Raw genomic sequence first — 115,343 nt, forward strand, 5'->3', positions numbered from 1 at the left:
ATGAGTAACTCGAACTTCTCCATCGAGGAACACTTCCCAGATATGTGGGATGCCATCATGCACGATTGGCTTGCCGATAGCTCGTCGGCTAATCCCGATCCGGACCTACCGGTCATCTCCCCTAAGCAGCGCTCCCTACTGCGAAAGGTCACGCCAGTCGGACTTATGGGGCGCATTGTGGTGCTGGAAACCCCGAACAAGTGGACTAAGGAGTCGATCGAAAAGGACCTGATCGATCCCATCAAACACGTCCTTAAGACACGTCTGGATCTCTCCGTAAGTCTTGCCATCACCAGCACCAATGGGGAATCCGAGGATAACGCGAATAAGGCCGACGACACTCCCACCGATGCTGAACCTGTTGGCGATACCCACGAAGGGGCGTCACAAAAAGGGTCGGTAGCAACCGCAGACGACCTTTCGATGTCGCAGGTAGAGGAACTGGTCAACAAGGCCGAGCAGAGGGACGGCGCGTCGCAGGCTGGGGTTAGCAGTGCGGCCGAAACTGCTGAGGAAGCGGCACGGCGCCGGGAGCATGACGCCGACGAGCTCGCCGGGCAATATTCAGCGACGGAGAACCATATCGACCCGAACCCGTCTCCGACGCCCACGCGCTGGACGAACAAGGAGACCGCGCACCGTCCGGCCCCGCGGCACACATCGCCCCACACCCCTTCGCCGCAACCGTCTTCGAGCTTCAACGATGGGCTCGACGGCGAATCGCTACTGAACAAGAACTACACATTCGAAAACTTTGTGGTCGGATCATCCAATAACTTCGCCGCCGCAGCCTGTCGTGCGGTGGCCGAGGCGCCGGCCAAGGCATACAACCCTTTGTTTATCTGGGGCGAATCGGGCCTGGGCAAGACCCACCTGCTGCACGCCATTGGCCATTACGCCAAAGAACTACAGCCGAATATGCGCGTGAAGTATGTGAGTTCGGAAGAGCTGACGAACGACTTCATTAACTCGATCGCAAACGACACCCGCGAATCCTTCAAGCGGCGCTACCGCAACCTGGACATGCTGATCGTGGATGATATTCAGTTCCTGCAGAACAAGGAGTCCACGCAGGAGGAGTTCTTCCACACGTTCAACGCCCTGCACCAGGCTAATAAGCAGATCGTTTTGAGCTCCGACCGGCCTCCCCGGCAGCTGACCACCCTGGAGGATCGTCTACGCACTCGCTTCGAAGGCGGCCTGATTACGGACGTGCAGACTCCGGATCTGGAAACGCGCATTGCGATTCTGACGAAGAAGGCAGAATCCGACAATGTGCAGTTGCCGGAGGATGTGAAGGTGCTCATTGCCAGCCGCTACGAAAAGTCCATCCGCGAGCTCGACGGTGCCTTGATTCGCGTGACGGCCTACTGCGCGTTAAGCCACGAACCTTTGACTGTAGAAACGGCCGAGATCGCGCTGCGCGATATTTCGCCGGCGGACCAGGACGTGGAGATCGTGCCCCAGCACGTCATTGAAGTGGTGGCGAATTACTTCAACCTGACCACGGACGAACTGGTGGGGAAGGGTAGAGCCAAGAAATTTGTGCAGGCTCGACAGATTGCAATGTATCTCTGCCGCGAGTTAACGGATCTGTCCCTGCCGAAGCTGGGAAGCGCATTTGGCGGCCGCGACCACACCACGGTGATGTACGCCGAGCGACGGGTGCGGGAATCCCTGTCGGAGAACAAGAAGGTGTTCGATCAGGTGCAGGAACTAACACAAAAGATCAAGTCCCATGCCCGGGATTAGCTGTTCCCGCGGACAACAGCACCCCCGAAGGCAAAAGGGAGCGTGGGTTTCCCACAGTTTTCCCCAGATTCGGTGAGTTATCCACAGCGAGCCTGGGGATAACTCACGCGGCCCTGACCTTTGCTAGACCGGGATCCAACGCAGTTATCCACAATTCCACAGGGTTTTCCACAAGTGTAATTTCAAACTTGTAATTCAAGGGGTAGTGGTTTTCGCGTCCATCGGGTGCGCCATACAGGATGAAAAGTTATCTGCGTCACAAAACAGCGCACCGTCCCCTGGGGAAAACTGCCACTAAACTGGGCAAACAGCAGTGGACAAGATGTGTACAACTTGCGACCCGCCAAAGTTATCCACAGCCAAGGTTTGTTATTCACAATTTGTCCACCAGATCATCAACACCCAAACGCGCCCTGCGACGTGCATGGATTAGGGTTTGTACACAGGATCCACAACACCTACTACGACTGCTATCTCTCTAAATAAAAGGGAATAAACAGAAATAGAGCTTGTGGGTTAACCTTGATCAGACGAACCTCGAGGACCGCTAGACCTCGAGAACCCCGAAAACCTCAAAAACTACGAGAGCGACGAGAGCACGGAAGTTAGGTTGAGCATGGATAGCCAAGCAGTGAGTTTCATTGTTCCCAAGGATGACTTCGCATCCGCCCTCGGTTGGGTAGCTCGCTCCCTGCCTAGCAAGCCGACCCAACCCATTTTGCGCGGTGTGATGATTGTCGCCGATGACGAAGGGTTGGAACTTTCAGGATTTGACCGCGAAGTCTCCACTCGCGTGCGCATCAATGCCGAGGTTAACGAGCCCGGCAAGATTCTCGTAGCTGGCAAGCTAGCTTCCGACATCGTCGGCTCCTTGCCGAATAAGCCGATCAACATCGAGTTCGACGGCACCACTGTGATTCTCAAGACTGGTAAGTCCAAGTTCGAGCTACCGGCAATGACCATCGAGGACTACCCGGTTCTGCCGGAACTGCCGGAAGTCACCGGCACTATTGACCCGAACCTCTTCGCGGAATCCATTTCGCAGGTCGCCGTAGCGGCTGGACGCGACGACACCCTACCGATGCTCACTGGCGTGCACGTTGAAATCGATGGCGAGAATGTCATCATGGTTGCCACCGACCGCTTCCGTCTGGCCGTCCGCAGTTTCCAGTGGAACCCGGCACAGGCCGATGCGCAGGCGAAGCTGCTGATTCCAGCCCGCACCCTGGCGGATACCGCGCGCTCCATGGATCCGAATAACACCGATCCCATCGAAATCGCAGTGGGTAGTGGCGAGGACATCGGCGCCGATGGCCTGCTGGGTATTTCCACCGAGTCGCGCCACACGACCACGCGCTTGCTCGACGCGGAATTCCCAAAGTTCCGCCCGCTTCTGCCGAAGACGCACACCGCCCTAGCCAGCGTGGAGATTGCTCCGCTGCAGGAGGCAATCAAGCGCGTCTCTATCGTCGCCGAGCGGAACTCCCAGATCCGGATGGACTTCAAGGACAACACCGTCACCCTTTCCGCGGGTGGCAGCGACGTCGGATCCGCTACGGAAACTCTGGACTGCGCTTTCGCCGGCGAGCCGCTGGTCATCGCGTTTAACCCGAGCTACCTAAAGGAAGGCCTGGCGGCCATCCACACGCCGCGTGTTGTTTTCGGCTTCACCATGGCCTCCCGTCCCGCTATCTTGCTGCCGGATCCGGGCGAACTGCCGGAGGCCGATGCAGAGGGCAACTTCGCAACTCCGGAAACGGACTTCACCTACCTGCTGATGCCCGTGCGCCTGCCGGGCTAAGCCAAGGTTGATTTGGTTTTCTAGGTTGATTTCAAGCTAACCGTGTATGTCTCCAATCTTCGTCTGAGTAATTACAGGTCGTGGGAGGAACTCGACCTGCAGCTCAGCCCTGGCATCACGATCTTTTCCGGCCCTAACGGCCACGGGAAAACCAATATCGTTGAGGCACTCGGTTACCTTGCCCACTTAAGCTCGCACCGTGTTAACTCTGATGCCGCCCTGGTGCGACGTGGAGAAGAGATTGCCAACATCTCTGCGACCGCCGTGAACAATGGCCGCGAACTCACTGCTCATCTGGCTATCCGTGCTCGGGGCTCGAACCGCGCGCACATCAACCGGGCTGCTATGAATTCCCAACGGGATCTGCTCGGAGTCGTGCGAACGACGTTGTTTTCTCCCGAAGATTTGGCGCTGATCCGCGGCGAGCCTGAGCAGCGCCGTCATTTTCTAGATGCGATCATGGTCGCCCGATACCCACGCCTAGCTGCGGTAAAGGCGGATTACGACAAAGCCTTGCGCCAGCGAAATGCGCTGCTACGGCAGTCGGCCTTTGCTCTGCGGCTCGTCGTCGGCGCTCCGAAGGGAGCAAGCCACAACCTTTCGGAAGACATCAAGGCCGATGCTGAATCCGCCCTGGCTACTCTCGATGTGTGGGATAGTCAGCTGGCCGCGCTGGGCGCACAGATCATGTCGGCGCGCGTTCAAATCGTTCACGACCTCGCCCCGCATCTTCAGCAGACGTATCAATCTCTCGCTCCGCAATCGCGCCCCGCGCACATGTCCTACACGTCCACCATCGATGTAGAGCTTGCTGATCTGGGTATTCGCCTTGGTGTGAGCGAGCCGAACCAGCCCACGGCTTTACTCAGCCCTGAGATCGCAGAGGCTACGCTGCTGCAGGCTTTCGCCAACAAGCGCCCCCAGGAGGTCGAGCGCGGGACCACGCTGCTTGGCCCTCACCGCGATGATGTGAATTTGATCCTCGGCCACCAGCCCGCCAAGGGCTACGCCTCGCACGGTGAATCCTGGTCCTTCGCTCTCTCGCTGCGGCTTGCTGCGTTTTTCATGCAGCGCGGGGACGGGGTTGAGCCCGTCGTGATCCTCGACGATGTTTTTGCAGAGCTCGATTCTTCTCGACGCCAGCACCTCGTCGACCTCATCTCCAGCGCCGAACAGGTCCTCATCACGGCCGCGGTGGATGAGGACATTCCAGAGGCTCTGCGGGATGTGGCGAAGATCTACACTATTGATGAACTCAAGAATTCCGCGTTAAGCACGGCGGAACGCGCAGTAAAGGATGGCGAGGCTGATGGCGACTGACCCAGTAGCCCAAGCCCTCGCTGCCATGAAGAAGGCCGGTGGTTCCCCGCAGGCTGAGTTGCCGCTGGTGGCGTCACCAAAAAAGAACAAGAAGACAACGTTCCGCAAGGCGACCAGGTACAAGACCCGCATGGATGGGCGGCTCGATCGTAGTTACCGCGACCCGAAGCGTTTCGGTGCGCTGATTGGGCGGGAGATCAAGCGGCAGGGCTGGCAGCAGCGGGTGAGCGTTGCGCGGATCATGAACGCCTGGCCGGAGCTGGTGGGTGACAAGATTGCCGAACACACTCGCCCGGTGCGGTATGAGGAGGAAGCGCAGATCCTGGTGATCGAGTGCGATTCCACCCCGTGGACCACTCAGCTGCGCTACATGCAGACCGTGATCCTGCAGGCCATAGCCAAGCGTGCCGGTGAGGACGTGGTGGCTCAATTGCGGATCGAAGGACCAAACATCCGCCGGCCGAAATACGGCAAGCTGCGCGTGCAAGGGCGCGGACCGCGAGACGACTTCGGATGATCTAAACACAGTTCAAATAGCTCAAACGGCCTGTCCAATGGCACCTTTAGGCCCGCGACGCGCTAGAATGGGGTGGTTATTTACGCGCGAGAAAAGGAGTTTGACCCACCGTGGCTGAACCACAGAAGCAGAGCGACTACGGCGCGAGTTCAATTACGATCCTCGAGGGCCTGGAGGCCGTTCGCAAGCGCCCCGGTATGTACATCGGTTCCACCGGCGAGCGCGGCCTGCACCACTTGGTGTGGGAGGTTGTGGACAACTCGGTTGACGAGGCCATGGCGGGTTACGCCAAGGAAGTCAGCGTAACGCTGCTGGCCGACGGTGGCGTGGAGGTAATCGACGACGGCCGTGGTATTCCGGTGGAAGATCACCCGACCGGCCCGCCGACTGTGCAGGTTGTTATGACGCAACTGCACGCGGGCGGCAAGTTCGACTCGGACTCCTATGCCGTTTCCGGTGGTCTGCACGGCGTGGGCATCTCGGTGGTTAACGCCCTGTCCACCCGCATGGAAACTGAGATTAAGCGCGATGGGTACCTGTGGCGTCAGAACTTCAACGAGGCAGTGCCCGAAGAGCTGCAGCAGGTGAAGAAGGCCCGCGGCACCGGCACGAAGCAACGCTTTTGGCCGGACCCGGAGATTTTCGAGACCGTAGAGTTCAACTTCGACACTGTGGCCAAGCGCCTGCAGGAGATGGCCTTCCTAAACAAGGGTCTGACCATCAAGCTTGTCGACGAGCGCGAGAACCTCGAGGACGATGAGGAGCTGGAGGCTGCGGCAGAGGATGCAGCGGCGCCGAAGTCCACTGAAGAAAAGGCTGCCGAGGCCGAGAAGAAGAAGGGCCCACGTACCCGCGTCTTCCACTATCCGGAGGGCCTGAAGGACTATGTTGCCTACATCAACCGTAAGCGCACTGCGATTCACCCGACCATCATCTCCTTCGACGTGGCCGAGGAGGATCACGAGGTAGAGGTCGCGCTGCAGTGGAACAGTGGCTTTAGCCAGTCCGTCCACACCTTCGCCAACACCATCAACACCTTCGAGGGCGGTACGCATGAGGAAGGCTTCCGCGCAGCGCTGACCTCCCTGATGAACCGCTATGCCCGCGACCACAAGCTGTTGAAGGCCAAGGATCCGAAGCTTAGCGGTGACGATGTGCGTGAAGGTCTCGCCGCAGTTATCTCCGTGCGCGTCGGTGATCCGCAGTTCGAGGGTCAGACGAAGACCAAGCTTGGCAACACCGAGATCAAGGGCTTTGTTCAGAGGGCCGTCAATGAGCATCTGGCGGATTGGCTGGATGCCAACCCGGCGGAGGCGAAGGCCATCGTGGACAAGGCAGTGGCTTCCGCCCACGCCCGCGACGCCGCCCGCAAGGCCCGCGATATGGTGCGCCGCAAGTCGGCCTCCGATATTGGCGGTCTGCCGGGCAAGCTTGCCGATTGCCGCTCCCGTGACCCGAAGCTCAGCGAGCTGTACATCGTGGAGGGTGACTCCGCAGGTGGCTCCGCGAAATCCGGCCGCGATTCCATGTACCAGGCCATCCTGCCGCTGCGCGGCAAGATCCTGAACGTGGAAAAGGCGCGCATGGATAAGGTGCTGAAAAACAATGAAGTCCAGGCCATCATCACGGCTCTGGGTACCGGCATCCACGATGAGTTCGACATCAAGAAGCTGCGCTATCACAAGATTGTGCTGATGGCCGACGCCGACGTGGATGGCCAGCACATCGCCACACTGCTGCTGACGCTGCTGTTCCGCTTTATGCGTCCGCTGGTGGAGGAAGGCTACGTGTACCTTGCTCAGCCGCCGCTGTACAAGCTCAAGTGGGCCAAGGGAGAGCCGGGCTTTGCCTTCAGCGACCGCGAGCGCGATGAGCAGCTGGAGGAGGGCCTGGCGCAGGGCCGGAAGATCAACAAGGACGACGGCATCCAGCGCTACAAGGGTCTGGGTGAGATGAACGCCAAGGAGCTGTGGGAGACCACCATGGATCCGACGGTGCGCACCCTGCGCCGCGTGGACCTGGAGGATGCCGCCGCCGCCGACGAGATCTTCAGCGTGTTGATGGGCGACGACGTTGTCGCCCGCCGCAGCTTCATCACCAAGAACGCACGCGACGTGCGCTTCCTTGATGTTTAATCGAGTGCTGTGAGCGATTCGAAACACCAAGCGAAAACCACTCGTACGCAGCCACGCCGGGAGCCGACCCTGCTGCCGGTAGAGATGGCCGATGGCACCACGTCGCAGGTTCGCCTGTTCCTGCCTGGCACGGCGAAAGTAGGGGAAGAAGGTAGTGACGCCACCGCCTCCGGCAGTGCTGCGAACCCAGCGAACAACCCAGCGGATGCTTCGTGGGATCGTGCCCGTCCCTTGATTGTGGTGTGGCCAGGCTTTGGAATGGGCGCCCGCTACTACGATCCGATCGCCTGGGAGCTGGCCGATCGCGGATACCCAGTAGTTACCGGCGAGCTGCGTGGGCAGGGTAGTTCCACGGCCGTAGCCACCCGCAAGCACCAGTGGGGTTACCACCACTTGGCCTCTGAGGATTATCCGCGAACGATCCGGGCGGCGAAGGAAGCGTTGGGCGTCAATAAGAATCACCCCACGTTAATGCTCTGCCATTCGATGGGCGGACAGATCGGTGCGCTCTTCCTGGCGCGTCCCGAGGCTGCAGAGCTGGGCATTCGCGGGATGATGGGCGTGGGTTCCGGCACCCCGTATTACAAGGGGTTTGAGGGTAAGCAGCGTACGCGCCTGCGCTTCGGGACGTACCAGATCATGCTGAATATCCTGCTGTTTGGATACCAGCCCGCGGGTGTGCTGGACCTGGCGGGTTATGGGCGCCAATCGGGCACGCAACTGCGCGAATGGTTCCGTTATGGGCAAACGAACCGCCTGCACAAGCTGGCGGATCAGGACATGGACTACGAAGAGGCGAAAAAGTCCGTGCGCACCCCGGTGCTGCTGACGCGTTGCGCGAATGACGAGGATTGTCCGACCGCTTCCGCGGAGAACCTGGGCTCGGAGTTGCCCGCTGACGTGGTGCAGATCGAAGAGCTCGACTCACAGCTGGGGCACAACCGCTGGGCGCGAGAGCCGGAGCTGGTTTCCAATCGGCTGGAGAAATTCTGGCGGGAAATAGCTGATTAGGGGCGCTCGAACTCGCGCCTGGGCGGCCAGGAGAGGGCCCGAAAGCATGTGAAAACCCGCGGCCCTTCCGGAGTAAGAAGGGGCCGCGGGTTTTACCGTGTCTCGCTATGAAAGCGTGAGTTATGCCTGGCGGCGAGCGAACATCATCCAAGCGCCAGCGATCATGGAGACCAGAGCCAGGCCAGCCAGGATGGAGATCTCCGGCTTAACACCGGTGTTAGCCAGCTGAGGGTTGCTTTCAGCCGGTGCCTCTGCGACCGGTGCCGCAGCCTCGCCCTCTGCCTCGCCCTCGGCCGGAGCGTCAGCTGCCGGTGCCTCGATGGCCTCCTTGGCCGGTGCCTCAGCGTTTGCAGCTGGTGCCTCTGCAGCCGGAGCCTTGGGCTTACCCTCGCCCTCAGCCGGAGTTTCTTCCTTCTCGCCGTCCTTCGGAGCCTCTGCCTCGTCGTCAGCTTCGCCCTTGTCACCGGCGTTACCCAGGGCTGCGCCCAGAACGCCCAGGCCGACGATGCCGCCACCGATGCCGGCAGCGATCTTGTCTTCCTTGCTCATGTTGGAGGAGCCAGCCGGCTCCTCCTCGTTGCCAGCGCCCGGCTGTTCTTCGCCAGCGCCGTTGTCTCCCTCGGCCGGAGCCTCCGGAGCTGGGGAGCCCCCCTCTTCCTGAGCGCTAGCAACCGGGGTCAGCAGGGCCGCGGAAGCCAGAACGGTAGCAGCGGCGGTAGCGGTGATCTTCTTGGACAGCTTCATGTCATTCTCCTGAGTTTTGTGGGTAGCCAAACCATTTGGCTTCTGGGTGAAACGTCGGACATTCTTAAGGTAGCTTCCGCCGTCGGGTTCCTCAGCGCTAGGAATTGCAAAAACTCCTGCTCAGGCGGTTTACCGAAGCGCTTTCTTTAAAGAGACTGGTCAGCGCGAAATTGCACATATACGCAACTTTTCACACCAGTCACTTTGATTTACCCACGTATGGGGGAACGAAAAGTCCCTTACCCAGGAAGTCATCTTTCCCGGACACTCCGGGGAACACATAGAAATATCCACCGCCGTAGGGTCGGATGTAATCCGCCAGCGGCTCGCCCTCTAGCCGCTTCTGCACGGTAATAAACTGCCGCTGCAGATCCTGCTGGAAGCACACAAACACTAAACCCACGTCCAGTGTGCCGTTGTCCAACACACCGTTGTCGTAGTTATAGGCGCGCCGCAGCATCAACTGGTCCGCCGTTTCCTCGGTTCGCGGGTTCGCCAAGCGGATGTGCGCATCTACCGGAATCACATCCCCTGTGGGGTCATCCAGATAGTCCGGCTCCTCCCACTCGTCGCCGCCGGAAAGCGGCCCGCCGCTGAAGCGCTCGCGGCCGAAGATCTGCTCCTGTTCAGCGATGGAGATACGATCCCAGAATTCGGTCAGCATCACGATCAGCCGCACGGCCATGTAGCTGCCGCCGGCTGCCCATTTCGGCTCGTCGTCGCCCGCCCACACCAACTCGTCGTGCTGCTCGGGCGTGGGATTAACGATTCCATCCTTAAATCCCAAGTGGTTGCGTTGCGTTCCGCTCGGACGGGGTGGGTTTTGGTATCCGGATTGACGCCACCGCACCGCCATCGCCCCGCGCGTGTGCCGCAGAATGTCGCGCAGCGCGTGCATCGCCGTATCCCGGTTGTGCGCGCAGATCTGCAGCACCAGGTCGCCGTGGCACTGCGCAGGATCCAGCGAATCATCCGCGAAGGCCTTCATGGTTTTGAGGTGCCTCGGCTTCTTGGCCTTTAGCCCGAAGCGATCGTCGAACAGCGTTGCGCCCGCCCCCAGGGTGATTGTCAGCCCGTCCACCGGCACGTCCTCGCCCAGCTCCCCGGAATCCGTTGCCGGATACGCGATCCCATCGGGTGCCGCCGGACCCCCGGTGGTCAGCACGCGCGCCCGTTCGGTGATCGTCTGCAGCAACTCCTTTAGCTCTTCGCGCTTTTCAACCAGCACGTCCAGACCACAGATGATCAGCTCCTTTTGCGGTGGCGTAATCACCCCCTGCTGGTGTTCGCCCTCAAAGGGATAGTTGGGTAGCTCGTCGCTACCGTCGTTCTCCTCGGCGGCGGCTCCGGTTTTTGCAAGGGTAGTGACGCCACCCACTCCAGCCAGCCCCAACATTCCGCCGAGCATGGTGCGCCTCGAAACCCGGGCGCCTCCGGGGCGGTTTTCCTGTTCGCCGTGGTCGTCTGTGGTGGCACGGGAATGAAAAGGACAGTTCACTACATCCTCCTGATCACAGTCATCGTCGCCAGCGGGGCAAGCAGTTCGTTCAGCTTCCCAATGGCCGCTCCCAGCTCTCGCTGATCGGCCTGTTCCCACGCGGTGAAGGGCTTCTTTCCGTCGTATTTGGCCGCCATTCTCTTGGCTACCTTGTCCGTTCGATCCAGCTGCTTGTCGAGTTCACGCAGGTCCGCCCCGCGGTCTTCCACCAGGTCGCGCAGCGGATCGAGGGTAGAGCGGGTGGAGTAAAGCGCGGCCCGCACCGCGCTGCCCGTGATGTGGGCGCCGAAGTCATTGTGGCTCTTGAGGTCGAAGCGCTCGACCTCCTCGGTGACCTCGTGTGTCCGCAGGCCATAGTTGGGTGCAAAGATCGCAAAATGCTCGGTGCCGTCCGCCACTTCGTGGACGTTCTGGTTCAGTTTCTCGGCGGGTGCTACCAGCGCACCCATAGGCTCTCCGTGCCACAGTCCCCACTCCAGCCGGTGGTAGCCCGAAAGGTCCTTGGCCTGCGCACCATTGGCCTTCGAACTGGTGCCGAAGTCCGCGATTTCATCCACCGGCCCTGACCACTCGTGGTTGGAATCGTCCAGCCTGCGGTAGGCCAGATAGGCTGTCTTCCAGGCTTCCTGCGCGGCCGCGCGGTCGCCGGAACGCACGGCGCGCAACAGCGCGTCGTCCTTGGAAACCCATTCGCGCACCTGAGGTTTTTGTGCACGCGCGTGGGCGATGGATACGTCGGTGACCTCTTTGTCCGTGATGGGTTTCATCCTGGGGGCGTCACGAAGAGAAGAATCAGTGACCCTAAACTCGTCGCTAGAGATCGCCTTTTTGCCCTGGAAAACGCAGGTCAGGTGGTATGAACCATCGGCCAGCTTCACGGACCAGGAGCGGGTGGCGGAGCTGCCGATGCGCTCGAGGGTCTGGTAGGCGAAACCCTCTTGGTCGGCGACGTAGACGGTGGTGAAGGCGTCCGCGGTGTTGGTCACACGGATGTGGTTGAGGTCACCGTGCAAATCGCCGGGGGAGGGGCAGGCGCGGCGGCTCTTGATGTGAATGTCGGCATCGGCGGAAATTCCGGTTTCGCCGGAACCATCGGCGCCGCCTGCGCCGTCGCCACCAGTGCCACCGCCGCTTTCCTCGCTAGAGCAGCCGGATAGCAGCAATGCGCTCGCCGAGACGGAGGCCACGGCGAGGGATGCGACAATCCGGGCGGGCTGCCGCAGCGGGCGGGGTTGATCCGATGGTTCAGGGGAGGTCATGGCTGGTATCGATGGGGGCTATTAGTACTAGCTCTCGGATTCGCCCTTGCGGTTCGAGATCCAGGTGAGGAAGCCCAACACGATTACGGCCACCGCGCCCATGCCCAGCCAGGCGCCCAGGTGGTTGGAGTCGTCGGACTCGCCGGCTGCGTTGTTCTTGCCGTTAGAAGCTGCGGCGTTCTGCACGTCCTTCTCCGTGACCTTCGGGTCGTTCATGCCCTCGGCGACGTCCTTCAGCTTCTCGCCCGCGCGGTCGCTGTCATCCACCCGCTCGATGGAGTCGTAGTCCTTGGCGACAGTGCCGTCGGTCTCGTTGAGGAACAGCTTCTCTGCGCTGGCGTTATCGAAGTCGAACATGTTGTCCAGCTTGCCCGCGCGGTTATCGAAGCTGTGCTCGCTGAGGCGGCCCAGCCCCCAGTTGTCCTGGATGAACTTCGTCACCGAGGTCTGCTCGGTGTAGGTGTTATCCACGTGGTTGACCTTGGAGTACGGCGAAATAACCAGCATGGGCTGGCGTGTGCCCGGGCCGCACTGGCCGTCCGCGTCGTCGGCCACGCCGACCTTCTTGGCGGCGTCGGTGCAGATCTTGGAATCGATCGGCTTACCGGTTTCTTCCAGCTTGGTCTTGTCCTTGGAGCCATTCAGAACCTCCGGGGCACGGTGGTCGTACCAGCCGTCGGAATCGTCGTAGGCGATGACGATGGCGGTGGAATCCCACTGATCAGAGTTCTGGATCTCGTTGATGTAGTGGGTCATGAAGGCCTGCTCGTCCAGCGGGTTGGAGTAGCCCGCGTGGCCGTCCTGGTAGTTGGAGGCCTTCAGGTAGCTCACGGCCGGCAGGTTGTTGTTCTCCAGGGCGGTATCGAAATCCTGCAGGTCGTACTGGTGGTTAGCCTGGTCGGACTTGCCGATCATGTCCGGGCTGCTGGGCTCCAGGTGGTGCGGGTTGGCGGTGGATGCGAAGTACTGGAAAGGCTGGTGGTGCGGGTTGTAGTCCGTCTTCTCCTGGCCAGTCAGGGTCTTGTGGGTGGCACCGCAACGAGCGCGGGCATCATCCGTAGCCTTCTCCGTCGGGCGGAAGCCACCCTGGAACCAGCCCCAGGTGATGTCCTTCTCGTTCAGCTGGTCACCGATGTTTTTGTTGTGCAGCGCAGCAACCTCGTCGGTCTTGGAGGAGGAGCTGTTGGAGCAGTCGTCGTACAGCGGATCCGGGTCGCCCACGACGGTGACGGTCTTGCCGTCCTTAGATACTCCGGCGAACTCGTCGGACTCACCTGGAGTGATCTTCACCTGCTCGCCGTTCGACGGATCGTGGATGGTTGCGCCGGCGACGGTGGCGCCCACCAGGTTCAGCGCGCCGGGGGTCGACGGGCCGAAGATGGTGGAGTAGCTGTTGTCGTTCATGGCGTAGTGCTGCGCGTAGTTCCACAGACCCGTGACGGTGTTGCCGTCGTAGTAGCCCATGGTCATACCCGGGCGGGCGTACAGCCCCTCGTTTTCCTTATCCACGTCGGTGGAGACAGTCTCCGGGAACTTGTCCATCTTGCCGCCGTTAAAAGCCTCCTGCAGCGCGGAGTACTCGTGGTTCTGATCCACGGTGACGGCCTGGTCCGGGCCTAGGCGGAAAGGCTTGACGGAGTTGGGGTTGTTCGAACCCAGCAGGTCCTCGCTAGCCAGGTTGTTGACCTTCGGGGTGCCCTTCTTTGCCTTGAACTTCGGCGCATCCTGGTCGTTGGACTGCAGCTTCTCGCCGTCCTTGTTCGCGGCCTTGGGGTAGGTGGCGAAGTAGTGGTCGAAGGAGATGTTCTCGCTGTAGATGACGACGACGTGCTCGATGGGAGTCTTCGGCTTGGCTTGAGCATCGTCGGCGGCGGCAATACCCATGCCGCCGGTGGCTGCGGCGACCAGCAGGGCGCTGGAGGCGGCCATCGACGCTACTTTGCGCAGGGCGGTGAAGGGCTTGAGAGAGTTCATGATTGGGCTTCCTCTTGCGATAGCGGTCATAGCTACCAGTCGGCTATGGCTGCAATAGGGTCAGTGTTTGAACACTCCTGATCTAACTCCTGGTTTAGCGGCCTTGCACGGCAAAGAGCATGCATTCGCATGAGTTCAACGGCTATTTACCTGTGTAACATCTCGAATTCACCTAACGGGGCGGGAAAGGTGGCGTCACAAAGCCTCCAAAGCGCAGGAAACCCACAACAAGGGGGTAGAATGGATAGGTCTGAAGGCTAAACAGAAAGGCTTCTCAAAACAGTGAGCGACGACAACAACGGTAGCGACAACCTCTTCGATCGAGTCACACCGATCGATCTGCAGGAGGAAATGAAGTCCAGCTACATCGATTACGCCATGAGCGTGATCGTCGGACGCGCCCTGCCCGAAGTCCGTGACGGTCTGAAGCCCGTGCACCGACGCATCCTCTACGCGATGTTCGACAACGGTTACCGCCCCGAGCGCAGCTATGTGAAGTCCGCAAAGCCTGTCGCCGACACGATGGGTAACTACCACCCGCACGGCGATAGCGCGATCTACGACACCCTCGTGCGCCTGGCTCAGCCGTGGTCCATGCGTTATCCGCTGGTCGACGGCCAGGGCAACTTCGGTTCCCGCGGTAATGACGGCGCGGCCGCCATGCGTTACACCGAGTGCCGCATGACGCCCCTGGCGATGGAGATGGTGCGCGATATCCGCGAGAACACCGTCGAGTTCCAGCCCAACTACGACGGCAAGACTACCGAGCCGACCGTGCTGCCGTCCCGCGTGCCGAACCTGCTGATGAACGGCTCCGGCGGCATTGCCGTGGGCATGGCCACCAACATCCCGCCGCACAACCTGAACGAGCTGGCGGAAGCCATCTACTGGCTGCTTGACAACCCGGATGCAGAGGAAGCCGACGCGCTGGAAGCCTGCATGGAGCGGGTGAAGGGACCGGACTTCCCGACTGCTGGCCTGATCGTCGGCGACAAGGGCATCCAGGACACCTACCGCACAGGCCGTGGCTCCATCCGCATGCGTGGCGTGACCAGCATTGAGGAAGAGGGCAACCGCCAGGTCATCATCATCACCGAGCTGCCCTACCAGGTGAACCCGGACAACCTGGTGGCCTCGATCGCGGAGCAGATCCGCGACGGCAAGATCGCCGGCATCTCCAAGATCGACGATGAGTCCTCCGACCGCGTGGGCATGCGCATCGTCATCACTCTGAAGCGCGACGCTGTGCCGCGCGTGGTGCTGAACAACCTGTACAAGCACTCCCAGCTGCAGACCAGCTTCGGCTCCAACATGCTGTCTATCGTGGACGGCGTGCCGCGCACTTTGCGCCTGGACCAGATGTTGCGCCACTACGTGGACCACCAGATCGACGTGATTGTGCGCCGCACCCAGTTCCGCCTGGACGAGGCCGAGAAGCGCGCTCACATTTTGCGCGGCCTGGTGAAGGCTCTGGACATGCTGGACGAGGTCATCGCCCTAATCCGCCGCTCCCCGACGGTGGATGAGGCCCGCACCGGCCTGATCGACCTGCTGGACGTCGACGAGGTACAGGCCGACCACATCCTTGCTATGCAGCTGCGCCGCCTGGCCGCGATGGAGCGCCAGAAGATCATCGACGAGTTGGCGGAGTTGGAGGAGACCATCGCCGACCTGAAGGCGATCCTGGAATCCCCGCAGCGCCAGCGCGACATCGTCCGTACCGAGCTGGCCGAGATCGTAGATAAGTACGGCGACGAGCGCCGCACGCAGATCATCGCCGCTTCCGGCGACGTGTCGGAGGAAGACCTGATCGCCCGCGAGAACGTGGTCGTGACCATCACTTCCACCGGCTACGCGAAGCGCACGAAGGTGGATAGCTACCGTAGCCAGCGCCGCGGCGGCAAGGGCGTGCGCGGTGCCGAGTTGAAGCAGGACGACGTGGTACGCCACTTCTTCGTCTGCTCGACGCACGACACGATCCTGTTCTTCACCAACTTCGGCCGCGTGTACCGCCTGCGCGCCTTCGAGCTGCCGGAGGCCACCCGCACGGCCCGTGGCCAGCACGTAGCTAACCTGCTGGAGTTCCAGCCGGGCGAACAGATCGCCCAGGTTATCCAGATCCAGTCCTACGAGGATGCCCCGTACCTGGTGCTGGCTACCGCACATGGTCGGGTGAAGAAGTCCCGCCTGACGGATTACGACACTGCCCGTTCCGGCGGCCTGATCGCCATCAACTTGAACGAGGGCGATCGCCTGGTCGGCGCGCAACTGTGCACCGCCGAGGACGACCTGCTGCTGGTCTCCGAAGAGGGCCAGGCTATGCGCTTCACCGCTGATGATGAGACGCTGCGCCCGATGGGTCGCGCCACCGCCGGTGTTAAGGGCATGCGCTTCCGCGAGGAGGACCAGCTGTTGGCCCTGACGGTCGTGGCGGAGGATTCTTCCCTGTTCGTCGCTACCTCCGGTGGATATGGCAAGCGCACGCCGATGGAGGAATACCCGACGAAGGGCCGTGGCGGCCTGGGCGTGGTTGCGTTTAAGTACGACAAGAAGCGTGGCAAGCTGATCGGCGCGCTGACGGTCAACGACGATGACGAGATTCTGGCCATGACCTCCAACGGTGGCGTGATCCGCACCGAGGTCAGCCAGATCCGCCACAGCGGTCGCGCGACGATGGGCGTGCGCCTGGTGGATCTGGCAAAGGGTAACGAGCTGGTTGCTGTGGACCGCAACGTGGAGGAAGAGGCAGAGGAATCTGCCGAGGCCACCGCGAAGGCGGAGACGGAATCCGAGTAGTCCGATTAGCCCGGGCAGGCCGAGTAGGCCTGCAGGGTAAGCCGTGAACCGAAGTAGCCTGGCGGTCGATACCGCTAGGCTACTGTCGTATAAGGCACAAAATGCACGACCGAGTACGAACGAGTACTGAAGAGCACGACCGAGTACGGAGATGCGATGACGCACAAAACGCCCCCGCCAAACGCGAAGAACGCGAAGGCCAAGAACGCGAAGGCCAAGAGCGCCAAGAACGCAGCGAACGCGCAGAATGCGAAGGCAAAGAACGCGAAAGCGACCGCGGAGAAGGCTAAAAACGCTCCGGCGGAGCAGGCCAAGGCGCCGGTGCAGGATCAGGCTGCGGTGAAGAACCAGGCCGCTGCGAACTCTGAGCCGAACGCCGAACAGAAGGCGCCGGAGACTAACGCGGCTACCCAGCCGGCCAGCTCTAGCCAGCCCGCCCAGCCCAACAGCAAGCCCAACAAGCCCGGCAACCCGGCTAAGCGCGGCGTGCAGCGCACCATCACGTACATCGAGCCGATCAGTGCCCTGAAGATGGCGCTCATCTTCAACCTGGCGCTGTTTGCGGTGTGGTTTGTGGCTATGGCGTTGATCTACATCGTTCTCGGCGCTGCGGGCACGTGGGACCGTCTGGATTCGCTGATCGGTGATCTGACGGATTCCTCTGGCATGTCCACTGGCATGTACTTCGGTGGTGTTGTCGCCATTGGTCTTTTCGAGGTCGTGCTCTTCACTCTTCTGGCGCCCGTCGCCGCGCTGATCTACAACGCCTCGTCGAGCATTCTGGGCGGTCTGCGCATCCAGCTGGATCGCTAGCTCTTTTGTTCTTTTTGACGCCCACTATTCAGCTATAAAAACCGCTACTGACCAGGCGATTTGGTGATTGTCCGGGTTGGTGGGTAATGTTTCTACTCGTTCGAGGGCCTATAGCTCAGGCGGTTAGAGCGCTTCGCTGATAACGAAGAGGTCGGAGGTTCAAGTCCTCCTAGGCCCACCATCGAACACTCTTCGCTAGAGATTAAAGCGTCTGATATAGTTTCGGAAGCTTGGTTCGATAGTCAAGGGGCATTAGCTCAATTGGTAGAGCATCTGCTTTGCAAGCAGAAGGTCAGGAGTTCGATTCTCCTATGCTCCACAACTAAAAACGCAGGTCAGGGCTTTGCCGGGAACACTCCTAGCAAAGCCCTGACTGTTTTGCTTCACACTGATTTCCACGAAGATTCTTCTACGCTGCGCTCTTGCGTATGAGGAAGTCGATTTCAGTCCCCACCCGGTCTAGATCTGAGTCAAAAAGATCCGCGTAGGTGTCCAGCGTCATCTCGGCCCATCAAATGCCCGTATAAGCCAATACACTGATGACGGTGGGGTACCGACAGGCATGGTACGTGGCTTGCGGGACTGGACCAAGTGAGCATGAGGCGCTCATGGCTTTTGTCTCGCCGGGTCAACCATGGCATAACGGGTTTGTCGAGTCATTGCATAACCGGATGCGCGACGAGCTACGTGAGGATAATCTTTTTGAGGACCTCACCCACGCCAGGGTCATGGTTGACTGGTGATCGCGCCGGTTCAATTCTGAACATCCGCACTCGGTGTTGGGCTATCTCAGCCCGGGCAGGTATGCGGAGAATTGGAAGAAAAAGCAGCAGGCAGTCGCTTAAGCCTACTGAACCTAATTCTCAGGCCACCCCAGCATGGGTATCAAACCTCGGGTGATAGCGATCAAGAATTTGGTGCATAGCCGGTGTCGAGGTGTTCAAGCTGAATATATGCAGGCAGGAAACCAGTAACGGGATGGTACCCAGCCGCCGTGACCCATGTTGAAACGTCGGTTATTTGGTTAGCATCGATAACCTCGCACGTGACATGTGAACCGATAGAGTTTTCGGCAAAAACCGCATTCACTGCGAGGGTCAATTCCTGATTGACGGCCACTCTGTCTGCGTATTCAGACTCGAACGCGACCGCCACCTTAATCAGATGCCTCTCACTGGCAGAGGTTTTTCTAGCATGAGCTACCCCGATCCATGACAGGCCTTTGGTGCAACAGTGGCGCAGAGCACGGCGAACGGCGGCGAGCGCGAGTGCCTGATTTGTGGCAGCTATTGATCGTGCCCCTAACGCACGGGGCCATAAGATGGGGAGTTCCAGCGACGTGGCCTGTGGAGGTGCAGCGTTGGGAGAGGAGGTGCTGAAGTCGGCCTCTTTCGGTGGATCGAGCCACAGTAACTCAATCGGGAAGTCCGTCAAGGAATCGATGCCCAGGTCACCGAGAACATCACACACGTCATGTGCCACGGTGCCGAGTGGCGCCTGCTCATCGACCTCAACTGTCAGCAGTGGTTGATGAATGGAACTTTCCACAGCGGAGGTGCTATTGGCACGCACGCTAAGTACGGAACACACTGAACCTGCGGTGCTGTCGGATGCGAGACCCCAAGTGCTGAGAGATTCCCAGATCAGCGTCGGTGTTACAGCTGCGGCGAGACAATCAGGATCAGCCATCGCCTTTTCCTGTTGTAATTTAGAAACAAGCTCCGAGGATGCGAGATAGCCGCCGCGGTGAATTGCACGATCGACGATGCTTGTTCCTGGGATGAAGCTGCGTACCCGTATGATGCCGCTATCTGGAAGTCGACGAATACTTAGCAAACTCCGTTGGGGAGGCTCTCTTAGTGCGTTATCGGCTGTGCGGGCGGCGCTGTCACCCAACACCTGCGTTAAGGATTGGACAGGGAGAAGCTCAGCGCTGAGCGGGATTCGGTACAGAATGATTGGTGTTTCTTCAGTATCCGGTTCATGGACGGTGCTAGGGAACGCCTGGTGGAAAATGATGTTGTGGAATACCGACTCGCAATGAACGCTACTTCCACATGCGCTAGCGAAAGCCTGTGCCCGGTCAACGATGTGCCTCAACACAGATTCTGTGAAAAGAGGATCATCTTCCTGAACGTGCAGGGTGATCACCGGAGCGGTGGTTGCAGAGTCATCATCAACTTGAAACGCCACGCTATAGGCGAGGCGGCCACAACCGAGAACTTCCTGGGTGTTTAGAGAATCCGAACGAAGATCATTTACATACTTCCGAGTAAGTTTCCGTACTACCGCGCCCGTGAAGTATTCACGAATAGCAAGAGCTAGCAGCCCTAATGACTCGGCCATATTCCAGGCAGGAATATGTTCTGAAAGAGCCGATCCTATCGCGGAGTTGCTGAGGCGCTGAGCTGCAGCTAATGCTTCCTTGGGACTGTAGTCGGGGCGGCGATCAGCGGCAGACGACTGCCTGAAGGAGTAGTTTTTGCTCCCGCACGCGCTATCGCTGACATCCAGGATGGCGAAGTCATGGTCGATGAGGTCATAATGCGTTAAACAGAGCTGCTGGTGGTTCACATAATCCAGCACAGATTCATCACTAGGAGCTCCAGCTAGCAACCACTGGATATGTGTGTACTCACGCTCAATGTCCTCGAATGTTGTGGCGCGTCCCCCGGCGCTCTGGATTAAGATTCTTCTGGGAGAATCCCCCGGAAGAACAGCCAACGCCAGGCAGTTTCGTGGGATGGCTAAACCACTGGTCCACGCTGCAATTCCAATCCAGCGCACATAGTCAATTGACATGGTCATCGTGCTGTCAAGGGGTGAATGCGCCACTTCGACCGGGAGGTAGTTGTGACGCGTTGGACTCCGAAGGATGTTAAGGATGCTGCTGTTGAGCGCGTGGTGGCAGGCGAGGCAGTTAGCCTGGTCGCGCGTGATGTGGGTGTAGGCCCCGAATCGGTTTACGGTTGGTTGAGGGTAAGAGGTGTCGAACCTCCAGGCAGGCGTGCGAGTCGTTTGCGTGATCCGTTTGTCCGTGAGGCTGTTGGGTTGGTGCGTGCAGGTATGTCGATCAGTCAAGCAGCACAGACTGTTGGAATATCGACTGGCTTGCTTCACAGCAGGTTAAAGAAAGCTGGTGTAATCGAAGTGCGGCCTAGACGCGCCCACTTGTCACCTGATGAACGTGCCCAGGCCGTGGAGCGAGTGCTTGCTGGTGAGAGCTGTCAGACAGTGGCTGATGCTATCGGTGTGCATCCTTCTACCGTGTATGGGTGGATAAGGAAGCAGCGGTATGCGAAGTTACGCCGGCAGCGACATCGTCGAACGCCTGATGAGGCGGTGGTGTCTTTGCCAGATACAGGCAAGAAGCTGGGTAAAGATTCTGTTATGCCAGCACCGATGAAAACTCAAGCCGTTGATGGATTTCCTAGCGGCGTATTCGACAAACACGCCTTAGTAGGGCGTGGTCGCAGGCTTACTGTTGAAGACCGTGTTGCTATTGAAGCGGGATGTCGTGTCGGTGATTCGGCACGAGCCATCGCGCAGAAAATAAATAGGCACCACAGTGTCGTCGCTCGTGAAATCACCCGTAATGGTTGGAAGATCGTCGATGAGGACGGCACAGAGCAGCTGCGGTATAACGCCCACAACGCTGCTGTTTCTACTGCTGGTCGGATGGTGCGGCCAAAACTACGCAAGCTCGATGAAAGCCCAACGCTTCGGGGTGTAGTAGTCGATTGCCTTGCCCGCAGGTGGTCACCTGGGCGCATTAGTGCATGGCTTGAGCATGCTTTCAGCGATGATGAAAGCATGCGTATTTCCCACGAAGCGATCTACAGTGCCTTATACATTCAAGGCAAAGGCAGCCTGCGAGCCGAGCTTGAAGAAGTCATGAAGACTAAAGACGTACTTATCCGCGGCGGCTCAACACGCAAGCGTCGTGCCCGAAACGCTGGCGTGTTAACCGGTCGCCCTTGGATCAAAGGTGCTGAGATCACCCACCGCAGCCCGGAAGCTGATGACAGGGCTATTCCCGGGCACTGGGAGGGCGACCTTGTTATTGGTAAAGGTGGCAAAAGCGCGCTGATTACCCTAGTAGAGCGCACCAGCCGTTACACCCTGCTTGGACACCTTCCCGATGAGCACAGTTCACACACCGTGGTCGCAACCCTGCAGGACATGGTCAAAGACCTCAACACCGAGCAGCTAAAGACCATCACATGGGACCAAGGCGCAGAAATGGCTGTCACAGCACAAGTCCAGATTAAAGACGGCTGCCAGGTGTTTTTCTGTGAACCGCACTCACCGTGGCAGAGACCAACCAACGAGAACACCAACGGCGAGATCAGGCGCAGGTTCTACAAAAAGGGCACCGACTTTGCCACCGTCACACCCGAACATGTCGCGTGGGTGCAAAATGAGCTCAACGAAACACCCCGACAAATCCTCGGCGGCGCAACCCCACGTGAAATACTTAACGAACTATTCAAGCGTGGCGCATCCACCGCTTGATTCCGCCCCCCTGGCTTGAACATATGGCGATGAAAACTAGACTTCAAGTAGTTGAACTTTTGGTATGGAGATGCCTATGCGTAAGACCTTAATCAGCCTCACCGGCCCCGCCTTCGTTGCTGCAGTGGCTTACGTCGACCCCGGCAACGTAGCCGCCAACATCAGCGCCGGCTCCCACTACGGCTACCTCCTGGTGTGGGTACTCGTCGTGGCCAACCTCATGGCCATGTTCATCCAGTACCACTCCGCCAAACTGGGCCTAGTCACCCACCGCTCCCTGCCGGAAATCATGGGCGAGCGTCTCTCCCGCCGCGCGCGCCTAGGCATGTGGGCCCAGGCCGAGCTCATCGCCGCGGCCACCGACCTCGCCGAAGTCATCGGCGGCGCCATTGCCCTGCAACTCCTCTTCAACCTCCCCCTGTTCGCGGGCGCGCTCATCATCGGCGCGGTCTCCATCATTCTCCTCATCTTCCAGAAGAAGAACCAGTGGTTCGAGGGGCTTGTCATCGGCCTGCTCCTGGTCATCTGCATCGGCTTCCTTGCCGGCCTCGCCATCGCCCCGCCCGACCCCGCCGACGTGGCCGGCGGCCTCATCCCCCGCCTAGAGGGCAAGGACAGCATCCTGCTGGCCGCCTCCATGTTGGGCGCCACCGTCATGCCGCACGCCATTTACCTACACTCCTCCCTGACCAAGCAGCGCTACCCCGACCTGGAAATCCCCCACGTGCTGGCCGGCACCCGCGCGGACATCGCCGTGGCGCTGTCCATCGCCGGGCTCGTCAACGTGGGCCTGCTGGTCCTGGCGGGCTCGGCCCTCTACGGCGTGGACGGCACAGAGACCATCTCCGGGGCCCACACGGCGATTGCCAGCCACCTCGGCCCGCTGGCCGGCGTTCTCTTCGCCATCGGCCTGCTGGCCAGCGGCCTCGCCTCGACGTCAGTGGGCGCCTACGCCGGCTCCGAAATCATGGACGGCCTGCTTCACATCAAGGTCCCCCTACTAGTCCGCCGCCTGGTCACGCTCATCCCGGCGCTGGTCATCATCGGCTGCGGGGTCGACCCCACTATGGCACTGGTGGTCAGCCAGGCACTTCTTTCCCTGGGCATCCCCTTCGCCATCATCCCGCTTTTCCGCTATGCCGGCTCCCGGGACGTCATGGGTGAGTTCGCCGCGAAACCCTGGTCTATGGCCGTGGGCTGGACGCTTGCCGCGCTGGTCATCGCACTCAATCTCGCCCTCGTGCTCCTGCCGCTGCTCTAGGCCGCCTACAATCAGCAGCCATGATTGAAGTAGCAGCCGTCGTCATCCGCAACCCACAAGGCCACGTGCTTACCGTGCGCAAGAAGTCCTCCACCAAGTACCAACTGCCCGGCGGCAAGCCCGAGGCGGGCGAGGCGCTTGTCGACGCCGCCCTGCGCGAAGTTGCCGAAGAAGTAGGCCTCACCCTCGACGCCGAGAGCCTCAACAAACTCGGCACCTTCGACGCTCCCGCCGCCAACGAACCGGGCGAGGTCGTCGTCGGCACCATCTTCACCTACACCCGCACCGTCACCGCCGACGAACCCCATGCCGCCGCCGAAATCGGCGACACCGCCTGGGTCAACCCAGCAGCCCCCGACCGCGAGCTTGCACACCTGCTGCGCGACCGCGTCTTCCCCACGCTGGCCTAGCGCCAACTGTCAACACTTCGGCGTCATTGACCTCGAAACCATCAAGAGCTACCCTTTTGAACATGTTCACTGAACACGTTCACTCATCGCGCTCGGCCGCCAAAGCTGGCACCGTCAGCAAGGTCCTAGCCACCGCCTACGAACTCTTCCTCACTCAGGGCTACGCCACCACCAGCATCCGGACTATCGCATCCGAAGCTGGCGTTAGCGTGGGAACCGTCATGGGAGTCGGCGACAAACAAACGCTGCTCATCCGCACCATTGGCCAACACATTTCAGAACTCCACGATGACATCCGGGGACAATCCGATAGCCTTCTCGATGTCCTGAGACCTTTCCTCCAGATGTTTACCGGCCACGAAGAGCTCTCCCGCGCCTTTGGCGCAGCACTCATCCAACAAGGCAATCAAGGCGAAGCGCTCACCGCACTCAAAACGCTCCTGACCGATGAAATCACCCTGCGACTCGGCACCAGGCTCAGCAGCGCCGATGCGGCCGAGTACGCCGACCTGCTGTACAACGTCTACCTCGGCTTACTCATCGGCTGGGCCGCCGGAATCTACGACACCGAGCACCTCACATCCCAAGCCGCCTCATCGATCGAACGCCTCAACACCGCATTCGGAGTAACCCAATGATCCTAGAATCTTCCCCAGCCTGGCCCTCCCTTCTACTAGCAGCCATTCTGCTTGGCGACGCCGCCCTCTCCCTCAAACCAGTCCCCTTCATCGAAGCCTGCCTCAGCGGCGTCAAACTCCCCAAGGACTGGTGGTGGGCGCTCATTGTCATCAAGTGCCTCGCCGCCGTAGGACTCATTGCCGGCCTCTGGTTCCCCGGCGTAGGAATCACAGCCATGATTGGAGTCATCGCCTATTTCTGCGCGGCCGCAGCAGCCCATGTCCGCGCCCACTTCCTCGGTAGCGCATTCTGGATCAACTGCTTAGGCATGCTCGCATTCTCCATCGGAGTACTGATCCTGACGCTCGCACTGAATTAAGACACCAGTCAACCTTTCACGGCTTCCTGAAGGCAGATACATCATTGCACCTCTTGAATGATGACTTGATGCTTTCTACCCTAAAGGTATGCGCACGACGATAAACCTCCCGCCGAAACTCCTTGAAGAAACGAAGGTCCAAGCCAAAGCCAACAATGTCACTTTGAGCTCATACGTCGAAGAGGCGGTCCGCGCTGCCCTCAAGAAGGAAGCCCGCATCAGTACCGAAGACACCCCCGTTAACCTGCCCTCCTTCGATTGCGGCGGACCGGCTCTAGTTGATCTCAGCAACAAAGAAGCTGTGTGGGCGGTACTCGATGATCATTCCTGATGTCAACATTCTCGTTTATGCCTTCCACTCCGCTGCACCGCAACATAAACCCGCTCAACAATGGCTAAGTAGTGCTCTAAATCGGCATGAAACAATTGGACTCCTGGATGTTGTGGCAACGGGCGTGCTGTCAAGGGGTGAATGCGCCACTTCGACCGGGAGGTAGTTGTGACGCGTTGGACTCCGAAGGATGTTAAGGATGCTGCTGTTGAGCGCGTGGTGGCAGGCGAGGCAGTTAGCCTGGTCGCGCGTGATGTGGGTGTAGGCCCCGAATCGGTTTACGGTTGGTTGAGGGTAAGAGGTGTCGAACCTCCAGGCAGGCGTGCGAGTCGTTTGCGTGATCCGTTTGTCCGTGAGGCTGTTGGGTTGGTGCGTGCAGGTATGTCGATCAGTCAAGCAGCACAGACTGTTGGAATATCGACTGGCTTGCTTCACAGCAGGTTAAAGAAAGCTGGTGTAATCGAAGTGCGGCCTAGACGCGCCCACTTGTCACCTGATGAACGTGCCCAGGCCGTGGAGCGAGTGCTTGCTGGTGAGAGCTGTCAGACAGTGGCTGATGCTATCGGTGTGCATCCTTCTACCGTGTATGGGTGGATAAGGAAGCAGCGGTATGCGAAGTTACGCCGGCAGCGACATCGTCGAACGCCTGATGAGGCGGTGGTGTCTTTGCCAGATACAGGCAAGAAGCTGGGTAAAGATTCTGTTATGCCAGCACCGATGAAAACTCAAGCCGTTGATGGATTTCCTAGCGGCGTATTCGACAAACACGCCTTAGTAGGGCGTGGTCGCAGGCTTACTGTTGAAGACCGTGTTGCTATTGAAGCGGGATGTCGTGTCGGTGATTCGGCACGAGCCATCGCGCAGAAAATAAATAGGCACCACAGTGTCGTCGCTCGTGAAATCACCCGTAATGGTTGGAAGATCGTCGATGAGGACGGCACAGAGCAGCTGCGGTATAACGCCCACAACGCTGCTGTTTCTACTGCTGGTCGGATGGTGCGGCCAAAACTACGCAAGCTCGATGAAAGCCCAACGCTTCGGGGTGTAGTAGTCGATTGCCTTGCCCGCAGGTGGTCACCTGGGCGCATTAGTGCATGGCTTGAGCATGCTTTCAGCGATGATGAAAGCATGCGTATTTCCCACGAAGCGAGAGGGTGTCAGGAAGTTTGTGTGTGAGGCTCTGATCTAGAAGGAGTTTCACTGATAATGACTGCTGTGTCACCGAAGAAAGGCCATGACCCGGCAAGGGTCAACGAGATCAGCGAGAAGCTGATGGAAAATCCTGAGCTCGCTAGCTTGATCAGCGAGCTGTCGACGTCCGCTGATGATGCAAGCGACTTGGTCAAAGGCCTGCTGCAGGCATCGATCAACGCTGGTCTGCAGGCGGAAATGGATGCGCATTTGGGCTACGGACATTCCGACCGTAAGGCCAAAGCCCAGGTGGAAGCCGCGCAGGAGAGCAATCACCGCAACGGGTCGTACACCAAGACCGTCAATTCTGGCTACGGTGCAGTGGAAGTGACCGTGCCCAGGGATCGTGCCGGCACGTTTACACCGAAGATGGTGCCCAAGGGCGCACGTCGGCTGACAGAGCTCGACGATATGATCGTCTCGCTGTACGCCGGCGGGATGACAGTGCGCGATATTCAACACCATCTCGCAACCACGCTTGGGGTGGATATGAGCCCGGATACGATCAGCACGATTACCGATGCGGTGTTAGACGAGGTCATGATCTGGCAAAACCGCCAGCTCGACGAGTTTTACCCGGTGATCTTCCTCGACGCACTCCGCGTCAAAATCCGTGACGGTCACCGCGTGGTCAACAAAGCCTGCTACATGGCTGTTGGCATCGACATCGACGGCATCAAGCACATCTTGGGATTGTGGATCGCTGAAAATGAAGGCGCTGCATTCTGGGCATCGGTGTGCGCGGATCTGGCCAACCGGGGTGTCCAAGACGTGTTCATCGTCTGCTGCGACGGGCTGAAAGGTCTACCGGAAGCCGTGGAGGCAACCTGGCCGAATTCTATGGTGCAGACCTGCATCGTGCACCTAATTCGAGCTGCGAACCGGTGGGTGTCCTACCAGGACCGCAAATCTGTCTCCCGTGCGCTACGTGAGGTCTACACGGCCGCCAACGAGGACACCGCCCGGGCCAGCCTTGATGCTTTCGAGGCCAGTGAACTGGGCCGTAAATACCCGCAGTCGGTCAAAGTCTGGCGCGACGCGTGGGAGCGGTTCATACCGTTTCTGCAGTTCCCGCCGGCCGCACGCCGGGTGCTCTACACCACCAATTCAATCGAGTCGCTCAACGCTGAACTGCGGAAAGCTACCCGTAACCGGGGGCAATTCCCGAACGATACTGCGGCGCTGAAAACGCTGTGGCTGATGATCTGCAACATCGAAGACAAGCGCGCCGCCCAGCGAGCGAAGAAAGCGAAACGCGACATCGAATGCAACGGCTATATTGAAGGAGCGAAAGCCACCGGGTGGAAACAAGCCATCAACCAACTAGCTGTGGCGTACCCCGACCGATTCGCGGACTACTTGTAACCCAAGCCCCCCGCACACAAAGAATCGGACACTCTCACGAAGCGATCTACAGTGCCTTATACATTCAAGGCAAAGGCAGCCTGCGAGCCGAGCTTGAAGAAGTCATGAAGACTAAAGACGTACTTATCCGCGGCGGCTCAACACGCAAGCGTCGTGCCCGAAACGCTGGCGTGTTAACCGGTCGCCCTTGGATCAAAGGTGCTGAGATCACCCACCGCAGCCCGGAAGCTGATGACAGGGCTATTCCCGGGCACTGGGAGGGCGACCTTGTTATTGGTAAAGGTGGCAAAAGCGCGCTGATTACCCTAGTAGAGCGCACCAGCCGTTACACCCTGCTTGGACACCTTCCCGATGAGCACAGTTCACACACCGTGGTCGCAACCCTGCAGGACATGGTCAAAGACCTCAACACCGAGCAGCTAAAGACCATCACATGGGACCAAGGCGCAGAAATGGCTGTCACAGCACAAGTCCAGATTAAAGACGGCTGCCAGGTGTTTTTCTGTGAACCGCACTCACCGTGGCAGAGACCAACCAACGAGAACACCAACGGCGAGATCAGGCGCAGGTTCTACAAAAAGGGCACCGACTTTGCCACCGTCACACCCGAACATGTCGCGTGGGTGCAAAATGAGCTCAACGAAACACCCCGACAAATCCTCGGCGGCGCAACCCCACGTGAAATACTTAACGAACTATTCAAGCGTGGCGCATCCACCGCTTGATTCCGCCCATCACTCTTGCCTGTTTGGCTTTTCCTTCTTGTTCTCGGCGATGCGTTTACGAAGGAACTTGGCGCGTTCGCTGTCGCCCAAACCGTGTCGTTCCAACACTTCCAGTACAGCTTCGTCGCCGGTGATTTCTCCTCGGAGGATGCGTCGGACATCCTCTTCGTCTCGGGTTGTCATGGTGTATCCGGCCATCGTCATGGAGGCCCGGACCGCGGCTACTTTTTGATCTTCGGTGCGGTTGTCGGCGGTCATGTCGTGTTCCTTCTGATCTGCTGTGCAGTTGTCTATGGCGGGCAAGTGCTAAGGCATTTTTGGTGGGTGTAGAGGTCAGTTTAGTGACGGGGTGGGACATCCCAGTCGGTAAATCAGCGAGATAATCGAACGCTTGTCTGCCGGACTGTCTTGTAGCGAAAGGTCTGCGGGGTACCGCAGATCCCGCCAGCACTACCCAAACGTCAGCGAGTAGAGCTCCACGCCCTTACCAGCCCGCACGCTCAGCTCACCCTGTTGCTGTTCGGGTTCGCGGAGGATGTCCACCGTGCCATCCGAGTTGATGGGGAAGTGGCGGGTAGTGCCGTCGCCGTAGGCCACGAAGATCTCACCCCGGCCAGAGACCACCAGCTGCACGCGCCTGGCCTGGTAGTTCAGGTGCAACACCGCCGGTTTGTCCACCGGGCGGATGGACTGCTCCGCCAACTCCCACTTGCCCTCCAAGCTGTAGTGCAGCGCCTCCGGCTGTACTTTCGCAAACTCGTGGGTTCCGTTCTTGTACTTACCTGCGGGATCAGAAAAATACTCCGCGCGCCGCGTGCCCAGGTACGTCTCCGGGTTCCGCTGGCGGGAACTGGTGGCGTCATTAGAAGAATCCCCACCTTCCTCTACCGGCGAAGGCAGCTTGATGCCCGGATTGGCCGCCGACAACAGCTCGCGGACCAGGAGTTCGGTCTCCGCATAGGCGCCCTCGCCCTCGTGGATCTGGCGGACCTTGCCCGTGTGATCCACCAGGTAATGCGCAGGCCAATAGCGGTTATTGAAGGCACGCCAGGTGGTGAAGTTATTGTCCTGCGCGACGGGGTAGTGGATGCCCTGGTCGCGGATGGCGGCGGCAACGTTGTGGGCCTCGTGCTCGAACGCGTACTCCGGTGAGTGCACACCTACCACCTGCAGTCCACTATCCCGGTATCGGTCGTACAGCTTGGTTATGTGCTCGTTGGCGCGCTGGCAGTTGATGCAGGCATAAGCCCAGAAATCCACCAGGGTGATGCTCCGCTTGCCGTTCACCTTCGCCGGATGGCGCGGGTCCACAGGCGCTTCGGTATTCTGCCAACCCTCCAGGCCAGCGAAGGCCGGCACCGGCCCGCAGTCCTGCAACCTATCGGGCGCAGAGTTACGGCAAGATTCCAGGCTGCCAGCGCCACCGCCGTTGGCCTGCTGCAAAGCATTCTTGGTCCTGTCCGAAGCGTTGAACTGCTCCTGCACTCCCGCAGTCCAATCCGGCAGCGCCCGTTGCAGTGCCGCCGGAGCGTTGAACGCAATCGCCACAGCCAGCACGATCACCAGCGCGCCCGCACCATAGGAAATGCCCTTGCGGTGGGAGCGCACGAAGTCCGCCCGCGTACCGATCTGCTTGCCCGCCAGCGCGAAGAAGAACAAAGGCGTACACGCGCCGACCGCGAAGCTGACCGCCAGCACTACGCTGCCCCAGCCGATTTGCCCCGTAGCGCCCGCCACGGTCACCGCCGCCAGCACCGGCCCTGCGCAGGGCGAATACACCGCACCCAGCGCCAAACCAATGCCGAACCCGGAGCCCCTGCCCCTCGTGGTCCGCTGGATCCACCCCGGAATCCGGATCCGCGCGAAGGGCCGTTCCAACTGATCGCCCAGCGCGGGCCACAGCATGCTCACGCCCACGAGCACCAGCAGCACCACGCCCGCCCAACGCAGCAGATCCTTCGGCAGCCCCAGCGCACTGAGGATCAGCGTTCCCAGCAGCGTGACCAGCGTAAAGCTCAGCCCAATGCCCGTCGCCACCAGCCACGGCTTGCGCCGCTTATCCGCGCTGACCGCCAGCACGATCGGCAGCACCGGCAGAATGCACGGCGAAAGGCCCGTCACCAACCCGCCGATCACCCCAATCAGCGCGATGTCCCATCCCATGTTGTTGTGCTCCTTCTTCTTTCTTATTGACGCCCACAGCGCGCGTAGCCGGGGCGCTCATACAAACGAGTTATGTGAATGACTACGGAGCCCATGCGGAAAACGGATTGGATAAAAAATTTTTTGAAGAAGTTCCAATCCGGTGTGGGGGAGGGCGCCGTATGTACCAATGAAGCGGCCCCGCGACGGGGTCGCGTGGAATACGATCGCTACCCCGAAGGAGCAGTACAAATGATGATTCGCAAGACTAACTCTGCAGCTAACCGCGCAGCCGGATTCTCCGTTGGCCGTGCCGCCATGGCCGTAGCTCTGACCGGCGTGATGGGCTTGGGCCTGGTTGCGTGCAACGAGGACGATGACTCTGCGGACTCCAAGATGAGCGAAACCTCTTCTTCTCAAATGACCAGCGAGAGCAAGATGACCGAAGAGAAGATGACCGAGGAGAAGATGACCGAGGAAAACACGGAGAACATGATGGAGACCGAGGAGAGCATGATTCCGGACAAGCCCGCCATGTCTGAGAAGATGGACAACAAGATGGACGGCAAGATGGAAGACAAGGTCGAGAACATGATGGAGACCGACGAAAGCATGATGCCGGACCTGCAGGGCAAGCAGAACAAGTAGAAAGCTAGCAGGTCGTAGGCCCAGGGGCACTACGATGAAAACGGTGGCCGTAGTCGATAGAGAAACTCTCGAGAGCTTGATGCTGCTCACCCAGCAGGGTGATGCGGCGGCTTTCGCACGCCTCTACGACCACATCGCCCCGACTGTTCTGGGCCTCAGCCTGCAGATACTCCACGATCAGGCGCAGGCAGAGGAGGTCACCCAGGAAGTTTTCATCGAAGTATGGCAGCACGCTGCAGACTTCGACCCAGCCAAAGGCTCGGCCAAAGCATGGATCCTCCGCCGGGCGAGGCTCCGCGCCATTGATCGCGTCCGAAGCGCTATCGCCACCTTGAAACGGGATGACCGGGAGGCCTTCCTGGTGGCGTCAATAAAAAAAGAAAGCGTGGAAGACGAGGCCTTGAGGAATGTGCAACGTCACGCCGTGCGGACTGCGCTGGAGATCATGGGCGAGCCGCACAAGACCGCGATTTTGCTGGCCTACTTCGGCGACATGACTCACGCGGAACTGGCGGAAGCCACTGGTGTACCGCTGGGAACTGCGAAGACGCGCGTGCGTGATGGGCTTCGTAAGCTAGAGAAGATCCTCAAGGAACAACGTGACGCACTGGCGGAAGGGGGTGCCCGATGAAAGACGAGAAGCCGGACTTCGGCGAGCTAGAGGCCGACCTGGCGGAGTTGGCCGAACCTGTGGCGCCTCCGCCGCAGTTGAAGTCGAACATCATGGATGCGATCGCTTCGGGCGAGTATCCACAGGTCGCGCCGGGTGAAGAGGTTGGTGCGGATAACGTTGTGCCTTTGTCGAAGGCGCGCGGGACTCGCCGTGGATTCGCGCGCACTGCCTTTGCCGCGGCTGCCGCAGTTGTACTACTGGCCGGCGTGGGGATTGTGGGCATCACCAGCGGGCTGTGGGGTGGCGGTGAGAACGCCGACCTTGCGGAGAACAACACCAACCAGTCCGGCGAAGACGGTGGAGGAGATGTCCCGGAGGTGTTCTCGGACTCCGAAGGAGCTGGTCAGGGTGCGAATGGCGATGAGCTGATGCAGGGTGCCGAAGCGGAAGACCACATGCACTCCATCATGGCGATGGGGGATGTGCGCAGCGTGTCGCTGAAGGCCGAAGGGTCGACGCTGGACGTGGTGGTCTCGACGGAGATGGATTCCGGTGGGGCGATGGTCAACGGTGCACCCGAGTTGAAGGACGGCATGGGCGCCCAGGTGTGGTCGATCAACAAGAACGGCGCCGCCCGATCAGCCGGCGTGATTGGCCAGGATCCGCACGACAACGTGTGGATGCCGCTGCCGGCGGACACGATGATGGTGCGCGTCACCGAGGAGCCGATGGACGGTAGCGCCACGCCGGGTGGGACCGTGCTGGCCGAGGGGAAGCTCTAGAGAGCAGCGCACTATTTCGGACGTAGAACCTGGGACCTCCGGGGGCACCCTGCACATAATATATGTATGAGTAGTTAGTAAACGCCGCATAGGTTTTATTAAGATAAGACAGTCTTGTTGAGGTTTTGAAAGGAAAACAGAAGATTGTCGCATCAGAACAATAATCAGAATCCCTACGGTGGCAATGCCCCTCAGCAGCCGAATGGGCAGCAGTTTCCGCAAGGGCAACAGACGGTCTACGTTGTACAGCAGCCTAAGAAGACGTGGTACAAGCGTGCGGTAATCATGGTTCCACTCACCTTGGTGTTTCTTTTCATTCTCTTCGTGGGCGGTTGCATGGCACTCGTAGGCGGCGTGGCGAACGAGATGGATAAGGAAAGTAAGAAAGAGCACAACCTCACCTACGTTGTGGAAGGTGATGCGCAAGACGCGACGGCTACTTACCACGTTGGCGATAGCGACTCCACGCAGGACTCGGGAATCGCGGCCGGTTGGAAGAAGGATGTCACCGTTAAGGGCTTCTTCGGTGCATATCTCAGCGTCACCAACGGTATTTACGATACCGGTACCGTTACCTGCAAGATTCTGGTTGATGGAAAGACCGTAACGGAGAATACTGCAACAGGTGAGTTCGCAACTGCTACCTGTGATGCGTCTACCACTGAACTCGAGGAAGCTGTAGAGGGCGACAAATAGTCGAAAGAATGCAACTCTTCACCGGGTTCACGAATCCGATCCTGGTAACCCAGATATTCTCTAAGCTTTGCGTGGTGGTGCCCCCTCCGCTGCAAGTAATGTGGGGCGAGCGAGCCCAATCAAACCGCAAACCCCAACCCAGGGAGCCCCACGACTTATGACCAGCACAACCGCCACGTATCGCTACACCGACCCCTTCACCGGCACGCAGCAAACCATCGATGGCCCTGAGGGGAAGGCGTACATGCTGGTAGAACGTGGCGAAGAAGTCCGTGTTGGTGACCCGTTGGGCTTCTACAACGACCGCGAAAGCGCCCGCGAGGCCGTGATGGCCCGTCTCAACGAGAAAGCCCGCACCCTGCGGGACTACGAAGAGTACTACGTCACGCACACCACCCTGCGTGGAGCCCAGCACTAGAACCGACCACCACCCATGCGTAATCCGCGGCGAAGAATCCTTCCGGGCCTAAAACGGCGTGCGAAGTGGGCCTCCCTCACCACGCTGTCCTACTCCTTTCGTGCCGCCGCCGGCGCAATTGACCTCTACGCCAACCTCTTCCCAGGCGTGCGCCTAAACAGGCGCTATGCCCTGGATCCCCGCCGTGGCTTCGCCATCATCGGCGCGGAAATCGGCATGTGGAATGCCTTTTCGCCCTCGCTGCTGCCGCACCCTTGGTGGGCCGTCGCCGGTAACGCCTCTACGTCTCAGGCGGTCGGACACCTCAACGGCACCATCATCGCTAACGCAGTGCTTCCGGCCTTCCGTGCCGCTGGCCTGGACCTGCGGGAGCTGGTGAACAAACCCGGCTATCGCGAGGCCTACCGTGCCATCCACGCTGCGTTTACCCTGGCTACAGCCGTCGCGGCCTATCGCTTCTACAAGCGTCAGGGCGAGTCCGCCGCGTTGGTAAACAGCCAGCGCCTAGGCGCCCCCTCCGCCTTCGTTGGAGTGGCCGTCAGCACTCTCGGCTATGGCGCATTCCTGCTGCTCGGCGAGCTACTACAGTCCAGCTTCGACTTCACCCGCCATTCGCTGCGCCGGTTCGTCCCCGCCCCCGTTGCTGTGCCTGTGGCCGCCGGGGCGGTGGGCGTCATAGCCTACCTCATCTCCGACAAGATCCTGCTGCGGCAATTCCTCGAGAAGTTCAACGAGAAGGCCGAGCTCGTAAACCGCCGCGTGTACTGGGGTTACCAGCAGCCTTGGGAGCCCGAGCGTTCTGGTTCGGTGTGGTCACACGAAAGGTGGATCTCCCTGGGCGCCCAAGGCCGCGTGGTCGTCGGCGGTGGCCCCAGGGCGCGCGACATCACGGAGGTCACGGGCCTGGACGATGTGCACGAGCCGATCCGCATCTACGGCGGACTGGCCCCCGGACGAACGCTGGAGAGCATCGTTGAACTGGTAAAACGCGAACTGCTGCGGACGGGCGCCCTGCATCGTTCGGCCATCGTTATCCACGCCTCCACAGGCACTGGATGGGTACCGGACTGGCAGCTGGATACCGTCGAGTTCCTCACGGGCGGCAACTGCGTGAACGTGACGATGCAGTACTCCTATGTGCAGTCGCCGGTGGCCTATGTGCTTGACCGCGATACCCCAGTGCGCGCTGCCAAGTTACTTATTGACGCCGTGTTTGAGCTGCTAGACGGCATGACCAACCCACCAAAGGTGTTTGTGACCGGCGAATCCTTGGGGGCCTACGGCACGGCGGCGGCCTTCGATGGGCTGGAGGACATGCTCGCGAAGGTAGACGGGGCAGTATTATCCGGTGCGCCCCGCTTCACCACGATGATCAGGGACATGACCACCAACCGCGGCGAAGGCTCGCCGGAGCGGCTACCGCTGTATGACCAAGGTCGGCATGTGCGCTTCATTAGCCACGCCGACCACCTGGACCACGACTGGCGCGGCCAGGAGTACGGCCAGGCGTGGCAGCATCCGCGGATGGCCGTGGTGCAGCACGCCTCCGATGCGATCGTGTGGTGGGATACTGATCTGTTCTGGAAGGAACCCGACTGGCTACGCGAGCCCGGAGCTCGGGGCGTGGCCGCACCCTCCACGCAGTACAACGACGTAGTGGATAAGCTCCGCTGGATTCCGTTTACCACCGGCTGGCAAGTGGCCATGGACATGCTGAACTCTAAGCAAACTCCCGCAGGTCACGGGCATAACTACCGTGGAATTATGGTCCCCACCTGGGAGCGGATCCTAGGCTCCGACTTGGTGTGCGTACCCCTGAACCCAGAGCTACAAAAGCGCATTACGGATTGGATCACTAAGCATTCGCGGGATACGCGCCGGGAGGAAGACCGCTTCCTAGACCGATTCGGCTTCGGCGTGGCACGGGAGGACTAGCCCCAGCGCCTATTGCGGTGGCGTCAAGTAATCGTCGATTGGCCGCGCGATGGCCTGCAGGGCGCGCTCCTCACTAACCCCCAGCATGCGCAGCAAATCCAGCGCTAGGTCGTCCCCGGCGGTCCTGCTGTTTAACGTCGCATCCTCGTGCAGGCGCTGCCCCAGCATCGCGTTTGCCCCGAAGACAATCGCTGCAGCCGTTTCGGTGCTGGCCACGTGGAAGGAGCCGTCGTCCACGCCCGCGCTGATCCGCTGGCGCAACTTTCGCACCAGCTCGTTGGGCATGGTGTAGAAGTCCGGGGAGCGGCGAACAATCGACTTCGACAGCGTTGGCACCAGTCGGTGCGCATACGCCAGGATGCGGATGTTCATGGCCGCCGCATCGATCGAGTCCAGATCCTGGTCCGCCGCCAGATCAAAGATGCTGGCCAGGTTGTTAACCGCGTACTCCGCGACCGCGTCGAAGAACTGCGTACGGTCTTTAAAGAAGTTGTAGAAACTGCCGTTGGAAACCCCGGCCTTTTGGGTGATCGCCAGGATAGAGAGGTCCGTCTGTTCCTCCGCGATCAACTCGATGCCGGCGCGCAGTAACGCCTGTTTGGTCCGCTCGCGACGCGTACCTGCCTGCTCGCTGCGGTTGAAGATGGCCTGCATCCACGCGGCGGTGTCGATGTGTTGCTCGCCTGTTCGCACGCGCGGATTCACCCCTCTTTTGCTTAGTGACGCCTACCGTTACAGCCACACCCGCCCCAGCATCGCTGGTATTGCGAATATGCATAGCTTTCTTTCAGGCTAACCTATCGGCTTCCAAGGTTGCGAAAGAAGCTACTCGAAACGTACTCGAAACCTACTAGAAACAACTTTCGAGCCTCTGACCTGCGATAAACAACGTACTCGAAAATGTTTCGAGTAGAATGTTAGATTGTGAGTGTGCAGCGAAATATCCACGAGGAGCCGAACCAGCTTCTGCAGTTCCCCGAAGACCAGTGGTTCGAGCGCAAATCTTTCCGCATTAAGCCGAAGGACTTGGCTAAGACAATTGTCGGCATGGCCAATTCTGAGGGCGGCGTAATTGCGGTTGGCATTTCGGACCGGCAATTCGAAGGAAAGCCGACCGCTACCCAAGACAATGCTCTGCGGCAGACGTCGTTGGATCACACGGATCCGACGGTTCGCGTCCAGATCGAGTTGTGCGACGTGGATGATCGTACGCAGGTGTATCTTTTCCACGTCTTGCCCAGTGAGCGGGTCCATTACCTGAAGTCAGGGGACTGCTTCTTGCGAGTGGGTGATGAAACGAAGCACTTGAGGGCTGATGACATTCTGGAGCTTCGTTACACCAAGGGTGAGCAGCAATACGATGCCACGGTTCCCGCGAACGCTACCCCGAACGATCTCAACATGGATCTGGTTGAGACTTATGCCGAGACCATTGGTTCTTCGAGTGCCGAAGATGCTCTGAAGGCGCGCAACCTGATTGACCGGGAAGGCAGGCCACGTGCTGCTGGGATATTGCTTTTCGGGCACAATCCTCAAGAGTTCTTCCCGAACGCACACATCCGGGTTTTACGTTTTGGCGAGGACGAGCGATTGCCTGGCCAGATGCAGCAGTTGATGGATGACCAGCGTTTTGATGGTCCGATACCGCAACAGATTCAAGCAGCTCAGGAAGCAATTAGCGGAATGCTGCCAAATACTCGACGGCTCACCGGCGCGGGTCTTTTCGAGGATGAGAACCTTATCCCTCACGACGTTTGGCTTGAGGGGTTGGTCAACGCGGTGGTGCATCGCTCGTACAGCATGGTCGGGGATCACATTCGTTTCGAAATTTTCCCGAGCCGGATTGAGGTCTCTAGCCCGGGGCGCTTCCCTGGTCTTGTAGATCCGACTAAACCGGAGTCCATTGCCCGCTTTGCGCGCAACCCTCTGATTGCGCGAGTAACCGCTGAGCTCCGCATTGGCCAGGAACTGGGTGAGGGAATCCGACGTATGTTTGCAAGTATGCGGCGGGTTGGGTTTGCTGATCCGGTATATACGCAAACTAGTGGCAGCGTAGTTCTTACATTGAACGCAACACAGCGTTTAGACGCCCAAGTGCTGGGTGGTCTCCCTCGTCATTCCGAGGATGTGCTTGCTGCTCTAGAAATGAGTGGTCGGCCAATGTCCACGGGTGATGTTGCCGAGGCGCTGGGCTTGTCGGCCCCGCCAGTGCGCCGTGCATTGCAGGCCATGCGTGATGCTGGGCTGGTTCATTGGCGTGGAAATGGACCGCGCGATCCGCGTGCCGTGTGGTCTGTAAAGGGGCCGCTTAGGTAGCTAGGAAAGCTACTCGAAAGGTACTCGAAACCTACTAGAAACAAATTTCGAGCCTCTGACCTGCGATAAACAACGTACTCGAAAATGTTTCGAGTAGAATGTTAGGCGATTTGGCCCCCGAGTGTATCGAGTAGCGCCGCCGCCTTCACTAGCGTTTCCTGGTACTCCGCCAGCGGGTCCGAGTCCGCGACGATCGCGCCGCCGACCCCGAAAGAACACTCCGCGCCATCGTCGACGAGCGTGCGGATCGTGATGTTCAGCTCTGTGGCGGAATTGGGGGAGATCCAGCCGATCGCCCCGGAATAGAACCCGCGCGGATGCGGCTCCAGCTCCTCGATAATCTCCATCGTCCGGATTTTCGGCGCGCCTGTCATGGAGCCGCCGGGGTAACTGGCCGCAATCGCGTCGACGGCGCCGAGCCCCGGACGGAGCTGGCCGGTAATGGTGCTGACCAGCTGATGGACGTGCGAGAAACTCTCCACCGAAAAAATTTTCGGCACCTCCACACTGCCCGGCACGCACACTCTGCCGAGGTCGTTGCGCAGCAGGTCAACGATCATCAGGTTCTCCGCCCGGTCCTTGGGGTTGCTCATTAATTCCTGACGCCCCCTCGCATCCGCCGCTCCGTCCTCCCCACGGGGGCGGGTGCCCTTGATCGGCTTGGCGGAGACCTCTCCCTCCGGTGAGACCTTGAGGAACCTCTCGGGGGAGGCGCTGAGGATGTGCAGTGGCGCCTGACCAGGGCGGTCGAAGCGCAGGAATGCGCCATAGGGAACCGGGCTGACTTCGCGGAGCCGCAGGTAGGCCAGTAATTCCGGTGACGGTGCGTAGGGCGAGTTCGCGCCGGGTTGCAGGTCGGCCAGATCTCGCAGTGCCGGCCCGCGGGCGGTATTTGTCAGGCAGACCTCGTAGCTATCGCCTGCGGCAATGTAATCCAGGCAGCGCTGGATGCTCGCCAGGTACTGCCGCTTCGGCTGGTCGAAGCGGAAGGCCGCCGCGCGCTCAATGGTCACGGACTCGGCGGGCACCGTGTCACGGGGCGGTGCACCGCCCGGAATGCTGCTCGGAAAGGTTTCCGGAATGGCTTCCAGTCCCGCACCGCTTGTCTCGGAGACCTCGCCAGCGATCCGTCGCACCTCGGCGACGGTGGTGTCCAGCCATTCCAGCTGCTCATCGTGGGTGCTCCCGGCATCCCCGGCATCTTTGGCACTCGGCAGCATTGCCATTGCATAGGCCACCGCGTGTGCGTGGTCGATCACGACCGCCCGGTCGGCGAACAGCAGTGCCGCATCCGGATGGTCTTCCCGGGAGCGGGCAATGTCCTCCACTCCGTATCCCAATGCGCCCACCCAGCCGAGGGCGAAGTCGCACGGCCAGTCTCGCGGAATCTCAACCGACTCGTCGAAAGTGCTTCTGAGCTGCGCGAAGAACGTATTCGAGCTTTCCACCTGCGGCATCCACGTTCGGGCTAGGGGACCCGCGCTATTTGCCAGCACACTGAGGGCGCCGCCGTTGCCGGAGGAATCCAGCCAGGCGGCGGTGGGGGCGTCATTAAATAAAGACAAAAAGACCCGCGGCGCGACACTTCCGGCGATGTCCCGACTACCTGTCTGCGGCAGTGGGATGGTGCGGAATGTGAGGCGGCGCGGGGTCATGTACGCCATTATCGCGCGCCGGATTCAGCGCGCGATCTGGGGGTGCGGGTTACAGGCGGTGCTTGCCACCCTCGTCCGGATCCTCGCCCGGGCCATCGGACAGCGGGAAGTCGGCCTCGGCGGCGTCGGTTGCGTCCGTGGCCTCGGCAGCGCCCTGGTCGCTACCGGCCTGCGGAGCAGCCGGAGCACCCGGAACAGCTACGCCCGGTGCGGGAGCGCCCGGAGCACCCGGAGCAGGTGCAGACGGTGCAGCGGGGGCAGCCGGAGCTTGCTTCTCCGCTGCCTGCTCCTCGGTCTTTGCATTGGTCTTATCGCCGGTCTTATCGGTGGCCTTAGCCTCCTCGACCTTGGCCTCGGCAGTCTCCTTAACCTCGGCGGCCTTCGCCTTAGCCTTCTCGGCGGCGCCGGTGGCCTTGTCCGCGAAGTCCTGCACCTTCGGGGTGTTCTTCGGAGCGTTCTCGCCACCACGCAGGAACTTAAATGCAGCAGCGCCCGCAGCAACCAGGATGGCCAGCAGCAGGAACTTGCCGAACAGGCCGTTCTTCTTCTCCTGCTTCTTCAGACCCTTCTTCTCAGCCTTCGCCAGCGCCTTGCTCTGCGCCTTGTTGGTGGCGCGAGTTACCTTCTTGTCCAGCTTCGCAGCGCGCTTACGGGCATCCTTCTGAGCACCCTTGGTCTGCTTCTGGGCGCGCTTGGCTGCCTTCTTCTTGGTGGCCTCCAGCTTCTTGGCCAGCTGCTTACGGTTCTTCTCCGCGCTCTTGGCCAGGTCGCTACCTCGGGACTCGGCCTCGTTGTAAAGCTTGCTGGTCGTAGCCTGGCCACGTTCCTGCAGATCGTGAGCGTTGTCCTTCAGCGCCGCGGTGAGCTGAGCGATCTTCTGCTCACGCTTCTTGGCCTTCTTTCCGGCCTTCTTCTGAGCCTTCTCCTGCGCCTCGTCGAAACGGCTGCGCAGCTTCTGCGTACGCTTGTCGATCTTCTTGCGCAGCTTCTCGGCGTCCGCGCCCAGCTTCTCGGTCAGCTCATCGGTGTTCAATTCTTCGCCCTTCTTCTTTAGCGACGCCACCAGCCCAGCAGCCTCGCCCTCAACCTTCTTAGCATTCTTGGCTGCCTTGGCCTGTGCCTTCGCTGCCTTCTTCTTTGCAGCCTCGGCCTTCTTCTCGGCCTTCGCGCGAGCCTTATCCGCCTTGCTGGCGGTGTCGGCCGCATTCTGGGAACCGGTGGAACTCATGTCCACAACATCCGCAGAGGTGAACTCGTCGGAGTGGTGTACCTGGTGGTGCTTGCGGGCAGCCGCAGCTGCACGAGCCTGCTCGAGGGCAGCCGCAGCGCCCTCTTCCTTGAGCATAAGTTCCGCAACGGCCTTCACGTGCGCGGGGGAACCAGCGATGATGCCCTCTCGCTCGCCCTCCGTGGCCAAGTTGTCGCGCAGCTGCTGCAGCGCGTCGAATTCCTGGCGGCGCTTAAATTCCTTGCGATTATTCAACATGGTGCGACCCTGCTTGGCGCCGCGCAGCGCCAGCTTCAACGTGGTGGGGTTCATCGTGCGAGATGCTCCTTGGAGATCTATTTGTGTATTTCAATATGCATTCGTGCTAGCACCCATCCTAAAGAAAAATCCCCGCCAGGATGGGCAATACAGCTTTTGGGTCGCTAAGGTGCCGGAAGCCGTCGTGGCTTTTTAGTACAATGGATCACTGTGACTAATAAGACTGCAACCGCAATTCTGCACACCAACCAAGGCGATATCGCCATCGATCTGTTCGGCAACCACGCGCCGGAGACCGTAGCCAACTTTGTTGGCCTGGCTCAGGGCACCAAGGAGTACTCCCAGCCCAACGCCTCCGGTACCAACGAAGGCCCGTTCTACGATGGTGCGATCTTCCACCGCATCATCGATGGCTTCATGATCCAGGGCGGCGACCCGACCGGCACCGGCCGCGGCGGCCCGGGCTACCAGTTCGGCGACGAGTTCCACCCGGAGCTGCAGTTCGACCGTCCGTTCCTGCTGGCTATGGCTAACGCTGGCCCCGGCACCAACGGCTCCCAGTTCTTCATCACGGTGACGGCCACCCCGCACCTGAACAACCGCCACACCATCTTCGGTGAGGTCACCGACAAGGAGTCCCAGAAGGTCGTCGCGAAGATCTCTCGCGTCGCAACCGACCGCATGGACCGCCCGAACGACGACGTCGTTATCGAGTCTGTCGAGATCCAGGAGTAAAAACTCCTTGCCGTGGCTGGACACGCAAGCCCGCCGGAACAGCTGGCGGTATTCCGTCACCAACGTATTCATCGCAGCCTGCTGCCTTGTGTACGTGGTGACGGTTTTTCAATCCGGCAGCATTGCCAACCCCCTCGGCGGCCAATCCATGTTCGGCCTCAGCTTGAACAACCTGGGGCGGGAGATGCTCTTCAACGCCGCCAACGTCACCCTATTCGGTGAATGGTGGCGCATCCTCACCGCCGCATTCGTTCATTTGGACCCCGCCCACCTGGGCTTCAACATGTTGCTGATCTTCCTGATCGGCCGCGATGTCGAACGCTTTTACGGGCCAGTAGTGATGCTCAGCCTCATCGTCGCCAGTGCCGCTGGCGGTGCGCTGGCCTGCATGTACTTCCAGCCGAATGTGCCAGTTGGCGGTGCCTCCACCGTTGGCTACGGGCTATTCGCCATGCTCATTTCTCTGTCGCGGATACGGCAGCGTGATCTCCGCGGGCCCATCATCCTGCTGCTGGTGAACCTTGGGTACTCCCTCATGTACTCCAATGTTTCGCTATGGGGACACATAGGTGGGCTCGCCGGAGGAGCCGTCATCGCATTCATCACCAGTACCGTTGGCGAGCAAGGCAATGGGGGCGTGGGGGCGTCAATAAGCAGAAAGACCGCCGCTGCACTAGCCGCGACGGTCATCCTGGCCTTCACCATATGGACCGGCCTGGGGTGGCACTACTAGAGCAGTGCCGGGAAGTGACGTGGGTGCTACTTCCACCCCATGGTCATCAGCAGACCCACGATCAGAAGGGCGAAGCCAATCAGGTAGTTCCATGCGTTCAGATCGCGCATGAACGGGATCTCCGGGCCGGCAATATAGTTAACAACCAGCCAGGCCAGGCCCAGAAGCATCAGCGCAAGCATCAGCACAATGTACCAACGCGGGGTACCGCTGGAGTTTAGCTTCACGGGTGTGCGACGGTCCGCGGAAGAGGAGCTGGAGTAGTTCTCCTCAGCGGAATTAACCTTGGACTTTGGCATTGTTCAAAACCTCGAAGCGATTGAATGCGGAGCGGACGGCCTACGAGGTACCGAGCGCCCATGGGCAAAATACGTACCAAACGATAGTACCAGCACACCACGGCAAAACTATGCATGCTGCCGCGCTAGACTCTTTGCTATGCGCATTCTCGTGATCGACAACTACGACAGCTTCGTTTACAACCTCGTGCAATACATCGGGCAGCTGGGCTTCAGCGGGGACGACTGTGTGGTGTTGCGCAATGACGCCCCCGAGCTCACAGGTGCCGGCAACCCAGACGGAGCTGACACGGATGCGCTGGCTAACATGCTGCAGGGCTTCGATGCGATCCTGCTATCCCCCGGGCCCGGCGAACCGAGCGCGGCCGGCTGCATGCTGGACGTGTTGAAAATCGCGGTTGAAAAGCAGATTCCGCTGTTCGGAGTGTGCCTGGGGCACCAGGCGATCGGCATGCACTTCGGCGCGAAGGTCGTTCGGGCAGACGAACTCTTCCACGGCAAAACTTCGCCCGTGACCCACGACGGTACTGGCGTGCTGGCCGGGGTGCCGAGCCCGTTCCGGGTGACGCGCTACCACTCGCTCACTGTTGATCCCGACACTGTACCGGAGGAACTGAAGGTCACGGCGACTTCCGATTCCGGCATGATTATGGCGATGCGCCACCAGACGCTGCCGGTCCACTCCGTGCAGTTTCACCCCGAGTCCGTGATGACACAGTACGGCCACCTGATGCTGGCGAACTGGCTGAACGAAGCCGGGCGGTTGAACGGCACGGGCGAGGTAGTTTCAGCCGAGCTAGTGAATCGTCTAGTGCAGGAGCAGCTAGAGGTCACCGGCGCCATCAGCGCCGAAGCCTCGATGCTTTAGGGTCCGCTGAGAGGCGCTGCTGCTATTAGGGCAGCAGGTTGAAGACGTACACCGTCACGGTGATGTCCTCGTCCCGCTTAATCACCTGACCACTATGGATGGACTGCTGCGCGACCTCGTCTACGCGACCCAGATCTGCGGTGTTCTTGTTCTCCCGGTGTAGCTGATCCGGGGTGCCGCGCCAGCCGGCGGCCTGCAGCTCGCGGAACACGTCACCGAACTTCATGCCCTGCAGGGAAGGCATCTCGAACTGGTTGCCCAGGGATACCTCTAGGGTGATCTCGCTGCCCTTGGCCAGCTTCTCGCCCTCGCTGCTTGCGGACAGCACCTGGCCCTTCGGCTCCACAGAATCGACCTGGTTCACAACCACCTTGAAGCCAGCGGACTCCAAGTTCTCCCGGGCATCTTCGACCTGCTGGCCGGTGACGACCGGCACGCGGACATCCTCCGGGCCGGTGGAGACGGTGATCGTCACCTTCGTGCCCGCGGAGACCTGCGAACCCTGCGGCGGGGTCTGCGTGATGATCTTGCCCTTCGGCACATCATCGCTGGCCTCTTCCTTGACTTCGTTGTTCAGAACCAGCTTGGCATCCTTCAGCAGCTTTACCGCTTCTTCGGTGGTCTTGCCCGTCAGGTCCGGAACATCGGTGATCTCACGGCCGCTGGAGACCAGCAGCTTGATCTCGGTGCCGCGGGCCACGGATGCGTTGGCCGCCGGGTCGGTGCCGATAGCCTTACCGCGCGCGATCTTGTCGTGTGTGGTCTCCTCGACCGTTACCTCGAACCCCGCGTCCTTGAGGATCTTCTCCGCTTCGGCGCGGTCCTTGTTGGCCACGAGCGGGATCTTCACCTGCTCGGCTTCGATGGGCTTTTCTGGCTCGTCGTCTCCGGTGAATGCCTGGTAGGCGAAGTAACCACCGGCAATTACTGCGGCGATGCCGGCAACCCACGCGATTGGAGCCCACCAGCGACGCTTGGGTTCGTCCTCGTAGTATTCGTCGTCGTAGCCATCGCCGTACTCGTCGTCGTACTCGTCGCCGTAAGCTCCGTCGTAGTAATCGTCACCTTCGTAATCGTCGTCGTACTCGCCGTAGTAACCGTCGCCCCCTTCGCCGCCAGTGGCAGCCATCCCGGCAGCAGCGCCGTTATTCGTGCTGTGGCTGGCAGGAATCACGGACGTCTGCACGTCATCGCCATTCGCGTGTGCACCTGCCACGCCCGCCGCAGCGGCACCGGCCGCTAGTCCTGCGGCGCCGGCGGCAGCACGGCCTGAGGTGTGGGAACCAGCATTAGCCGAGTCGGCGTCATTGGCATAGGCCTGAGCCACTAGCGGCAGTTGGTCCTCGGAAAGGCGCTTCAGATCCGTCGCCATCTCCTGGGCATCGTCATAGCGATCCGAAGGCGACTTCGCCATAGCGGTCAGAGTAATGGAATCCAGGCTCAAAGCTTCACGCTTCGACAGGTGCATACCCAGAACCTGGGACGGCGCCTCCGGGTTTTCCTGCACGTGCTGGAAGGCGACGGACAGGGGAGACTCGCCGTGGAAGGGAGCCTTGCCCGTAGCCAGCTCATAGAACACGCAACCAGCGGCATAAATATCGGAGCGCGCATCTGCGGACTGGCCGCGCGCCTGCTCTGGGGAGAGGTACTGTGCGGTGCCAATCACGGCTGCGGTTTGCGTCATAGCAGAGGAGCTATCGCTCAGCGCACGTGCGATGCCAAAGTCCATGACCTTCACCGCACCGGTGTTGGTAATCATGACGTTCGCCGGCTTGATATCTCGGTGAATGATGCCCGCCTCGTGCGAGAAAAACAGTGCCGAGCAGACCTGGGACATGACCGCCGCGGCATCGTTCAAACTCATCTTGCCGGAGTCCTGGATGATGTCGCGCAGCGTTTCGCCGTGCACACGCTCCATGACGATGTACGGCACCGCGCCGTCCTCGTCCGGCGTTTGGCCTGTGTCGTAGACGGCGACGATGGCGGGGTGGTTCAGCTTCGCGGCGTTCTGTGCTTCGCGGCGGAAGCGCTCCAGGAAGGTGGTGTCCCGCGCCAGGTCGGGGCGCATCATCTTCACCGCAACGTCGCGACCGAGCAGTTCATCGGTAGCGGCGTACACGTCAGACATGCCACCGGTGCCGATCTTGGCACCGAGGCGGTATCGACCGCCCAAGGTTGTGCCGATTCGGTCCACGCCTTCTGCTCCTTTGTCTGCGTCTCTCAATGTTGCTGGCTCAGCGCCGCTAGTTAACCCCAGAATGGCTTTCTAGTCACTTTGATTAACAAATCCTAGTCCAACTTGTTGTATGGACATAGTTCTTTCCCTTTTACATGACTGAATTGAATGGTGCTTAAAGCACTGGTTGGCTTTCCGGGTTCGTGCTCGGGCTGCGTAATTCGGCAGGCATATCGCTATCCTCTGAGGTCGCATTATCGTTTGTGTGCGGCTGGTTGGGCTCGGTTTGGCGGGCTGTGCCGTTCTCACCGTTGACGTTGCCGTTGCCGCGCCCGCCTCCGTTGGGGATGGTCGGCAACGTGGGGAAGGAAGGCTCGCGTTCCTCGGAGGTCTCGGTCTCTTCTCGAGACGTTTCGGTTTTCGACGTGGTTGACGGGCCGTTCGTCGTGTCCGTCGGCGACGGATTTACCGGTGCGGGCACGTTGCCACTCGGGTTAGCTGGCTCTCCTTCCTCCGTCGGACTGGTCGTGACCTCGTTGGTTACGGTCATCGTCGACGGGTTCGGCGCTTCGTCGTCGCCACCGCTGGTCAGTAGGAAGGTGGCTAAGGCGAGTGCGAGGATGCTCACCAGGGCAAGCACCGCAATGATCCAGCGGTTCTTTTTTGGTGACGCCCCCTGCGCCCCACCCGCCCCACGCCCTGTCGCGGGGTAGCCCGCGCCCGTGGGCGGAGCACCCGCGCCGACGACTGGAACGGAGGAATCAGGATAGCCGGGACCTTGACCGGGCCTGGCCCCCGATCCCGGCCCGTACTGAGGACCAGGTACCGAAGGCACTCGAGTTCCCGGCCCGCTGGCAACGTTGCCCAGTTGCTCGGTTAGCGGGTGGGGTTCGGCGCTGACATTCGGCACGTTGTGCGGCGACGGGGGCTGCTTGCCCTCGGCCACCATAACGGTGGCAGTGGCAAGCTCCGCGCCATCGGCGTAGCGAGTGCGCGGACTCTTGCGCAGGCAGACCCTGATCAGTTCCCGCAGGTTGGGGTCGATCTCTTCCGGCAGCTCCGGCGGAGTTTCGGAGATGTGTTTGATCGCCACGGACACGGTGGATTCGCCGGAGAAGGGACGGTAGCCCGCCAGCATCTCGAAGCCGACCACGCCCAGGGAATACACATCGCTGGCCGGGCCGACCTGGTCGCCCTGAGCCTGCTCGGGGGAGACGTACTGGGCGGTTCCAACCACCATGCCCGTGCGGGTTAGTGGCACCGCGGCAGCGGCCTTGGCAATGCCGAAGTCCGTGATCTTCACGAACCCGTCGGAGGTGATCAATAGGTTGCCCGGCTTGATGTCGCGGTGCACCAGTCCGGCTTCGTGGATAGCCTTTAGCCCCGCGGCTGTTTGCGTCAATACGTCTAGCGCCAGATTCTGCGGCAGCGAGGATTCGCGCGAGAGCACATCGGCTAGGGACTCGCCACGGATGTACTCCATGATGATGTAGCAAAACACCGTACCGTTGTCCGGGTCCTCGACCTCGCCGGAGTCGTAGGTTCTTACGACGTTAGGGCTGTCGAGGTCCTGAGCAGCGGAGGCCTCGTTACGGAAGCGCGCACGGAACTCCTCGTTTTCCGTGTACTCCGGCTTGAGGATTTTGACGGCTACATCGCGCTGCTGCTCGACATCGTGGGCAAGCCATACGGTGGACATACCGCCGCGGCCGATGATCCACTGCAGCTCGAAGCGTTCGCCCAGAAGCCGCTGCGTACGCTCAATCTCTGTGCGGTCGGGTTGACGGGAATCGCTCATGGCCTACTGCTGCTCCTTCTCAGCTGCATGGATGACGGCTCGGCCGATGGGGCCAGCCACCGAACCACCGGTAGCTGCCTGCCCGCGGTCGCCACCATTTTCCACCAGAACGGCCACCGCCACGTCGGCCGTGGTGGAAAACGCGATGTACCAGGCGTGTGGCTTGGAGTTGCGGGAATCTTCGCCGTGCTCAGCGGTACCTGTCTTCGAAGCGATGGAAGCATCTCCGCCGGCCCACTTCTCGGCCTCCACCATCAGCTCCTTCAGCGTATCCGCCGTTTCACCCGGCACTGCGCGCTTGGCCTTCTGAGGCTTGGTGGTCCGCAGCGTAGATAGGTCACGGCCCGTGACCTTGCTGACCAAATACGGCTTCATGCGCACGCCACCGTTGGCGATGGTCGCGGCGATCACCGCGTTCTGCAGCGGGGTCAGCGCAACGTCTCGCTGGCCGATGGAGGACTGGCCGAGGGCCGCACCGTCCGGGATGTCACCCAGACGGGAAGGTTCCACGGGCAGACCCAGGTAATCGTCCTTATCGCCGACACCGAAGGCCTCGGCGATCTTCTTGAATTTATCCGCACCATGGCGGGTGGAGATGTCCACGAAGGCGGTGTTGCAGGAGCGCTTGAATGCTTCGCGCAGGGTGGTCGTGCCGCCACCACCGCAGGCCGCGCCACCGTAGTTTTCCAGCGTCGTGGCCGTATCCGGCAGGGTGATCTGCGGCGCGGCGGTTACGGACGTCTCTGGGGTGTCGCCCTCCTCCAGTGCAGCTGCGGTGGTGATTACCTTGAACGTGGAGCCCGGAGGCTGGATCTGTTGAGTAGAGCGGTTCAACAGCGGGGCGGAATCATCATTGGCGTAGCTTTCAAAATTCGCCTTCGCCTGCTCAGCCGGCGGGCCGACGATCTGCGCCGGGTCAGCCGAGGGGGTGCTGGCCATCGCCAGCACCTCTCCCGTTGACGGGCGAAGGGCCACCACGGAACCGGAGTAGCCCTTGTTGGCTAGCTGGTCGTAGGCCACTTCCTGGACCTGCGGGTTAAGCGTGAGTTCCACGTTCGCTCCGCCGGCCTCCTTGCCCGTGAGCATGTCCCACGTGCGGGTAGCGAACAGGGAATCATCCTCGCCGGTCAGAATTGAGTTCTGGGAGGACTCGATCCCCGAGGCACCGTACTGATCCGATAGGTATCCGATCACGGAGCCGTACTTGGCGGACATGTACGGGTATTCGCGGTTATAGAAATCGTCGGAATCCTTCACCGACCTCGCCAGTACCTGGTCGCCGGCGATGATCCTGCCGCGTTCCTTCGACTTAGCCTCTAGGAATTGACGCGAATTCAGCGGATTCTGCGCCAGTGACTTTTGCTGGAAGGCTTGGATATAGGTCAGGTTTGCGATGAGGGCGACCACCAAGATGAAGCTAAAGATGGCTACCGCGCGGATGGAGCGGTTCATGCTTCCTCCCTTTCCTTAATGGCCAGGGGCGTGCGGGCGTCATGAGAAATACGAAGAATAATCGCCAACAAGATGTAGTTCGCCAACAGCGACGAACCACCGTGCGACAGGAACGGCGTGGTGAGGCCGGTCATGGGCAGCAGGCGGGAAATACCGCCGGTGACCACAAAAACCTGGATGGCGATCGTCAGCGCCAGACCCGCGGCGACAAGCTTGCCGTAGGAATCGCGGGCCCGCATGGCAGTGTTGAACCCACGCGAGACAAACACGATGTAGGCAATCAGAACGGCTGCTAGGCCGATCAGTCCCAGCTCCTCGCCGATGGCAGCCAGGATGAAGTCGGAGTGCGCGACGGGAATGTTGTTCGGGTAACCCTCGCCCAGGCCACGGCCAGTCACGCCACCGAAGGACATGCCGAACAGCGCCTGGGAGAGCTGGAATCCGTTGCCGTCGTAGTTCGCCAGCGGGTCGACAAAGTTGGACACGCGATCCTGGATCTTCGCCGAAATCTGGTACACACCAAATGCACCAACAAAGGCCAGGCCGAAGCCCAACACCAGCCAAGAGGCGCGACCGGTGGCTATGTACAACATGCCTAGCACGGTGCCAAAAAGCAGCAGTGCCGGACCGAAGTCGTTCTGCGCGGCCATGATCATCAGCGCGATGCCCCACACCAGAAACAGCGGGCCCAGGTCGCGCAAGCGCGGGAACTGCAAACCCAGGAAAGACTTGCCGGCCACGTTGAACAGACGGCGCTTATTCACCAACAGTGCCGCGAAGAACAGCAGCAGCATGATCTTTGCGAACTCGCCGGGCTGGATTGAGAACGGACCGATGCTGATCCACACCTTAGCGTCCGCGTTCAGGGAGGTAGGCCAGATAATCGGTAGTGCCGTCAGGATGAGGCCCGCCAGGCCCAGCAAGTAGGAGTAGTTTTGCAGCGAGCGATGATCCCGCAGAAAGCCAATCACTAGGCAGAACAGGACCACGCCCAGGGCGGTCCACATGATCTGCGACTTCGCCAGCGATAGGCCCGATCCGAGATCCAGCCGGTAGATCATCACCAACCCCAGGCCGTTGAGCAAGGCCGCGATGGGAAGCATTATCTGATCGGCCTCTGGTGCCGTCCAGCACACCACCAGGTGCCCCACCAGGAACGTCAGGAAGAAGCCGCCGACCAGGTAGAACACCTCGGAGGTGATTTCTTTGCCCTGCGAGATCTCCAGCGCCACTATGGCCAGCAGCAAAACGATGGCGGCCAGCAGCAACAGGCCGGCCTCAGTGCGTCGGCTAAAAAGTTTCATGGGTTATTTCACCTCGCGGCAGGAGACTCCGGGGGTTGTGAGATCTTCGGGCGCGTCGCTCTTCTTTGTGCTGTCCTGGCTGTCCTTCTTATCGCTCTTCTCTTTGTCCGCCGGCACGCGGGTCACACATACCGGCAGGGTCTGCTCCGCCAAACGGTCGACCTGCTCCGTGATTTTGTCGTAGGAATCCTCCGGCAGGTCCGACAGTGCGCCCTGCGCCGCCGGGGTCAGGTCGGAAGTGTTAAACAGGTGACAATCGCCGCCCGCGCCCGGATCCACAAAGGTCGCCTTGCCTTGTTCGTCCAAGCAGACGTCCTGGTGCACCGAGTTCAGCTTTATTCCCAGCACCGAGGATTCGGTGCCGTTCATCACCTTGATCTGCGAGTTATCCGAGGCAACGTAGTACGTGTCCTTTACCCGCTGGTACATCACGTAGGTTGCCGCACCGGCGGCTAACACTACGGCCAGAATGATCGCCAGGGTCACCCACAGTCCGCGCCGGGACTTCTTCGGCTTGGTGGCTGTGCTTGCCCCTGCGCCGCCCTCGCCGTGGTCGTCGCCATGGTCGCTGTTGGCGTTACCTGTGCGATCGTGGCCACTGTGGGCCGTCGCGGGGTCGGACTCGTCATCCTCCTGGTCCTTTTTAGGGTCCTTTTTTGGCGACGCCGCCGTTGTCGTCGACAGCCCCTGAATTGCCGCTGCGCGGGCTGCCGAGGAATTCGGTCGGGGCATATCCATTGCTTCACCAGCAATAGCTCCCGCCATCACCGGGCGGGGTGGCAGGGTGAGCTCTGGGTCCGTCGGTGCGTTGGAGTTGGCGTCAAATTCAACCACATCGGCAACAACAACGGTGACATTGTCCGGGCCGCCGCCCCGCAGTGCCATCTCTACAAGCTTCCGGGCAGCCTTCTCCGGGGTGCCGCGGGAGAGTACTTCACGGATCGTGTCGGTGCTGACGGGATCCGAAAGCCCGTCGGAGCAGAGCATAAAACGGTCGCCGACCTGTGTTTTTTCCCGCCAGAGGGTCGGTTCGACGGGGCGGCCGGTGAGGGCCTTCAAGATGAGGGAACGTTGCGGATGGCTGCTGACGTCCTCGGGGTCGAGTTTGCCCTCGTCGACGAGGGACTGAACAAACGTGTCATCCTTGGTGACCTGGCGCAGCTCGCCGTCGCGCAGTAGGTAACCGCGGGAATCGCCGATGTGGCAGATCGCCACTTCGTTCTCTCGGAAAAGCATGGAGGTCAGAGTGCAGCCCATGCCATCTAGGTTTGGGTGTTCGTCTACGTGCGCAGCGATGTCCTGGTTGCCTTCGTCCGTGGCCGTGGCCAGCAGGTTCTCGAGCTGATCGCGGTTGTTGGGCTCGTCGATTAGTGGGGAATCCAGGGGGCTGAGTGCATTGATGAGGAACTGGGAGGCAACCTCGCCGGCAGCGTGGCCGCCCATGCCGTCGGCTAGTGCCAGCAGACGCGGGCCCGCGTAGGCGGAGTCTTCATTGTTGCCGCGAACCAGGCCACGGTCAGAGCACGCCGCGAAGTTCAGCGTGCGCCTGATGTTTCCGTTCTTATCCTCGGTCATGCGTCCATCCTCACGTGGGTCTGGCCGATGCGGATTTCCATACCGGCGGAAAGCTTAACGGGCTGGTCCAGGCGCTCATTTCCGATCCAGGTGCCGTTGCGCGAGTCGAGGTCTTCGACGTACCAATCCGAGCCGCGGCGGATCAACCGTGCGTGAGTACCGGAGGCGAAATCATCCTCCAACACCAGCGTGCATGACTGCGAGCGGCCGATGGAGACATCCTGGTACCCCTTGAGGTTCAGAGTGGTGCCGGTCAGTGGGCCACTGGTGAGCTCCAGAGATTGCGGGGCCTTGTGCCTGCGGAAAGCATGACCGGAAGAAGAGGGTTCGTTCATGGGACCCCCGTATCCCGCTGCGATGGGAGCCATCCCGACGGGAGCCAAGCCAGAGGTGCGATCTGCATCCTTTTTGAGGGAGCGAACAGTCATCCAGATGAAGAACCACAGCAAAAGCAGCAGGCCAATCTTGACCAGCAGAAGTAGCGTGGTCTGCACGGTATTCAACTCCTCAGTAGGGTCGGTAAGGTCAGCAAGGCCAGTAAGGCCGAAAGGCCCAGTGAGCACTCAATAAACACAGGAGCACACTGGCACACACAGTCCCGCGGGGCACATGTGTATGTGAATAGCCTAGTTTAGATGACCCTGAAGGAGTAGGGCGGAAGGGAAAAACAGGGTTAGTGGAACTCCACGCCGATCTCGGAGTGGCCCAGAGAAATCACGTCGCCGCTGGCCAATAGCCAGTTTTCGATCGGAGTGCCATTGACCGAGGTGCCGTTGGTGGACTGCAGGTCCGTCAGTACGGCGTCGTAGCCATCCCAAGTGATGTCCGCGTGCTGACGGGAGACACCCGTATCGGGGATGCGTAGATCCACCCCGTTGCCACGCCCGATGATGTTGCTGCCCTTGCGTAGCTCGTAGGTACGGTCGGAGCCATCGTGCAGCGTGAGCGTGACCCGCAGTTCGCGTTCGCCACCGTCCGCGCCCACGCCTCCGCGCACGGGAGCGGGGGTGGACTGCACAATTACCTCGGTGCCCGGGTAGCTCACCGGACGTTCGAAATCATTGCCTTCCGGCTGGTTCTGCCAATCCTGCTGGTTGTGCATGGCGCTTTCCTCCTGTACTTCCGAGGCCTGCTGGTCGTGGGGCTCCGAAGAATCCTGGGGCGCCTGGGGTTCTTGGGGCACCCGGGGCTCAGAGTCTTCCACTTGCTGCGCCTGATCCGTCCACTGGCTGCGAACGAAATCCGGGGCGGCGCGGTGCACGCCTGCTGCACCTGCCGGACCGACACCCGCAGCACCTGCAGCGGCACCAGTCGCCCCAGCGCCTTCGGCTGCGCCAGTAGAGTCGATGTGGTGGTGCTGGTCTTCCGCAGACGAAACCAGATCCCCGAGAGACCGCTCGGTACTGGGGTTTTGTACTTCATTGGAAGGGGCATCGTTGGAGCTAGGGGCGTCATAGTTATGCGACACCAACGAACGCTCGCCGGGCTGCGACGATGGCCACTCCGGACGGCCTTCCTGCTCCGAGAAATCCTCACCGATAGCTACATTGGCGCCAGAGTGATCTGCGGTGTGAGGAACATCGAAGCGAGCATCAGCCCGCATCTGGCCGGAGTGCATGCCGTCGTGGGCAAAAATACTTACCTTGACTGGCTCGTTCGTACGCCAGCCCTGGTTGCGGATGAAGCGGCTCAGGCGATCGCCCATCTCTTCCGCCAGCCGCGGGCGAGATTCGGTGAGACTTGCGTAGTCGCGAGTGCTGACTAGCACCTGAAAGTAGCTGGGCGCTAGACGCCGCCCCTGGGCATCCGTCATGACGGACTCTTCTGCGTACTGCTTAAGAACCTCATCAATCTCGGTTGGAACGACCTCGCCGCCGAAGACACGTGCGAAGCCGTTATCCAGCCCACGCTGAAGCGAGCTGTCGAGCTTCTTGAATCGTCCAAACAGACCCATTGTCCGTAGTCCTCCTGTGTCGTACTGTGATCTTCCACTGCAGTCGCGTGCCCTTAAAAACTGGCGCTAGTTCTGCCTGCGGGGCAGCCCAATAACGTAAGTCGCGGGAGCCGGTTGGCGCGCTGTGCTGTTATAGCCCAAACCCCGAGGCTGCGAGTCCATGACGGGGTTGAACTGCGCGAAAAATCAGTCGCATTGCGAGTGTTTAGTTGGCCATTATAGGGGCAGTGCCGGGTCACGTGCACTTTCTTGCAGGTCAGATGTGTTTTTTGGATGCATGGGTGCATCGTGCTAGAGTTTCATTTCGTTGCCAGCGAGCATTACTTCCAAAAAGGAATGTGCGGCTTTAGCAGGCAAGACAGTGTAAACACTGTGGTGAAAACCATGTGTCCTACATAGTCACTCGGGCGAGTGGCGGAATGGCAGACGCGCTGGCTTCAGGTGCCAGTGTCCTTCGGGACGTGGGGGTTCAAGTCCCCCTTCGCCCACAGCTAGCAGTTGAACAAACTGCACTACCGGAGGTAGCAAACCCGAAAGGGAATGTTACCTCCGGTTTCTTTCGTTTTCTGGTGTATAAGAGTCGAAGATTGCAGGTGCGTCGATTCAACAGATTGTTCTAAGCTTGCACGCATGCCTTCTTCTGATATTCATGTCAGCGCTGTTGTAGTGAGGAATTCGCGGGGAGAAGTCCTTTGCGTGCGTAAGAAGGGCACTGCGCTATTTCAATTTCCGGGTGGCAAGCTCGAGTTTGCGGAGTCCTCGCTTGATGCGGTGATACGGGAAGTTAATGAAGAGCTGGGGATTTCGCTTGATGCTGCTCTCTTGGTTCCGATGGGAACATACCGTGCAGTTGCGGCTAACGAAGCCGGTAGCGATGTTGTTGCGGATCTCTTTTACTTTTCAGATTCGGTGGAGCCCGTGGCAGCTGCAGAAATTGCTGAGTGCGAATGGGTAAACCCGTCCGTGCCGAACGTTAAGCTGGCACCGCTTTTGAAAGATGAAGTGTTTCCGGAGTTGATTGCCAATCCTGTGCGTTCTGTAGCCGTATTTACAGGGGCGAGCAGTGGTCGCAACCATACCAATGCCTTTCTTGCTGAAGCCCTAGGGGCGGGTCTAGCTGAGCAGGGCGTACGGATGATTTATGGTGGCGGCAAAGTCGGCCTTATGGGTGCTGCGGCGGATGCCTGTCTGGCCAACGGTGGCTGTGTAATCGGTGTGATTCCTCAGAATCTTGTCGATGGCGAAATTGCACATGCGGGTCTTTCGCACCTTGAGATTGTTGACACGATGTATCAGCGTAAGCAACGGATGAGTGACCTGGTCGATGCCTACGTGTGTTTGCCTGGCGGCGCTGGAACGTTAGACGAATTTTTTGATGCGTGGACAGCTCAACAGCTCGGGCTTCATCGCAAGCCCATTGCCCTTTTTGGTTCAAGTTTCTGGGCGCCTACGGTATCGATGCTCAAGCATATGGCAGACGAGGGATTTATTCGTCAAGATGATGTCGACACGCTTATTGTTGCCGACACCGTTGATGAACTTCTCGTCGCACTCAATTCTTGGGCTGCGCCGTGCCCCAAGTGGAATTAGTTTCTAAGTTGTATTGCAATAAGTACCGAGTAAAGCGATCTTTATTTGCATCTGCTGGGCTGAACGCTATACCGCAAACGGGTCGTGGTCCGGGTCGCTATTGAATTGAATCTCCAGGTCATGGGCGATCTTCTCCGCAAGCGAAGCGCCGAAGAAGTGAGACACGAAGGCGACGGCCATATCTATCCCCGCTGCCACACCGGACGACGTCCAGCGATCACGGTCGTGCACCCACCGGGCAGAGCTTTTCCAGTCGATGTCCTTGCCGAAAGACGTGGCCCAATCAAACGCAAGCTTATTGCTGGTGGCGGCGTATCCCTCCAGCAAACCAGCTGCGGCCAAAACCGCTGAACCCGTGCATATGGAACAGACAAGCGAGGTGCAGCTCGCCATTTTGTGGATGCGGGCCAGGAAATCCGCATCTTTGACGAGTGCTCGCGTTCCCTGACCCCCGGGGACTATAACGGTGTCGCAAACGAGGGAATCGAAGGTTGTGTCGGGGAGAATCTTTACACCTTGGGAGCTGGCTACAGGTTCCCCATCCGCGGAGGCGAATTCCACCTGTAGGCCAGGCACCTTGGAGAAAATTTCGGCAGGCCCAAAGACATCCAGCAGTTCAAACCCGTCGAACAGGATAAACGCTACGCGCTGTGGTCGTCCGTTATTCATGGGTCTGCCCTCGAACCTGCTGCAGTTCTTCGTGCAGTAAGAACTGATCGATCGCGATGGCAGTGGCCACGCCTGTGCCCATCGCCTGAGAAACCTGGTCGGGAGAGCTGGTGACATTGCCGGCCGTCCACAGTCCGGTTTTGGAGGTCTTGCCATCGGGCTGTCTAACTACCCAGCCGTTTTCGGATTCACAACCAGCTGCTAGCAGCAGTTGATCATTGGGGTGGAATTCCGGGCCGGTGAAGCACGCCTCAAAGGCGCGGGTAGTAAAGACAGAGTCGCCACTTTTGTTGGGATCGGCGATGCTCACCAGAACTCCCGTTCCTGACTCAGGGTCGGGTTGCACCTCGGTGACGTGGGCGTCCATAAGAGCAACACCGCGCTTTTCGAACAGTGCACGGTCGGCTTCGTCAAGGGAGAGCCCATTGGTGAAGAACGTGACGCGATCGGTCCACTTCCGCATCAAGTGCACCATGTGCGTCGTAAACCTGGGATTCCTTCCGCCGATGACAGCAAGGTCGCGCCCCCGGACCTCGTAGCCGTGGCAATAAGGGCAGTGGAAAACTCGCGATCCCCAAAGCTCGGCTAAGCCCGGTACGTCTGGCAGTTCGTCGGTGATGCCCGTCGCCATGAGTATCTGTCGGGCCGGAAACTGCTGTTCGTCGGCCGTAGTGGCCGTCCATGCGTTGCCTGTTTGTTCGAGGGTGGTGACCTCACCCTGGGTTACTTCACCGCCGAATGTCATGAATTCTTTGCGGCCTTGGTCTAGCAGCTCCATTGGGTTAGCCCCGTCGCGCCCCAAAATGCCATGGGAGTGGGCGCTGAAGCGGTTACGCGGTTTTCCGCTGTCGATGATTCGGACGGTTCGCTGAGCTCGGGCGAGGGCAATACCCGCCGCAGTGCCCGCAAATCCTCCGCCGATGATGAGTACGTCGAGTGGTTTAGTCGCATTGCGTGCCATGATCTACTCCCTTCGAGGATTGTTACACTTGGCCACCGTACCTGCATGAATGGTGCAATTCGCGCGACGGAAAGGTGGAGTATCGTGCAGACCTACTCTGAAAAGGGGATTCGGAAGAGCTTTATCAACTGCTCTAAGGGTGCCGCTGCGCGCATTCACATTCCGGCACACGTTCTGGGCGCCGACTGGGAAAGCCAGGTGTTTGTGAGCTGGGTGGATCCCAAGGCACCTCAGAGGGCCTACCTCGTCGCGGAGACTGCAGAGGGTTTGCAGGGGCTCACCATGGAGATCCGTAAAGCGCCGACGGGCGGTGGGGCGCGTATGTGCCAGATCTGTCGCACGCTGCACCCCTCGAGTGGCGCCTCTCTGATGTCGATCGTCACTACGAAGTCCGCGCAGGATAACTACGGCAGTATCGGTACGTACATGTGCAGTGACCTGGCGTGTGTGGATTATGTCCGAGGGGCGAAAACTCCGGACGGAACCACGCAGATGGCGGAGACGCTGACGGTCGAGGAAAAGGAAGAACGCGTACTCACCAACGTTCGTAGCCTTATCGCCAGTGTGGAAAAGCGCCTGAAGAAGTAATCCGGTGACTAGCGCGCACTGCTTCTAACCAATATTTAATGAAAACGTATTGACAACGTAGCAGGTGAGGGGGCGTATAGGAAGCGTCGAAGCAACCAACTGGCCCACCTAACCAAAGGAGAGGTGGCTCCATGGTTGCCCTGTATTGAAGGAGTTCACCATGAGCTGTACCACCCACGCCAACCATGATCACAAGCACGGCCCGAACTGCGGCCACGTCGCCGTTCCGCACGATGATCACGTCGACTACGTCCACGACGGCCACCTGCACCGCGAGCACGAGGGCCACTGGGACGATCACTAAAGCTCGATCACTAAAGCTGCGGAGAAGAGTGACTACTCAATAGTCACTCCGGTAACATAGGTCACCTGAAACGCCGGTGAAAGGAGCGTTGGGTGACGTACCCGCAAGGAAACGACGACCAGACTCGCATTTTCAACACGCAGGGCAATGGCGGTTATGGCGGCTACAACTCTGGCTACAACAACCAGCAGCAGTACCCGCAGGGTTATAACTCTGGCTACAACCAGCCGCAGCACGACCCCCGCGAAGGTCTGCTGGCCGGCCGCTACGACGGCAAGAAGGTTGCGATGAACCTCATCGTCCTCGCAGTCTTGGCCGCAGCCGTCACTTTCGCCGCTGTGTTCATCGTGGACCTCCTGGTGGGATTCATCCCAGGTGAAGCGTCCGCGGGCGTAGGTCCTGCTGTGCTGACTGGAGTGATTGCCGGCGTCATCGGCGTACTTGCCGGACTTCTGTACATCCCAGTCTCCGGCACAGGCAACGAGCACCTCTTTGGCATGGCCGTTATCGCACTGGCGGCAGTGGCCGCGATCGCTTGGGTGCTCGCGGGTGGACTGCTGAGCGGCGACTGGGGGACGTTGGTCACGCTCACGGGTATCGTCTGCACCGCCGCAATCGCGTATGTGGTGCCTTCTCGCATCGAATCTGCTGCGGTCTACGGCCCGCGCCGATAGTTCGGAGAAAGGGGCAGGGAATAACACGGGGGATAAGAAGCCCCTTAAATTTCGTTATCAATCCGAGGTTTTTTCGGGATTTAGCGCTTTTTCAGTTGACGCACCCCGGGGGAGGGTGCGTATGTTTGCGTGCTTAGTGGCAACTGCCCGGCAGGCAGCCGGGGCGCGATTCATTCGCGTAATTGCCAGCGTGCAGCCGCAAAGCGCGGCCGCGTAGACACCAAACAATCGATATGGAGCCAGCCACTCGGCCGGCTTCGCAGAAGGAGTTTTCGTCTACATGAATAAGTCCGTAAAGACCGCTTTCGCCCGCATCGGCATGGCCGCAGGCCTGGTTGCTGCTCCGGCAGCCGCCGCAGCTGTGGCAGCTCCGGCCGCGCAGGCCGCACCAGTTAGCGCCTGGGATCAGGTCGCACAGTGCGAGTCCGGCGGCAACTGGAAGATCAACACGGGCAACGGCTACTACGGCGGGCTGCAATTCAGCGCTCAGACTTGGGCTGGCTTCGGCGGTACGAAGTACGCCCCGACGGCTAACCAGGCCACGAAGGCGCAGCAGATCGAGATTGCCGAGAAGGTTCTGGCCAAGCAGGGCGCAGGCGCTTGGCCGAACTGCGGCAAGGTGCTCGGCTAAATGCTGAGCTAGGTACCGGATTAATCAAGTACCGCGCTAACTTAGGCGTCCAGGTACTTTTCCGGAATATCGAGAGCCACCAGGTCCTCCCGGGACTTGGTGGATTTTTCTAGCGCTACCTTCACCACGTGGCGCATCTGGTCCTCCGGGTCGGGGATGCGGCGCTGCTCGGACATCAGCACGGTCAGGATCTCCGGCTGGTCCTTGAAGCAGTGCCAGACCACGGCATTCGCCAGCGATTCCAGCACTAGGCCGCGCGGGTGCAGAGCCTGCTTCGGCTGGTCGGCGCGCTTGCCGCCACCACGCGGGCGGACGTGCAGATCCTGTTGGCCGATGCCCACGATGGAGCCGTCCTTGTTGTAGATGATGGAGGTGTACGGCACGTTGCAGTAGCCGTCCTCTTCGACGGTTTCGGTGATCCAGTTGATCAGCTCTGGTGTGAGGTCCACTTCCATGTATGCCCCGCTGCGGCCGGGCTTGAGGAATTGGAAGGTGCCGGTACGGGTCCAGGCTTCGTATTCAGTGCCAAGACGGCGGGCGATCAGGGTGCCGAACAGCACATCCGTCATGGAGAATAGCGTTCCGCCGAAGGCTGCGCCGTGCATGTTGGCGTTCCACCAACGCAGGTTCAGCTCGATGCGCGCGTGCTCCCAGTCCTCGGAAACGTGGGTCATCTTAATACCGGAGCACAGCAGCGGTGGCCAGAGGTTCATCATCCGCCGCATGCGGTTCGGCTTCTTGATCATCTTGTCTGCGAAGGCCGGTACTGCCTTCATTTGTGCACGGTAAATCTTCTTTAGAGGTTTCATGATGCGTTTATGCTACCGCGAGACCGTCAGCGGTAAGCAGCTATAAAAGTATTCTCTTTTTATTGACGCCCCTACGCCCGAGTCGCCCCGCACGCCTGTTCGAAACTTAAAGTGGATTGCCTCCTGGGCTGTCCGGGGCGATTGCTAGCGTGTTGGAATATGAGCAAGAGGGTAAGTGGGCGTGTATCCGCCCGTGCGGCAGCGCTCCTAGTGGGCGTGAGTTTGCTGCTCGGTGGGTGCGCCGAGGGTGCGGAGTTCCTAGAGGGCGGAAGTTCGGCGTCACAAAGCTCTACCGCACCGTTAGAGCCGACCACAGAAACGGTGCCGGACCAGCCGGAACAGGCCGAGCCGCCAGAGCAACCTGAACAAGAACCAGAGCAACCCGCAGCGCCGGAACGGTCGCTGCACCAGCAGAACATGCTGGATCTGCTGGAGACACTGGCAGTCAAGGGGCGCGCGCCGAAGACCGGCTACAGCCGCGCCGAGTTCGGCCAGCGGTGGAAGGACATCGACCGTAACGGTTGCGACCAGCGAAACGACATCTTGGCGCGAGACCTCACCAACGTGAACGCGCCAAAGGGTTGCAAGGTGCTCAGCGGTGATCTGCAGGATCCTTATACCGACCAGCACATCCACTTTGTCCGTGGGCAAAAAACCAGCCAGGCGGTGCAGATCGACCACGTGGTGGCGCTGGCCGATGCCTGGCAGAAGGGTGCGCAGCAGCTTTCCCCGGAACGGCGTGAGCAGTTCGCCAACGATCCGATGAACCTGCTGGCCGTTGATGGGCCGGCGAATATGCAGAAGGGTGCGGGCGATGCTGCGACGTGGCTGCCGGCGAACAAGGGTTTCCGCTGCACCTATGTCTCCATCCAGGTGCGCGTGAAGGCGGAGTACCAGCTGTGGGTCACGCAAGCGGAGAAGGAGGCGATCCAACGCGAGCTCGGCCGCTGCTAGAAGCCCACTATGAGGATGCTCGAAGAGGGGTTCCCAGCTGCCGGCCGCGAGGGCTGGAAACGCTGCGGTCGCTGGGCACCCAGAAGCGGAGTAAGGCATCCGCGTTTTTGCTTATCCCTATGCGTTTGCCACGGGTGATCTCTGGGATAGCTGTGCGTGGGGTCAGGGTAAACGGGGCAGAAGTGGGTGAGCTATCGCCCGCGCCAGAAAACACTTGATCAACCGCCGAGCCATTAAGGTCCAGGTTCAAACCAAGTGCTGCGCCCAAGTTTCCTGGCCCACGCGCAAGCGCTTCATCCGCGGGCTTTGATCCGCGCCGGGCACGGGCAATATCGAGCCCCTCGATGATTTTTCCTGCGCGCAGCAGTACTCCTCCAGCTTCGCCATCGGGGCTGCACACCAGGTTGCCGGCACGGTGGATGCCGTAACTGGCATACACGTAGAGGTGCTGGGGAGGGCCAAACATAACTTCGCAACGAGGGGTCGGACCGTTGAAGGCATGGGAGGCTTCGTCTGCAGTCCCTAGGTAGGCCTCGACCTCGGTCAACTCGATAGCTACTCCGCCGTGGCGCAAGACCGCGCCCAACAAAAGTGGGGCGACGACGTCGGCGGGTTGGGTGAAGTCGATTCTCTGTGCGCTTCGATCCATGTAGCCATTGTGGTGCTATTGCCCTAAACCCGCCAAGGTTGGCCCATTGTTGCCGAAAACTAGACTGCTTGGTCTATAATCGTTGAAACGATGCGCGCCGGGCCGTGAATTCCGGCGCAGATAAGCACCAAAACGCGCAATCAAGCACTAGTTCGAAGGGGAGTTTCCATGGCCCACAACACAGACGCCATCCACGCAGGCTACGAGCCCGACGAGTTCATGGGCTCCATCAACATTCCGATCTACGCTTCCACCACGTTCGCCCAGAACGCGCCGAACGATCTGCGCGGAGGCTACGAATACGGGCGCGTGGCGAACCCCACTGTCGACTCGCTGGCCCGTACAATCGCCGCCCTCGAGGGGGGCGAGCACGGTCGCGTGTACTCCTCGGGCATGGCCGCCACCGACCACCTGCTGCGCGTGCTTTTGCGCCCCGGCGACCATCTGATCATGGGGCACGACGCTTACGGCGGCACGTATCGCCTGATCGCCACGGTATTCAAGGACTGGAACGTGGACTTCACCGTGGTTGATACGACAGACCCCGAGGCCGTCCGTGCGGCGCTGACCCCGAAGACGAAGCTGGTGTGGCTGGAGACCCCTACGAATCCACTGCTCGCTGTAACTGACATCGCCGCCATCGCCGAGGTGCTCGCCGACGAGTTTGGTAGTGACGCCCCCACGCGCCCGAAGCTGATCGTGGATAACACCTTCTGCAGCCCCTACCTGCAGCGCCCCCTGGACCACGGCGCGGACGTGGTGCTGCACTCCACCACGAAGTACATCGGTGGGCACTCCGATGTGGTCGGCGGTGCGATCGTCAGCAACGACGCACAGCTGGACGAGGATCTGGACTTCCTACTCGGCGGTGCCGGCCCGATTGCCTCGCCTTTCGATGCCTACCTGAATGCCCGTGGTCTGAAGACCCTGGGGGTGCGCATGGACCGCCACTGCTCGAATGCGCAGGCTATTGCTGAATATCTGGAAGAGCGGGAGGAAGTCGCCACCGTCCTGTACCCCGGCTTGCCGCAGCATCCAGGCCACGAGGTGGCCAAGCGCCAGTCCACCGGCAAGGGGTTTGGTGGCATGATCTCCGTACGCTTCCACTCTGAGGAGGCGGCACTGAAGTTCTGCCAGGCCACCAAGCTGATCTGCCTGGCGGAGTCGCTGGGTGGCGTGGAATCTCTGCTGGAACACCCAGCGACGATGACTCACCAGTCGGTTGCGGGATCCCAGCTGGAGGTTCCGCGCGACCTGGTGCGCATTTCCATTGGTATTGAGGATCTGGAGGATCTGCTCGCAGATGTCGCGCAGGCTCTGGAACAGCTTTAAAATACGGGGCTTATGAAGTCCTTTTCTCCTTCCAAGTCCCTCACCGCCCTAGCCACCGCAAGCGCCCTAGCCGTCAGCGCCATCGCAGCCACCCCGGCGCAGGCCATTGCCCCGTCCGAGGGCAAGGGCTCCAGCACCGCCCCGATCACCCAGCCCGTCGACCCGGACTTCAATCCGAACAACCCGCAGGCCACTAACGAGGGCTCGTTGGCCGGCAGTATTGAAGCCGCGAACCCGGGGGCCGAATGGTTACTGAAAACCTTCCCTCTGGGCAGCACCGACCCCGCAGGTTCCCTGGGTAAAGATGCACCGCCGATCGCAGGCATCCTGGCCTGGGTCGGCGGTGTCTTAGGTGCGGTTGCCCTGGGCGCGGCGGTGGCTGGGGGCTACCAGTATGCCGTGCAGCAGGGCTGGATCAAGCCGCTGTAGGGGGTTAGGCGTCCTCGCTCACGCCGGAGTAACCAAGCTCGTCGAATACCTGCTTGACCTCGCCGGGCTTCGGGGCGATGAGCTTGGACTCTAGAACGATATTCTTGTCCTTGTTGAAGATGAACACGATCGTGTTGCCCCGTTCCTTCACATAACCGGCATACTCGTTCGACTTATCGTTGACGATCGTTGCGCCGCCATCCTTGAATTCCTTCTCCTTGACCTCGACGTACTCCTTGTCGCTGATGAAGTCCACGTTCCAGTAGGCCCAGCCCGAACCCCGCACGCCCTTACAGTTCGCGCCGGTCATCTTTCGGGACTTCTTGGAGGAGTCGTAGTAGTTCAGGGTGAAGGTTCCGTCTTGGCACTTATTAACGAGGTCGTTGACCTTCTCCGGCATTGCATCCTTGTACGTCGCGGGGAGGGAATCATCCGGGCCGCCGACGTCGCCCCTCTTTGCTGCGGAGGAGCTGGGTGCACTCGAAGTCTCGGAGGAGGTGGACTCTTCGGAGCTCTCTTCGGTGGATTCCTCGCTGCTTTCCGACGTGGTTTCTTCGGTGGATTCATCGGCGCCCTCGGACTTGGAGGTCGAGGTCTCGTCGGAGCCGGATCCTTCGTCATCCTTTGCCAATAGGAAGTAACCGCCTACTGCGAGGGCAATGACGACAGCAAGGGCAACGATGATGCCGATAACCTTTCCGGTGCCCCCGCCGTTTCCGCCGGAGTTGAAGTTTTGACCGTAAGAGCTGGCGGCACCGCCAGCGAAGGGGTTCTGGCCCGGCTGGCCGGGCTGTCCGGACTGACCGTAGCCGCCCTGGTTAAAAGGGTTCTGCCCAGGCTGACCATTGGCACCGGGCTGGCCGTACCCGCCTTGCGGACCGGGCTGGCCATATCCCCCGGGCTGCGGCTGCTGTGCGCCATACTGCTGGCCGCCCTGCGGCTGGTTCTGGTTTGCGCCCCACTGGGTGGTCTCGTCACCTGGGTTGGATGAACCGTTGTTGAAGGGGTTGTTCTCCCCGTTATTGCCGCCCTGGTTGGGCTGGTTATCAAAGGGATTGTTGTTCGTCATGAGGGGTAGTTCCTTAAAACTCTAGAAACGTCGATTTCGGCTTTTCGGGCTCGGGGAGCAAATGGCGCCCTCGCTGTATGAGGGGCGCCTTCCCGCGGCGCTCAGTAGGTCGAATGGCGCGACCCCCGCGGGATGTTCCGTTTCGCTATTCTCCTACCGATTTAGGGGGGGATAACGGGGGGAGAGATAAATCTCCTTTGCGATGATACTAAGGCTTCTTGTAGCCCAGCTGGGTGAGGGCCTCTTGCAGGGTGGACTCGTCTTCGAAGTACATCTTGGTCTCCATGGCGATGCCCTTGGACTTATTCATTACGAAGACGAACGGCTTGGAGCCATCAATGAGGTAGCCTGCGAAGTTGTTCGGGTCATCAGACCAAATCTCAGCGCCCTTCTTCTTTACGTAGTCCATCTCTTCGGGGATGAACTTCGCATCACTAACGAAGTCCACCTTCTTGAACTCCCAGGCGGAGTCCCATACGCCGGTGCACTGCATGCCCTTCACCTTGCGGTTGTTATCGCGGGCTAGCTCGTAGGTGCCGTTCTTGCAGTCGTACACCAGGTCCTGGATCTTCTTGGGCATCGCGTCGGCGTAGGTCTTGTCCATCGAATTATCCGGGCCGCCAATATCGCCAGCCTTCGCGGGCTCCTTGGAAGAAGACGAAGTCTCCGAGGTTGAGGATTCCGAGCTGGATTCGGAGGAGCTTTCGCTGCTCTCATCTGACGAGCCGGTCTCTTCGGAGCTAGACGAAGAGCTGGAGGCATCCGTGCTTTTTTCGTCATCCTTGCCCAGAAGGAAGTAACCACCAACTATCAGGCCGATTACGACAACCGCGGCGACGATGATGCCGATGATCTTGCCACCGTTGCCGCCGCCGTTACCTCCGGCACCGCCTGGCTGGCCATAAGCGCCATAGGGCTGCGCATTAAATGGGTTTTGCCCCGGCTGGCCCTGGTTCTGCCCACTCGGGAACTGCTGATTGCCGTATCCCTGTTGACCGAAGCCTTGCTGGCCATAGCCCTGCTGACTCGGCTGGCCCTGCTGGCCGTACGCCTGATGACCGTAGCCCTGCTGGCCTGGCTGCCCCTGTTGGCCTTGGTTCTGGCCGCCCGGGAACTGCTGATTTCCGTAGCCCTGTTGACCAAAGGGATTCTGGGGCTGATTCGGATTCTGGCCTGGGTTGTTCTGGGAACCGTCTCCGGATCCGGGGTAACCGCCTCCGTAGTTATTAGTCATAAGAATTCCTTAAGGGTATGCCATAACCTTTGCTAACGGAAAAGGTTAATGCATAGCTTTCTCTATTGCAGTGTTCTGCAGGGATTGCCTCCAGCCAAAACTAAACAGCCCCCGCGGCCTGTGCTTGGTCGCTACATTGGAATTCATGAGTTCTACTAATGCAGAGTTCACGAATGCACAGGCCACGAATGCACAGGCTACGTCCACCCCACCCACCAACTCCCGCGTCGCCGTCGTCACCGGCGCGAGTGCGGGCATCGGCGAGGCTACCGCGAAGCTGTTGGCCGCCGATGGTTGGCACGTGGTGCTGGCCGCGCGCCGTGCAGAAAAGTTAGAGCAGGTAGCGCAAGCGATCGCTCAGGAGGGCGGTAAGGCTACGCCTCTTGTGCTCGATGTGACGGATAGGGCGTCAATAGATAACTTCACCGCAGCGCTAGCCGAGCTGACGGGCTCCAAGATAGACCTACTGGTCAACAACGCAGGTGGCGCGCGGGGGCTCGATCCTGTGCTGGAAGCCGATCCGGAGGATTGGCGCTGGATGTTCGAGGCGAACGTGATGGGCACCCTGGAAGTCACGCGCGCACTATTCGATCAGCTGCAGGTGGCGGACGCGCCGCAGGTTATCAATGTGGTTTCCGTCGCCGGTCGCGGCGCCTACCGCGGGGGTGCGGGTTACAACGCGGCGAAGTTCGGGCAGACCGCGCTTACCGACGTGATGCGCATGGAATTCGCCGAGGCGGGCGTGCGCGTATGCCAGGTCGATCCGGGCCGGGTGGCCACTGACTTCAGCCTGAACCGCTTCAAGGGCGATGCCGAGCGCGCCGAGGAGGTTTACGCGGATAAGCTAAACCTGCAGGCAGAGGACATCGGCGAGGCTATCCGCTGGGTCGCGGATCGCCCCCGCCACATGGACGTGGAGTCCATCATGATCCGCCCGCTCGACCAGGTCTAAGATTTGGCGCTCGGGATGCTCGGCGGGTCAGTCTCGCCGGGCTAACCCCGGCAACCAGGAGCTACTGGAAGGTGACGGCGGTGCCGGTCGCGCTGACCATCACCATGCCGCCCTGCCCCAGGGACTCGTAGTCCACGTCCACGCCGACGATGCCGTGCGCGCCCATCTCCAGCGCGCGATCCACCATCTCCTTCAGCGCGGTCTCGCGGGCCTGCAGGATCTCGCCCTCGTATGCGGAGGAGCGGCCACCGGTGATGTTGCGGAAGCCCGCGCCGATGTCCTTGAACATGTTGATACCGGCAACCGTCTCGCCCGAGACGATGCGCAGGTACTGGCCGATGGTGTGGCCCTCGACGTTGTTGGTGGTAGTGACGATCATGGCGTTGCTGGCCTTTCTGCGAGTTTTTCTTATTGACGCCCACGTCGGCAGTGGGCGCGCTTATGCAACTGACTATAGAGGACTGCGTGGGCTGCGCGCCTGAAAACTTCAGTTGGTGGAGGGGTGGCGAGTGAAGTACTCGTAAAGACCCGGGGAAACGGGTTGCATCAGGTCTAGGCGCATATTCACGATCGGCATTGGCTTCTTAGCTGTTGGAATGGTGGTTTCTACCGCATCACGGGAATGAGCTTGGCCTAGGTAGTGAAAGTCGTTTCCTTCGGCATCGTCCTTTTTAACGAAGACTTCTAGAGCATATTCGCCGGAGACAATACGCTGCTCAATTTTGCTGTTTAGGCGTCGGTTGGACTTTGAGAACCAGCTGATTACTGATGGGCTATCGAACTTATCCTCGTACTTAGTGGAATCCGAAACATCGTCAGCCTTGTGATAGGTGATGAAAATCGGGCACGTCTTCGTATCTTCGTTAGCGGCGTATCCATACATGGTGGAATACTGGTTGTTTTCCCAGTTCAGCATGCGGCAGACATCTTTGCGGGAATATTGTTTACCGGGGAGCATGCGTCCCTGAAATGCGTAGGACTCGCGATTGGTGCACAGACCGGTCTCGATGGAATCGCGTACGTGATGGGCAAAAAGAGACGAAGAGTCGTAATTATTCCGCAGCTTCTTGCTGATTGTGAAGATGTCTTTCTCAAAAGTAGCGAGAGGGAGATTGCCATATTTGGCTTTCTCATTCTGCGTGAAGAAGCTTAAGTCCAAAATCCTGGAGACAGACTTCAGCGTAAGAGTGTCCAAACCCTGTTCTGCTTGTCGCGGACTGTAACGCTTCAATAGCGCGCGGAGATCCTCCACAGAAACTCGATCCTGTTCAAGCAGCTGTCTTAGGAGTAGGAGTTCGTGCGGCCTTAGGCCATTGAGCAGCTCATTGTCGAGAAATGTAAGGAAAGCGCTTTGCTCCGTGGATGGGACTTGGGTTTCCTTCTTCGCACGGATGAGGAAGTCCCAGTAGTTGGCAGATTTCGCCGTAGCGATGATCGTGGGTTGAACGGTGTCCTGAATGGCAAAGTCTATACGCCAGGGCTGGCGCCCCAGCCGAAACTCCAAGTCGGAGAATGACTGCTTCAGCTGGTGGAGAGTATCCAGGCTGGTCTGAGCCAGACTTTCGAGAACCCGCTGTTCGGAAATCTTGTCGAAACTAATGCTGCTGATTCCGGCGATAGAGCCTGATTCGTCGGCATCACGCAAGCGTTTGCGGATAACGTCCTTATTCAAGGAGCTATCTCCAAATAGGGCAATCGGAACTAGGAAATTGTTCTTGTAATTGCCGATGAAATCGATCACTCGGAGGTGATCCTTGCCGTCCGCTTTGCGCAGTCCGCGGCCGAGTTGTTGAGTAAAAATAATGGAGGACTCGGTATTCCGCAGCATCACCACTTGGTTAACAGCTGGAATGTCGATGCCCTCGTTGAAGATGTCGACGGTCAGCACATAGTCCAACTCGCCATCCTCGAGTTCCTTGATTACGGCGTTGCGGGTCTGTGGGGAATCCTTGCCGGTTAGTGCCTTGGTGCGAAGACGATGGCCGAAAACTGATTCTTCATTGAGCAAGGTGGAAAGCTCCGTCGCTTCCTTTCGCGACGAGCAAAACATGAGGCCCGTGACCTTATCCGCTCGACCGTAGATGGTGAGCATTTCACGTAGATGCTTGACTCGCTCGGTGGAGAGCAGTTTCGATAGCGAGCTCGTTTCTTCAATAGTTTTTCCCTGTTCATCGATGTAATCCGTTACACCGTAGTAGCTGAACGGTGCAAGCATCTTTGATTCCAGGGCTTTCTGAAGACGGATCTCGTAGGCGACGTTGTAGTCAAAGAGTTCAAAGACGTTAAAGCCGTCGGTACGTTCCGGCGTCGCCGTAAGGCCCAAGAGAAAAGCGGGTTGGAAGTGTTCCAAAGTGCGTAAGTAAGTTTCGGCGCCGGCGCGGTGGACTTCGTCGACGATGATGAAGTCAAACGCAGCAGGATCGAAATCTTGCAGGTTTTCTTCGCGCGACAATGATTGGATGCTGGCGAAAACGTACCTGCGGTCTTGCTGGCGTGTTGAACCGACGAGCTTTCCGAAGTCTTCCGCGGGAGCTTCCAGCACTTTTTGGAACTCCAGAATTGCTTTGTCGAGAATCTGCTCGCGGTGAACGATAAACAGCATTCTTTCGGGCTTCGCCTCGCGGACGCTCAATGCAGCGAGAATCGTCTTTCCCGTACCGGTCGCAGAGATCACTACAGCGCGCCGGGCATTTGATTCCCGGATTTGCTTAATCTTCTCGAGGGCTTCCGACTGCATAGCGTTAGGCCGAATGCGGCCGACGGGAATAACTTCGCCACTCTCGCCCAAGAGCTTGTTGCGCTGAGGAACCGGCTTCCATGACTCTTCGTAGCTTTCGATCCACTCGGCAGTCAGTGGTTTGGAACGTTCCTCTAGGCGCGCGACTGCGTCACGAACCTGTAGGGCAATGTCACCATCCGGCATGGCCGAGAAGCGCACATTCCATTCCGTGTTGCTGATCAGGGCATTCCGGGTGAGATTCGAGCTACCAATGATCGCTGTGGTGCCGTCGGCATGCTCGAAAACATAGCCTTTACTGTGGAAGGCATCGACTGAATCCTTAAGGACTCTGACCTCCACATTTCCCAGTTGAAGAAGCTCTTTGAAGACAGCAGGCTCATTGAACTGAAGATAGGTTGAGGTGATGATTCGGCCACGGCCCTCGAAGTTGAGCAGGTCCTGTTTCAAGAGGGCTAATGCGGAGGAGGTGATGAAGGCGATTGAAAAGTCGAAACTTTGCGCGCTCTTCAGCTCGTGCTTGATCGCGCGGAGCATGTCGTTGTTTTCGGTATTCGCAATCAGCGTTGGGTTAAAAACCTGATTGGATTGAATTTTCCGATCCAGATAACCGAAGGCTGTATCTAGGCCCACCTTCGAATCGAAAACCGACATGCTAGTCCCTTTAAATCGCGGCTATCTAGCTGAGTTTCTGAACGATCTTTTGGACGGCTGGGATGTCAGCCGGGGCCCACTCGAGATCGAGGAGATCGCTAACGCTAACCCACCGAATTTCCGCATGTTCCGTGATTTGGGGATCCTCGCCGTTAAGGGTGCAGAAGAACGTGCTGAGGATTACGGTGCCGAAGCCGTAGTTGTGCTCGGTCGTTTCGACATGGTCGCCCACGATCGCGTCGCACAGGAGCTCTTCTTTAAGCTCGCGTCGCAGAGCTTCGACAGGGGCTTCGCCTGGCTCAATCTTGCCACCGGGAAATTCCCACATCAGTGGAAGAGACATGGATTCGCTGCGCTGGGCTGCCAGAACTTTGCCATCGCGGACAAGAACAGCACCGACTACGTTGATCCTTTTCACTCATCTACCTCCAGCGCGTCGAAACTTTTTCGTAGCCTACCAGGCAATCTTCTTTTACGCCGGCTAGGCTTTTGAGCTTAACTATTCCAGCTAGGGTGGGGGCATGGTCAACGTGATCGCCAGCCCGCAGTCCACCTCCGACGATCTCCAGCCGCTGAAGTTGGAGGATCTGCCGGAGGATCTTGTCGCCGCAGTGCGCCGCGCCAAGTATGTGGAAGTGTTCACCGGGGCGGGCATGTCCGCCGATTCCGGTTTGGATACCTTTCGCGACGCGCAGACCGGCATCTGGTCGCATGTAGATCCCCAGGCGATGGCCACTTTGGATTCTTGGGCGAAGGATCCCGAGTCCATGCTTGCCTGGTATCTGTGGCGGGCGGTGCTATGCCGCCGCGCAGAGGCAAACGCGGGGCACCGGGCGATAGGTGAGTGGGCGGCACGAGGGGGCGTCACCGTACACGTAACAACCCAAAACATCGACGACCTGCACGAGCGTGGCGGCAGTAAGAACGTGGCGCACCTGCATGGCAGCCTGTTTCGCTATCGCTGCAGCATTTGTAGCAAGCCCGCGCGCATGCCCGAGCTGCCCGAGAAACAGGTGGAGCGCGCCACACCACCGACGTGCTCACTGTGCGGGAATCCGGTGCGGCCGGGAGTGGTGTGGTTCGGCGAGCCGCTGCCGCACCGGGAGTGGGAGGCAGCCGAGGAGGCAATGCGGGCGGCGGATCTGGTGGTGATCATTGGCACGTCGGGAGTGGTGTGGCCCGCCGCAGGCCTGCCCGCGATCGCGGCCCGGCGCGGTACGCCCATCGTGGAGATCTCACCTGCGCGCACCGACCTGACGGATATGTGCACGTGGTCGCTGCGCACGACCGCAGCGAACGGGGCGCCGCTGCTGGTGGAGGCGGCGGAGGGCGCCTAGAGCGGCGCTGAGTCAGCCCCGCTAGAGACCTACTACAGCCCCGCTAGTTCTGCGGATTCGGAGGAGCCGGCTGGCTATTCTTCGGCATCAGGCCGGCGTTCATCGGCGGGATCTTGTGGTTCGGGTCGAACATCTGCGCCTCGATCTCCGGAGCCAGCGTCTCCGCGAAGATGTTGTTGAAGTGGTGCGCATCGCGGTAGACCGCCATGTTGCCGATGATGGACGGGCACCAATCCTCGCGGCAAATTGCGGCCGTCAGGTCCATGAGCGTCACGTCCATACCCTTGTACGCCTCGATGGAAGGATCCACAGGAAGCAGAGAATCCCAAACACTCTGGCCACACTCGGCGTTGATGGCCAGCACCTCATCGAAGTTCGGGCGGCCGGGGTTGGCCAGGCCGGGGAAGTCCTCGTCTTCTGCAACCTCGCCCTGCTTGCCTTCCATCATTTCGGCTACGCAGGCGCGCATGTCGCGGGGTGCGCCCTCGGGGGTGGTCTGCCACGGGTTATCACGCATCAGCCAGCTGTGGATGCCCTGGTCCGTGAAGCTCTGCACCAGGTCCTTGTACTCCTGCGGCACCTGCTCCGGGCCAGCGCCGCCGATCGAAGACGGGCGCGTACCCGTCATGAAGATGCCCTCTGTTGGTGGGTTCTCCTTGATGTAGTCCACGACCTTCTCCGACCAGCTAATACAGGTGGGGTACTCGTCGCCATTGACGCGCGTGATCTTGGCGTTTACCGGGCAGCCCATCTTCAGCAGCGGGATCATCTTCACGTGCCGGTTGCGGCCCACGATGTCCAGCGCCGGAATGTAGTGCTCGGAGTGCGAGCCGCCGATCACATAAATCGTCTTGTCGGAGTTGATGTCGCCATATGCGCATTCCTCGTCGGAACGGTTGAAGTTCTTCGTCAGAATCAACGCATCGCTATCGAAGCCAATCTGGCAACCATCCGGTTGCGTCTGCGGCAGCAGTGCGTGGAAGTCCTCCAGCGGTGGCACGATCGGCATATTCTCTGGCACGGGGGCGTTCACCAGGAAGCTTGCCGCGCCGGGGTAGATCGACCTATCTGCGGCCAGGTCCCACAGCTGTTCGCTGTTCACATCCTCGCGGTGTTGCAAATATTGTGGTGACGCCACCACGGCTCCAGCGAGCACCAGAATCAGCACGGCATAGACGGCCTTCGGCCAAGCGGACAGGGACTTTGCCCAGTACTTCGGGCTGAGCAGTACCCAGTTACGCTCGGGCTTCTTCCCCTGGCGCAGGGGGCGTTCGATCAGCTTGTTAGAGAGCCAGGCCAGCACTACGCTGCCCGCGATCACGCCCGCGCCGAGGGCGGGGCTGACCTTCGGGACGTTGAAGTAGTAGACGCAGAGCACCAGAATCGGCCAGTGCCAGACGTATAGGGCGTAGCTGATGCGGCCCAGGAACTGGAAGGGGCGCGTCAACAGTAGGCGAGTTACGCCGACTGGTTCGCCGGAGTGGCCGGAAAGAACCACCAGCAGTGCACCTACCAGCGGGATGAGCGTCCACGGTCCGGGGAACTGGTCCGCGCCGTCCAGGAAGAGGCCGGTGCTGATGATCATGCCGAGGCCGAGGATGCCCATCACGGTGCGGGTCCATCGACCCAACGGACGCAGCACGGGGTTGCCGTTCGCGTCGCGGCGCAGCAGCAGCATGCCCAACAGGCCACCCAGGCCGATCTCCCAGAAACGACTCAGCGTGGAGTAGTAATTAACGGTCTGGTCTTCAAAGTGGAAGTACGTGGCGTAGGCGAAAGAGAGCACCGTCGCGGCGGTCAGCACAACCAGCAGGGCCTGACGCGCGTACTTCCGGAAGACCAGGGCAAGTACGGTAACGACCAGCAGAGACCCTGCGTAGATCTGCAGCTGCGCAGACATGGACCACAGGTGCTGGAATGGGCTGACAGTTGTACGTACAGAGGTGTACTCGCGGCCGGAGTACGCGAGCTGCCAGTTGATGTAGTAGCCCAGGGAAGCTACTGCGTCCTTTGCCATCTGGACATGCACCAGGCGGTTCATTAGAAGTAGCGAAGCCGCCAATACGCTAGCGACCACCACTGCGAGTAGTGGGAATAGTCGCCGGATGATGCGAATCAGCGACTGAATGAAGGTGAGCCCCTTCGGGTTCTGCGCGTTGCGCAGCTGGCTGCCGAAGAAGAAGATGCCGCCGAGTAGCAAGAACACGTCCACGCCGGAACTAACCTTGCCGACGAAAACGTGGAAGATCACGACCAGGCCGATGGCTAGGCCGCGGAGCCCTTCGATGTCATAGCGCATCAGGCTAGGCGATGCGCCGGACTTACCGGAGGAACCCTTGTTTGTAGTGCTTGGCCCCGCCGGTTGCTTAACTTTTGTGGCGTCCGACTGCTCTGCCTTTTTGGCTGCGCTGTCGTCCGCCGAAGAATTTCCCTGTGCCATAACTCGGATAAGTCTATTGACCAGCGGGAAAAATATCGAAACGACTCACCCGAGAAGGTCTAAAGCTGCGACGGCGGTCACTCTAGGGGCCGGGAGAGGCTACTCGAAGTACACGTCCTCCAAAGACAGCGCCTCTGCAGCACTGGCCTGGTTGCGGGCGGTATCTACATAGCGCGCCGCGTGGGCAATGAAGCCCTGCCGCTCTTCCTCCGTCAGCTCCCGACGCACCTTCGCGGGCAGGCCTGCGGCCAAGAACCCCGCCGGAATCTGTTGCCCTTCCAGCACTACTGCGCCCGCGGCGACGAGGCTGCCGCCTCCGATAGTGGAACCCGATAGCAGTGCGGATTGCATGCCAATCAGGGTGCCCGCCCCCACGTGCGAAGAGTGGATCAATGCCTGGTGACCGATTGTCACGTCGTCCTCCAGCACGCATTCCTGCCCGCGTTCCACGTGCATCACGGAGTTATCCTGCACGTTCGTCCGCTTGCCGATACGGATCGCGCCTACGTCGCCACGGAGTACGCACCCGTAAAACACGGAGGAATCCGCCCCGATTTCCACATCCCCGATGATCGTCACGCCAGGGGAGATCATCGCGCTGCGGTGGATCCTCGGCACTTTGCCCTGATATGGAAGGATAATCGGTGCTGCATTCATGTTCCCCAGACTAACTATTTTTGGACGCCCACGCTTTGCTTTGCCGCGAATGCCCAACCCATCCCTGCAGGATCGGTAGCGTTGAATCCATGAGCGAGAACGCTACCAGCGAAAAATCAATAAAGATCCTCGTCGTCCACCACAGCCCGACCGAGAAGGCGCAGAAACTTGCCGACACGGTACTCGCGGCAGCACGCGCCGCCGCGGAGGAGGTGAATGCGGAGCTGGGCGAAGCCGCAGGCGGGGAGCCAGGCGAGGGCGCAGGCCTGCCCGCCGTTCAGGTGCTGGAACGCCAGGCCCTGGACCCGGACGTGGAGGAGCTCCGCGGGGCAGATGCCGTCATCTTGGGAACCACCGCTAACTTCGGCTACATCTCCGGAGCCTTGAAGCACTACTTCGACACGGTCTACGTACCCGTCCTCGAAGAAAAGAAAGCCACCCCGACCAGCTGGTGGATCCGGGGTGGTTACGATACGACAGGCGCGGAAAAGGCCATGCGTTCCATCCTTACGGGGCTGGAATGGGAAACGGTGGCCGAACCTGTCGAGTTCACGGGAGATATCGAGCCCCACCTGGCGGAGCTAGAGGCGATGGCTCAGGCTGTGGTGGGCCAGGCTGTGGCGTCAATATTCTAAAGAGCTCCAAGAACAGAGCTCGTTACCGCAGGTCGGACAGGACGCACGCAGCGCCAGCCGTGGCGGTGGTGACGGTCAGAACGGCAGGCCAGGCGCCGATCCTCTTGGCCAGTGGGTGGGATAGACCAAACGCGGCGATGTATCCGGCGGTCAGGCCTGCGGCAACTCCCGCGCCAGCCTTGGCGTTCCAAGAACGGGCGGCGTAGCCACCTGCGGCAGCTAGAATCACGCCGCCGAGCGGGCGAATACCGGTCTCGCGGGCGGTCAGCCAGCCGCCGACTAGGCCAGTGATGACGACGGATGCGGTGTTGACATCCTTGGCGGGCTTCAGGGAAGTGGTGGGCTTGAGTTTGTTGAGCTGATTCTTCTTCGACATACCGTCAACTCTACGCCGGTGAAGGGGAGTAGTTTCGCAATTGAATTAGAGGTAGGACTAGTGTGGCAACCAGACCTAACCTTTCTGCGGACTCGAGACCTTTAGACCCAAGACCATTAGGAGGCATGTGTTCCATGGTTGAACGCATCGATACCCGGTTAACCAGACTGTGGGGAATCGATAAGCCCATCATCGGCGCGCCGATGGCGGGACGTTCCGACGGCAACCTAGCGGCCGCCGTCAGCCGCGCTGGTGGATTGGGAATGTTTGGCGCAGGCGCTGGGACCAAACCCGAATGGATCCTGGAGAACGCACGTATTGCCGCAGAGGCCGGCCCCTATGGAATCGGCCTTATGGTGTGGGCGCTGGAAGATAACCCGGCTCAGTTCGAAGCCGTGCTGGAGGCTAAGCCGACGGTGGTGAGCTTGGGCTTCGGTGACCCTAAGCCGTACGTGGACCGCGCCCACCAGGCTGGAATCTCCGTCGTCGCCCCAATCAACACCATGGCGCAGTTGCGCCAGGCGCTGGCTGCAGGCGTGGACGCTGTATGCGTACAAGGAACGGACGCAGGTGGGCATACCGGGCGCATCGGTACCCTGCCTTTGCTGCAAATCGTTATGGAATACATGCAGGTCAACGCGCCCGGCGTACCGATCGCTGCGGCAGGCGGCATCGCCACCGGTAGGGGCGTGGCCTCTGTATTGGTAGCAGGCGCCGACGCAGCGTGGGTTGGCACCGCACTGCTGGCCTCCCCGGAAGCCCTCGGGGCACCGGAACTGCGACAGGCCGCAATCAAGGCCACGGCCAGCCGCACTGTCCTGACCGATATTTACGACCGCGCGGAAAAGCAGAAGTGGGATACCGAACAGTGGCCCACCCGCACCGTTCGCAATGCATTCGTGGATGTGTACCGCCCGCTGTCCGAAGCGGGGGAGGTTACCGACGAGGAACTGATCGCAGCTCGCGCTGAGGGTGGGGACTTTGCAGACGAGTTGAAGCTGCACGCGGGGCAGGGCGTGGAGTTGCTGCGGGCAGAGGTGCCCGCAGGCGAGGTCGTGCAAGGTATGTACGACGAAGCTCTGCGCTGCCTCGGGCGTTTCGCCTGAGCCCTAGTTCCGGAGCACTCCCTCAAAGGGCTAAAGAGATTCTGGGACTCGCACTTGAGGACTAGCTTGGGGTCTAGCTTAAGGCCCCGTTTAAGGGGCGAGCTCAAGCGCTAAGGAGAGAATCAATGGACATCGACCGGGTGTACAACTGGCGCGATCGAAAGCGCCAGGGCCTGTACTTAGTGGACAGGTTGTGGCCGAGGGGCGTCAAGAAAGAAAGCCTGGGTTTGGCCGGTTGGCTGAAAGAACTAACGCCGAGCAGCGATCTACGCCGAGAATTCCACAATGGCTTGGACTTTTCTGCCTTCCGCGAGCAGTACGTAGCAGAGCTGGAGGAACGAAAAGCTGCAGGGGAATTGGACGATGCGCTGACTGAATTGCGCGACTACCGGGAATGGGCGGCCGAAGAAGACGCTCCGGAGCTTTTGTTGCTTTATGCCGCGAAAGAAAAAGAGCACAACCATGCGGTTGTGCTCCGAGATTGGCTAGCGGCCCAGCTGGAGGGCTAAGGCGCCGGCTGGTTAGCTAATCCAACTAGAGGCGCTGGCGCGACAGGAAGTTCCAGACCTCCTGGGAGGCATCCGGAACGCGGTTCCAGGTGTGGTTCTGCGGATTCAGGATCAGCTGTAGCTCCTTGCGGGCGCAGGGGAATACGTGGCGCTCGCCGCCAGGAATGCGGGTGACTCGCGGCGCGTTAGCGCAGCCGTTACGCTTCGCGTAGCTGCCCACCAGGTCACGAACGGCCAGGTAGTGGGCGCCGTTGTGACGGTAGCCGCCGTTGATCTTCATCATCGTGTCGCCACGACCGTGCATGATCAGGAACGGGATCGCGCGGTTCTTGCAGCCCATGTTTACTGGGTCGTAGTAGGCGCCGCCGACAGCAGCAGCTGCGGCGAAGACGTGCGGTAGGTGGCAAGCTACGACGGCGGTCATACCGCCACCGTTGGAGTGGCCGGTGGCGTAAATGCGACCACGGTCAATGTTGTAGGTGCGGTCGATCTCATCGATGATCTGCAGGATGAACTTCAGGTCCGTACCGCCCTTCACAACTGCGTAAGGGGCACCTTCCCAGCCGTGGTTGATGGACTCCGGGAAGATCTTGATGGCCTGCTGGCGAGCGCCAGTCTCGTACAGGCGGGAGTAACGGCGGAAGTTTTCCGGGGTATCACGCCAGCCGTCGAAGCCGAAGATCACCGGAGTGGGGCGTGCTGGGTTGTAGTGCGTTGGCATCTCCAGGATGTAGCGGCGGTTGTAGCCAGCGGAACGGGTGTACACGTTGGTCTGGTGGCCGTTGCCGACGCGCGGGGCGGGCTTGGCGGTGTTGACGCGCTGCGGGCCAGCCGGCTGACCCGCAGCCGGGGGCTGGAGCATGCGCTGCAGGTCAGCCGAACCGGCTGGCAGCGGTGGTAGCTCGGGCAGCTGCGGCATGGGAGGAAGCTGGGGCAGTGGCGGCAGCTGAGGGATGGAGCCCTGCGGGGCTGCATCTGCCTTAGGTGCGTTGTATGCGGCCACGCCTGCGGCGCCGAACGCAGTGGCCAGCACCAATGACAGAGTTACAGCAATGCGCTGAAAGGAAGACAAGAAGGAGCTAAGAGATCGATTCACGAATGTGACTATACATTTATGTGAAGAAGCTGCCAATTGGATTGGAACAAGCTGGTTAGTTGTATGGCGAGACTGTAGAAATCCCAGCTTGTGGTCGGTAGGGTGGGGAACATGATTACTGAAACTTTTGCAGCAAACACTTTCCTGCTCGCCGAAGGCTCTGCAGTGCCGCCGCTGGGCATGTTTGGTTGGATCATTATCGGTGGCCTGGCTGGCTGGATTGGCTCCAAGATCATGGGCACCGATGAGCAGATGGGTCTGTTTCTGAACATCGTCGTCGGCATTATCGGCGGCTTCCTGGGCGGCTGGGTGCTCGGCCTGCTGGGAGTCGGTAGTGGCGGCAAGTTCTGGAGCTTCCTGACCTGCCTGCTGGGAGCCTGCATCCTGCTCTTCATCGTTGGCTTGGTTACCGGAAACCGGAAGAAGTAGGTAACCGCCAGTAGCAGCTTGCTGTTACTGGCTGGATCTGGAGCTTAATCCACTAGCAACATAGAAAGCGTGCTTCCCCCCAGGCGCGTACTTTCGTTTTCAAGGCCAAGGTCCAGCCACATTACGAGCAGCAGGATAACCAAAGCGCAGATGATAAAAATCAGCGCGCCGATAAAGAAATAAGACCGTAAGGGTCCACTCTTAGGCTCTTCCTGCAGAGGCACCTCAACCGTCGGTTGGGGGCCTTTTTTCTGTGGGGCCACAGCCGGAGCGCCAGTCTCGTCCACGAAGCCGCCACGCTGGACGGATACGGCCCGGAATGTGCCCGTGTCTCCTTGCTTGTCTTCCATCGGTCTTCTCCGGTTCGTATTTCTCGGTGGTTCGTGCTGTTTTAGCTGCATATTTAGGAAAGCGACATCGGCAGAATTTGGGTGGCGAAATCCTGCATGACTTCTGCAGAGCTGTGTGAAGCCCTACAAAAACTTAAAGAATAAGAGGAATGGAGAGTCGAAACTGTTGGGTTACCTTCAGCTTAGTCACGTGGATCCCCCGCTTTAAGGCTGACCCTATTCCAGGGGTATAACGCCAGTTAAGCCCCTTTTGTTCCACCCTCAAGCAGGGTTATACACAGTCGGAATTGATTGTGGATAACCCCGCTGTATGGATGGGGGTGGTCGCTTCGGTGCCCGGTGTCCGTCCAACCTTTTAGTTACGCTGTTGAATGTCTACCAGCGCTCGCGGGCGCACTCCAAATTCCGCACTTCAGATCCCCGTACGCCAGACTTCATGTCACATGTTTGTCGCCTGTGTCTGGCAGTAGTTGAAAGGAACCCGATGGAAGGCCAGCTTCTCACCACCAGCACCGGGCAGCTCGTCGATGAATCGGGGGTCGCGCGCCCGCCGTGGGCCTACCGCAGCGAGATTGAGCTGGACTACTACGACAACGAGTGGGGCCGTCCGGTCATTACCGAGCATGGGTTGCTGGAGCGCATCGCCCTCGAAGGTTTCCAATCCGGGCTGTCGTGGGCCACCATTCTGCGCAAGCGGCGGGACTTTCGCTCTGTCTTCTTTCTTTTTGACGCCCAGCGCATCGCCGAAATGAGCGAGCCCCAAAGGCGTGCCGCTTTGCAGGACGAACGCTTGATCCGGAATGCCCGCAAGCACGAGTCACTTTACGAAAACGCCAAGGCGACGCTGGAGCTGCGCCGAGCGGAGGAATTTCAGAAACTACCGGGGGATTCGCCCGCGCGCGAGGTTCTGGGCGGGGCGGCCAACCGGTTAGCACCGGGGCTGCCGGTGCTCGTATGGTCGTTCACCCCGGCGGAGCACTCCCGACCGACATCGCTGGATGGGGTGCCTTCGTCCTCGCCGGAATCGAGGGCACTGGCGAAAGAACTGAAGCGCCGGGGGTTCCAGTTTGTCGGTCCCACTACCTGCTATGCGTTGATGCAAGCCATCGGCATGGTCGATGACCGAGTGGTGGAGCCGCCCGCGGAAGCTAACCCTCTTGGGTAGCCTAATCCGGGTAGCCCAGTCCGGGTAAGCCTGTGCTTTAGAGTCCCTAGAGTCGCGCGGCTAGCTCCACGGCCTGGCGGATGGCACGCTTGGCGTCCAGCTCCGCGGCGACGTCTGCGCCACCGATGATGTGGACGTTAGAGGTGCTGTCCTGCTCGGCATCGTTCTTCTCGGCACCCTCCGGGCGCACGGACTCCTGGCCCGTGCACAGCACGACCGTGTCTACGTTGATAATGCGCTCCTCGCGGTTCTCCTTGGTCTCGCGCTCGATCTGCTTCAGCAGCTCCTGCTTTTCGGCGCGATCCAGTGTGCGGCCCTCGAAAGTGCCGGACTTGATCTGCTTGATCTTCTTCAGCGTTACCTGCGGGTCCTCCACAGGGACGGTGATGTGCAGACCATCGGAATCGATCTTCTCGTAAGTCACTCCCACGATCTGCTCGGTACCGCCCATGGCCACCGCCGCGCGGTGAACCCAGCCGGTCGTCTTGCCCAGCGTGCGGCCCATGCGGGTCGGCTTGCGCTGCAGCATCACCACGCGGCGCTGCGGACGCTCCGGCTGCGGGGAGGAGAGGTTGCCGTGCACATCCGAGTCCTCGACCACACCCCATTGGCTGTTCCAGGAGGTCAGGGACTGTGGTGCGCCCTGGCGGTCCTCCAGTAGAAACTCCGCGACGTCATAGCCGATGCCGCCGGCGCCGATGACGGCTACGTACTCGCCCGGCGCCTTCTTTCCGGAGATCAGTTCGGCGTAGGTGGCGACGGTCACGCCGTCGATCTTGCCTTCCAGCCCCTCAGTCACGCCCGGGAACTCTGGGATGCGGGGGCGCACGCCCGTGGCCACAACAACTTCCTCGAAGCCCTCGGCCTTAAGTTCCTCCGGGGTAACGGCCTTACCGGTGGAGATGTTCACCTTCAGGGCCTCTAGGCGGTTGACCACGGCGTATAGGGCTTGCACGAACTCCTCCTTGCCAGGCACGCGCATCGCCAGGTTGAACTGGCCGCCCAGGGTGTCAGCCGCCTCGAAGATGGTGACATCGTGGCCGCGCAGTGCTAGTGCCTCGGCGGCGAAGAGTCCGGCTACGCCACCGCCGATTACGCCGACCTTCTTGGTGCCTTGGGCAGGCAGCAATTCCAGCTCAGTCTCGTAGGCGGCGCGCGGGTTAACCAGGCAAGTCGCGCGCTTGTTCTCGAAGGTGTGGTCCAGACAGGCCTGGTTACAGGCGATGCAGTGGTTGATCTCGGTATTCAAGCCACGTGCCGCGCGGTTGACGAACTCCGGGTCGGCCAGCAGTGGGCGAGCCATGGAGACCAAATCCGCCTGCGGGGTCCCGGCGGGTTCGCCGTTGCCGCCGTCCCAGCTGCCGTCGAGGATGGCCTCGGCAACCTCCGGGGTGTTGATGCGGTTGGAGGCCACCACGGGGATGTTCACGTGCTCGCGCACCTTCTGGGTTGCCCAGGCGAAGGCGCCGCGGGGCACGGAGGTCACGATGGTCGGGATCTGCGCCTCGTGCCAGCCCACACCGGAGCTCAGCAGGTCAGCGCCGGCCTCCTCGATCTTCTTAGCCAGCTGCAGGATCTCCTCCTGGCTCTGGCCGCCCTCGACCAGCTCCAGCACGGAGATGCGGTAGTCGATCACGAAGTCCTCCGGTACCTTTGCGCGGATGGCCTTAATGATCTCCACGGGGAAGCGCTGGCGATTTTCCACGGAGCCTCCCCATTTGTCGGTGCGCTGGTTCGTGCGCTCCGCGAGGAACTGGTTAATCAGGTAGCCCTCGGAGCCCATCACCTGCACGCCGTCGTAGCCTGCGTCAGCGGCGAGGGCGGCGGAGGCGGCGTAGGCGTCAACAAGCTTTTCAACGTTCTCGGTCGCGATCTCGCGGGCGGGGAAGGGGCTAATCGGCGACTGCGAGGCGGAGGCGGACTCCGCCATCGGGTGGTAGCCATAGCGGCCGGCGTGTAGCAGCTGCAGCAGGATCTTCGCGCCACCGGCGTGCACTGCGTCGGTGATCTCGCGGTGAGCCTCGGCGATCTCCGGGGTGTTAAACGGAGTGCCGTAGGGGGTCAGGTTGCCTTCCAGGACCGGCGGGTAGCCGCCAGTGACCATCGCGGCCACGCCACCTTCGGCGCGGGCGGCATAAAAAGCCGCGAGCTTCGGCACGTCCTCGATGGAATCCTCCAGGCCGGTGTGCATAGAGCCCATGATCACGCGGTTGCGGAAGGTGGTCTTGCCGACCTGGATGGGGGAGAGGAGGGTCTTGTAGGCGGTGGCGGGATCTTCCACCGGGGTGGCGGTGAGAGTGGCTGCGCCCGGTGCCGTAGTCAGCGGCAGCAGGGTGCGCACGGAAGCGTCAGCGGAGGTAGAGGAGTTGTTGGAAGGCTGGTTCGTCATGGGCGCAATTATCCCTAACTGCGCAAAAACTTGTGGAGCTTTCGAAGAAACCAAGATCATTCAGGCTGCTGCGCGTTAAAGTATGTATCAAAATGTGAGTAATGCATGACGATTATTGCAGTTCAGCGTGACTTCGGTCACACACTAAGGAGAGTCTAGAAAGAGTAAGGCAAACCTAATTTTGTCTGCTCGCGCCGACAGGTGCACTCTAGATAACCCAAGACGAAATGGTGTGACCGGAACTACAGCTGTTTTCTGGCGGAGACTCAAGTCACCACCAGACCTGCAGTCCGATTGCAACTTTATTCGCATATGCAAATGCAGTACTTGTGACGAAAGTTAGGCCGTAAATCATGAAAAACTACCCTGCACGCCAGGGTCTTTACGACCCCCAGTTTGAGCATGATGCGTGTGGTGTCGCCTTTGTGGCTGACATGCACGGCCGCGCGACACGCGACATTGTGGACAAGGGTATTCAGGCCCTGGTGAACCTGGATCACCGCGGCGCAGCTGGAGCGGAAAAGAACACTGGCGACGGCGCCGGCATCCTCATCCAGGTCCCAGACCGCTTCTACCGGGAGGAGATGGCCGAGCAGGGCATCACCCTGCCGCCGGCCGGTCAGTACGCCACCGGTATCGCCTTCCTGCCGAACTCTCGCATGGCCGCACTCGATGCGGTGCGAGCCGTCGAGGCCATCGTGGAGGAAGAGGGCCTGAACCTCATCGGTTGGCGCGACGTGCCCGTTGACGACTCGACTCTGGGCGCTATCGCTCGTGACGCCGAGCCGCTGTTCCACCAGCTCTTTATCTCTGGTGTTGACGCCAACGGCTCCCCCCTCGAAGGCCTAGAGCTCGACCGTCGCGCCTTCTTCGTCCGCAAGCGTGCTGAGCGTGAACTCGGGACCAAGGGTGCTGGCGAGGGCTCCGGTGGAGACACCGTGTACTTCCCCTCCCTGTCTGCCCGCACGATCGTCTATAAGGGCATGCTGACCACCCCGCAGCTGCGGGAGTTCTACCTGGACTTGCAGGACGAGCGCATGGAGTCCGCGTTGGCCATTGTGCACTCGCGCTTCTCCACCAATACTTTCCCGTCCTGGCCTCTGGCGCACCCCTACCGCCTGGTTGCGCACAACGGTGAGATCAACACCGTCCGCGGTAACGAGAACTGGATGCGCGCCCGCGAATCCCAGCTGCGCTCCGAGGTGCTGGGCGACCTGGACCGCGTGCTGCCGATCTGTGATCCGGAGGGTTCGGATACCGGCCGCTTCGACGAGGCCCTGGAGCTGCTGCACCTGGCCGGCCGTAGCCTGCCGCACGCCGTGCTGATGATGGTTCCGCAGGCGTGGGAGCGCAACCCGCACATCGACCCGCAGGTCCGCGCGTTCTACGAGTACCACTCCAGCTTTATGGAGGCTTGGGACGGCCCGGCGGCTATCACCTTCACCGACGGCACCCTCATCGGTGCCACCCTGGACCGCAACGGCCTGCGCCCGGGTCGCATCTGGATCACCAAGGACGGCCTCGTAGTCATGGCTTCCGAGGCCGGCGTGCTGGACATCCCGGACAGCGAGATCGTCAAGCGTACCCGCGTGGAGCCGGGCAAGATGTTCCTGGTCGACATCTCTCGCGGCTGCGTGGTGGAGGACGAGGAGATCAAGCAGGCTCTGGCTGCCCAGCCCTACGAGCAGTGGGTAGAGGAGAACCTGGTCCGCGAATCCGACCTGCCGACTGCCGAGCCGATCGCCATGAACCACGAGCGCATCGTCCTGCGCCAGCGGGTCTTCGGCTACACCGAGGAAGACCTCGAGACTCTGCTGCGCCCCATGGCCGACAAGGGTGCCGAAGGAATCGGCTCGATGGGTACGGATACCCCGATCGCCGCCCTGTCCAACCGCCCGCGTCTGTTGTACGACTTCTTCGCCCAGCGCTTCGCACAGGTGACCAACCCGCCGCTGGATAGCTACCGCGAGAAGATGGTCACCAGCATGTTTACTCAGCTGGGTGCTCAGGCGGATGTGCTTAACCCTGGTCCGGACGCCGCCCACCGCATCCACTTGGACAGCCCGATTCTGGGTAACCAAACGCTGGCCAACCTGGCGAGTGCGGCGGAGAATGCCGAGGCTGCCGAATCTGGTGTGGATCTGAGCGCCTTCAAGGCCGTGCGCATTCCAGGCCTGTACTCCGTCGCCCACGGCGGCAAAGGCCTGCGCGAGGCCATCAACCGCATCCGTCGCCAGGTCACTGAAGCAATTGAGGATGGCGCTACCATTCTCATCCTCTCTGACCGCGAGTCCGACGAGCGCTACGCTCCGATCCCGTCGCTGCTGCTGACCAGCGCTGTGCACCACCACATGGTGCAGGAGAAGACGCGCACCCGCGCATCGCTGGTGATCGAGTCCGGCGGAGCCCGCGAGGTGCACCACCTGGCCATGCTGATCAACTTCGGCGCGGATGCCATCAACCCGTACATGGCCCTCGAGACCGTCAATGAGATGGCCAACGACGGACGAGTGGGCGTCACCGCAGAAGAGGCTGAGGAAAACTACATCAAGGCCGCGACCGCCGGCATCCAAAAGGTCATGTCCAAGATGGGCATTGCGACGGTGGCGAGCTACCGTGGCTCCCAGCTGGCCGACGTGGTGGGTCTGCACCAGAGCCTGCTCGACGAGTACTTCGTCGGTGCCTTCAGCCCGATCTCCGGCATCGGCCTGGACGAGATCGCCGAAGATGTTGCAAAGCGCCACCGCGCCGCATTCCTGCCCCGCCCTGAGGAGCAGGCGCACCGTGAGCTCGAGATCGGCGGCGAGTACAAGTGGCGCCGCGAGGGCGAATACCACCTGTTCAACCCCGAGACTGTTTTCAAGCTGCAGCACGCGACCCGTACCGGCCAGTACCGCATCTTCAAGGAGTACACCGAGAAGGTCGACAAGCAGTCCGAGCGTCTGGCTACGCTGCGTGGCCTGTTCAAGTTCAAGTCCAACCGCCCGTCGATCCCGATCGAGGAAGTCGAGCCGGTCAGCGAGATCGTGAAGCGCTTCGCCACTGGTGCGATGTCCTACGGCTCGATTTCCGCCGAGGCGCACGAGACTCTGGCGATCGCCATGAACCGCCTGAAGGGCATGTCCAACTCCGGTGAGGGTGGCGAGGATCCGGCTCGTTTCGAGCCGGAGCCGAATGGCGACTGGAAGCGTTCCGCCATCAAGCAGGTGGCCTCCGGCCGCTTCGGCGTGACCAGCCACTACCTGAACAACTGCACGGACATCCAGATCAAGATGGCTCAGGGCGCTAAGCCGGGCGAAGGCGGCCAGCTGCCGCCGCACAAGGTGTACCCCTGGATCGCTGAGGTGCGTGTGACCACCCCGGGCGTGGGCCTGATCTCCCCACCGCCGCACCACGACATCTACTCCATCGAGGACCTGGCGCAGCTGATCCACGACCTGAAGAACGCAAACCCGGATGCCCGCATCCACGTCAAGCTCGTCGCCGAGCAGGGCGTGGGCACGGTCGCCGCCGGTGTCTCCAAGGCACACGCGGACGTGGTGCTGATCTCCGGCCACGACGGCGGCACCGGCGCCTCCCCGCTGACCTCGCTGAAGCACGCGGGTGGCCCGTGGGAGCTCGGCCTGGCCGAGACCCAGCAGACTCTATTGATGAACGGTCTGCGCGACCGCATCACCGTGCAGTGTGACGGCCAGCTGAAGACCGGCCGCGACGTGATGGTTGCAGCCCTCTTGGGCGCCGAGGAGTTCGGCTTCGCCACCGCTCCGTTGGTGGTCTCCGGCTGCATCATGATGCGTGTCTGCCACCTGGATACCTGCCCGGTGGGCGTGGCTACCCAGAACCCGGAGCTGCGCAAGCGCTACACGGGCCAGGCAGAGCACGTGGTGAACTTCTTCAAGTTCATCGCCGAAGAGGTCCGCGAATACCTCGCAGAGCTGGGCTTCCGCACACTGGAAGAAGCCGTGGGCCACTCCGAGTGCCTGACCGGCGGCGAGATGGAAGTCGAGCACAAGACCGCAGGCAAGCTGGACCTGGCGCCTATCTTCGCCCAGCCGGACAGCCCCTTCATGCACCAGGATCTGCACTGCACCAAGGAGCAGGACCACTCGCTGGACAAGGCGCTGGACAACCAGATCCGTTTTGACGCGGAAGACACGATCCGCCGCGCCGCTGCGGGCGAGGACGTCTCGGTCGACCTCAGCTACCCGATCACCAACGTCAACCGCACCGTCGGCACCATGACGGGCTCGCTGATCTCCCGCGTGGCCGGCCGCGACGGCCTGCCGCAGGACACGGTGAACCTGCAGTTCACGGGCTCTGCCGGCAACTCCTTTGGTGCCTTTGCCACCCACGGCATGACGCTCACCCTTAATGGTGACGCCAACGACTACGTGGGCAAGGGCCTGTCTGGCGGCCGCATTATCATCCGCCCGACGGCAGAAGACGCAGCCGAGGACGTCACCAGCGATGTCATCGCCGGCAACGTGTTGGGCTTCGGTGGCGTACAGGGCGAAATGTTCATCCGCGGCACCGTGGGCGAACGCTTCTGCGTACGTAACTCGGGCCTGACCGCAGTGGTCGAAGGCGTGGGCAACCACGGCTGTGAGTACATGACGGGTGGTCGCGTTATCGTCCTGGGCAAGATCGGCAACAACTTCGCAGCCGGCATGTCCGGCGGCATTGCCTACCTAGTTGATGACGGTAGTGGCGTCACCGACCGAATCAACACCGAGCTCGTCGACATCGAAAAGATCACCGACGCCGAAGAACTGCGATGGGTTGAGGAGACGATCCAGACCCACCGCGACCTGACCGGATCTACCGTGGAAGTCAACGCTGCGGATCTGATCAAGGTCATGCCCCGCGACTACGCGCGCGTGCTCAAGACGATCGCACGAGCCGAAGCCGAAGGCTTGGACAACGACGGCATCGCCGCCGCAATCATGGAGGAAGTGAAGTAAATGGCTGATCCACGCGGATTTCTGAAGCACCGTCGCGAGTCGGCGGCACACCGACCCGTCCCGCTGCGCCTGCTGGATTGGAACGAGGTCTACGAAGACTTCTCCGACGACAAGGTGCAGACCCAGGCCAGCCGTTGCATGGACTGCGGCATCCCGTTCTGCCACGATGGCTGCCCGCTGGGCAACATCATCCCCGAGTGGAACGACCTGGTGCGCAAGGGCAACTGGCGCGAGGCCTACGACCGCCTGCACGCCACCAACAACTTCCCGGAGTTCACCGGCCGCCTGTGCCCCGCACCCTGCGAAGGCGCATGCGTGCTGGGCATCGGCGACGACCCGGTGAACATCAAGACCGTCGAGTACACCATCGTCGAGCACGCCTGGAAGGAAGGCTGGGTCAAGCCGATCAAGCCGAGCTTCCAGACCGGCCAGCGCGTGGCCGTCGTCGGCTCCGGCCCGGCCGGCCTGGCAGCCGCACAACAGCTGACCCGCGCGGGCCACGACGTCACCGTCTTCGAGCGCGCAGACCGCATCGGTGGCCTGATGCGCTACGGCGTGCCCGAGTACAAGATGGAAAAGAAGTGGATCGACCGCCGTCTGGAGCAGATGGAGGCCGAGGGCACGAAGTTCGTCGTCAACACCTCGCCGACCGGTGAGCAGCTGAAGGAGTTCGACGGCGTGATCGTCGCCATCGGCTCCACCGTGGGCCGCGATCTGCCCGTCGTGGGCCGCGACCTGAAGGGTGTTTACCAGGCGATGGAGTACCTGCCGGAGGCCAACAAGGTCTGCGAGGGTGACCGCGAGGTATCCACCATCAACGCCAAGGGCAAGCGCGTGGTGATCATCGGCGGTGGCGATACCGGTACCGACTGCTTCGGCACCGCGCTGCGCCAGGGCGCCATCTCTGTGTCCCAGTTCGACATCACCCCGAAGCCGCCGAAGACCCGTGGTGCCTCCACCCCGTGGCCGACTTACCCGCGCATCTGGCGCGTGGCGTCCGCCCACGAGGAGGGCGAGTACCGCGTGACCGGCAACGAGTCCGCCGACGAGATCGCCGCCCTGGGCCTGGCCGAGCGCCAGCCGGGCGATGAGCTCGGCATCCGCCGTTACTCCATCAACACGGTGGAGATCACCGGCGACGGCGAGAAGGTCACTGGCCTGAAGGGCGCCGAGTGCCGCTTCGGCGAGAACGGCCTGGAGAACATCCCGGAGTCGGACTTCGAGATGGACGCCGACCTGGTGCTGCTGGCGATGGGCTTCGTCTCCGTGGAGGAGACTCCGGTGGTGCGGGACCTGGGCCTGAAGATTGGCGAGCGCGGCCGCCTGGAGCGCGACGACACCTTCCGCGCCCAGCCCACCAACGCTGAGTTCGCGGACATTCCGGTGTTCGTCGCTGGCGACGCGGGCCGTGGCCAGTCCCTGATCGTGTGGGGCATCTCGGAGGGTCGTTCCGCAGCAGCGGAGCTGGACCGCGAGCTGATGGGCGAGACCGCCCTGCCGCGCCCGATCAACCCGACTGACGTGGCGATGCAGGCTTGAGCCTAGCCGCTTACCTTGGGCTGCTCGGTGCCTGGGTGCTGGCCATTACGGTGCCAGGTCCGGACACCGTGCAGCTCATTCGTTTGGGTGCCCGTTCGCGCCGCTCGGCGGTGTTCGCCGCGCTGGGAATCTGCACGGGCAACGTGTTGTGGCCGGTGGTCACGATGCTCGGCCTGGCTGCGCTGATCGCGGCCTTCCCGTGGATCCTGACGGTGTTGTACCTGTTCGGTGGCTGTTTCTTGATCTATATGGGCCAAGGCGCGTTCCGCTCGGGATACGCGGATTGGCGCGCCCGTGCCGTCTTGCCCGCTGTTTCTCTTAGTGACGCCACCCGCGCCCCAACGGCTGCCGGTGGAGTACAGGCTACGGCGCGCGCACCGTTGGGAGACTTCGCTTCCTGGCGCCTGGGGCTTGCGACGAACCTTTCCAACCCCAAGGCGCTGCTGTTCTTCGGATCGGTGTTCGCACAGTTCATCCCGGTGGACGTTTCCTTGCTGGACCGGCTGCTGGTGCTCGTTTTGATGACCGTCGTGGGTGTGGCGTGGTTCTGCGGGTTCGCCCTGGCGGTGGCCGCGGGGGCGGAGAAGATCCAGCGCATCAATCCCTTCATCGAGATGGTGGCCGGGGTGCTATTCGTCGTGCTGGGCGCGTTCCTGGCCTTCGAGGGCGTGCAGATGCTGGTGGGTAGCTAAAGCCCGCTAGACTGAGGCTCATGGAGTTTCCAGAGGTCAGCATTCGCGATTCCGAAATCAAGCTGGGGCAATTCATCAAATTGGCGAACCTGGTGGAGACCGGCGGGGAGGCCAAAGAGGCCATCGCCGCCGGTGTTGTGCAGGTCAACGGTGCGGTGGATACCCGCCGGGGCAAGACGCTGCGCGGGGGCGACGAGGTGACCCTGGTGGATGCGGAAACCGGCGACGTGGTGGCAGGAGCCGTGGTGGCTGCTGCGAACGGCGCAGAAGACGCCGGCACGGAATCGGACGACGACCTCGGAGAGTTTTTCGACGAGTCCACCGCGGACGATGATTTCGACCCGGAGAAGTGGCGCAACGTCAGCCTGGAGGATGTCCGCGAGGATAACGCGATCTAGCGTTAGCCGATCGCCTGGCCGGCGGGGGCCGGGTTGGCGTCAACAAAAAAACAACAGTTAGCCCCCAACAAGAACACAAGAAAGAGCAATGGAGGAACCATGCCTGCAATGATCGCCCAGCCCGGAATGCCCGTATGGCTGGACCTGGCCAGCACCGACGCGGCCGGAGCGGAAAAATTCTACAGCGAGTTACTGGGCTGGGAGTTCGAGCAGGTCTCCGACGGCTACACCGTGGCGAAAAAGCAGGGCATGCCGGTGGCGGGCATCGCGCAGATCCCAGAGGGCAACCGGTCTGTGTGGGGAGTGCTGCTGTACACCCCGGACGTGCAGCAGGCGCACGACAAGGCCGTGCAGGCGGGGGCGAAGTCCGTGCTGGAGCCGCAGGGGCTCGGCGACCGTGGCGATATGGCCATCATCGTCGACCCGTCGGGGGCCACGATCGGTTTACGCAACCCCGCGGACGAGCATGCGTTGATCGCCGCGGGCGAGCCCGGAACCCCGGTGTGGTTCGAGCTGATGGTGGCCCAGAACTGGGATACGACACTGGAGTTCTACCACGAGCTGGCGGGCTGGGACATCAAGGCCATGGGGGATGGCGCTGGGGAGAGCGCAGGGGATGGCGCGGGGGCTGAGGAGTTCCGCTATGCCACCGGCGAGTTCGACGGTGCGGCCGTAGTTGGCCTGTGGGATACCTCCAAGCTGGAAGTGCCTGGAATGTGGACCGTTTACCTGGGCGTGGCGGATGTGGATGCCGCCATTGCTAGCACGCCGGAGCTGGGCGGAAAGGTGATTCGCCCGGCCTGGGAATCCGAGTTCGGCCGCATGGCCACCATCGAGGATCCGACGGGCGCTCTGGTGAACCTCTGCGAGATCGAGGAGTTCGTCCCCGACGAGGACGCACACGAGCCGGACCTGCTGGCCCCGGAGAACTTCCAGGCGTTTTAGCGCGCCGGGCTGGGCGGCTGGCTGGCTCCGGCGCGCTCGGCAAGTCCAGCGGGCGCCGCTACCAGATGCAGACGCGCTCGTCCTCGGCCAGCCACATGCCGTCGCCCTCGGAGACGTCGAAGGCCTCGTAGAACTCCGCGATGTTGCTGGAGACCACGTTGCAGCGGAACTCCGCCGGCGAGTGCGGGTCGATGGAGGCGTACTGCGCCGCCATCTGCGGGCGGATCGCGGTCTGCCAGATCCGCGCCCAGCGCAGGAACACGCGCTGCAGGACGGTGTACTCGGTTGTGTCCGGGTTGCCGTCGGCATCCAGCAGCCCCTCGACCGGGAGCTTCTCCGCTGTCTCGAAGGTCTGCCCCTGATCTGCCAGGTAGCGGCGGAGAGCCACGATGGCGATGCCCAATCCGCCGAGGTCACCGATGTTCTCGCCCAGGGTGAAGCTGCCGTTGACGGTGTGCTCGGTGATGCCGCGCTGGCGCAGACCCGTCGGCACCAGGCCGTCGTACTGGGCCACCAGCTTGTCGGTCAGCGCGGTGAATGCCTCGCGATCCTCCTCGGTCCACCAGGAGTTCAAGTTTCCGTCGCCGTCGTACTTCGACCCCTGATCGTCGAAGCCGTGGCCGATCTCGTGGCCAATCACCGCGCCGATGGCGCCGAAATTGCCGGCCATGTCCGCCGCCGGGTCGAAGAACGGCGGGCGCAGGATCGCCGCCGGGAATGTGATGTCGTTCTTTACCGGGTTGTAGAACGCATTCACCGTCTGCGGAGTGGTGAACCAGGTCTCGTTGTCGCTGGGTTTACCCAGCTTGGAAACCTCGTAGTTGTGATTGAAGCGGCTCGCCGCGCGCACATTCGCCAGCAGATCCGCGCCGGTGGAACCGAACTCCAGCCCGTCGAAGTCGCGCCACTTATCCGGATAGCCGATCTTCGCCTCGAACTTCTCCAGCTTCGCTAGCGCCTTCTCGCGGGTCGCGGGGGTCATCCAAGCTAGCTCGCTGATGCGCTCGCGGTAGGCGGCGATCAGGTAGTCCACCAGCTCCAGCATCTTCTGCTTGTGCTCCGGCGGGAAGTGCTCGGCGACGAACTTCTTGCCGACTTCCTCGCCCACGGCGCCCTCGACCAGTGCGACGCCGCGCTTCCACCGCGCCCGCTGCTCCGTGGCTCCGGACAGGGTGCGCCCGTAGAACTCCCAGTTCCGTAGGTTCACCTCCGTCGGCAGGTAGGCCGCGCTGCTCAAGATCACTCGCCAGTATGCCCATAGCTTCCACTCGTCCAGACCACTGACCTGTGGATTCTCGCCCGCACCGGCGGCCATTGCCGCGACGTGCTCCAGGTAGCTAGGCTGGCACACCACAATGGTGGCCCCGCCAGCACTCTGTGTATCCACGCCGGTGGCCGCCAGCCACTCACGGAAGGGGAAGCCCGTCGGCAGGTCCTCAACCTTCGTCGGGTTATAAGTCTTCTCCGCATCGCGGCTGGCTACGTTGTCCCAGTGTCCGCGCGCCAGCTCGGTCTCGAAAGCGAAGATCGCATCCGCCGCCGCAGTTGCGCCCGCATCTGCGTACTTTCCGGGTAGCTCTAGCTCGCTGACCAGACCCAACATGTCCTCTACGAACTCGCGGTAGGCCTCGCGGGTGGGCGCGTGCTGCTCCTCTCGGTAGTACGCCTCATCCGGCAGCCCCAGTCCGGTCTGCACCAGGTAGGCACGCTCGATGTCCTGGCTGGAATCCTTCTCGATCCAATATCCCGCAACACCACCGATGCCCTCCATATCGAGCCTGCCGAGCACCTTGGCCAGGTCGCTGACCGAGGTGGCGTCATTAATAAGCCCCAAGGGCTCCCGCAGGCCGGCCAGACCCGCGGCGGCGATGCCCTGCACGTCCATAAAAGAGGAGTACAGGGCGCCCACGCGGCCGTTCGGTTCGTCGGTGGCGGCGGCCTCTACGATCTCGCGAACCTCCTGCTCAGCTAGGTCGCGCAGCTGGTGGAAAGTGCCGTCGACGGGGCGGTCGCTGGGGATCTTGTGGGTCGCCAGCCAAGTGCCGTTGACGTGCCGGTACAGATCCTGCGCGGGCGAAGGTTGGGTGGCCTCGCCGGCTTGGTTCTGTGGCGCGGCCTCGGAGATGTCGTCCGGAATTTCTACAGTGTTGTTTTCTACCATGGCCACCACCTTAGACACCTTAAACACCATTGCGGACAGGATGTCCGGCACAGTGGTTAGGCTATGGCGTATGTTCCATCATTCCGCGCCACAGGGGCCACCAGCCCGCCCACAACAGCGTCCACCGGCCCCGGCCTCTCTGACCCCAGCCCCGTCGATGCCGCCCCCAAGGCCGGCCAAGCCTGCCCCGCCGACCACGTATCGCCCTGCGCCGACCAGTCCAAAGCAGCGCGGTGCCTACTCGGCCTATCTTTTAGGGATACTGTTGTTGCTGGTTGGAGGAGTTTTTGTTGTGGACGCCACCCTGGAGGACGAGCCTAAATCCCTGACCGTCGCGGAAGGGATGGAAGGCTCAATCCTCACCTATTCCGAATGGCCACTGCGGTTTGCGTCTCTGGAGGAGTGCCATGACTCGCCCGGCCTGGGGCGCCCCGGGGTGATGCAACTGGATTGTGATGGGGAGAGCTACGGCGTGACCGGCCTTTCGGGCGTGGACGTGAAGGGCGGCGAGGAACCCATCTCCCAGGCCGTGAACCGCGCTGTACGGGCGCTGGTTTTCCAGGACGGTGTGGAGCTGCAGTCGATTGACGTACAGAAAAGCATCTCGGGGGAAAGCCGAGAGCTATTGAAAAAGATGCAGGTCAAACAACTGCGTGTGACGGACATCTACAAGCTGGGTAAGAAGCAGTTCATGGCGGTTGCGTTTGTGCGGGACCCGGACGCGGGCTCACCAGAGGCCGGTGGGAAAGCAGGCGACGGCTCAAACGATGGTACCGGCGGAGAACCCAATGGCGGACTGGAGCACAGCCTCGAACCCGACGGCGCGGCCCCGATAGTGGTGGTGCAGATGCCGGTGAAGTCGGCGTCACTGGAAAAACAGTTAGAACAGATCGACGAGCTAGTGCGCGGCATCAGCCTGGATGACAACGCAGAAAGCGCAGGTGAGTCCAATGTTTAAGACGCGCAATTACCGCGTGTTCGAGGTGCCGCTCGAGTTTCACATGAAGCACCCGCCTCAGCAGCGGCCGAAACTGCGATTGTTCCGCGACGGCTGGCTGGCTGCTTATTGGCTGTTAGTAGTTCCGAGCCTCGTAATGTCCGTGTTCCTACTGATCGGCAACAACCCTTCGAAGGTGAGCCCTACGCTGGGGCTAGTGCTGCTGATCGGCGCACTACACCTGGCAGGGGTGCTGCTGTGCTTGTGGGCGCTGCCGATATATAGAGGAACGCCTAAGCGGTTGGTTGTGCTGGCAGTGCTGTGGGGTGGGGTGGCATCTGTGGTGTTGGCAGCGGTAGTAATTCAGCCGCCGGTGGTGAGCACTGTGGACAAGCTGGGCTGGCACGGGCTTACGGCCAGTTTCGGTGGCGCTTACCCGGAAGAGATCGCCAAGGGGCTGGGCATCTGGCTACTGCTGTGGATGGGGCGCGCATGGTGGAATCGTCCGTGGCATGGCATCATCGCCGGATTGCTGGTGGGGCTGGGGTTCGAAGTCTTCGAGAACATGATGTACGCGATGATGCTGGCAGTGATGGATCCGGTGTCTGACATGCAAGGTGCCTTGTCTACGTACCTTGTGCGCGTGATTGCCGGGCCTGCGAAGCACATGATGTTCAGTGCATTGGTCGGCTACGGGATTGGCCTGGCGATGTTCGTGGGTGCGAGGGCGGGGAAGCCGCGCAGTGTCGCTTGGCGCCTGGGTGCGGTCGTTTTGTGGGGCGGCCTTGGCTTTTTGACGCACTTTGCTTGGAATGTTCGCTGGCTAGATGTGTCGCCGGGCTTTCAGCTGCTGTGGATGGGCATTGTGTGGGTGGTGTTGGTGGCGCTCACGGTAGGGGCGATTGTGTGGACGAGTGTGGAGTTCCTGCGGTGGAAGAAGCGCGGTATTTGCCCAGCTGTGACGATATATCAACGAATGTGACGAATGTCACATGGGCTGCTGACCAGGGGTTTTGCCTGTAGTGCTTTCGTGGGGTGAATAATGTGTTCCGTGGGGTTTGCGTGAATAATGTGAAACCTGTGGTTTTTGGGTATGGTGTGATTCATGATTTCACTGCCATGGCGCCGCTCCACGCGCACGTCCGTACCGAAACGCCTCACCGCAACGGCACTCGCTGGCTCCGCTTTGACGGTTGCAGCGCTCGTCGCCACCGATGTCGTACCCGTCCCCTCGTGGGCGCTCAATGGCATCGACGTTGCCTCTCACCAGCACCCAGGTGGTGCCGCCATCGACTGGACTGCCGTGAAGCAGTCCGGCCAGTCCTTCGTCTTCGTCAAGGCGACCGAGGGCACGTCCTACACCAACCCGGCATTCACCACGGACTCCGCAAAGGCACAGCAGGCTGGCTTGGTTCCGGGCAGCTACCACTACGCTCGCCCGGGCGAGGGTAACCCGCGTGCCGAAGCTCGCCACTACGCCAGCGTCCTGGCCACTGGTGTGCAGCCTTCGCTGCCCCCGGTCCTGGACCTGGAGGAACACGGGGGCATGAACCCGACCCAGTTGCAAAACTGGGTCCGCGAGTGGATTGACGAGATTAAGGTTCAGACCGGCCGCGATCCGATCATCTACACCTACTACAGCTTCTGGATCCAGCGGATGGCCAACACCACTGAATTCTCCGAGTACCCGCTGTGGCTGGCCTACTACCGCGACACTCTGCCGGATAAGATTCCGGGTGGCTGGGATCACGTGACCTTCTGGCAGTACTCCGGCTCCGGCAACGTAAATGGCGTGCAGACGCAGGTGGATCTGAATAAGTACTACGGCGACGACGCTGCCTTGAACGCTCTAGCATCGGGCATGCCTGCGAATACTGCCGCAGGTCAGGCTTCTCAGGCGATGGATCCGATCCGTCCTGCTGTCGAGGGCGAAGCTGAGGTTGCCAACAAGATCGAGCATGCCACCGGCGTGAATGTCCCGTTGGCTTCTGACTTCATGATGCAGTTGCTGGGTGTCATCGGTGGCCGCGTGTCCCCGGATGTGTTGCTGACCCAGGGTAAGCAGCAGCTGCAGGGTATGGACCCGGCGCAAGTTGCCGGTTCGGTCGGCGGTCCGGACCAGGGCGCTCAGGCTTCCGGCTCCGTTAAGACCGCTCAGGAGGTTCTGACCGCCTACACCGCACTGTCCGGTGCATTGAAGGAATTCAACGCTGGCGGAAACAAGCTGCCGGTTGAGGCCATCCTGAAGCTGGTTCAGGGCTACGCGGGCGCTGGCGGCCAGGGCGGTCAGGGTGGCACCGTGAGCATTGGCCAGGTTCTGAATCTGCTGCAGCAGTTCGGCGGTATCTCCAACTGGAGCGCCAAGCTGGAGAACGGCGAAGTCCAGCCCGATGCGAATGCCTTCGCTGAGCTGGCAGACGCCGCCAAGACTGCGAACCCGGATGCTTCCGCTCCGGCGGCTGCTGCCCAGGCTCCGGCTGCCCCGGTTCCGCCGGCAGCTCCGGCTCCCGCTGCTAACTAACTTAATCGTCAGTGCTTTGCGTCTGGCTAAGCACACGGAGCTCCCGAGCTAGTTGAACTGCGGAGCCAGCGAGCTCGCGGCTAAGGAAATAAAGCGTCGCCCTAACCGGGCGGCGCTTTTTGCATCGCATCCCCCGCTTCTGCAGTCCTTCGTTGCTTTCGTATCCCCGCCGCGGTGGGCTGGCACCGAGGCGGATGTCCCAAATCTTCCACTCTGTTTTTATAGCCATCTATTTCTGCAGGTCAGAGGTTCGTAGATTTTTGCTGCAAAGGCGCTACTCGTCGAAAGTGGAAGATTTCGGACATCGCTCCTCTAACACGAGGCATCCGTCACGGCACTGCAGCACTGCGGCATGGAGGCAACGCGGCATTGCTGCGTTCCGTGCCCCGTGCCCCGTGCCCCGTGCGCCGTGGCCTCGCCACGGCGCTGAGGCATCATGCCGCAGGGGAGTCCTCGGGCTGTGGAGGGCGCAGGGGTCCTAGGGTCATGCATTAGCGCCAGCGCATGATAAGCGCCCGCGCATGATAAGCGCGCGCATGAAAAGGCACCAAGGCATGGAAAAAGGGCGGGGTGGTGAAATCCACCCCGCCCACGTCCCGGAACTTTGTCTAAGGAACCTAGTCCGAGAACTTCATCGGCCCGTTGTACCAGAGCCCGGAGCGCTTATCCGTCTCCGTATCCAGCTTCACCGGCTTTGGCTTATCGCCGTTCGCATTCGGGAACGGGGTCAGCTTGTCCAGCACGCCCCAGTCTCGCTGCCAGTCATCCTGTAGGTAGGTCGGTATCTCTTCGGCCTGTGAGGTCATCTGCACCAGTCCGTAGGAGCCGCCGCCGGAGTAGTCCATCACCGGCGTGTGGTTGCTGCGCACGTCGTGGTCCGGCGAAATGCGGAACTCAGCTGCCTCTGCCACGCCGGCCCAGTGGTCGTACGGCTTCTGGCACGGGAACTGGAACGCAATCGTCCAGTCCAGCAGCGTCGGAGCCTCAGAGCCCACGTAGTCGTTGAGCGACTCCATCTCCGGTACGCGTGGTGGCGTAATGGCAATCCACTGTGCGGGCGTCAGGTTCGGGTCGTTCGCCACAATACGAACCGAGTCCGCATCCTCCGGTACCTGATCCATAGGGATTCGCAGGTTACGCCACTCAGGTGCATAGCCCGGATCCAGCGGGATCTGCTCGCCGAGCACCTCAAAGTCCTCGGCCTTCTTGGAGCCACCGGACTTGCCGAACTGAACCTTGATCTCCTGGCCATACTTAAAGATGCCGTCCATGTCGAAGTGCCCGACCTGTCCGGCCACGCTGAACACAAGCAGCGGCAGGCCCTCGCGGTCCTCCGGCAGGCTGTACCAGCTAGTCGTGGTATTCGCGGGCGTCTGCAGCCCCTCGGTGTACGAGCCCACCACCGGCACCTTGTTCGCGTCGATTCCGAACGGCAGCACGGCATAAGACCCGTTCACGCCCTTGGTTGCCTTCAAGCCACCAGTGGTGCCGGATGCGTCGTTGCCGTCGACGTTGCTCTTCTTGTTGTCGGACTCGTTCGTTGTCCTATCTTGTGACGCCGCATTCTGCGTGTCATCACTGTCAGAGGAAGCGTTCGAATCATTGGAGCTGGAATTCTCGCTGCGGAACTGCTCGGTGGAGCCCACGGTTGCCTGGGAGTCGCTGGACGACTTGGAGTCAATTTTCGCGGGGATGTTGTTTGGCTCGAAGCCGCGCCCTCCGCCGCTGGTTAGGGACTCCTTCAGGGAGCTTCCGTCAGCGGGTTTGAGGAAGGAGTCGTTGGTGTTGGTCTCCACCAGGACGTCTGCGGCCTGGTTACAGGTCTGGCCAGTAAGGGCCATTACGTTGCCCTTGCCCACGGAGTAGGCGGGCCACTGGCTGACCATGCCCTTTGTAAGAGATGCCAGCGTGAAAACGACCGTAAAGGCCGTCAGTACGGCGATCGGCGCGGCCGTCAAGCCACGGAAGCGGTGAAGCTTTTTGTTCTCGGCCAGCTGCAGATCGGCCACTTCCGACTTGGTGGTGGCACGGGCGCGTTTGGCGTCAGCAAGAAAACCAACGATCGCTCCCCAGACAAGGACCACAACAGATACACCGAGCATCACGCTGCTAGCGGTGGTACCGGAAATCTGCACCGGCTTGTCCCACCATGGCACGCCGTACGAGGACAGGTACCACCAACCATTCGGGCCGGCGAGGGTGAAGGCGAACAGCATCAGGGTAGAGCCCAGGAACAGCAGCTGGTTTCGCCTGGTCTGCAGTGCGAAGCGCGAAGCGGCGACGGCAGCCAGGGCCGTCAGCGCCGCGCCGATGCCCGCGAACACGCCGAAGTGGTGGGTCCACTTGGTGGGCGTGAACGTCATGAAGAAGAGCGTGCCGAGAATGATCAGCAACAGGCGGGTGGATGGTGCCTTCGCCACACCGGAAATGCGTCCATTGCGCAAAATGGCAGCCACGACGATGCCGAGGCAGAAGAACAGCATCACCATGGTGAAGCGGCGCGGGAAGCTGCCGTCGACGGTCTGCTCCATGAGCGCCTCGTAGCGGCGGAACTCTTCGAACCACTGCAGTGACGGGCCGATCTCACCACGCAGTTTGATAGCTTCCGTGACTGTGCGCAGTGTCTGGTCTGCGAATACGGCCGTCAGGATCGCGGTGCCGGCGGCCAGGAATGGCGCGATCTGCGCCAAGATGGCGGCGATGACCGTCTTCTTCGGTGCGCCCTTCGGTGCGCCCAGCAGAGGCAGGCGGCGAGTGAGAATGCGGATCAGTGCACCCAGGGAGGCGAGCAGAGCGGAGACGGCCATAAGGCCGGTCGGGCCGGCGCCCAGCGCCAGGGTGGCGATGATCGTGCCGATTGCGGCGGGAAGTAAGCGGTGGGTGGCGATGGCCCGTTCGAAGGAGACCCAGGCCATCAGAGAGAGTACGGCGATGATTGGTTCTGGGCGAGTGCCGTTGTTGAAAGTCATCCAGAACAGCAGGAATGTGGCCGCCATGGTCCAGTGGGCAACCTGGCGCTGGTTGATCTTTGCACCCAGGCGGGGCATGACCTCACGGGAAAGGATCAGCCACGTGACGATGCCCGCGATCAGAGAGGGGAGTCGCATCCAGATGGATGCGGAGGTGACGTGAGCCATCAGTGCCAGCAAGTCGTAGAACGGCGAGCCGAAGGGGGATTCCGGTACGCCGAACCATCGGTAATAGTTGGCCATGTAACCGGACTCGTGGGAGGCCTTAGCCATGGTCAGCAGGTAGCCGTCATCCGACGTGTTGGCGCCGACGAAGTACCAGGCCAGAAGAACAAAGCCGACCACGCCGTCGAGCGGACGAGGCTTCCACCAGTTGCGGTGGAATAGACGGCGGGATGTGGTCCGCTTGTCGAGGATGTCGATGCGGTATAGGCAGAACAGTGCGATTGCAGTGGAGATAATGCCTACGAAGACGGCCAGATATTTGATGGCCGACGGGGAGGAGGTGAAGCGCGAATCGACGGTGACGTGTGCCTGAAAGCCTGCGTCGATCGTGCTGTTGGAATTCTTCTCCGTGTTTTTGATGTCCGTGTAGATGCCGGTCAGGGCGGGGCGGACGTCGTCCTTGATAGTGGAATCCAGTACGTAGTCCAGGTGCTTGTCTGCGTCCGGGACCCAGGCGTGGGTGGATTCGTAGTTAGAGGTGATGCGCAGTTTCGCGTCGTCTGGCAGTTTCTGCAGAGCGTCCTTATTAATGGACAGCGGAACGACGTTGCGCACGACGACGTCGAGGCTGTCGTCGGTGGAACGGACGAACAAACCGCGAAGAGTGGCCTCTGTAGATTCTGGCGGAAGGGTGGACAGAATGTTCGTCGCACCGCTTTCCAAGCTACGAACTTCCCGGATAGGGACCGTGATGTCTACGTCTTGGGGAACGTAGGAAATCAGGGGCGCCTGGACGGATGTGAGGTCATCGTCCTGTGGCCAGTTGAAAGAGGACTGTACCTGGTTTACAGGCAGGAAAGGCAAAGAAACGAACATCACCATGCCGATGAGGCCGGAGATGATGGACGCTAACTTTAGTTTCCCTGTTGGCTGCTGAACTTTAGACACAACAGGTAATTGTAGGCCACGGTCGGGCTAACGCAGAACTCAAATTACCTATTCGCCGGGATTTCAGTTAATTCCTGTTGCTTAGAGAGGCTTTTGTGACGCTGCCTACAGTGTCCATCAGCGCTGCCGCACAGTGTCCATCAGCGCTGCCGCACGGCGATTACAAACGGCCCGACCTGGTGCAGATTCCACCCCTCGGAGAACGCGGAGGCATCGAATTGGATCGGGCGGAACCGTACGTTCGGTTGGCTGGGGTACAGGTCATCTGCCACCAGATAAGTAAAAGCGTTGTCGCCGTCCTTCTTGCTATCGGTAGGGTTCAACTGCCCGCGCAGGAGAAGCGCGTCGGGTGCCTTCCATCCGTTTGCCTTCTCTGCGTTGTCCATTGCGGCCAGCAAATCCTTGGGATTCGTGATCTTGCTCCAGCCCTCGATCTCCTCGTTGCGGCGGGCGAAGTCACCCAACGGGTTGGCGTAGTGCGTGGTAAAGGCCTGGTAGGCGTGGTACGGGTAGTAGGCCATAAAGGTCTTCTCATCCGTGAGCAGTACCTTGCCAGAGCGGCCACCGAGTTCCTTGGAAAGCACTTCGTCTACTTGCGAGTAGTAGACGGCGGAATCGCCCGGAAGCTTGTCCGCGCGTTTTCCGTCGCCGTCAGTGTCGGTGTAGGCCGTGTCGATGTAGCTTTCGTGTACGAAGGGGATTTGCGTTGCATAGTGAATTCCGCAAACGGCAATCATAATGGCCATTACGCGGCTAACTAGTACGCCGCTTTCCGGCTTCCGGCCGGCCGCAACCGTAAATTGCGGAACGTGCACCAGCCGCCAATCCGTTATGGCGAGCACACCCGAAACGGCGAGGATAATGCTAATTGGTACAGCCACGCGGAAGCCCAGCAGGGTGGTACCGAAGACCGTCACTAGCAGTGACAGAATCACCCATGCGTAGCAGACAAAAAGGCCGAGAGTTAGGGTGCGGACGTCGCCGTCTTTGCGGCGGAATACCATCCAGATCAGTGCAATGACGGAGAGGATGCCGATGGCCGCGGACTCAAAGAACGGAGTGGGCACCTGTGTAGCAACTTCGGGCAGGTAGTGCTGCGCGGTACTGGTGGGGCCATGCGGTTTGGTGGCCAGGCTCCACAGGTACGGTGCCCAGCCGAGTAGGGCAATTGCAATGGACCCCACGCCGATTGTCACCAGCCGGATCAGCGGCTTGATGCCGCGTACCGCAATTGCAGTGACCACGGCAATTACCACCACTGTCAGTGCCGAGATGGCGGTATACAGCGTGTAGAGGTTGGCTGAAAGCCCCAGGTAGATTATGGATCCAAGAAGTGCGGCGCGCCCTCCGTGCAGTGCGCGTCCGGCGAGGATAAATGCCGGCGGCATACCCATTGCCACGATCGCCGCATAGGGCTCGTCGCCGCCGACCGTCAGGGTAACCGCAGCTGTCACCATTGCCAGTGCACTGGCGGTCGGCAAGGATCCGCTGATGCGCTGCCACACTGGTACCAGCATGCTGGCGGTCATGGCCATCGTGATGATTGCCCAGGGTTGCATCGCTACCCACCCAGCCAGGCCGAAGGTGCGGGCGAATAATCCGCCGCTGAAGAACCACAGGCCGGGGTAGAAAGATGGCTGATCGATGTAAGCCATGTCCTCCCAGCCCAGCTGGTCGGTCATGCGGGTGAGGAATTGCGTGCGAAATGCCTGGTCTACGCTGATTCCACCGAGGTAAAGCTGGGTTGCTGCTAGTGGAATTCCCAGCGCTGCCAGTACTAGCACGGCGGGGGCAAGGTGCATGACTAGCTGCAGCAGGACGGAGGCCCATCCGCGCAGAGCCGGCCGTTGCGCCCCCCGTGCGCCCGTGCCCCGCGTGCCCTTAGTTGGCCCGCTGAGCATCCACTTCGCGGGGTAGATCCACCAGTAGCAAGCCAGTCCAGTGAGCACCACCAAGACGGTTATGGCTGCAGTAGTTAGCCCGCGCAGTACGAAGCTATTGGTAAAGGCGGGGAAGTTCGTGTGCGACATCAGGTACCACCCCACGGTGGTCCCGGCGAATGTAAGTGCGCCGGTTACTACGAATCGCACGAGGGTTTGGCGTATGGACAGTGCGTCCTTAGTAAAAGGAACCGTCCGATCGGCCTGTGTGGCGGAACTTGAGCTCATTGCCTCATTCTTGCACACGCCTCGGACAACCCTTGCTGGCTGAAGCTGTGTGCGCGGGTTGTGTCCGTCACGTCCAGTTGTTTTATCGCAGCATGATTGCGCGAATTCCTGAGTGGAACCCGTCGCGCAGGCCTACGCGTTGGGTTTCGGAGAGCGTGTACTCGTGCAACGTTTCGCAGGCAAATTGCAGCAGCGGCCGGTCGATCTCCGGCGGCAGTCCGCCGCCCGACAGCAGGTGGGCATTGTCGCGTTGTTCCTCGTTTGCCACGTTGTCGTACCACCACACCGCGTATTGCTGACCGATATCGGAGGGGCTCTGTTCCCCTGCGGTCGCCCACACCTCGTTGGGTAGAGGCACGTAGCGGCTGCGCAGCTTGCGGTGGCGCGCCATCATGCCGGGGTTCGGGCGCGGCTTCGGCTTGGGTGCTTCTGTATCTGTTTCTTGTGTTTCTGCTGTCCTATTTGGTGACGCCGCCGTTTCCGGCCCGGCCGCCGCCTCAGCTGATGCGTTGACCTCGGCCGCTGCGGGTTGCGTGTTCTGTGCAGCCGCGGCCGCTCCAGTTGCAGGTTCCGTTGTAGTTTCCGTGGCAGATTGAGTTGCCGGAGTTGGGGTGGCCTGTTGGTTCACGCTCGGATGGGTGGCGCCCCGAGAGGTGGCTGCAGGACCGCTGCGCACAGGTTCCGGAATCTGCGGAGTGGACGGGGCCTTCGGCTTGGCAGCGTCGCTGGGAGCACAGTCCTCGCCGGTGTCATTCTCGCAAGCATCGGTGGGAGCATCGGTGGGAGCATCAGTGGGAGCGTTGGCGGAGGTGAGCACGCACGGGCTCGAGTCCGTGGGTTCTTCCGCGTCGCCCAACGGCTTGTCTTCGGGTTGTTCGGGTTGTTCGCCAGCCGGCAGAGGGCCTTCCAATACCTGCAAGCGCATGGTGTCGCGGAAGTCTTCGCGCGGATCCAGGATTGTGGTCGTATCGCAGGCGAAGCGCAGAGCGGAGGACATGGAATCCCAGCCGAAGCCATATAGGTGCACACGGATGCCTGCCGCGACGGCTTCTTCCACACCGGGCAGCATGTCGGCGTCACCAGAAACGAGCACGATGTCGGATACCTGGCGCTTCATCGCGGCGATAACGATGTCCGCGACCAGGCGTGTATCGACTGCTTTTTGGGTGCGGCGGTCGCCCCATTCGATCAGCTGGCCCGCTCGCAGTTGCACGCCCGGCTCGCTACGCAGCGAGCGCTGGTAGCGGTGAGGGCCGGAGTCGGGGATGCCGTCGTACCAAAACTGCCGGTGAACGGGCTGTTTTAGTTGGTCCTGGATCATTTGGCCGAGGACCGCCACAACCTCCGGAAGGTCGATCTCTAACTGGGCGCGGGCCCCGGTGTCCCAGGAGTTATAAAAGCTCGCTAACAGGTAAGACGTGTCGACATAGACCTGAGTTCGTTCCAACATTGTTCATTGCTCTTTTCGTTTCGTTCGTAACTAGTTCTTGCGTGTTCTTTCCCTCTAGCATGCCTGAAAACTTTGTTGTATGGTTAGTTACACAAGTAACCAACCAACTAACTAAGTGTGTTGAGAATGCATTGAGGCGCAGAGCGCACTAGGAACTTGTTAAACAGCCCACGGAAGGAGGTGTCCCATGAATGAATCGTCTACTCCGCTTTTTCAGCAGGTCGCGGACCTCATCGCGGACGCGATCGTGGATGGGTCGCTTCCTGAGGGCGAACGCGCACCATCGACAAATGAACTCGCAGAATTTCACAGCATCAACCCCGCAACTGCCAGAAAGGGGCTGGCGCTACTCGTTGATCAGGGCGTGTTGGCCAAGAAACGAGGCGTGGGAATGTTCGTTGAACACGGCGCCCGCGAGCGAATCCTGGCCCTACGTAAGGAAGCTTTCGCCGCCAGCTACTTGGTTCCTCTCGTCGACGAAGCCGCCAAGTTGGGCATGAATCGCACACAGTTAAAAACCCTCATGGACAAAGTCGCAGAAAGCCGAGGACTTTACGAATGAACTCCACCCAATCTCCCGGCGCTGGCTCCGACGTCGCTCCCGATATCGAGTTGCGTGACGTCAGGCGCAAGCTCGGCTCCACTCACGCCCTTGATGGCGCGACGGCGCACCTGCCCGGTGGTCGCGTCTATGGCCTAATCGGCCGAAACGGCGCAGGTAAGACCACTTTATTGCGCACAATTGCCGGGCAACTCCGCGCTAAGGGCGAAGTTCTTATTGGCGGCCAGCCGGTCTACGACAACACGCAAGTGCTGAACAGCCTGATCCTTTCTGGTCCCGACGTGCCGTGGCCTTCGGATATCAAGGTCAAACAATTGCTCAGTGTGGTTGCCGCCCGCTGGGAGACCTGGGATCAGCGCTATGCGGACCAGCTCTGCGAAGACTTCGAGGTCGATACGCGCAAACCCCTGTCTAAGCTCTCACGCGGACAAAAGTCCCTGGTCTCGATCGTTATTGGTCTGGCTGCGCAGTGTCCCATCACCCTCCTCGACGAGCCCTACCTTGGCCTTGACGTGCAGAACCGCGAGCTGTTCTACAAGCATCTCTTGCAGGACGTGGAGCGCAATCCCCGCACCTTCATCCTTTCGACTCACCACGTCGAAGACGCCGCCCGCATCCTCGATTCCGTCATCCTCCTCGATAAGGGGCGGATCACGGGAGTCGGAACGCTCGACTCCATCACCGAGCGCATCGCGATTCTCTCTGGTTCCGCCGCGGCCGTCGAAGCCACCCTCGGCGAAGTTGGGGCCACTGGTTCTGTTCTTATGGACGCCACATCCTCCGGCCTACGCCGAATAGTCCTTGACATTCACGGGCTGGAAACCGACAGCGTGCAGGACCTCGCCGCCCGCATTGAGGGCAGCGGGGTTCGCGTAACCAGCGCGGACCTGGAGCAAGCGGTGCTAGCGCTGACCGGAAGGGAGTTCTAGCATTGGAGACCACCTACCGACCTCTGCCTTGGGGAACGCACTGGAAATTGGCCATGCGCCAGCTGCTGCCTAAAGCTGGGAACCTTGGTCTTAGCACCGTGTTCATCCTGCTGATCCTCTTCTTTGCAATGGGCGGCGAGGAAATCAACGGGTTCAAGCTGGGAATATACCTACTATTTGGGCTTTCGCTGGGGCTGCAGCCGATCACCGCAGTGTGGGACAAGGCTCAGCTTCGTGCGCTGGGAATGAGCGTGGCGGATATCCGCCGAAACCTCCTGATAGTCATGCCAATTGCATCGGCACTCGTCTGTGGCGCGATGCTGCTGGGCTACGTCGTTGCGCAAAACTTCGATTGGCACATCCCGGCATTCAGGGTTGTCCTAGGATTCGTCTTCCTCGTGCATGTGGCCAGCATCATCGGGGCTCTGGCACGTGTCGGGGATAATAGTGAGGTCATCAAGGCCGCCAAGAGCGACGCCGAGGAAGACGAGACCGCCCAAGCGGATAAGGCCGCGTTGGTTGGATTGTTAAATACGGAGACGAGGTGGCGTCAACAAGAAAAGAAGGGCAACAACCCCACGGCACTCAACTACCTTGTCCGCTGGCGGATCGACGGCTTCATGGCTTGGGTGCACCTGGCTGGACTCATCGCGATAGTCATCGGTGTGATCGGTTGGTTCACTTCCGGGCTAACGGCTAGTGGGGCGATGTGGCTGTACCCGGCCGCGATGATTCTGCTGGTGGCTGCCTACTACCTCGGTGAGACGCTGAACTCGAGCTTGCGCAATTGGCTGGTGCTTTCGGGTGACCGCCGCAGCTGGTACGCGAAGACTGCTGGACGGCTAGCTCTATGGATGCCGGGAGTGGCTCTATTAGTGCTGATCGGAACGGCGGAGTTCGCGCTGCTGTGTGTGCTGTTCCCGGGAGTGGGCGACGTAGAACTGCAGTTCAGTGGCAAGGGTTTACTGATGACCTTGCTCGTTGCAGCGACAGTGGCAATGGCCTTTGGCTCAGTGGCAATCGAGAGCTTCTGGGTAAGCAACCGCTTCAGCGGATGGATGAAGTGGGTGGCCAGTCTTATAGCCATCATGCTGGTGTCATCAGTGATGGCTGCAATCATCGTCTCGGTTCAAGAAATTGATGAAGCCGGAACCGGTTTGCTGGGGCCTGTTGGCACTATCTTTGGCGCCGTAGCTGTGATGACCATGCTCGTATTTGCGGCACTGCGATGGGGTATCGGGCGCTTCGATACGGCCCATGAGTCAATTCAGGAAAATCTGGGCCTGGATTCGGAGGCCTAGAACACCTCTTAGAAACGGCCTGTGGCCTGCGGGTTTGTGTTTGGTGTGGGGTGTGTGTACATTAATCCAAGTCAGCGCGACACGGCGCCGCGAGTTACACACTCTCGGAACGCTGAAGGTCATAAGCGTCTGGCTAATCACTTTAAAGCTGTAAAAACAGTTCGTGTGTGCGAGTGCAGCGGGTTGTTTACCGGGAATTTGCTTTATTTTCACGGTTGCTTTACACTCGTAATCCGTCGCAACGTGGCTGCCACTGATGATTGTGGTGTGTTTGTTGTGTGCGTAGGTTGTTTGAGAACTCAATAGCGTGATGAACCAAGTTTAGATACTTTGTTGACCAACCTTTGTGTTGATTCTGATGCATTGTATGTCTGTTCACTTTTGTGACTTGTTTCAGTGCTCCACTGGCCCCTATGGATTGTGGGTTGGTGGTGGTTACGCCAGCGTGGTTTTAACGTCTCCACGATATGTAATGTGCGTATCCCAACGAGAGTCGCCTTTTTCTTACGGGTGCTTGTTGGGCTGATGAATAAGTTTTGGAAAGTTGTGGATGTATGTTGTGTCTGATCAATAGCCAGCAGCGTTTTGTGTTGTTGGTGTTGGTTGATGTGATTTATTTATCCTTTTTTCAATTCTTTTGTCAGTAATTTTGTTTTTGTTTGCCTGGTTTTCAGGCTCACCATGTGTCTGATGACAGTTTTTATGGAGAGTTTGATCCTGGCTCAGGACGAACGCTGGCGGCGTGCTTAACACATGCAAGTCGAACGGAAAGGCTCCTTGCTTGCAAGGGGTACTCGAGTGGCGAACGGGTGAGTAACACGTGGGTGATCTGCCTTGCACTTCGGGATAAGCCTGGGAAACTGGGTCTAATACCGGATAGGACCATGCTTTAGTGTGTGTGGTGGAAAGTTTTTTCGGTGCAAGATGAGCCCGCGGCCTATCAGCTTGTTGGTGGGGTAATGGCCTACCAAGGCGACGACGGGTAGCCGGCCTGAGAGGGTGTACGGCCACATTGGGACTGAGACACGGCCCAGACTCCTACGGGAGGCAGCAGTGGGGAATATTGCACAATGGGCGCAAGCCTGATGCAGCGACGCCGCGTGGGGGATGACGGCCTTCGGGTTGTAAACTCCTTTCGCTAGGGAAGAAGCCACTGTGTGGTGACGGTACCTGGATAAGAAGCACCGGCTAACTACGTGCCAGCAGCCGCGGTAATACGTAGGGTGCGAGCGTTGTCCGGAATTACTGGGCGTAAAGAGCTCGTAGGTGGTTTGTCGCGTCGTCTGTGAAATCCCGGGGCTTAACTTCGGGCGTGCAGGCGATACGGGCATAACTAGAGTGCTGTAGGGGAGACTGGAATTCCTGGTGTAGCGGTGAAATGCGCAGATATCAGGAGGAACACCGATGGCGAAGGCAGGTCTCTGGGCAGTTACTGACGCTGAGGAGCGAAAGCATGGGTAGCGAACAGGATTAGATACCCTGGTAGTCCATGCCGTAAACGGTGGGCGCTAGGTGTGGGGGTTTTATTTACGATTCCCGTGCCGTAGCTAACGCATTAAGCGCCCCGCCTGGGGAGTACGGCCGCAAGGCTAAAACTCAAAGGAATTGACGGGGGCCCGCACAAGCGGCGGAGCATGTGGATTAATTCGATGCAACGCGAAGAACCTTACCTGGGCTTGACATACACCGGATCGCTGCAGAGATGTAGTTTCCCTTGTGGCTGGTGTACAGGTGGTGCATGGTTGTCGTCAGCTCGTGTCGTGAGATGTTGGGTTAAGTCCCGCAACGAGCGCAACCCTTGTCTTGTGTTGCCAGCACGTTATGGTGGGGACTCGCGAGAGACTGCCGGGGTTAACTCGGAGGAAGGTGGGGATGACGTCAAATCATCATGCCCCTTATGTCCAGGGCTTCACACATGCTACAATGGTCGGTACAGTGGGTTGCGATACCGTGAGGTGGAGCTAATCCCTTAAAGCCGGTCTCAGTTCGGATTGGAGTCTGCAACTCGACTCCATGAAGTCGGAGTCGCTAGTAATCGCAGATCAGCAACGCTGCGGTGAATACGTTCCCGGGCCTTGTACACACCGCCCGTCGCGTCATGAAAGTTGGTAACACCCGAAGCCAGTGGCCCAAACTTGTTAGGGAGCTGTCGAAGGTGGGATTGGCGATTGGGACGAAGTCGTAACAAGGTAGCCGTACCGGAAGGTGCGGCTGGATCACCTCCTTTCTAAGGAGTATTTATTATTTTTGTTTTGTTTCTGGGTGAATAGGTAGCCGGTTCAACCATCGGTTGGTGGTGGTTGTTGGGTACTGTTTTTGTTCAGGTCGCTTTTTGTTGAAGTGTGGATGTTGTGTGTTGGGGTTGGCACAGTGTTGGGGTTGGCAGAGTTGTTGTTTGGTTTGTCATGTTGTTGGGTGTCTGGGACAATCTGTTGTTCCTGATTGTGGATGCTTTCGATGGGCTGACGGAGTGTTTCGTTGGTGTGTTGTGGGTGTTCAGTGTTGTTTGAGAACTGTATAGTGGACGCGAGTATCTTCTTTTTGTGATTTTTTGTTTGAAATCATTTTTGTTCACGCGCTGATTACATGAATGTTTTGTTTGTGTGGTTGGTGTGTGGGTGTCTTAGTATTGTGTGTTGTCTGTGAAGGGCGCACGGTGGATGCCTTGGGCATGATAAGCCGATGAAGGACGTGGAAGGCCGCGATAGTCCTCGGGGAGTTGTCAATCGAGCGTTGATTCGAGGGTGTCCGAATGGGGAAACCTGGCCACAGTTGTGTGTGGTCGCTGCATGGATGAATTCATAGTCTGTGTGGTGGTAACGCGGGGAAGTGAAACATCTTAGTACCCGCAGGAGAAGAAAATAATAATGATTCTGCTAGTAGCGGCGAGCGAACGTGGATTTTGGCTAAACTGCATGCGTGTGATACCTGGCAGGGGTTGCGTGTGTGGGGTTGTGGGGTTGTGTTGTGCGGTGCTGCCATGCCGTGCCCCGGCATTGTGTGTTAGCGGAAGTGGTTTGGAATGGCCTGCCGTAGACGGTGAGAGTCCGGTACGTGAAAGCATGTGGTGTTGGGGTTGACATGATTTACCCGAGTAGCAGCGGGCTCGTGGAATCTGCTGTGAATCTGCCGGGACCGCCCGGTAAGCCTGAATACTTATTGTGACCGATAGTGTATGAGTACCGTGAGGGAATGGTGAAAAGTACCCCGGGAGGGGAGTGAAATAGTACCTGAAACCGTGTGCCTACAAGCCGTCAGAGCCTTTAGAGGGTGATGGCGTGCCTTTTGAAGAATGAGCCTGCGAGTCAGCGGCATGTCGCGAGGTTAACCCGTGTTGTGGGGTAGCCGTAGGGAAACCGAATCCTAATTAGGGTGTTTGTAGTGGCATGTCCTGGACCCGAAGCGGGGTGATCTACCCATGGCCAGTGTGAAGCAGCTGTAAGAGGCTGTGGAGGCGCGAACCCACTTAGGTTGAAAACTGAGGGGATGAGTTGTGGGTAGGGGTGAAAGGCCAATCAAACTCCGTGATAGCTGGTTCTCCCCGAAATGCATTTAGGTGCAGCGTCGTGTGTTTCTTGCCGGAGGTAGAGCTACTGGTTGGTTGAGCGGGACTATCATCTTAGCGACGTCAGCCAAACTCCGAATGCCGGTAAGTCAGAGCGCGGCAGTGAGACTGCGGGGGATAAGCTTCGTTAGTCGAGAGGGAAACAGCCCAGATCGCCGGTTAAGGCCCCTAAGAGTGTGCTAAGTGGAAAAGGATGTGGGATCGCGAAGACAGCCAGGAGGTTGGCTTAGAAGCAGCCATCCTTGAAAGAGTGCGTAATAGCTCACTGGTCGAGTGGTTCTGCGCCGACAATGTAGTGGGGCTCAAGTACACCGCCGAAACCGCGGAACTCAATCTTTTGGTTGGGTTGGTAGGGGAGCGTCGTGTGATCGTTGAAGCTGCCGGGTGACCGTGTGGTGGAGGTTATGCGAGTGAGAATGCAGGCATGAGTAGCGAATGATGCGTGTGAAACGTATCCGCCGGATGACTAAGGGTTCCTGGGTCAAGCTAATCTTCCCAGGGTGAGTCGGGTCCTAAGGCGAGGCCGACAGGCGTAGTCGATGGTTAACGGGTTGATATTCCCGTACCCGTGTGTGTGCGACCAATGGTGAATCAGTGATACTAACCGCCCTGAAGGATGCCACTCACACTTTGTGTGTGTGGTGTGTGGATGCGTGGGACCTGATCTGGTAGTAGCCAAGCGATGGGGTGACGCAGGAAGGTAGCCAAGCCACTTATTGGATTGTGGTGTAAGCGTGTGGCCCGCAGGAATTGGTAAATCCGTCCTGCATGTGGGTGAGGCGTGATGCGTACCCGTTGTGGGGATGTTGGTGATCCTATGCTGTCGAGAAAAGCCTCTAGTGAGTGCATGTACGGCCCGTACCGTAAACCGACACAGGTGGTCAGGTAGAGAATACTAAGGCGTTCGGGTGAACTGTGGTTAAGGAATTCGGCAAAATGGCCCCGTAACTTCGGGAGAAGGGGTGCCACTGCTGGTGAACGACGTGTTGAGCTGGTGGTGGTCGCAGAGAATAGAGGGAAGCGACTGTTTACTAAAAACACAGGTCCGTGCGAAGACGGTAAGTCGATGTATACGGACTGACGCCTGCCCGGTGCTGGAAGGTTAAGAGGACCTGTTAGATCCTTGTGGTCGAAGCGGAGAATTTAAGCCCCAGTAAACGGCGGTGGTAACTATAACCATCCTAAGGTAGCGAAATTCCTTGTCGGGTAAGTTCCGACCTGCACGAATGGCGTAACGACTTCCCTGCTGTCTCAACCACAGGCCCGGTGAAATTGCAGTACGAGTAAAGATGCTCGTTACGCGCGGCAGGACGAAAAGACCCCGGGACCTTCACTATAGCTTGGTATTGGTGTTCGGTTCGGTTTGTGTAGGATAGGTGGGAGACTGTGAAGTGGCCACGCTAGTGGTTGTGGAGTCGTTGGTGAAATACCACTCTGATCGGATTGGGCATCTGAACCTCGGCCCGTGATCCGGGTTAGGGACAGTGCCTGGTGGGTAGTTTAACTGGGGCGGTTGCCTCCCAAAGTGTAACGGAGGCGCCCAAAGGTTCCCTCAGCCTGGTTGGCAATCAGGTGTTGAGTGTAAGTGCACAAGGGAGCTTGACTGTGAGACTGACAGGTCGAGCAGGTACGAAAGTAGGGACTAGTGATCCGGCACCGGCTTGTGGAAGCGGTGTCGCTCAACGGATAAAAGGTACCCCGGGGATAACAGGCTGATCTTCCCCAAGAGTCCATATCGACGGGATGGTTTGGCACCTCGATGTCGGCTCGTCGCATCCTGGGGCTGGAGTAGGTCCCAAGGGTTGGGCTGTTCGCCCATTAAAGCGGCACGCGAGCTGGGTTTAGAACGTCGTGAGACAGTTCGGTCTCTATCCGCCGTGCGCGTTGAAACTTGAAGAAGGCTGTCCCTAGTACGAGAGGACCGGGACGGACATACCTCTGGTGGGCCAGTTGTCACGCCCGTGGCATGGCTGGTTGGCTACGTATGGGAGGGATAACCGCTGAAAGCATCTAAGCGGGAAGCCTGTTCTGAGATGAGGTTTCTTTTGAGGTTCCCTATAGATTATGGGGTTGATAGGCCGGATCTGGAAGTCATGTGAGTGATGGAGGTGACCGGTACTAATTAGCCGATGTTCAACACAAAAGCCACTTTTGTTGTGTGGTTGTTGCTGAGACGATTTCGAATTGTCGCTAAATTGTGCTCGCGTCTGTTATGCAGTGTCTGGAACGGCACTACACACCAGTAAGCCCCGGTTGTGGGGTTTGGTTGGGTGTGTGTTTTGTTCTGTTGTGGTTTGTCGGTGGTTGTTAGCGGTGGGGTCACGCCCGGTCCCTTTCCGAACCCGGAAGCTAAGCCTACCTGCGCTGATGGTACTGCACCTGGGAGGGTGTGGGAGAGTAAGTCACCGCCGGCACTAAAACTAAAAATTAAGGGAGTATGTACGTTTTAAATGTGCATACTCCCTTTTTTCATGCCCAAATGCAATTGCTAAAGTCTCATCTATGAATGCTCAGCCAGCTCTAAACACACCCCTCCAACGCTGGTTGCTACTAGCCGCAGTCGGCGTAGGTATTACCATCATTACGATCGACAACACCATCCTCTACACAGCGCTTCCGAGCCTCGTAGAAGATCTCGGTGCATCCAGCACCCAACAGTTATGGATTGTCAATATCTATGCAATTGTCATCGCCGGCTTACTACTCGGCACCGGAACCCTTGGAGACAAGATCGGGCATCGACGAATGTTCGTGGCGGGGCTTGTCATTTTCGGAATTGCTTCGTTCGTAGCAGCTTTCGCCCCTACCCCCGGGATTCTTATTCTCGGCCGCGCCTTGTTAGCAGTAGGTGGCGCTACGATGATGCCGTCTACGTTGTCGCTCATTCGGCTTACATTTTTAGATCCGGCAGAGCTAAACCTCGCAATCGGCATCTGGGGTAGTCTTTCAACCGTTTCCGCCGCTCTCGGACCTATCGCCGGCGGATTGCTTTTGGAACTGTATTGGTGGGGATCCTGTTTCCTGATCAACGTTCCCCTTGTTATCGCAGCGCTGATCGCTGTGCCTTTCGTCGCTCCGAAGGATCAGCCGCAACGGGATAAGCACTGGGACTTTATCTCTTCTTTCTACGCAATGGTCACCCTGGTAAGCGCAGTGATGCTCATCAAGGAGGGCAGTCACTCCCCGCAGAATTGGCCAGTTATTGGCATAGCAGCCATTACGCTCATCCTCGGCGGTTGGGCCTTTACTCGGCGTCAAAACAAACTAGACCAGCCGTTGATCACCCTTGACATCTTTCGATTCCCTGCGTTTCGCGCCGGCGCGTTGGGAGCAGCGCTTTCCATGTTTGCTCTTGCTGGCCTGCAGTACGTCATTACACAAAAACTGCAGCTTGCCGACGGCTTATCGCCGCTGCGCTCCGGCGTCTACGTGACATTCGCGGCCATTGGGGGGTTGCGTCCCTTAGTGTGGTGTAACGCTTGCTGATGGTGGATCCCGGAAAGTAGTGGGCGGCCACCGCCAGTTAGCCTTTCAACTCAACTACCACATCTCACCGAAAGGCCTATGACGATGACCGCTGCACCGTATTCTATCGACCCGACAACCTATCTGGATGATTTGCTGGCCCAAGCGTCTCCGGATTTGATGCGCCAGATGCTGCAAGGGTTTATCAACCAGATCCTCTCCGCCCAGGCTGACACCGTCTGCGGCGCCGAATACGGGGTTGTATCCACCGAGCGGGTCAACCACCGCAACGGGTATCGCCACCGCGACCTTGACACCCGTGTCGGCACGATCGACGTGGCGGTGCCGAAACTGCGCCACGGCGCGTTCTTCCCAGACTGGCTGTTAGAGCGCCGCTCACGAGCAGAACGAGCCTTATCGACTGTGATCGCCACGTGCTACCTTAAGGGGGTTTCCACCCGCAGGATGAATGATCTGGTGGCTACACTTGGGATTTCCAGCATGTCGAAATCGCAAGTCTCACGCATGTCAGAAGAACTCGACGACATGGTCGCAGACTTCAAAAACCGCCCACTAGACCCCGGCGGGTACGCCTTTTTATCGTGCGATGCGCTCACGATCAAAGTCCGTGAAGGCGGCCGGGTGGTCAAATGCTCAGTGCTGCTTGCCACCGGAGTCAACGCCGACGGGTATCGCGAAATGCTCGGCATGCACGTCGCCACCGCGGAATCCAACGCGTCGTGGAAAGGCTTCTTCCAGGACTTAAAAGCCCGCGGACTTACTGGGGTATTCCTTATCACCAGTGATGCCCACGAAGGCATCCAGCACGCCATTTCCGAAGTGCTGCCCAATGCGTCGTGGCAGCGGTGCCGCACCCATTTCGCGAAGAACCTCTACGAAAAGGTCCCGAAAACACAATGGCCGATGGTCTCTGCGATGTTC

Annotated in this window: 88 protein-coding genes, 3 tRNA genes, 3 rRNA genes and 7 pseudogenes (1 of these 101 running past the window's edge); 64 read left to right on the forward strand and 37 right to left on the reverse strand. The window is 60.1% G+C overall.

Going from position 1 to position 115,343, the window contains the following annotated elements; genetic code table 11:
* The 6 genes from dnaA to CJEIK_RS00030 all read left to right on the forward strand — a co-directional run bounded on the left by dnaA (position 1) and on the right by CJEIK_RS00030 (position 8,536).
* The gene (gene dnaA, locus CJEIK_RS00005) at positions 1–1,752 is read left to right on the forward strand and encodes a chromosomal replication initiator protein DnaA (protein WP_005292558.1); all 1,752 of its coding nucleotides are present in this window, start codon (positions 1–3) and stop codon (positions 1,750–1,752) included.
* A 616-nt stretch (positions 1,753–2,368) separates the two neighbouring features.
* Positions 2,369–3,553 carry a DNA polymerase III subunit beta gene (dnaN, locus tag CJEIK_RS00010; RefSeq protein ID WP_005292562.1) on the forward strand — a complete coding sequence of 395 codons (1,185 nt, stop codon included), beginning with the start codon at positions 2,369–2,371 and terminating at the stop codon, positions 3,551–3,553.
* 42 nt (positions 3,554–3,595) lie between these two features.
* Positions 3,596–4,873 (forward strand): DNA replication/repair protein RecF, encoded by a 1,278-nt coding sequence (gene recF, locus CJEIK_RS00015; RefSeq protein ID WP_005292565.1) that lies wholly within the window; start codon positions 3,596–3,598, stop codon positions 4,871–4,873.
* Positions 4,863–5,390, forward strand: a complete 528-nt coding sequence (locus tag CJEIK_RS00020; protein WP_011272777.1) for a DciA family protein — start codon at positions 4,863–4,865, stop codon at positions 5,388–5,390. Before recF ends, CJEIK_RS00020 begins: the two co-directional genes overlap by 11 nt.
* Positions 5,391–5,500: 110 nt before the next feature.
* Positions 5,501–7,525, forward strand: a complete 2,025-nt coding sequence (gene gyrB / locus CJEIK_RS00025; protein WP_005292569.1) for a DNA topoisomerase (ATP-hydrolyzing) subunit B — start codon at positions 5,501–5,503, stop codon at positions 7,523–7,525.
* A gap of 9 nt (positions 7,526–7,534) precedes the next feature.
* On the forward strand, positions 7,535–8,536 hold the full coding sequence (locus tag CJEIK_RS00030) for an alpha/beta fold hydrolase (protein WP_115597306.1): 1,002 nt from the start codon (positions 7,535–7,537) through the stop codon (positions 8,534–8,536).
* A gap of 120 nt (positions 8,537–8,656) precedes the next feature.
* Here the strand turns inward: CJEIK_RS00030 and CJEIK_RS00035 are convergent, their stop codons facing one another.
* The 4 genes from CJEIK_RS00035 to CJEIK_RS00050 form a co-directional block, all read right to left on the reverse strand.
* Positions 8,657–9,280, reverse strand: a complete 624-nt coding sequence (locus CJEIK_RS00035) for a hypothetical protein (RefSeq protein WP_005292573.1) — start codon at positions 9,278–9,280, stop codon at positions 8,657–8,659.
* 199 nt (positions 9,281–9,479) lie between these two features.
* Positions 9,480–10,778 (reverse strand): iron uptake transporter deferrochelatase/peroxidase subunit, encoded by a 1,299-nt coding sequence (gene efeB / locus CJEIK_RS00040; protein ID WP_256639791.1) that lies wholly within the window; start codon positions 10,776–10,778, stop codon positions 9,480–9,482.
* Entirely contained in the window at positions 10,778–12,037 is a 1,260-nt protein-coding gene (locus tag CJEIK_RS00045; RefSeq protein ID WP_005292577.1) for an EfeM/EfeO family lipoprotein, read from the reverse strand. The genes efeB and CJEIK_RS00045 overlap by 1 nt, the downstream gene beginning before the upstream one ends.
* A 27-nt stretch (positions 12,038–12,064) precedes the next feature.
* Positions 12,065–14,011, reverse strand: coding sequence for an alkaline phosphatase family protein (locus CJEIK_RS00050; protein ID WP_005292579.1), 1,947 nt, complete (start codon positions 14,009–14,011; stop codon positions 12,065–12,067).
* A gap of 282 nt (positions 14,012–14,293) precedes the next feature.
* On the opposite strand from CJEIK_RS00050, the gene gyrA reads away from it, so the two are divergent.
* The 5 genes from gyrA (at position 14,294) to CJEIK_RS11335 (ending at position 18,363) form a co-directional block, all read left to right on the forward strand.
* Complete coding sequence (gyrA, locus tag CJEIK_RS00055; protein ID WP_005292581.1) at positions 14,294–16,807, forward strand: DNA gyrase subunit A; 2,514 nt, start codon at positions 14,294–14,296, stop codon at positions 16,805–16,807.
* A 156-nt stretch (positions 16,808–16,963) separates the two neighbouring features.
* Complete coding sequence (locus tag CJEIK_RS00060; protein WP_005292583.1) at positions 16,964–17,620, forward strand: DUF3566 domain-containing protein; 657 nt, start codon at positions 16,964–16,966, stop codon at positions 17,618–17,620.
* A gap of 104 nt (positions 17,621–17,724) precedes the next feature.
* A tRNA-Ile gene (locus CJEIK_RS00065) sits at positions 17,725–17,801 on the forward strand.
* Between the two features lie 65 nt (positions 17,802–17,866).
* A tRNA-Ala gene (locus CJEIK_RS00070) sits at positions 17,867–17,939 on the forward strand.
* A gap of 289 nt (positions 17,940–18,228) precedes the next feature.
* The gene (locus tag CJEIK_RS11335; protein WP_011272785.1) at positions 18,229–18,363 is read left to right on the forward strand and encodes an IS3 family transposase; all 135 of its coding nucleotides are present in this window, start codon (positions 18,229–18,231) and stop codon (positions 18,361–18,363) included.
* Positions 18,364–18,526: 163 nt separating this feature from the next.
* Here CJEIK_RS11335 and CJEIK_RS00075 read toward each other — a convergent pair whose 3' ends face one another.
* Positions 18,527–20,422, reverse strand: coding sequence for a hypothetical protein (locus CJEIK_RS00075; RefSeq protein WP_256639788.1), 1,896 nt, complete (start codon positions 20,420–20,422; stop codon positions 18,527–18,529).
* Positions 20,423–20,686: 264 nt separating this feature from the next.
* Between CJEIK_RS00075 and CJEIK_RS00080 the strand changes: the two are divergent.
* The 11 genes and pseudogenes from CJEIK_RS00080 to CJEIK_RS00130 form a co-directional block, all read left to right on the forward strand.
* Positions 20,687–20,896, forward strand: a pseudogene (locus tag CJEIK_RS00080) (helix-turn-helix domain-containing protein); the annotation flags it as partial.
* Between the two features lie 19 nt (positions 20,897–20,915).
* Positions 20,916–22,135, forward strand: a pseudogene (locus CJEIK_RS00085) (IS30-like element IS1513 family transposase).
* A 76-nt stretch (positions 22,136–22,211) separates the two neighbouring features.
* Positions 22,212–23,396 carry an Nramp family divalent metal transporter gene (locus CJEIK_RS00090; protein ID WP_011272788.1) on the forward strand — a complete coding sequence of 395 codons (1,185 nt, stop codon included), beginning with the start codon at positions 22,212–22,214 and terminating at the stop codon, positions 23,394–23,396.
* Between the two features lie 20 nt (positions 23,397–23,416).
* A complete protein-coding gene (locus CJEIK_RS00095; protein WP_005292595.1) occupies positions 23,417–23,806 on the forward strand; it encodes an NUDIX hydrolase in 390 nt (129 codons plus the stop codon).
* Between the two features lie 62 nt (positions 23,807–23,868).
* Positions 23,869–24,444, forward strand: coding sequence for a TetR/AcrR family transcriptional regulator (locus CJEIK_RS00100; RefSeq protein WP_005292598.1), 576 nt, complete (start codon positions 23,869–23,871; stop codon positions 24,442–24,444).
* The gene (locus tag CJEIK_RS00105) at positions 24,441–24,803 is read left to right on the forward strand and encodes a DoxX family protein (protein ID WP_005292602.1); all 363 of its coding nucleotides are present in this window, start codon (positions 24,441–24,443) and stop codon (positions 24,801–24,803) included. The genes CJEIK_RS00100 and CJEIK_RS00105 overlap by 4 nt, the downstream gene beginning before the upstream one ends.
* A gap of 88 nt (positions 24,804–24,891) precedes the next feature.
* The gene (locus tag CJEIK_RS00110; RefSeq protein ID WP_005292604.1) at positions 24,892–25,134 is read left to right on the forward strand and encodes a YlcI/YnfO family protein; all 243 of its coding nucleotides are present in this window, start codon (positions 24,892–24,894) and stop codon (positions 25,132–25,134) included.
* A 381-nt stretch (positions 25,135–25,515) separates the two neighbouring features.
* Positions 25,516–25,725: pseudogene (locus CJEIK_RS00115) on the forward strand (helix-turn-helix domain-containing protein); the annotation flags it as partial.
* Positions 25,726–25,744: 19 nt separating this feature from the next.
* A pseudogene (locus tag CJEIK_RS00120) lies at positions 25,745–26,283 on the forward strand (IS30-like element IS1513 family transposase); the annotation flags it as partial.
* Positions 26,284–26,340: 57 nt separating this feature from the next.
* Entirely contained in the window at positions 26,341–27,690 is a 1,350-nt protein-coding gene (locus tag CJEIK_RS00125) for an IS256 family transposase (RefSeq protein ID WP_005297400.1), read from the forward strand.
* Between the two features lie 32 nt (positions 27,691–27,722).
* Positions 27,723–28,415, forward strand: a pseudogene (locus CJEIK_RS00130) (IS30-like element IS1513 family transposase); the annotation flags it as partial.
* Between the two features lie 9 nt (positions 28,416–28,424).
* On the opposite strand, the gene CJEIK_RS00135 reads toward CJEIK_RS00130, so the two are convergent.
* The gene (locus tag CJEIK_RS00135) at positions 28,425–28,673 is read right to left on the reverse strand and encodes an antitoxin VbhA family protein (RefSeq protein ID WP_011272790.1); all 249 of its coding nucleotides are present in this window, start codon (positions 28,671–28,673) and stop codon (positions 28,425–28,427) included.
* 192 nt (positions 28,674–28,865) lie between these two features.
* Positions 28,866–30,578: a cytochrome c biogenesis protein CcdA gene (locus CJEIK_RS00140; protein ID WP_005292608.1), complete on the reverse strand. Its 1,713-nt coding sequence runs from the start codon at positions 30,576–30,578 to the stop codon at positions 28,866–28,868.
* A 231-nt stretch (positions 30,579–30,809) separates the two neighbouring features.
* Between CJEIK_RS00140 and CJEIK_RS00145 the strand changes: the two genes are divergently transcribed.
* From CJEIK_RS00145 to CJEIK_RS00170, 6 genes are all read left to right on the forward strand, one after another.
* Entirely contained in the window at positions 30,810–31,205 is a 396-nt protein-coding gene (locus CJEIK_RS00145) for a hypothetical protein (protein ID WP_111711826.1), read from the forward strand.
* 34 nt (positions 31,206–31,239) lie between these two features.
* Positions 31,240–31,836 (forward strand): sigma-70 family RNA polymerase sigma factor, encoded by a 597-nt coding sequence (locus CJEIK_RS00150; protein WP_005292613.1) that lies wholly within the window; start codon positions 31,240–31,242, stop codon positions 31,834–31,836.
* Positions 31,833–32,600, forward strand: a complete 768-nt coding sequence (locus CJEIK_RS00155; RefSeq protein WP_005292616.1) for an anti-sigma factor — start codon at positions 31,833–31,835, stop codon at positions 32,598–32,600. Before CJEIK_RS00150 ends, CJEIK_RS00155 begins: the two co-directional genes overlap by 4 nt.
* A gap of 144 nt (positions 32,601–32,744) precedes the next feature.
* Positions 32,745–33,296: a hypothetical protein gene (locus tag CJEIK_RS00160; RefSeq protein ID WP_005292618.1), complete on the forward strand. Its 552-nt coding sequence runs from the start codon at positions 32,745–32,747 to the stop codon at positions 33,294–33,296.
* Positions 33,297–33,453: 157 nt separating this feature from the next.
* Positions 33,454–33,714 carry a hypothetical protein gene (locus CJEIK_RS00165; RefSeq protein ID WP_005292620.1) on the forward strand — a complete coding sequence of 87 codons (261 nt, stop codon included), beginning with the start codon at positions 33,454–33,456 and terminating at the stop codon, positions 33,712–33,714.
* Positions 33,715–33,729: 15 nt separating this feature from the next.
* Positions 33,730–35,649, forward strand: coding sequence for an alpha/beta-hydrolase family protein (locus CJEIK_RS00170; protein ID WP_005292622.1), 1,920 nt, complete (start codon positions 33,730–33,732; stop codon positions 35,647–35,649).
* A gap of 9 nt (positions 35,650–35,658) precedes the next feature.
* Here the strand turns inward: CJEIK_RS00170 and CJEIK_RS00175 are convergent, their stop codons facing one another.
* Positions 35,659–36,342, reverse strand: coding sequence for a TetR/AcrR family transcriptional regulator (locus CJEIK_RS00175; RefSeq protein WP_034964267.1), 684 nt, complete (start codon positions 36,340–36,342; stop codon positions 35,659–35,661).
* Between the two features lie 231 nt (positions 36,343–36,573).
* On the opposite strand from CJEIK_RS00175, the gene CJEIK_RS00180 reads away from it, so the two are divergent.
* Positions 36,574–37,965 (forward strand): RNA-binding domain-containing protein, encoded by a 1,392-nt coding sequence (locus tag CJEIK_RS00180; protein ID WP_034964133.1) that lies wholly within the window; start codon positions 36,574–36,576, stop codon positions 37,963–37,965.
* 101 nt (positions 37,966–38,066) lie between these two features.
* On the opposite strand, the gene CJEIK_RS00185 is transcribed toward CJEIK_RS00180, so the two are convergent.
* Positions 38,067–39,620, reverse strand: a complete 1,554-nt coding sequence (locus tag CJEIK_RS00185; RefSeq protein ID WP_237745949.1) for an anthranilate synthase component I family protein — start codon at positions 39,618–39,620, stop codon at positions 38,067–38,069.
* A gap of 49 nt (positions 39,621–39,669) precedes the next feature.
* Positions 39,670–41,160 carry a hypothetical protein gene (locus CJEIK_RS00190; RefSeq protein WP_005292631.1) on the reverse strand — a complete coding sequence of 497 codons (1,491 nt, stop codon included), beginning with the start codon at positions 41,158–41,160 and terminating at the stop codon, positions 39,670–39,672.
* 156 nt (positions 41,161–41,316) lie between these two features.
* Here CJEIK_RS00190 and CJEIK_RS00195 point away from each other — a divergent pair, with 156 nt between their 5' ends.
* Together CJEIK_RS00195 and CJEIK_RS00200 are read left to right on the forward strand one after the other, a co-directional pair.
* Entirely contained in the window at positions 41,317–41,841 is a 525-nt protein-coding gene (locus CJEIK_RS00195) for a peptidylprolyl isomerase (protein ID WP_005292634.1), read from the forward strand.
* A 7-nt stretch (positions 41,842–41,848) separates the two neighbouring features.
* Positions 41,849–42,574, forward strand: a complete 726-nt coding sequence (locus CJEIK_RS00200) for a rhomboid family intramembrane serine protease (RefSeq protein ID WP_077536216.1) — start codon at positions 41,849–41,851, stop codon at positions 42,572–42,574.
* Between the two features lie 26 nt (positions 42,575–42,600).
* Here the strand turns inward: CJEIK_RS00200 and crgA are convergent, their stop codons facing one another.
* Complete coding sequence (gene crgA / locus CJEIK_RS00205; RefSeq protein WP_005292638.1) at positions 42,601–42,873, reverse strand: cell division protein CrgA; 273 nt, start codon at positions 42,871–42,873, stop codon at positions 42,601–42,603.
* 139 nt (positions 42,874–43,012) lie between these two features.
* On the opposite strand from crgA, the gene CJEIK_RS00210 reads away from it, so the two are divergent.
* Positions 43,013–43,741 (forward strand): anthranilate synthase component II, encoded by a 729-nt coding sequence (locus CJEIK_RS00210; RefSeq protein ID WP_005292640.1) that lies wholly within the window; start codon positions 43,013–43,015, stop codon positions 43,739–43,741.
* Positions 43,742–43,766: 25 nt separating this feature from the next.
* Here the strand turns inward: CJEIK_RS00210 and pknB are convergent, their stop codons facing one another.
* From pknB to CJEIK_RS00245, 7 genes are all read right to left on the reverse strand, one after another.
* A complete protein-coding gene (pknB, locus tag CJEIK_RS00215; protein WP_034964135.1) occupies positions 43,767–45,935 on the reverse strand; it encodes a Stk1 family PASTA domain-containing Ser/Thr kinase in 2,169 nt (722 codons plus the stop codon).
* 157 nt (positions 45,936–46,092) lie between these two features.
* Positions 46,093–47,715 (reverse strand): serine/threonine-protein kinase, encoded by a 1,623-nt coding sequence (locus tag CJEIK_RS00220; RefSeq protein ID WP_005292643.1) that lies wholly within the window; start codon positions 47,713–47,715, stop codon positions 46,093–46,095.
* Positions 47,716–47,718: 3 nt separating this feature from the next.
* Entirely contained in the window at positions 47,719–49,167 is a 1,449-nt protein-coding gene (locus tag CJEIK_RS00225; RefSeq protein ID WP_005292645.1) for a penicillin-binding transpeptidase domain-containing protein, read from the reverse strand.
* Positions 49,164–50,471 (reverse strand): FtsW/RodA/SpoVE family cell cycle protein, encoded by a 1,308-nt coding sequence (locus CJEIK_RS00230; RefSeq protein ID WP_005292648.1) that lies wholly within the window; start codon positions 50,469–50,471, stop codon positions 49,164–49,166. The genes CJEIK_RS00225 and CJEIK_RS00230 overlap by 4 nt, the downstream gene beginning before the upstream one ends.
* A 3-nt stretch (positions 50,472–50,474) precedes the next feature.
* Positions 50,475–52,046 carry a PP2C family protein-serine/threonine phosphatase gene (locus CJEIK_RS00235; RefSeq protein WP_005292649.1) on the reverse strand — a complete coding sequence of 524 codons (1,572 nt, stop codon included), beginning with the start codon at positions 52,044–52,046 and terminating at the stop codon, positions 50,475–50,477.
* Positions 52,043–52,540, reverse strand: coding sequence for an FHA domain-containing protein FhaB/FipA (locus CJEIK_RS00240; protein WP_011272805.1), 498 nt, complete (start codon positions 52,538–52,540; stop codon positions 52,043–52,045). The genes CJEIK_RS00235 and CJEIK_RS00240 overlap by 4 nt, the downstream gene beginning before the upstream one ends.
* Positions 52,541–52,719: 179 nt before the next feature.
* Positions 52,720–54,000: a DUF3662 and FHA domain-containing protein gene (locus tag CJEIK_RS00245; RefSeq protein WP_005292653.1), complete on the reverse strand. Its 1,281-nt coding sequence runs from the start codon at positions 53,998–54,000 to the stop codon at positions 52,720–52,722.
* A 405-nt stretch (positions 54,001–54,405) separates the two neighbouring features.
* Here CJEIK_RS00245 and CJEIK_RS00250 point away from each other — a divergent pair.
* Together CJEIK_RS00250 and CJEIK_RS00255 are read left to right on the forward strand one after the other, a co-directional pair.
* Positions 54,406–54,488 (forward strand) — tRNA-Leu (locus CJEIK_RS00250).
* A 142-nt stretch (positions 54,489–54,630) separates the two neighbouring features.
* Positions 54,631–55,590: a TIGR00730 family Rossman fold protein gene (locus CJEIK_RS00255; protein ID WP_034964139.1), complete on the forward strand. Its 960-nt coding sequence runs from the start codon at positions 54,631–54,633 to the stop codon at positions 55,588–55,590.
* Positions 55,591–55,656: 66 nt separating this feature from the next.
* Here CJEIK_RS00255 and CJEIK_RS00260 read toward each other — a convergent pair whose 3' ends face one another.
* A complete protein-coding gene (locus CJEIK_RS00260) occupies positions 55,657–56,259 on the reverse strand; it encodes a DJ-1/PfpI family protein (RefSeq protein WP_005292657.1) in 603 nt (200 codons plus the stop codon).
* The gene (locus CJEIK_RS00265; protein WP_005292659.1) at positions 56,252–57,220 is read right to left on the reverse strand and encodes an NAD(P)/FAD-dependent oxidoreductase; all 969 of its coding nucleotides are present in this window, start codon (positions 57,218–57,220) and stop codon (positions 56,252–56,254) included. The genes CJEIK_RS00260 and CJEIK_RS00265 overlap by 8 nt, the downstream gene beginning before the upstream one ends.
* 84 nt (positions 57,221–57,304) lie before the next feature.
* Between CJEIK_RS00265 and CJEIK_RS00270 the strand changes: the two genes are divergently transcribed.
* The 4 genes and pseudogenes from CJEIK_RS00270 to CJEIK_RS00285 all read left to right on the forward strand — a co-directional run bounded on the left by CJEIK_RS00270 (position 57,305) and on the right by CJEIK_RS00285 (position 59,417).
* Positions 57,305–57,808 (forward strand): FBP domain-containing protein, encoded by a 504-nt coding sequence (locus tag CJEIK_RS00270; protein WP_011272809.1) that lies wholly within the window; start codon positions 57,305–57,307, stop codon positions 57,806–57,808.
* Positions 57,809–57,968: 160 nt separating this feature from the next.
* Positions 57,969–58,106: pseudogene (locus CJEIK_RS00275) on the forward strand (zinc transporter permease); the annotation flags it as partial.
* Positions 58,107–58,204: 98 nt separating this feature from the next.
* The gene (locus CJEIK_RS00280; protein WP_005292666.1) at positions 58,205–58,786 is read left to right on the forward strand and encodes a hypothetical protein; all 582 of its coding nucleotides are present in this window, start codon (positions 58,205–58,207) and stop codon (positions 58,784–58,786) included.
* 280 nt (positions 58,787–59,066) lie between these two features.
* Positions 59,067–59,417 carry a transglycosylase family protein gene (locus CJEIK_RS00285; RefSeq protein ID WP_005292669.1) on the forward strand — a complete coding sequence of 117 codons (351 nt, stop codon included), beginning with the start codon at positions 59,067–59,069 and terminating at the stop codon, positions 59,415–59,417.
* 41 nt (positions 59,418–59,458) lie between these two features.
* Here the strand turns inward: CJEIK_RS00285 and CJEIK_RS00290 are convergent, their stop codons facing one another.
* Positions 59,459–60,226, reverse strand: coding sequence for a PaaI family thioesterase (locus CJEIK_RS00290; protein ID WP_005292670.1), 768 nt, complete (start codon positions 60,224–60,226; stop codon positions 59,459–59,461).
* A 159-nt stretch (positions 60,227–60,385) separates the two neighbouring features.
* On the opposite strand from CJEIK_RS00290, the pseudogene CJEIK_RS00295 reads away from it, so the two are divergent.
* A pseudogene (locus tag CJEIK_RS00295) lies at positions 60,386–61,177 on the forward strand (HNH endonuclease family protein); the annotation flags it as partial.
* A gap of 10 nt (positions 61,178–61,187) precedes the next feature.
* On the opposite strand, the gene CJEIK_RS00300 reads toward CJEIK_RS00295, so the two are convergent.
* Positions 61,188–61,829 carry a DNA-3-methyladenine glycosylase gene (locus tag CJEIK_RS00300; RefSeq protein WP_005292673.1) on the reverse strand — a complete coding sequence of 214 codons (642 nt, stop codon included), beginning with the start codon at positions 61,827–61,829 and terminating at the stop codon, positions 61,188–61,190.
* Between the two features lie 168 nt (positions 61,830–61,997).
* Here CJEIK_RS00300 and CJEIK_RS00305 point away from each other — a divergent pair, with 168 nt between their 5' ends.
* Both CJEIK_RS00305 and CJEIK_RS00310 read left to right on the forward strand, forming a co-directional pair.
* Entirely contained in the window at positions 61,998–63,161 is a 1,164-nt protein-coding gene (locus tag CJEIK_RS00305) for a cystathionine gamma-synthase (RefSeq protein ID WP_005292675.1), read from the forward strand.
* A gap of 12 nt (positions 63,162–63,173) precedes the next feature.
* Positions 63,174–63,590 carry a hypothetical protein gene (locus CJEIK_RS00310; protein ID WP_005292678.1) on the forward strand — a complete coding sequence of 139 codons (417 nt, stop codon included), beginning with the start codon at positions 63,174–63,176 and terminating at the stop codon, positions 63,588–63,590.
* A 4-nt stretch (positions 63,591–63,594) separates the two neighbouring features.
* On the opposite strand, the gene CJEIK_RS00315 is transcribed toward CJEIK_RS00310, so the two are convergent.
* Positions 63,595–64,659, reverse strand: coding sequence for a hypothetical protein (locus CJEIK_RS00315; protein ID WP_005292680.1), 1,065 nt, complete (start codon positions 64,657–64,659; stop codon positions 63,595–63,597).
* A gap of 208 nt (positions 64,660–64,867) precedes the next feature.
* Positions 64,868–65,893 carry a hypothetical protein gene (locus CJEIK_RS00320; protein WP_005292682.1) on the reverse strand — a complete coding sequence of 342 codons (1,026 nt, stop codon included), beginning with the start codon at positions 65,891–65,893 and terminating at the stop codon, positions 64,868–64,870.
* A gap of 145 nt (positions 65,894–66,038) precedes the next feature.
* On the opposite strand from CJEIK_RS00320, the gene CJEIK_RS00325 reads away from it, so the two are divergent.
* A complete protein-coding gene (locus tag CJEIK_RS00325) occupies positions 66,039–66,845 on the forward strand; it encodes an SDR family oxidoreductase (RefSeq protein WP_005292684.1) in 807 nt (268 codons plus the stop codon).
* A 61-nt stretch (positions 66,846–66,906) separates the two neighbouring features.
* On the opposite strand, the gene CJEIK_RS00330 is transcribed toward CJEIK_RS00325, so the two are convergent.
* The 3 genes from CJEIK_RS00330 to CJEIK_RS00340 form a co-directional block, all read right to left on the reverse strand.
* Positions 66,907–67,224: a YbjQ family protein gene (locus CJEIK_RS00330; protein WP_005292686.1), complete on the reverse strand. Its 318-nt coding sequence runs from the start codon at positions 67,222–67,224 to the stop codon at positions 66,907–66,909.
* A gap of 108 nt (positions 67,225–67,332) precedes the next feature.
* Entirely contained in the window at positions 67,333–70,236 is a 2,904-nt protein-coding gene (locus tag CJEIK_RS00335; RefSeq protein WP_005292688.1) for a DUF3427 domain-containing protein, read from the reverse strand.
* Positions 70,237–70,261: 25 nt separating this feature from the next.
* The gene (locus CJEIK_RS00340; protein ID WP_034964145.1) at positions 70,262–70,654 is read right to left on the reverse strand and encodes a (deoxy)nucleoside triphosphate pyrophosphohydrolase; all 393 of its coding nucleotides are present in this window, start codon (positions 70,652–70,654) and stop codon (positions 70,262–70,264) included.
* Positions 70,655–70,757: 103 nt separating this feature from the next.
* Here CJEIK_RS00340 and CJEIK_RS00345 point away from each other — a divergent pair, with 103 nt between their 5' ends.
* Positions 70,758–71,573 carry an NAD-dependent deacylase gene (locus tag CJEIK_RS00345; protein ID WP_077536220.1) on the forward strand — a complete coding sequence of 272 codons (816 nt, stop codon included), beginning with the start codon at positions 70,758–70,760 and terminating at the stop codon, positions 71,571–71,573.
* A 43-nt stretch (positions 71,574–71,616) separates the two neighbouring features.
* Here the strand turns inward: CJEIK_RS00345 and CJEIK_RS00350 are convergent, their stop codons facing one another.
* Both CJEIK_RS00350 and CJEIK_RS00355 read right to left on the reverse strand, forming a co-directional pair.
* Positions 71,617–74,013: an acyltransferase family protein gene (locus tag CJEIK_RS00350; RefSeq protein WP_011272822.1), complete on the reverse strand. Its 2,397-nt coding sequence runs from the start codon at positions 74,011–74,013 to the stop codon at positions 71,617–71,619.
* Positions 74,014–74,112: 99 nt separating this feature from the next.
* Positions 74,113–74,670 carry a gamma carbonic anhydrase family protein gene (locus tag CJEIK_RS00355; RefSeq protein WP_005292693.1) on the reverse strand — a complete coding sequence of 186 codons (558 nt, stop codon included), beginning with the start codon at positions 74,668–74,670 and terminating at the stop codon, positions 74,113–74,115.
* An 89-nt stretch (positions 74,671–74,759) separates the two neighbouring features.
* Between CJEIK_RS00355 and CJEIK_RS00360 the strand changes: the two genes are divergently transcribed.
* Positions 74,760–75,305, forward strand: a complete 546-nt coding sequence (locus CJEIK_RS00360; RefSeq protein WP_005292695.1) for a flavodoxin family protein — start codon at positions 74,760–74,762, stop codon at positions 75,303–75,305.
* A 22-nt stretch (positions 75,306–75,327) separates the two neighbouring features.
* Here CJEIK_RS00360 and CJEIK_RS00365 read toward each other — a convergent pair whose 3' ends face one another.
* On the reverse strand, positions 75,328–75,681 hold the full coding sequence (locus tag CJEIK_RS00365; RefSeq protein ID WP_005292697.1) for a hypothetical protein: 354 nt from the start codon (positions 75,679–75,681) through the stop codon (positions 75,328–75,330).
* 134 nt (positions 75,682–75,815) lie between these two features.
* On the opposite strand from CJEIK_RS00365, the gene CJEIK_RS00370 reads away from it, so the two are divergent.
* Positions 75,816–76,787, forward strand: a complete 972-nt coding sequence (locus CJEIK_RS00370) for an NAD(P)H-dependent flavin oxidoreductase (protein ID WP_005292700.1) — start codon at positions 75,816–75,818, stop codon at positions 76,785–76,787.
* A 125-nt stretch (positions 76,788–76,912) separates the two neighbouring features.
* Positions 76,913–77,296 (forward strand): DUF488 domain-containing protein, encoded by a 384-nt coding sequence (locus tag CJEIK_RS00375; protein WP_005292702.1) that lies wholly within the window; start codon positions 76,913–76,915, stop codon positions 77,294–77,296.
* Between the two features lie 25 nt (positions 77,297–77,321).
* Here the strand turns inward: CJEIK_RS00375 and CJEIK_RS00380 are convergent, their stop codons facing one another.
* Entirely contained in the window at positions 77,322–78,392 is a 1,071-nt protein-coding gene (locus CJEIK_RS00380) for a CE1 family esterase (protein ID WP_011272825.1), read from the reverse strand.
* Between the two features lie 111 nt (positions 78,393–78,503).
* Here CJEIK_RS00380 and CJEIK_RS00385 point away from each other — a divergent pair, with 111 nt between their 5' ends.
* Positions 78,504–78,821 carry a GlsB/YeaQ/YmgE family stress response membrane protein gene (locus CJEIK_RS00385; protein ID WP_005292706.1) on the forward strand — a complete coding sequence of 106 codons (318 nt, stop codon included), beginning with the start codon at positions 78,504–78,506 and terminating at the stop codon, positions 78,819–78,821.
* A gap of 44 nt (positions 78,822–78,865) precedes the next feature.
* Here the strand turns inward: CJEIK_RS00385 and CJEIK_RS00390 are convergent, their stop codons facing one another.
* The gene (locus CJEIK_RS00390; RefSeq protein ID WP_005292707.1) at positions 78,866–79,171 is read right to left on the reverse strand and encodes a hypothetical protein; all 306 of its coding nucleotides are present in this window, start codon (positions 79,169–79,171) and stop codon (positions 78,866–78,868) included.
* A 484-nt stretch (positions 79,172–79,655) separates the two neighbouring features.
* Here CJEIK_RS00390 and CJEIK_RS00395 point away from each other — a divergent pair, with 484 nt between their 5' ends.
* On the forward strand, positions 79,656–80,336 hold the full coding sequence (locus CJEIK_RS00395; RefSeq protein WP_005292709.1) for a DNA-3-methyladenine glycosylase I: 681 nt from the start codon (positions 79,656–79,658) through the stop codon (positions 80,334–80,336).
* Between the two features lie 46 nt (positions 80,337–80,382).
* Here the strand turns inward: CJEIK_RS00395 and CJEIK_RS00400 are convergent, their stop codons facing one another.
* Positions 80,383–82,725 carry an NADPH-dependent 2,4-dienoyl-CoA reductase gene (locus CJEIK_RS00400; RefSeq protein ID WP_115597304.1) on the reverse strand — a complete coding sequence of 781 codons (2,343 nt, stop codon included), beginning with the start codon at positions 82,723–82,725 and terminating at the stop codon, positions 80,383–80,385.
* 353 nt (positions 82,726–83,078) lie between these two features.
* Between CJEIK_RS00400 and gltB the strand changes: the two genes are divergently transcribed.
* From gltB to CJEIK_RS00425, 5 genes are all read left to right on the forward strand, one after another.
* Positions 83,079–87,686 (forward strand): glutamate synthase large subunit, encoded by a 4,608-nt coding sequence (gltB, locus tag CJEIK_RS00405; protein ID WP_005292713.1) that lies wholly within the window; start codon positions 83,079–83,081, stop codon positions 87,684–87,686.
* Entirely contained in the window at positions 87,687–89,225 is a 1,539-nt protein-coding gene (locus CJEIK_RS00410; RefSeq protein WP_005292716.1) for a glutamate synthase subunit beta, read from the forward strand.
* Positions 89,222–89,917, forward strand: a complete 696-nt coding sequence (locus tag CJEIK_RS00415; protein ID WP_005292721.1) for a LysE family translocator — start codon at positions 89,222–89,224, stop codon at positions 89,915–89,917. Before CJEIK_RS00410 ends, CJEIK_RS00415 begins: the two co-directional genes overlap by 4 nt.
* Positions 89,918–89,937: 20 nt before the next feature.
* The gene (locus CJEIK_RS00420; RefSeq protein ID WP_005292723.1) at positions 89,938–90,315 is read left to right on the forward strand and encodes an RNA-binding S4 domain-containing protein; all 378 of its coding nucleotides are present in this window, start codon (positions 89,938–89,940) and stop codon (positions 90,313–90,315) included.
* A 99-nt stretch (positions 90,316–90,414) separates the two neighbouring features.
* Positions 90,415–91,260: a VOC family protein gene (locus tag CJEIK_RS00425; RefSeq protein WP_034964150.1), complete on the forward strand. Its 846-nt coding sequence runs from the start codon at positions 90,415–90,417 to the stop codon at positions 91,258–91,260.
* Between the two features lie 58 nt (positions 91,261–91,318).
* On the opposite strand, the gene CJEIK_RS00430 is transcribed toward CJEIK_RS00425, so the two are convergent.
* Positions 91,319–93,421, reverse strand: coding sequence for a M13 family metallopeptidase (locus tag CJEIK_RS00430; protein WP_034964278.1), 2,103 nt, complete (start codon positions 93,419–93,421; stop codon positions 91,319–91,321).
* Positions 93,422–93,713: 292 nt separating this feature from the next.
* Between CJEIK_RS00430 and CJEIK_RS00435 the strand changes: the two genes are divergently transcribed.
* The 3 genes from CJEIK_RS00435 (at position 93,714) to CJEIK_RS00445 (ending at position 96,879) form a co-directional block, all read left to right on the forward strand.
* Positions 93,714–94,379 carry a hypothetical protein gene (locus tag CJEIK_RS00435; protein ID WP_005292737.1) on the forward strand — a complete coding sequence of 222 codons (666 nt, stop codon included), beginning with the start codon at positions 93,714–93,716 and terminating at the stop codon, positions 94,377–94,379.
* Complete coding sequence (locus CJEIK_RS00440) at positions 94,372–95,340, forward strand: PrsW family intramembrane metalloprotease (protein WP_005292739.1); 969 nt, start codon at positions 94,372–94,374, stop codon at positions 95,338–95,340. The genes CJEIK_RS00435 and CJEIK_RS00440 overlap by 8 nt, the downstream gene beginning before the upstream one ends.
* A gap of 123 nt (positions 95,341–95,463) precedes the next feature.
* Positions 95,464–96,879 (forward strand): glycoside hydrolase family 25 protein, encoded by a 1,416-nt coding sequence (locus tag CJEIK_RS00445; RefSeq protein WP_011272836.1) that lies wholly within the window; start codon positions 95,464–95,466, stop codon positions 96,877–96,879.
* Positions 96,880–97,496: 617 nt separating this feature from the next.
* Here the strand turns inward: CJEIK_RS00445 and CJEIK_RS00450 are convergent.
* The 3 genes from CJEIK_RS00450 to CJEIK_RS00460 form a co-directional block, all read right to left on the reverse strand.
* On the reverse strand, positions 97,497–100,961 hold the full coding sequence (locus tag CJEIK_RS00450; protein WP_005292743.1) for an arabinosyltransferase domain-containing protein: 3,465 nt from the start codon (positions 100,959–100,961) through the stop codon (positions 97,497–97,499).
* A 140-nt stretch (positions 100,962–101,101) separates the two neighbouring features.
* Positions 101,102–103,129 (reverse strand): galactan 5-O-arabinofuranosyltransferase, encoded by a 2,028-nt coding sequence (locus CJEIK_RS00455; RefSeq protein ID WP_005292746.1) that lies wholly within the window; start codon positions 103,127–103,129, stop codon positions 101,102–101,104.
* 82 nt (positions 103,130–103,211) lie between these two features.
* A complete protein-coding gene (locus CJEIK_RS00460; protein ID WP_005292747.1) occupies positions 103,212–104,579 on the reverse strand; it encodes an NYN domain-containing protein in 1,368 nt (455 codons plus the stop codon).
* 187 nt (positions 104,580–104,766) lie between these two features.
* On the opposite strand from CJEIK_RS00460, the gene CJEIK_RS00465 reads away from it, so the two are divergent.
* From CJEIK_RS00465 to CJEIK_RS00500, 8 genes are all read left to right on the forward strand, one after another.
* On the forward strand, positions 104,767–105,141 hold the full coding sequence (locus CJEIK_RS00465) for a GntR family transcriptional regulator (protein ID WP_005292749.1): 375 nt from the start codon (positions 104,767–104,769) through the stop codon (positions 105,139–105,141).
* On the forward strand, positions 105,138–106,070 hold the full coding sequence (locus CJEIK_RS00470) for an ATP-binding cassette domain-containing protein (protein ID WP_005292751.1): 933 nt from the start codon (positions 105,138–105,140) through the stop codon (positions 106,068–106,070). The genes CJEIK_RS00465 and CJEIK_RS00470 overlap by 4 nt, the downstream gene beginning before the upstream one ends.
* Before the next feature lie 53 nt (positions 106,071–106,123).
* Complete coding sequence (locus CJEIK_RS00475; RefSeq protein WP_005292752.1) at positions 106,124–107,371, forward strand: hypothetical protein; 1,248 nt, start codon at positions 106,124–106,126, stop codon at positions 107,369–107,371.
* Positions 107,372–108,070: 699 nt separating this feature from the next.
* Positions 108,071–109,598 (forward strand): 16S ribosomal RNA (locus CJEIK_RS00480).
* Positions 109,599–110,003: 405 nt separating this feature from the next.
* A 23S ribosomal RNA gene (locus CJEIK_RS00485) occupies positions 110,004–113,079 on the forward strand.
* A 153-nt stretch (positions 113,080–113,232) separates the two neighbouring features.
* Positions 113,233–113,350 (forward strand): 5S ribosomal RNA (gene rrf / locus CJEIK_RS00490).
* Together the 16S, 23S and 5S rRNA genes form the textbook arrangement of a ribosomal RNA operon.
* Positions 113,351–113,438: 88 nt before the next feature.
* On the forward strand, positions 113,439–114,422 hold the full coding sequence (locus CJEIK_RS00495) for an MFS transporter (protein WP_115597302.1): 984 nt from the start codon (positions 113,439–113,441) through the stop codon (positions 114,420–114,422).
* 84 nt (positions 114,423–114,506) lie between these two features.
* A protein-coding gene (locus CJEIK_RS00500; RefSeq protein ID WP_011113078.1) for an IS256-like element IS3506 family transposase crosses the window boundary here: on the forward strand, positions 114,507–115,343 show its 5' portion. Its footprint extends 402 nt past the window's final position; the window shows 837 of its 1,239 coding nt (coding positions 1–837); it begins with the start codon at positions 114,507–114,509; its stop codon lies off the right edge, out of view.

It is taken from the genome of Corynebacterium jeikeium (genome assembly GCF_028609885.1).
Classification (GTDB): Bacteria; Actinomycetota; Actinomycetes; order Mycobacteriales; family Mycobacteriaceae; genus Corynebacterium; species Corynebacterium jeikeium.

Coding starts and splice junctions, on each gene's coding strand:
- dnaA (WP_005292558.1), top strand. CDS start 1: ATGAGTAACTCGAACTTCTCCATCGAGGAACACTTCCCAGATATGTGG.
- dnaN (WP_005292562.1), top strand. CDS start 2,369: ATGGATAGCCAAGCAGTGAGTTTCATTGTTCCCAAGGATGACTTCGCA.
- CJEIK_RS00020 (WP_011272777.1), top strand. CDS start 4,863: ATGGCGACTGACCCAGTAGCCCAAGCCCTCGCTGCCATGAAGAAGGCC.
- CJEIK_RS00035 (WP_005292573.1), bottom strand. CDS start 9,280: ATGAAGCTGTCCAAGAAGATCACCGCTACCGCCGCTGCTACCGTTCTG.
- CJEIK_RS00045 (WP_005292577.1), bottom strand. CDS start 12,037: ATGACCTCCCCTGAACCATCGGATCAACCCCGCCCGCTGCGGCAGCCC.
- CJEIK_RS00050 (WP_005292579.1), bottom strand. CDS start 14,011: ATGAACTCTCTCAAGCCCTTCACCGCCCTGCGCAAAGTAGCGTCGATG.
- CJEIK_RS00060 (WP_005292583.1), top strand. CDS start 16,964: ATGACGCACAAAACGCCCCCGCCAAACGCGAAGAACGCGAAGGCCAAG.
- CJEIK_RS11335 (WP_011272785.1), top strand. CDS start 18,229: ATGGCTTTTGTCTCGCCGGGTCAACCATGGCATAACGGGTTTGTCGAG.
- CJEIK_RS00075 (WP_256639788.1), bottom strand. CDS start 20,422: ATGTCAATTGACTATGTGCGCTGGATTGGAATTGCAGCGTGGACCAGT.
- CJEIK_RS00090 (WP_011272788.1), top strand. CDS start 22,212: ATGCGTAAGACCTTAATCAGCCTCACCGGCCCCGCCTTCGTTGCTGCA.
- CJEIK_RS00095 (WP_005292595.1), top strand. CDS start 23,417: ATGATTGAAGTAGCAGCCGTCGTCATCCGCAACCCACAAGGCCACGTG.
- CJEIK_RS00100 (WP_005292598.1), top strand. CDS start 23,869: ATGTTCACTGAACACGTTCACTCATCGCGCTCGGCCGCCAAAGCTGGC.
- CJEIK_RS00105 (WP_005292602.1), top strand. CDS start 24,441: ATGATCCTAGAATCTTCCCCAGCCTGGCCCTCCCTTCTACTAGCAGCC.
- CJEIK_RS00110 (WP_005292604.1), top strand. CDS start 24,892: ATGCGCACGACGATAAACCTCCCGCCGAAACTCCTTGAAGAAACGAAG.
- CJEIK_RS00125 (WP_005297400.1), top strand. CDS start 26,341: ATGACTGCTGTGTCACCGAAGAAAGGCCATGACCCGGCAAGGGTCAAC.
- CJEIK_RS00135 (WP_011272790.1), bottom strand. CDS start 28,673: ATGACCGCCGACAACCGCACCGAAGATCAAAAAGTAGCCGCGGTCCGG.
- CJEIK_RS00140 (WP_005292608.1), bottom strand. CDS start 30,578: ATGGGATGGGACATCGCGCTGATTGGGGTGATCGGCGGGTTGGTGACG.
- CJEIK_RS00145 (WP_111711826.1), top strand. CDS start 30,810: ATGATGATTCGCAAGACTAACTCTGCAGCTAACCGCGCAGCCGGATTC.
- CJEIK_RS00150 (WP_005292613.1), top strand. CDS start 31,240: ATGAAAACGGTGGCCGTAGTCGATAGAGAAACTCTCGAGAGCTTGATG.
- CJEIK_RS00155 (WP_005292616.1), top strand. CDS start 31,833: ATGAAAGACGAGAAGCCGGACTTCGGCGAGCTAGAGGCCGACCTGGCG.
- CJEIK_RS00165 (WP_005292620.1), top strand. CDS start 33,454: ATGACCAGCACAACCGCCACGTATCGCTACACCGACCCCTTCACCGGC.
- CJEIK_RS00170 (WP_005292622.1), top strand. CDS start 33,730: ATGCGTAATCCGCGGCGAAGAATCCTTCCGGGCCTAAAACGGCGTGCG.
- CJEIK_RS00185 (WP_237745949.1), bottom strand. CDS start 39,620: ATGACCCCGCGCCGCCTCACATTCCGCACCATCCCACTGCCGCAGACA.
- CJEIK_RS00190 (WP_005292631.1), bottom strand. CDS start 41,160: ATGAACCCCACCACGTTGAAGCTGGCGCTGCGCGGCGCCAAGCAGGGT.
- crgA (WP_005292638.1), bottom strand. CDS start 42,873: ATGCCAAAGTCCAAGGTTAATTCCGCTGAGGAGAACTACTCCAGCTCC.
- CJEIK_RS00210 (WP_005292640.1), top strand. CDS start 43,013: ATGCGCATTCTCGTGATCGACAACTACGACAGCTTCGTTTACAACCTC.
- CJEIK_RS00220 (WP_005292643.1), bottom strand. CDS start 47,715: ATGAGCGATTCCCGTCAACCCGACCGCACAGAGATTGAGCGTACGCAG.
- CJEIK_RS00225 (WP_005292645.1), bottom strand. CDS start 49,167: ATGAACCGCTCCATCCGCGCGGTAGCCATCTTTAGCTTCATCTTGGTG.
- CJEIK_RS00230 (WP_005292648.1), bottom strand. CDS start 50,471: ATGAAACTTTTTAGCCGACGCACTGAGGCCGGCCTGTTGCTGCTGGCC.
- CJEIK_RS00235 (WP_005292649.1), bottom strand. CDS start 52,046: ATGACCGAGGATAAGAACGGAAACATCAGGCGCACGCTGAACTTCGCG.
- CJEIK_RS00245 (WP_005292653.1), bottom strand. CDS start 54,000: ATGGGTCTGTTTGGACGATTCAAGAAGCTCGACAGCTCGCTTCAGCGT.
- CJEIK_RS00255 (WP_034964139.1), top strand. CDS start 54,631: ATGCCTTCTTCTGATATTCATGTCAGCGCTGTTGTAGTGAGGAATTCG.
- CJEIK_RS00260 (WP_005292657.1), bottom strand. CDS start 56,259: ATGAATAACGGACGACCACAGCGCGTAGCGTTTATCCTGTTCGACGGG.
- CJEIK_RS00265 (WP_005292659.1), bottom strand. CDS start 57,220: ATGGCACGCAATGCGACTAAACCACTCGACGTACTCATCATCGGCGGA.
- CJEIK_RS00285 (WP_005292669.1), top strand. CDS start 59,067: ATGAATAAGTCCGTAAAGACCGCTTTCGCCCGCATCGGCATGGCCGCA.
- CJEIK_RS00290 (WP_005292670.1), bottom strand. CDS start 60,226: ATGAAACCTCTAAAGAAGATTTACCGTGCACAAATGAAGGCAGTACCG.
- CJEIK_RS00300 (WP_005292673.1), bottom strand. CDS start 61,829: ATGGATCGAAGCGCACAGAGAATCGACTTCACCCAACCCGCCGACGTC.
- CJEIK_RS00305 (WP_005292675.1), top strand. CDS start 61,998: ATGGCCCACAACACAGACGCCATCCACGCAGGCTACGAGCCCGACGAG.
- CJEIK_RS00310 (WP_005292678.1), top strand. CDS start 63,174: ATGAAGTCCTTTTCTCCTTCCAAGTCCCTCACCGCCCTAGCCACCGCA.
- CJEIK_RS00315 (WP_005292680.1), bottom strand. CDS start 64,659: ATGACGAACAACAATCCCTTTGATAACCAGCCCAACCAGGGCGGCAAT.
- CJEIK_RS00320 (WP_005292682.1), bottom strand. CDS start 65,893: ATGACTAATAACTACGGAGGCGGTTACCCCGGATCCGGAGACGGTTCC.
- CJEIK_RS00325 (WP_005292684.1), top strand. CDS start 66,039: ATGAGTTCTACTAATGCAGAGTTCACGAATGCACAGGCCACGAATGCA.
- CJEIK_RS00330 (WP_005292686.1), bottom strand. CDS start 67,224: ATGATCGTCACTACCACCAACAACGTCGAGGGCCACACCATCGGCCAG.
- CJEIK_RS00335 (WP_005292688.1), bottom strand. CDS start 70,236: ATGTCGGTTTTCGATTCGAAGGTGGGCCTAGATACAGCCTTCGGTTAT.
- CJEIK_RS00345 (WP_077536220.1), top strand. CDS start 70,758: ATGGTCAACGTGATCGCCAGCCCGCAGTCCACCTCCGACGATCTCCAG.
- CJEIK_RS00350 (WP_011272822.1), bottom strand. CDS start 74,013: ATGGCACAGGGAAATTCTTCGGCGGACGACAGCGCAGCCAAAAAGGCA.
- CJEIK_RS00355 (WP_005292693.1), bottom strand. CDS start 74,670: ATGAATGCAGCACCGATTATCCTTCCATATCAGGGCAAAGTGCCGAGG.
- CJEIK_RS00360 (WP_005292695.1), top strand. CDS start 74,760: ATGAGCGAGAACGCTACCAGCGAAAAATCAATAAAGATCCTCGTCGTC.
- CJEIK_RS00365 (WP_005292697.1), bottom strand. CDS start 75,681: ATGTCGAAGAAGAATCAGCTCAACAAACTCAAGCCCACCACTTCCCTG.
- CJEIK_RS00370 (WP_005292700.1), top strand. CDS start 75,816: ATGGTTGAACGCATCGATACCCGGTTAACCAGACTGTGGGGAATCGAT.
- CJEIK_RS00375 (WP_005292702.1), top strand. CDS start 76,913: ATGGACATCGACCGGGTGTACAACTGGCGCGATCGAAAGCGCCAGGGC.
- CJEIK_RS00385 (WP_005292706.1), top strand. CDS start 78,504: ATGATTACTGAAACTTTTGCAGCAAACACTTTCCTGCTCGCCGAAGGC.
- CJEIK_RS00390 (WP_005292707.1), bottom strand. CDS start 79,171: ATGGAAGACAAGCAAGGAGACACGGGCACATTCCGGGCCGTATCCGTC.
- CJEIK_RS00395 (WP_005292709.1), top strand. CDS start 79,656: ATGGAAGGCCAGCTTCTCACCACCAGCACCGGGCAGCTCGTCGATGAA.
- CJEIK_RS00400 (WP_115597304.1), bottom strand. CDS start 82,725: ATGACGAACCAGCCTTCCAACAACTCCTCTACCTCCGCTGACGCTTCC.
- gltB (WP_005292713.1), top strand. CDS start 83,079: ATGAAAAACTACCCTGCACGCCAGGGTCTTTACGACCCCCAGTTTGAG.
- CJEIK_RS00410 (WP_005292716.1), top strand. CDS start 87,687: ATGGCTGATCCACGCGGATTTCTGAAGCACCGTCGCGAGTCGGCGGCA.
- CJEIK_RS00420 (WP_005292723.1), top strand. CDS start 89,938: ATGGAGTTTCCAGAGGTCAGCATTCGCGATTCCGAAATCAAGCTGGGG.
- CJEIK_RS00425 (WP_034964150.1), top strand. CDS start 90,415: ATGCCTGCAATGATCGCCCAGCCCGGAATGCCCGTATGGCTGGACCTG.
- CJEIK_RS00430 (WP_034964278.1), bottom strand. CDS start 93,421: ATGGTAGAAAACAACACTGTAGAAATTCCGGACGACATCTCCGAGGCC.
- CJEIK_RS00440 (WP_005292739.1), top strand. CDS start 94,372: ATGTTTAAGACGCGCAATTACCGCGTGTTCGAGGTGCCGCTCGAGTTT.
- CJEIK_RS00445 (WP_011272836.1), top strand. CDS start 95,464: ATGATTTCACTGCCATGGCGCCGCTCCACGCGCACGTCCGTACCGAAA.
- CJEIK_RS00455 (WP_005292746.1), bottom strand. CDS start 103,129: ATGAGCTCAAGTTCCGCCACACAGGCCGATCGGACGGTTCCTTTTACT.
- CJEIK_RS00460 (WP_005292747.1), bottom strand. CDS start 104,579: ATGTTGGAACGAACTCAGGTCTATGTCGACACGTCTTACCTGTTAGCG.
- CJEIK_RS00465 (WP_005292749.1), top strand. CDS start 104,767: ATGAATGAATCGTCTACTCCGCTTTTTCAGCAGGTCGCGGACCTCATC.
- CJEIK_RS00470 (WP_005292751.1), top strand. CDS start 105,138: ATGAACTCCACCCAATCTCCCGGCGCTGGCTCCGACGTCGCTCCCGAT.
- CJEIK_RS00475 (WP_005292752.1), top strand. CDS start 106,124: ATGCGCCAGCTGCTGCCTAAAGCTGGGAACCTTGGTCTTAGCACCGTG.
- CJEIK_RS00495 (WP_115597302.1), top strand. CDS start 113,439: ATGAATGCTCAGCCAGCTCTAAACACACCCCTCCAACGCTGGTTGCTA.